This window comes from Streptomyces luteogriseus (assembly GCF_014205055.1).
GTDB classification, from domain to species: Bacteria; Actinomycetota; Actinomycetes; order Streptomycetales; family Streptomycetaceae; genus Streptomyces; species Streptomyces luteogriseus.
Genome location: NZ_JACHMS010000001.1, coordinates 678633 through 789268, shown reverse-complemented (window position 1 = coordinate 789268; position 110636 = coordinate 678633). Strand labels below are relative to the sequence as shown.

The 110636-nt window shown below is 72.2% G+C and carries 102 protein-coding genes and 11 pseudogenes (2 of these 113 cut by a window edge); 51 read left to right on the top strand and 62 right to left on the bottom strand.

The window, feature by feature from the left end; genetic code table 11:
- The 3 genes from BJ965_RS03705 to BJ965_RS03695 all read right to left on the bottom strand — a co-directional run.
- Positions 1-486, bottom strand: partial view of a zf-HC2 domain-containing protein gene (locus tag BJ965_RS03705; RefSeq protein WP_184907334.1) — the 5' portion only. The gene continues 168 nt to the left of window position 1, outside the view; 486 of the gene's 654 nt are visible here — the first part of the coding sequence; the start codon lies at positions 484-486; its stop codon lies beyond the left edge, outside the window.
- 151 nt (positions 487-637) lie between these two features.
- On the bottom strand, positions 638-1150 hold the full coding sequence (locus BJ965_RS03700; protein WP_184907333.1) for a hypothetical protein: 513 nt from the start codon (positions 1148-1150) through the stop codon (positions 638-640).
- A gap of 153 nt (positions 1151-1303) precedes the next feature.
- Positions 1304-1849 (bottom strand): sigma-70 family RNA polymerase sigma factor, encoded by a 546-nt coding sequence (locus BJ965_RS03695; protein WP_142156833.1) that lies wholly within the window; start codon positions 1847-1849, stop codon positions 1304-1306.
- A gap of 222 nt (positions 1850-2071) precedes the next feature.
- Here BJ965_RS03695 and BJ965_RS03690 point away from each other — a divergent pair, with 222 nt between their 5' ends.
- Positions 2072-3226 carry a CapA family protein gene (locus BJ965_RS03690; RefSeq protein WP_184907332.1) on the top strand — a complete coding sequence of 385 codons (1155 nt, stop codon included), beginning with the start codon at positions 2072-2074 and terminating at the stop codon, positions 3224-3226.
- Between the two features lie 61 nt (positions 3227-3287).
- Here BJ965_RS03690 and BJ965_RS03685 read toward each other — a convergent pair whose 3' ends face one another.
- Complete coding sequence (locus BJ965_RS03685) at positions 3288-3749, bottom strand: universal stress protein (RefSeq protein WP_184907331.1); 462 nt, start codon at positions 3747-3749, stop codon at positions 3288-3290.
- A 144-nt stretch (positions 3750-3893) separates the two neighbouring features.
- Between BJ965_RS03685 and lysX the strand changes: the two genes are divergently transcribed.
- Entirely contained in the window at positions 3894-7184 is a 3291-nt protein-coding gene (lysX, locus tag BJ965_RS03680; RefSeq protein WP_184907330.1) for a bifunctional lysylphosphatidylglycerol synthetase/lysine--tRNA ligase LysX, read from the top strand.
- An 89-nt stretch (positions 7185-7273) separates the two neighbouring features.
- Positions 7274-8116 (top strand): polysaccharide deacetylase family protein, encoded by an 843-nt coding sequence (locus BJ965_RS03675; RefSeq protein WP_184907329.1) that lies wholly within the window; start codon positions 7274-7276, stop codon positions 8114-8116.
- Between the two features lie 42 nt (positions 8117-8158).
- On the opposite strand, the gene BJ965_RS03670 is transcribed toward BJ965_RS03675, so the two are convergent.
- Entirely contained in the window at positions 8159-8827 is a 669-nt protein-coding gene (locus BJ965_RS03670; RefSeq protein ID WP_184907328.1) for a class F sortase, read from the bottom strand.
- Between the two features lie 354 nt (positions 8828-9181).
- Between BJ965_RS03670 and BJ965_RS03665 the strand changes: the two genes are divergently transcribed.
- Positions 9182-9703, top strand: coding sequence for a hypothetical protein (locus BJ965_RS03665; protein ID WP_184907327.1), 522 nt, complete (start codon positions 9182-9184; stop codon positions 9701-9703).
- Between the two features lie 119 nt (positions 9704-9822).
- Here the strand turns inward: BJ965_RS03665 and BJ965_RS03660 are convergent, their stop codons facing one another.
- The 3 genes from BJ965_RS03660 to BJ965_RS39840 form a co-directional block, all read right to left on the bottom strand.
- A complete protein-coding gene (locus BJ965_RS03660) occupies positions 9823-10359 on the bottom strand; it encodes a hypothetical protein (RefSeq protein ID WP_184907326.1) in 537 nt (178 codons plus the stop codon).
- A gap of 225 nt (positions 10360-10584) precedes the next feature.
- Complete coding sequence (locus BJ965_RS03655; RefSeq protein WP_184907325.1) at positions 10585-11349, bottom strand: bestrophin-like domain; 765 nt, start codon at positions 11347-11349, stop codon at positions 10585-10587.
- Positions 11350-11373: 24 nt separating this feature from the next.
- Positions 11374-11505: a hypothetical protein gene (locus BJ965_RS39840; protein ID WP_281402505.1), complete on the bottom strand. Its 132-nt coding sequence runs from the start codon at positions 11503-11505 to the stop codon at positions 11374-11376.
- Between the two features lie 22 nt (positions 11506-11527).
- Here BJ965_RS39840 and BJ965_RS39075 point away from each other — a divergent pair, with 22 nt between their 5' ends.
- The 4 genes from BJ965_RS39075 to BJ965_RS03635 all read left to right on the top strand — a co-directional run bounded on the left by BJ965_RS39075 (position 11528) and on the right by BJ965_RS03635 (position 16534).
- Entirely contained in the window at positions 11528-11974 is a 447-nt protein-coding gene (locus BJ965_RS39075; protein WP_184907324.1) for a hypothetical protein, read from the top strand.
- A 292-nt stretch (positions 11975-12266) separates the two neighbouring features.
- A complete protein-coding gene (locus BJ965_RS03645) occupies positions 12267-13247 on the top strand; it encodes an SCO0930 family lipoprotein (RefSeq protein WP_184907323.1) in 981 nt (326 codons plus the stop codon).
- A gap of 333 nt (positions 13248-13580) precedes the next feature.
- Complete coding sequence (locus tag BJ965_RS03640; protein WP_184907322.1) at positions 13581-14393, top strand: SAM-dependent methyltransferase; 813 nt, start codon at positions 13581-13583, stop codon at positions 14391-14393.
- Positions 14390-16534, top strand: coding sequence for a putative bifunctional diguanylate cyclase/phosphodiesterase (locus BJ965_RS03635; protein ID WP_184907321.1), 2145 nt, complete (start codon positions 14390-14392; stop codon positions 16532-16534). The genes BJ965_RS03640 and BJ965_RS03635 overlap by 4 nt, the downstream gene beginning before the upstream one ends.
- A 27-nt stretch (positions 16535-16561) precedes the next feature.
- On the opposite strand, the gene BJ965_RS03630 is transcribed toward BJ965_RS03635, so the two are convergent.
- On the bottom strand, positions 16562-17176 hold the full coding sequence (locus BJ965_RS03630; protein ID WP_184907320.1) for a TetR/AcrR family transcriptional regulator: 615 nt from the start codon (positions 17174-17176) through the stop codon (positions 16562-16564).
- 103 nt (positions 17177-17279) lie between these two features.
- Between BJ965_RS03630 and BJ965_RS03625 the strand changes: the two genes are divergently transcribed.
- A complete protein-coding gene (locus BJ965_RS03625) occupies positions 17280-17879 on the top strand; it encodes a peroxiredoxin-like family protein (protein WP_184916718.1) in 600 nt (199 codons plus the stop codon).
- 79 nt (positions 17880-17958) lie between these two features.
- Here the strand turns inward: BJ965_RS03625 and BJ965_RS03620 are convergent, their stop codons facing one another.
- Entirely contained in the window at positions 17959-18843 is an 885-nt protein-coding gene (locus BJ965_RS03620) for a LysR family transcriptional regulator (RefSeq protein WP_184907319.1), read from the bottom strand.
- 83 nt (positions 18844-18926) lie between these two features.
- Here BJ965_RS03620 and BJ965_RS03615 point away from each other — a divergent pair, with 83 nt between their 5' ends.
- The 3 genes from BJ965_RS03615 to BJ965_RS03605 are packed head-to-tail and all read left to right on the top strand — an operon-like array spanning position 18927 to position 22326.
- On the top strand, positions 18927-19634 hold the full coding sequence (locus BJ965_RS03615; RefSeq protein WP_184907318.1) for a succinate dehydrogenase: 708 nt from the start codon (positions 18927-18929) through the stop codon (positions 19632-19634).
- A gap of 2 nt (positions 19635-19636) precedes the next feature.
- On the top strand, positions 19637-21583 hold the full coding sequence (locus BJ965_RS03610) for a fumarate reductase/succinate dehydrogenase flavoprotein subunit (protein ID WP_184907317.1): 1947 nt from the start codon (positions 19637-19639) through the stop codon (positions 21581-21583).
- Entirely contained in the window at positions 21580-22326 is a 747-nt protein-coding gene (locus tag BJ965_RS03605) for a succinate dehydrogenase/fumarate reductase iron-sulfur subunit (protein WP_184907316.1), read from the top strand. The genes BJ965_RS03610 and BJ965_RS03605 overlap by 4 nt, the downstream gene beginning before the upstream one ends.
- An 80-nt stretch (positions 22327-22406) precedes the next feature.
- Here BJ965_RS03605 and BJ965_RS03600 read toward each other — a convergent pair whose 3' ends face one another.
- The 8 genes from BJ965_RS03600 to BJ965_RS03565 are packed head-to-tail and all read right to left on the bottom strand — an operon-like array spanning position 22407 to position 25994.
- On the bottom strand, positions 22407-22700 hold the full coding sequence (locus tag BJ965_RS03600) for a gas vesicle protein K (RefSeq protein WP_184907315.1): 294 nt from the start codon (positions 22698-22700) through the stop codon (positions 22407-22409).
- A complete protein-coding gene (locus tag BJ965_RS03595) occupies positions 22697-22945 on the bottom strand; it encodes a gas vesicle protein (protein WP_184907314.1) in 249 nt (82 codons plus the stop codon). The genes BJ965_RS03600 and BJ965_RS03595 overlap by 4 nt, the downstream gene beginning before the upstream one ends.
- Complete coding sequence (locus BJ965_RS03590) at positions 22942-23793, bottom strand: GvpL/GvpF family gas vesicle protein (protein ID WP_184907313.1); 852 nt, start codon at positions 23791-23793, stop codon at positions 22942-22944. The genes BJ965_RS03595 and BJ965_RS03590 overlap by 4 nt, the downstream gene beginning before the upstream one ends.
- The gene (locus tag BJ965_RS03585; protein WP_184907312.1) at positions 23790-24134 is read right to left on the bottom strand and encodes a gas vesicle protein; all 345 of its coding nucleotides are present in this window, start codon (positions 24132-24134) and stop codon (positions 23790-23792) included. The genes BJ965_RS03590 and BJ965_RS03585 overlap by 4 nt, the downstream gene beginning before the upstream one ends.
- Positions 24131-24388 carry a gas vesicle protein GvpG gene (locus tag BJ965_RS03580; RefSeq protein WP_184907311.1) on the bottom strand — a complete coding sequence of 86 codons (258 nt, stop codon included), beginning with the start codon at positions 24386-24388 and terminating at the stop codon, positions 24131-24133. The genes BJ965_RS03585 and BJ965_RS03580 overlap by 4 nt, the downstream gene beginning before the upstream one ends.
- 4 nt (positions 24389-24392) lie before the next feature.
- Positions 24393-25160, bottom strand: a complete 768-nt coding sequence (locus BJ965_RS03575; protein ID WP_184907310.1) for a GvpL/GvpF family gas vesicle protein — start codon at positions 25158-25160, stop codon at positions 24393-24395.
- Entirely contained in the window at positions 25157-25633 is a 477-nt protein-coding gene (locus BJ965_RS03570) for a gas vesicle structural protein GvpA (protein WP_184907309.1), read from the bottom strand. The genes BJ965_RS03575 and BJ965_RS03570 overlap by 4 nt, the downstream gene beginning before the upstream one ends.
- A gap of 37 nt (positions 25634-25670) precedes the next feature.
- Positions 25671-25994 (bottom strand): gas vesicle protein GvpO, encoded by a 324-nt coding sequence (locus tag BJ965_RS03565; RefSeq protein WP_184907308.1) that lies wholly within the window; start codon positions 25992-25994, stop codon positions 25671-25673.
- A gap of 237 nt (positions 25995-26231) precedes the next feature.
- Here BJ965_RS03565 and BJ965_RS03560 point away from each other — a divergent pair, with 237 nt between their 5' ends.
- Both BJ965_RS03560 and BJ965_RS03555 read left to right on the top strand, forming a co-directional pair.
- A complete protein-coding gene (locus BJ965_RS03560; RefSeq protein WP_184907307.1) occupies positions 26232-27002 on the top strand; it encodes a GNAT family N-acetyltransferase in 771 nt (256 codons plus the stop codon).
- The gene (locus BJ965_RS03555; RefSeq protein WP_184907306.1) at positions 26999-27814 is read left to right on the top strand and encodes a lysophospholipid acyltransferase family protein; all 816 of its coding nucleotides are present in this window, start codon (positions 26999-27001) and stop codon (positions 27812-27814) included. The genes BJ965_RS03560 and BJ965_RS03555 overlap by 4 nt, the downstream gene beginning before the upstream one ends.
- Before the next feature lie 4 nt (positions 27815-27818).
- Here BJ965_RS03555 and BJ965_RS03550 read toward each other — a convergent pair whose 3' ends face one another.
- Entirely contained in the window at positions 27819-30164 is a 2346-nt protein-coding gene (locus tag BJ965_RS03550; RefSeq protein WP_184907305.1) for an ATP-binding cassette domain-containing protein, read from the bottom strand.
- Positions 30165-30185: 21 nt separating this feature from the next.
- On the bottom strand, positions 30186-31172 hold the full coding sequence (locus tag BJ965_RS03545; RefSeq protein WP_184907304.1) for an LLM class flavin-dependent oxidoreductase: 987 nt from the start codon (positions 31170-31172) through the stop codon (positions 30186-30188).
- A 49-nt stretch (positions 31173-31221) separates the two neighbouring features.
- Between BJ965_RS03545 and BJ965_RS03540 the strand changes: the two genes are divergently transcribed.
- Positions 31222-32019: a nucleotidyltransferase domain-containing protein gene (locus BJ965_RS03540; protein ID WP_376777897.1), complete on the top strand. Its 798-nt coding sequence runs from the start codon at positions 31222-31224 to the stop codon at positions 32017-32019.
- On the opposite strand, the gene rpmF is transcribed toward BJ965_RS03540, so the two are convergent.
- The 4 genes from rpmF to BJ965_RS03520 all read right to left on the bottom strand — a co-directional run bounded on the left by rpmF (position 32002) and on the right by BJ965_RS03520 (position 35158).
- Positions 32002-32172, bottom strand: a complete 171-nt coding sequence (rpmF, locus tag BJ965_RS03535; protein WP_102909729.1) for a 50S ribosomal protein L32 — start codon at positions 32170-32172, stop codon at positions 32002-32004. The genes BJ965_RS03540 and rpmF overlap by 18 nt on opposite strands.
- A 104-nt stretch (positions 32173-32276) precedes the next feature.
- Positions 32277-33872, bottom strand: coding sequence for a sodium/solute symporter (locus BJ965_RS03530; protein WP_184907302.1), 1596 nt, complete (start codon positions 33870-33872; stop codon positions 32277-32279).
- Positions 33866-34234 (bottom strand): DUF485 domain-containing protein, encoded by a 369-nt coding sequence (locus tag BJ965_RS03525; protein WP_376777971.1) that lies wholly within the window; start codon positions 34232-34234, stop codon positions 33866-33868. The genes BJ965_RS03530 and BJ965_RS03525 overlap by 7 nt, the downstream gene beginning before the upstream one ends.
- 519 nt (positions 34235-34753) lie before the next feature.
- Positions 34754-35158: a type II toxin-antitoxin system PemK/MazF family toxin gene (locus BJ965_RS03520; protein WP_184907300.1), complete on the bottom strand. Its 405-nt coding sequence runs from the start codon at positions 35156-35158 to the stop codon at positions 34754-34756.
- A 165-nt stretch (positions 35159-35323) separates the two neighbouring features.
- Here BJ965_RS03520 and BJ965_RS03515 point away from each other — a divergent pair.
- The 4 genes and pseudogenes from BJ965_RS03515 to BJ965_RS03500 form a co-directional block, all read left to right on the top strand.
- Positions 35324-35589, top strand: a pseudogene (locus BJ965_RS03515) (transposase); the annotation flags it as partial.
- Positions 35590-35730: 141 nt separating this feature from the next.
- A complete protein-coding gene (locus tag BJ965_RS03510) occupies positions 35731-36168 on the top strand; it encodes a GntR family transcriptional regulator (RefSeq protein ID WP_184907299.1) in 438 nt (145 codons plus the stop codon).
- 4 nt (positions 36169-36172) lie between these two features.
- Positions 36173-37105, top strand: coding sequence for an ABC transporter ATP-binding protein (locus BJ965_RS03505; protein WP_184916715.1), 933 nt, complete (start codon positions 36173-36175; stop codon positions 37103-37105).
- 65 nt (positions 37106-37170) lie between these two features.
- Positions 37171-38199 (top strand): ABC transporter permease subunit, encoded by a 1029-nt coding sequence (locus BJ965_RS03500; protein WP_246545831.1) that lies wholly within the window; start codon positions 37171-37173, stop codon positions 38197-38199.
- A gap of 192 nt (positions 38200-38391) precedes the next feature.
- On the opposite strand, the gene BJ965_RS03495 is transcribed toward BJ965_RS03500, so the two are convergent.
- Complete coding sequence (locus tag BJ965_RS03495) at positions 38392-38550, bottom strand: hypothetical protein (protein WP_184907297.1); 159 nt, start codon at positions 38548-38550, stop codon at positions 38392-38394.
- Positions 38551-38555: 5 nt separating this feature from the next.
- Between BJ965_RS03495 and BJ965_RS40350 the strand changes: the two are divergent.
- Positions 38556-39016 (top strand): annotated as a pseudogene (locus tag BJ965_RS40350) (IS701 family transposase); the annotation flags it as partial.
- Positions 39013-39549, top strand: a complete 537-nt coding sequence (locus BJ965_RS03490; protein WP_184907296.1) for a phosphatase domain-containing protein — start codon at positions 39013-39015, stop codon at positions 39547-39549. The pseudogene BJ965_RS40350 and the gene BJ965_RS03490, both read left to right, overlap by 4 nt.
- Before the next feature lie 3 nt (positions 39550-39552).
- Here the strand turns inward: BJ965_RS03490 and BJ965_RS03485 are convergent, their stop codons facing one another.
- From BJ965_RS03485 to egtA, 5 genes are all read right to left on the bottom strand, one after another.
- A complete protein-coding gene (locus BJ965_RS03485; protein WP_030851219.1) occupies positions 39553-39768 on the bottom strand; it encodes a dodecin in 216 nt (71 codons plus the stop codon).
- A gap of 128 nt (positions 39769-39896) precedes the next feature.
- Entirely contained in the window at positions 39897-40859 is a 963-nt protein-coding gene (egtD, locus tag BJ965_RS03480; RefSeq protein WP_184907295.1) for an L-histidine N(alpha)-methyltransferase, read from the bottom strand.
- The gene (gene egtC, locus BJ965_RS03475) at positions 40856-41647 is read right to left on the bottom strand and encodes an ergothioneine biosynthesis protein EgtC (RefSeq protein ID WP_184907294.1); all 792 of its coding nucleotides are present in this window, start codon (positions 41645-41647) and stop codon (positions 40856-40858) included. Before egtC ends, egtD begins: the two co-directional genes overlap by 4 nt.
- Positions 41647-42984: an ergothioneine biosynthesis protein EgtB gene (gene egtB / locus BJ965_RS03470; RefSeq protein ID WP_184907293.1), complete on the bottom strand. Its 1338-nt coding sequence runs from the start codon at positions 42982-42984 to the stop codon at positions 41647-41649. The genes egtC and egtB overlap by 1 nt, the downstream gene beginning before the upstream one ends.
- Positions 42981-44282, bottom strand: coding sequence for an ergothioneine biosynthesis glutamate--cysteine ligase EgtA (gene egtA / locus BJ965_RS03465; protein ID WP_184907292.1), 1302 nt, complete (start codon positions 44280-44282; stop codon positions 42981-42983). The genes egtB and egtA overlap by 4 nt, the downstream gene beginning before the upstream one ends.
- A gap of 292 nt (positions 44283-44574) precedes the next feature.
- On the opposite strand from egtA, the gene BJ965_RS03460 reads away from it, so the two are divergent.
- Complete coding sequence (locus BJ965_RS03460; protein ID WP_184907291.1) at positions 44575-45465, top strand: TIGR02452 family protein; 891 nt, start codon at positions 44575-44577, stop codon at positions 45463-45465.
- Here BJ965_RS03460 and BJ965_RS03455 read toward each other — a convergent pair.
- The 4 genes from BJ965_RS03455 to BJ965_RS03440 all read right to left on the bottom strand — a co-directional run bounded on the left by BJ965_RS03455 (position 45428) and on the right by BJ965_RS03440 (position 49211).
- Positions 45428-45874 (bottom strand): type II toxin-antitoxin system PemK/MazF family toxin, encoded by a 447-nt coding sequence (locus tag BJ965_RS03455; protein ID WP_184907290.1) that lies wholly within the window; start codon positions 45872-45874, stop codon positions 45428-45430. The genes BJ965_RS03460 and BJ965_RS03455 overlap by 38 nt on opposite strands.
- A 43-nt stretch (positions 45875-45917) precedes the next feature.
- Positions 45918-47387 (bottom strand): SPFH domain-containing protein, encoded by a 1470-nt coding sequence (locus BJ965_RS03450; RefSeq protein WP_184907289.1) that lies wholly within the window; start codon positions 47385-47387, stop codon positions 45918-45920.
- 134 nt (positions 47388-47521) lie between these two features.
- Entirely contained in the window at positions 47522-47740 is a 219-nt protein-coding gene (locus BJ965_RS03445; protein WP_030851196.1) for a hypothetical protein, read from the bottom strand.
- A gap of 19 nt (positions 47741-47759) precedes the next feature.
- Positions 47760-49211 (bottom strand): amidase, encoded by a 1452-nt coding sequence (locus BJ965_RS03440; protein ID WP_184907288.1) that lies wholly within the window; start codon positions 49209-49211, stop codon positions 47760-47762.
- A gap of 240 nt (positions 49212-49451) precedes the next feature.
- Between BJ965_RS03440 and BJ965_RS03435 the strand changes: the two genes are divergently transcribed.
- Positions 49452-50840 carry a glycoside hydrolase family 43 protein gene (locus BJ965_RS03435; RefSeq protein ID WP_184907287.1) on the top strand — a complete coding sequence of 463 codons (1389 nt, stop codon included), beginning with the start codon at positions 49452-49454 and terminating at the stop codon, positions 50838-50840.
- A 58-nt stretch (positions 50841-50898) separates the two neighbouring features.
- On the opposite strand, the gene BJ965_RS03430 is transcribed toward BJ965_RS03435, so the two are convergent.
- A complete protein-coding gene (locus BJ965_RS03430) occupies positions 50899-51348 on the bottom strand; it encodes a spore-associated protein (protein WP_184907286.1) in 450 nt (149 codons plus the stop codon).
- Positions 51349-51693: 345 nt separating this feature from the next.
- Here BJ965_RS03430 and BJ965_RS03425 point away from each other — a divergent pair, with 345 nt between their 5' ends.
- The 4 genes and pseudogenes from BJ965_RS03425 to BJ965_RS40085 all read left to right on the top strand — a co-directional run bounded on the left by BJ965_RS03425 (position 51694) and on the right by BJ965_RS40085 (position 55906).
- The gene (locus tag BJ965_RS03425; protein ID WP_184907285.1) at positions 51694-52638 is read left to right on the top strand and encodes an SCO2400 family protein; all 945 of its coding nucleotides are present in this window, start codon (positions 51694-51696) and stop codon (positions 52636-52638) included.
- 105 nt (positions 52639-52743) lie between these two features.
- Positions 52744-53466, top strand: a pseudogene (locus BJ965_RS03420) (class I SAM-dependent methyltransferase); the annotation flags it as partial.
- A gap of 101 nt (positions 53467-53567) precedes the next feature.
- Positions 53568-54365 (top strand): FHA domain-containing protein, encoded by a 798-nt coding sequence (locus tag BJ965_RS03415; RefSeq protein WP_184907283.1) that lies wholly within the window; start codon positions 53568-53570, stop codon positions 54363-54365.
- Positions 54362-55906 carry a serine/threonine-protein kinase gene (locus tag BJ965_RS40085; protein ID WP_184907282.1) on the top strand — a complete coding sequence of 515 codons (1545 nt, stop codon included), beginning with the start codon at positions 54362-54364 and terminating at the stop codon, positions 55904-55906. The genes BJ965_RS03415 and BJ965_RS40085 overlap by 4 nt, the downstream gene beginning before the upstream one ends.
- 161 nt (positions 55907-56067) lie before the next feature.
- Here BJ965_RS40085 and BJ965_RS03405 read toward each other — a convergent pair whose 3' ends face one another.
- Positions 56068-57258, bottom strand: coding sequence for an SH3 domain-containing protein (locus tag BJ965_RS03405; RefSeq protein ID WP_184907281.1), 1191 nt, complete (start codon positions 57256-57258; stop codon positions 56068-56070).
- A 260-nt stretch (positions 57259-57518) separates the two neighbouring features.
- Between BJ965_RS03405 and BJ965_RS03400 the strand changes: the two genes are divergently transcribed.
- On the top strand, positions 57519-57968 hold the full coding sequence (locus tag BJ965_RS03400; protein WP_184907280.1) for a hypothetical protein: 450 nt from the start codon (positions 57519-57521) through the stop codon (positions 57966-57968).
- A gap of 121 nt (positions 57969-58089) precedes the next feature.
- Here BJ965_RS03400 and BJ965_RS03395 read toward each other — a convergent pair whose 3' ends face one another.
- Positions 58090-58467 carry a peptidase M23 gene (locus tag BJ965_RS03395; protein ID WP_184907279.1) on the bottom strand — a complete coding sequence of 126 codons (378 nt, stop codon included), beginning with the start codon at positions 58465-58467 and terminating at the stop codon, positions 58090-58092.
- 313 nt (positions 58468-58780) lie between these two features.
- Here BJ965_RS03395 and BJ965_RS03390 point away from each other — a divergent pair, with 313 nt between their 5' ends.
- Positions 58781-59209: a VOC family protein gene (locus BJ965_RS03390; RefSeq protein ID WP_184907278.1), complete on the top strand. Its 429-nt coding sequence runs from the start codon at positions 58781-58783 to the stop codon at positions 59207-59209.
- A gap of 15 nt (positions 59210-59224) precedes the next feature.
- On the opposite strand, the gene BJ965_RS03385 is transcribed toward BJ965_RS03390, so the two are convergent.
- Positions 59225-60484, bottom strand: coding sequence for an MFS transporter (locus BJ965_RS03385; RefSeq protein WP_184907277.1), 1260 nt, complete (start codon positions 60482-60484; stop codon positions 59225-59227).
- 142 nt (positions 60485-60626) lie between these two features.
- Entirely contained in the window at positions 60627-61079 is a 453-nt protein-coding gene (locus BJ965_RS03380; protein ID WP_184907276.1) for a YbhB/YbcL family Raf kinase inhibitor-like protein, read from the bottom strand.
- A gap of 109 nt (positions 61080-61188) precedes the next feature.
- Between BJ965_RS03380 and BJ965_RS03375 the strand changes: the two are divergent.
- A pseudogene (locus BJ965_RS03375) lies at positions 61189-61816 on the top strand (sigma-70 family RNA polymerase sigma factor); the annotation flags it as partial.
- A gap of 91 nt (positions 61817-61907) precedes the next feature.
- On the opposite strand, the gene BJ965_RS03370 reads toward BJ965_RS03375, so the two are convergent.
- From BJ965_RS03370 to BJ965_RS03355, 4 genes are all read right to left on the bottom strand, one after another.
- Positions 61908-63014, bottom strand: coding sequence for a CapA family protein (locus BJ965_RS03370; RefSeq protein ID WP_184907275.1), 1107 nt, complete (start codon positions 63012-63014; stop codon positions 61908-61910).
- Between the two features lie 78 nt (positions 63015-63092).
- Positions 63093-63548: an archease gene (locus tag BJ965_RS03365; RefSeq protein ID WP_184907274.1), complete on the bottom strand. Its 456-nt coding sequence runs from the start codon at positions 63546-63548 to the stop codon at positions 63093-63095.
- 57 nt (positions 63549-63605) lie between these two features.
- Positions 63606-64208 (bottom strand): DJ-1/PfpI family protein, encoded by a 603-nt coding sequence (locus BJ965_RS03360; protein ID WP_184907273.1) that lies wholly within the window; start codon positions 64206-64208, stop codon positions 63606-63608.
- A complete protein-coding gene (locus BJ965_RS03355) occupies positions 64205-65203 on the bottom strand; it encodes a GlxA family transcriptional regulator (protein WP_184907272.1) in 999 nt (332 codons plus the stop codon). Before BJ965_RS03355 ends, BJ965_RS03360 begins: the two co-directional genes overlap by 4 nt.
- Before the next feature lie 134 nt (positions 65204-65337).
- On the opposite strand from BJ965_RS03355, the gene BJ965_RS03350 reads away from it, so the two are divergent.
- The 3 genes from BJ965_RS03350 to BJ965_RS03340 all read left to right on the top strand — a co-directional run bounded on the left by BJ965_RS03350 (position 65338) and on the right by BJ965_RS03340 (position 67840).
- Positions 65338-65997 (top strand): dienelactone hydrolase family protein, encoded by a 660-nt coding sequence (locus tag BJ965_RS03350; protein ID WP_184907271.1) that lies wholly within the window; start codon positions 65338-65340, stop codon positions 65995-65997.
- A gap of 114 nt (positions 65998-66111) precedes the next feature.
- Positions 66112-66756, top strand: coding sequence for a phosphoribosyltransferase (locus tag BJ965_RS03345; protein WP_184907270.1), 645 nt, complete (start codon positions 66112-66114; stop codon positions 66754-66756).
- 85 nt (positions 66757-66841) lie between these two features.
- Positions 66842-67840 carry a TerC family protein gene (locus BJ965_RS03340; RefSeq protein WP_184907269.1) on the top strand — a complete coding sequence of 333 codons (999 nt, stop codon included), beginning with the start codon at positions 66842-66844 and terminating at the stop codon, positions 67838-67840.
- A gap of 36 nt (positions 67841-67876) precedes the next feature.
- Here BJ965_RS03340 and BJ965_RS03335 read toward each other — a convergent pair whose 3' ends face one another.
- The 3 genes from BJ965_RS03335 to BJ965_RS03325 all read right to left on the bottom strand — a co-directional run bounded on the left by BJ965_RS03335 (position 67877) and on the right by BJ965_RS03325 (position 71613).
- Complete coding sequence (locus tag BJ965_RS03335; protein ID WP_184907268.1) at positions 67877-69067, bottom strand: CaiB/BaiF CoA transferase family protein; 1191 nt, start codon at positions 69065-69067, stop codon at positions 67877-67879.
- A gap of 235 nt (positions 69068-69302) precedes the next feature.
- Positions 69303-70544, bottom strand: coding sequence for a PucR family transcriptional regulator (locus BJ965_RS03330; protein WP_184907267.1), 1242 nt, complete (start codon positions 70542-70544; stop codon positions 69303-69305).
- 94 nt (positions 70545-70638) lie between these two features.
- Entirely contained in the window at positions 70639-71613 is a 975-nt protein-coding gene (locus tag BJ965_RS03325; RefSeq protein WP_184907266.1) for an alpha/beta hydrolase, read from the bottom strand.
- 355 nt (positions 71614-71968) lie between these two features.
- Between BJ965_RS03325 and BJ965_RS03320 the strand changes: the two genes are divergently transcribed.
- The 3 genes and pseudogenes from BJ965_RS03320 to putP all read left to right on the top strand — a co-directional run bounded on the left by BJ965_RS03320 (position 71969) and on the right by putP (position 78994).
- Positions 71969-74461 (top strand): SpoIIE family protein phosphatase, encoded by a 2493-nt coding sequence (locus BJ965_RS03320; RefSeq protein ID WP_184907265.1) that lies wholly within the window; start codon positions 71969-71971, stop codon positions 74459-74461.
- 195 nt (positions 74462-74656) lie between these two features.
- Positions 74657-75140: pseudogene (locus BJ965_RS40345) on the top strand (serine/threonine protein kinase); the annotation flags it as partial.
- A gap of 248 nt (positions 75141-75388) precedes the next feature.
- Complete coding sequence (gene putP / locus BJ965_RS40080) at positions 75389-78994, top strand: sodium/proline symporter PutP (protein WP_313666694.1); 3606 nt, start codon at positions 75389-75391, stop codon at positions 78992-78994.
- An 88-nt stretch (positions 78995-79082) separates the two neighbouring features.
- On the opposite strand, the gene BJ965_RS03305 is transcribed toward putP, so the two are convergent.
- The gene (locus tag BJ965_RS03305) at positions 79083-79298 is read right to left on the bottom strand and encodes a hypothetical protein (RefSeq protein ID WP_184907264.1); all 216 of its coding nucleotides are present in this window, start codon (positions 79296-79298) and stop codon (positions 79083-79085) included.
- A 115-nt stretch (positions 79299-79413) separates the two neighbouring features.
- Here BJ965_RS03305 and BJ965_RS03300 point away from each other — a divergent pair, with 115 nt between their 5' ends.
- Complete coding sequence (locus BJ965_RS03300) at positions 79414-80319, top strand: LysR family transcriptional regulator (RefSeq protein ID WP_184907263.1); 906 nt, start codon at positions 79414-79416, stop codon at positions 80317-80319.
- Between the two features lie 62 nt (positions 80320-80381).
- Here BJ965_RS03300 and BJ965_RS03295 read toward each other — a convergent pair whose 3' ends face one another.
- Positions 80382-80975, bottom strand: coding sequence for a TetR/AcrR family transcriptional regulator (locus BJ965_RS03295; protein ID WP_184907262.1), 594 nt, complete (start codon positions 80973-80975; stop codon positions 80382-80384).
- 243 nt (positions 80976-81218) lie between these two features.
- Between BJ965_RS03295 and BJ965_RS03290 the strand changes: the two genes are divergently transcribed.
- The 4 genes from BJ965_RS03290 to BJ965_RS03275 are packed head-to-tail and all read left to right on the top strand — an operon-like array spanning position 81219 to position 85981.
- The gene (locus BJ965_RS03290; protein WP_184907261.1) at positions 81219-81764 is read left to right on the top strand and encodes a (2Fe-2S)-binding protein; all 546 of its coding nucleotides are present in this window, start codon (positions 81219-81221) and stop codon (positions 81762-81764) included.
- Positions 81761-82753, top strand: a complete 993-nt coding sequence (locus BJ965_RS03285; protein ID WP_184907260.1) for an FAD binding domain-containing protein — start codon at positions 81761-81763, stop codon at positions 82751-82753. The genes BJ965_RS03290 and BJ965_RS03285 overlap by 4 nt, the downstream gene beginning before the upstream one ends.
- Positions 82750-84864 (top strand): xanthine dehydrogenase family protein molybdopterin-binding subunit, encoded by a 2115-nt coding sequence (locus BJ965_RS03280; RefSeq protein ID WP_184907259.1) that lies wholly within the window; start codon positions 82750-82752, stop codon positions 84862-84864. The genes BJ965_RS03285 and BJ965_RS03280 overlap by 4 nt, the downstream gene beginning before the upstream one ends.
- Positions 84857-85981: an XdhC family protein gene (locus tag BJ965_RS03275; RefSeq protein WP_184907258.1), complete on the top strand. Its 1125-nt coding sequence runs from the start codon at positions 84857-84859 to the stop codon at positions 85979-85981. The genes BJ965_RS03280 and BJ965_RS03275 overlap by 8 nt, the downstream gene beginning before the upstream one ends.
- A gap of 91 nt (positions 85982-86072) precedes the next feature.
- Here BJ965_RS03275 and BJ965_RS03270 read toward each other — a convergent pair whose 3' ends face one another.
- On the bottom strand, positions 86073-86636 hold the full coding sequence (locus BJ965_RS03270; protein ID WP_030851110.1) for an NAD(P)H-dependent oxidoreductase: 564 nt from the start codon (positions 86634-86636) through the stop codon (positions 86073-86075).
- 129 nt (positions 86637-86765) lie between these two features.
- Between BJ965_RS03270 and BJ965_RS03265 the strand changes: the two genes are divergently transcribed.
- The 3 genes from BJ965_RS03265 (at position 86766) to BJ965_RS03255 (ending at position 90475) form a co-directional block, all read left to right on the top strand.
- Positions 86766-87434 carry a TetR/AcrR family transcriptional regulator gene (locus tag BJ965_RS03265; RefSeq protein WP_184907257.1) on the top strand — a complete coding sequence of 223 codons (669 nt, stop codon included), beginning with the start codon at positions 86766-86768 and terminating at the stop codon, positions 87432-87434.
- Between the two features lie 94 nt (positions 87435-87528).
- Positions 87529-88566 carry a LacI family DNA-binding transcriptional regulator gene (locus BJ965_RS03260; RefSeq protein ID WP_184907256.1) on the top strand — a complete coding sequence of 346 codons (1038 nt, stop codon included), beginning with the start codon at positions 87529-87531 and terminating at the stop codon, positions 88564-88566.
- A 472-nt stretch (positions 88567-89038) separates the two neighbouring features.
- Entirely contained in the window at positions 89039-90475 is a 1437-nt protein-coding gene (locus tag BJ965_RS03255) for a benzaldehyde dehydrogenase (protein WP_184907255.1), read from the top strand.
- Positions 90476-90565: 90 nt separating this feature from the next.
- Here BJ965_RS03255 and trxA read toward each other — a convergent pair whose 3' ends face one another.
- Positions 90566-90949, bottom strand: a complete 384-nt coding sequence (gene trxA, locus BJ965_RS03250) for a thioredoxin (protein WP_030851095.1) — start codon at positions 90947-90949, stop codon at positions 90566-90568.
- Positions 90950-91068: 119 nt separating this feature from the next.
- Between trxA and BJ965_RS03245 the strand changes: the two genes are divergently transcribed.
- On the top strand, positions 91069-92499 hold the full coding sequence (locus BJ965_RS03245) for a dihydrolipoyl dehydrogenase family protein (protein WP_184907254.1): 1431 nt from the start codon (positions 91069-91071) through the stop codon (positions 92497-92499).
- A 57-nt stretch (positions 92500-92556) separates the two neighbouring features.
- On the opposite strand, the pseudogene BJ965_RS40340 reads toward BJ965_RS03245, so the two are convergent.
- Positions 92557-93491 (bottom strand): annotated as a pseudogene (locus BJ965_RS40340) (ATP-binding cassette domain-containing protein); the annotation flags it as partial.
- 311 nt (positions 93492-93802) lie between these two features.
- On the bottom strand, positions 93803-94447 hold the full coding sequence (locus BJ965_RS03235) for a peptide deformylase (RefSeq protein WP_184907253.1): 645 nt from the start codon (positions 94445-94447) through the stop codon (positions 93803-93805).
- Between the two features lie 153 nt (positions 94448-94600).
- Between BJ965_RS03235 and BJ965_RS03230 the strand changes: the two genes are divergently transcribed.
- A complete protein-coding gene (locus tag BJ965_RS03230; protein ID WP_184907252.1) occupies positions 94601-96004 on the top strand; it encodes a PepSY-associated TM helix domain-containing protein in 1404 nt (467 codons plus the stop codon).
- Between the two features lie 65 nt (positions 96005-96069).
- Here the strand turns inward: BJ965_RS03230 and BJ965_RS03225 are convergent, their stop codons facing one another.
- From BJ965_RS03225 to BJ965_RS03215, 3 genes are all read right to left on the bottom strand, one after another.
- Positions 96070-96429 (bottom strand): tetratricopeptide repeat protein, encoded by a 360-nt coding sequence (locus tag BJ965_RS03225; RefSeq protein ID WP_313666691.1) that lies wholly within the window; start codon positions 96427-96429, stop codon positions 96070-96072.
- Between the two features lie 64 nt (positions 96430-96493).
- Positions 96494-96940, bottom strand: a complete 447-nt coding sequence (locus tag BJ965_RS03220) for a winged helix DNA-binding protein (protein WP_184907251.1) — start codon at positions 96938-96940, stop codon at positions 96494-96496.
- The gene (locus BJ965_RS03215; RefSeq protein WP_184907250.1) at positions 96937-97419 is read right to left on the bottom strand and encodes a MarR family winged helix-turn-helix transcriptional regulator; all 483 of its coding nucleotides are present in this window, start codon (positions 97417-97419) and stop codon (positions 96937-96939) included. The genes BJ965_RS03220 and BJ965_RS03215 overlap by 4 nt, the downstream gene beginning before the upstream one ends.
- Before the next feature lie 149 nt (positions 97420-97568).
- Between BJ965_RS03215 and BJ965_RS03210 the strand changes: the two genes are divergently transcribed.
- The 4 genes and pseudogenes from BJ965_RS03210 to BJ965_RS03200 all read left to right on the top strand — a co-directional run bounded on the left by BJ965_RS03210 (position 97569) and on the right by BJ965_RS03200 (position 102467).
- The gene (locus tag BJ965_RS03210; protein WP_184907249.1) at positions 97569-98534 is read left to right on the top strand and encodes a pirin family protein; all 966 of its coding nucleotides are present in this window, start codon (positions 97569-97571) and stop codon (positions 98532-98534) included.
- Positions 98535-99465: 931 nt separating this feature from the next.
- Positions 99466-99842, top strand: a pseudogene (locus BJ965_RS40335) (LacI family DNA-binding transcriptional regulator); the annotation flags it as partial.
- Entirely contained in the window at positions 99837-100307 is a 471-nt protein-coding gene (locus BJ965_RS03205; protein WP_449343243.1) for a hypothetical protein, read from the top strand. The pseudogene BJ965_RS40335 and the gene BJ965_RS03205, both read left to right, overlap by 6 nt.
- Before the next feature lie 27 nt (positions 100308-100334).
- Complete coding sequence (locus BJ965_RS03200) at positions 100335-102467, top strand: alpha-galactosidase (protein WP_184907248.1); 2133 nt, start codon at positions 100335-100337, stop codon at positions 102465-102467.
- Between the two features lie 545 nt (positions 102468-103012).
- Here the strand turns inward: BJ965_RS03200 and BJ965_RS03195 are convergent.
- From BJ965_RS03195 to BJ965_RS03175, 5 genes and pseudogenes are all read right to left on the bottom strand, one after another.
- A pseudogene (locus BJ965_RS03195) lies at positions 103013-103600 on the bottom strand (tryptophan 2,3-dioxygenase family protein); the annotation flags it as partial.
- A 41-nt stretch (positions 103601-103641) separates the two neighbouring features.
- Positions 103642-105984, bottom strand: a complete 2343-nt coding sequence (locus BJ965_RS03190; RefSeq protein WP_184907247.1) for a sialidase family protein — start codon at positions 105982-105984, stop codon at positions 103642-103644.
- A gap of 157 nt (positions 105985-106141) precedes the next feature.
- A complete protein-coding gene (locus BJ965_RS03185) occupies positions 106142-107668 on the bottom strand; it encodes an alpha-N-arabinofuranosidase (RefSeq protein WP_184907246.1) in 1527 nt (508 codons plus the stop codon).
- 322 nt (positions 107669-107990) lie between these two features.
- On the bottom strand, positions 107991-108218 hold the full coding sequence (locus BJ965_RS40065) for a hypothetical protein (RefSeq protein ID WP_313667816.1): 228 nt from the start codon (positions 108216-108218) through the stop codon (positions 107991-107993).
- Positions 108139-108874, bottom strand: a pseudogene (locus tag BJ965_RS03175) (glycoside hydrolase family 3 N-terminal domain-containing protein); the annotation flags it as partial. The pseudogene BJ965_RS03175 and the gene BJ965_RS40065, both read right to left, overlap by 80 nt.
- Before the next feature lie 339 nt (positions 108875-109213).
- Between BJ965_RS03175 and BJ965_RS03170 the strand changes: the two are divergent.
- Positions 109214-109479, top strand: a pseudogene (locus BJ965_RS03170) (Tat pathway signal sequence domain protein); the annotation flags it as partial.
- On the opposite strand, the pseudogene BJ965_RS39050 reads toward BJ965_RS03170, so the two are convergent.
- Both BJ965_RS39050 and BJ965_RS03160 read right to left on the bottom strand, forming a co-directional pair.
- Positions 109457-110029 (bottom strand): annotated as a pseudogene (locus tag BJ965_RS39050) (apiosidase-like domain-containing protein). The pseudogenes BJ965_RS03170 and BJ965_RS39050 sit on opposite strands and share 23 nt — an antisense overlap.
- A 445-nt stretch (positions 110030-110474) precedes the next feature.
- On the bottom strand, positions 110475-110636 hold the end of the coding sequence (locus tag BJ965_RS03160) for a glycoside hydrolase family 43 protein (protein ID WP_221513040.1). It continues 1287 nt past the right edge of the window; 162 of the gene's 1449 nt are visible here — the last part of the coding sequence; its start codon lies off the right edge, out of view; it ends in the stop codon at positions 110475-110477.

Below are 110636 nucleotides of genomic sequence, written 5' to 3'. Positions count from 1 at the left end.
GATCACCAGGTGGCAGGGGCGCGGACCCGAGGCGTCCTTCACCTTCAGCTCGACCTGGCTGCCCGAGGCCTCGTCCTCGGTGGTGACCTGTGCCCACACTCCCGTGCGCACATCGGTCGCCGCGACTGTCCGGGACTCCTCGGCGCTGCCCTCGGCCATCATCGCGATGCCGGGGACCGACGCGGCGAAGACCACCGAGGCGGCCAGGGCGAACAGCAGGCGCCTGCGCCCGGTCCGGCGCCGGGTCGCCACCTCGGCCAGCAGCCCGTCCAGCATGCGCGGACCGGGCTGGGCCATCGGGTGCACGAACCGTGGCGTCGCCCGCCGGTACAGCATCAACTGCCGTGTGGTCACGCCGAATTCCGTCACCTCTGCAGCGCACCGAGGGCACTCCATGAGGTGGTCCTCGAAGCGGAAGGCCTCCGCCTCGTCCAGCACGCCGAGCGCGTAGGCCGCGACGTCGCGATGCCTCTCCAGGGACCTCATGCCGAATCCTCGTGCCGTTGGGTGCGGGTGGGGTTACTCCTTGCTCCCACCGGTACGGACCAGGCAGCGGAATCACTCAAGCCGGTGACACAATCGCAACCAAAGGATTCGGAGCCCTCCGGCCCCCGGATTGGTCCGGGGCCGCGGAAATCTAAAAAAGATGGATCGCGAGGTGTCCCAGCGGCAGTCCGAGCTGCCACGCGGGCGTCCAGACCTTCGGCCCCTCGTCCTCCCCGACCACCGGAGCGCCCCCAGGCACCGCGTTCAGATCGGGCGCGAGCAGCTCCGTCTCCTGCAGCCAGCGCCAGGCCTCCTCCGCGAGGCCCAGGTCCGGCGCGGGCCGGCCCGACCGCGCGGCGCCGACGGCGAGCTCGGCCAGCCGCTCACGCACCCACTCCTGCCACGGCTGGTCGTACGCGGTCAGCGACAGCCAGGTCTCCAGCTGGGTGATGACCCGGATGCCGGACAGCTCCCCGTCGGTGTCGGACAGGAAGATGGTCAGCGCCAGGGCATCGCGCCCGGCGCGGAACTCGAACGACGTCGGCGGCATCAGATCGCCGGTCCGCAGCAGCTCGTCGGCGATGTACTCGGCGTACAACCACGCCATGGGGACGGTCAGTTCACCGTCGGCACCGTCCGTGCTCCCCTGCTCTCTGTCCAGCATCCCTTCCTGCCTTCCTCCGGTCCGTGCGCGTCGCCCGACACCGGGCCCCGGGGGACGCTGACGGCCCCCTCCGGAACACGGATGAGAACAGCCGATTACTCAACCGGGGTCATCGGCAAGGCGCTTTACGGAGGCTTGACCCACCGATCGGTTTCATCGCAGGTCGGCGGCGTATCCCGGTAGCACCCTGCGCAGGGCGCGCAGCGCGTAGTACGCGCGGGACTTCACGGTACCGGGCGGGATGCCGAGGGCCGCCGCGGCTTCCGCCACACTCGCCCCCTGGAAGTACACGAGCACCAGGACTTCACGGTGCTGCGGAGTGAGTGTCTTCACAGCCTCGCGGACGTCGAGCATCGCCGCGGCCCGTTCGGCGTGGTCGGAGATGACCCGCGCGTTCTCCAGCACCGCGTCGCCGACCTCGGCCGGACGCGCCTGGCGGGCCCGCCGGGCGTCGATCGCGAGGCGCCGCGCGACCGTCATCAGCCAGGGCCGCACGGAGTCGAAGTCGTCGGCGCGCAGGGCCTCGGGATGCTGCCAGGCGCGCACCAGCGTCTCCTGGGCCAAGTCCTCCGCGCGTTGCCGGTCGCCGTCGCAGAGTCGCAGCAGCAGCGCGAAGAGGGGCCGGCCGTGCTCCCGCTGCAGTGCGGCGAGCTCGTGCTCGGCGGTCGTTCCGTTCGTGAGAGTGGATCCGGCCGTCATGGCCGTATGCCACCGCAGGGCGCGGCCCGGGCACAGGGCACGTACCCGGCTGTGCGGCGGACGGTCGATCGCGTCGACGAACGGTTCGACGAACGGTCAGGGCGCCCGGCCATGTGGGTGCCGGACGGTCTGATGAGCGTGTCGGAGCCGCGTGGGGCGCCGTGTGCCTTCTTTCCTGATTGTGCGTAAATACGACCACAACGCCCACAGTGGGGTGAATGCATGCTCGCACGCAGTCGACAGATCGCCCTGGCCCTGACCGTCGTCCTCGCCGCAGGCGCCGCCTGCCAGGCCCGCGGACACGACAAGCCCGGCCCCGGACGCCCGGCGCCGGCCGCCGCCGGGCCCCGCGGCTTCACACTGGTCGCCTCCGGTGACGTCCTCCCGCACAGCACGATCATCGACCGGGCCCGCTTCGACGCCGGCGGCACCGGCTACGACTTCCGGCCGATGCTCGCCGGAATCCGCTCCGTCGTCTCCCGCGCCGACATCTCCCTGTGCCACATGGAGACGGTCTACGGCGCGGACGGCGCCTACACCGGCTACCCCACCTTCAAATCCCCGCCCGAGGTGGCCCGAGCCCTCGCCGTCACCGGCTACGACGGCTGCTCCACCGCCTCCAACCACACCCTGGACGACGGCGCCGACGGCATCCGCCGCACCCTCGACGCCCTCGACCGCGAGGGCGTCCGGCACGCCGGCTCGGCACGCACCGAGGAAGAGGCACGCACGGCGACGGTCCTCCGAGCGGGCCCGGCGAAGGTCGCCCACCTCGCCTACACCTACGACACCAACGGCCTCCCCTTCCCGGAGGGGCAGCCCTGGGCCGTCAACCTCATCGACGAGGCCAGGATCGTCGAGGACGCCCGGGCCGCACGCCGGGCGGGCGCCGACGTGGTCGTGGTCTCCCTGCACTGGGGCACCGAGTGGCAGGACGCCCCCGACGACCGGCAGCTGACCCTGGCCCGGAACCTCACCGCCGCGCGCACCGCGGACCGCCCCGACATCGACCTGATCCTCGGCACCCACGCACACGTCCCGCAGGCCTACGAGAAGGTCAACGGCACCTGGGTCATCTACGGCATGGGTGACCAGATCGCCGGCGAGATGACCAACCACGAGGGCGCCAAGGACCCCCGCGGCAACCAGTCCACCCTCGGCCGCTTCACCTTCGCCCAGCCCGCACGGCCGGGCGGGCGCTGGGAGGTGACGAAGGCGGAGTTCGTCCCCCAGCTGTTCGACGTCGACGCCGGCCGGGTCGTGAACCTCAACCGGGCGCTCGCCCAGGGCGCCGACGTCCGGGCCGTCCGCGACCGCATCCGCGACATCGTGCTGAGCCGCGGCGCGGTCGGGGACGGACTGGTCATGGGGGAGTAGCACCTGCTTCGGCCGCCATCGCCGGGTTCCCGCCGATGGCGGCCGAACATCGCGAGGTCCCCTACGGCACCACCGTCACCGGCCACCGCCCCGCCTTCACCAGGCGGACCGCCACCGAGCCGACGATGCGGTGGCCCGCCTGCTCCGAGGCGCCCACGACCACCGCGTCGGCCTTCAGTTCGTCGGCCGCCGTCACCAGGCCGTTGTACGGGTCACCCCGGAACGTGTGGAACTCCCAGCGGACCTCGAATATCCCCTTGAGCCGCTCGGCCGCGTCCCGGATCTGCGCCACCAGATCCTCGGCGATCTCGTCCGTCGTCCCGGCCACCGGCACCCCCAGCGCGGCGCCCGCCGCCAGCACCGGCTGCACGTACACCACGGCGAGCAGCGCGTGCTGCCGCCGGGCCAGGCCGGCGGCGTAGGCCGCGGCGCGCAGGGAGGAATCGGAGCCGTCCACCCCGACCACGATCACCTTCGGACCGTCCGTGCCCCGCTCGAACCGATGGGAGTGCTGTTCCGTCACGCCGCGAGGCTATCGGAACCTCCCGGTCCGCCCGCCGGGCGGGAGGCGGAGTCCGCGCACCCGGTTGCGGACGGGACGCCTGGGCCCCGCGGTGCGGGAGCGCTCGACGGGCGAGGAGGCGCGGGTGTTCCTAGAGTCGAAAGCATGAGCGTCATCGCGGACACCGGGACGGCCGAGGACACCTCAGGACCGATACGGCCGCCCCGCCGGGCGCACGGCTTCCTGAGCCGGGTACCGCAGGGCTTCGCCGTCTTCTTCGGGGCCCTCGGACTGCTCTGCGCCCTGCTGGCGCTGATCCCCCCGCTGCGCACCGGGCTGCGCCCCCTCGTCCGTTTCCTGGACCTGCTGCTCGTCCCGGTCAGCGCCAACCTCGCCTACGCGGTCTTCCTGTTCCTGCTCGCCGCCGCGACCGGCGCCCGCAAGAAGATCGCCTGGTGGCTGGTCGTCGTCTACCTGGGGCTGCTGGTCCTCACCGACATCCTCGGCATGGCCGTCGGCGAGTTCGCCGAGTCCGTCCCCTCCTTCGTGGTGTGCGGCCTCGCCCTCGTCCTGCTGATCTACGCCCGCAAGGAGTTCTACGCCGCCTCCCGCCGCGCCGCCGTACGCCGGGCCCTGGCCGTCCTGGTGGTGGGCCTGGTCGTGGCGATCCTCGCCGGCTGGGCCCTGGTCGCGGCGTTCCCGGGCAGTCTGCCGAGCAGCGAACGCCTGGCCTGGGCCGCGAACCGGGTCTGCGGCGGCCTGGTGCCCGCCGGCAGCTTCGACGGCCGCCCGCCGCACGCGCTGTACTTCCTGCTCGGCCTGTTCGGCGCGCTCGCCCTGCTGAACGCCGCCGCCACCCTCTTCCGCTCCCAGCGCCTGGAGGCCGCCCTGCACGACGACGAGGAGGCCCGCATCCGCGCCCTCCTCGGCCGCTACGGCGACCAGGACTCCCTCGGCTACTTCGCCACCCGCCGCGACAAGGCCGCCGTCTTCTCACCCAGCGGCAAGGCCGCCGTCACCTACCGCGTCGAGGCCGGGGTGTGCCTGGCCAGCGGGGACCCGGTGGGCGACCGGGAGGCCTGGCCGCACGCGATCGCCGCCTGGCAGGACGTGGCCCGCCGCTACGCCTGGGTCCCGGCCGTGATGGGCGCCTCCGAGGAGGGCGCCCGGGCCTACGTCCGCGCCGGGCTCGGCGCGCTCCAGCTCGGCGACGAGGCGATCCTGCACGTCCTCGACTTCGACCTCGACGGCCGCGACATGCGCGTCACCCGCCAGGCCGTGAACCGGGTCCGCCGCTCCGGCGTCACCTGCCGCGTCCGCCGTCACTCCACCCTCTCCGAGGACGAGATGCGGCAGCTCGTCGCACGCGCCGACGCCTGGCGCGACACCGAGACCGAACGCGGCTTCTCCATGGCTCTGGACCGCCTCGGCGACCCGGCCGACGGCGACTGCCTCCTCGCCGAGGCCCTCGACCAGGACGGCCGGCTCCTCGCCATCCAGTCCTTCGTGCCCTGGGGCAAGGACGGCGTCTCCCTGGACCTGATGCGCCGTGACCGCACCGCCCCCAACGGCGTCATGGAGTTCATGGTCGCCGAACTGTGCGCCGCCGCCCCGAAACTCGGCGTGCGCAAGGTCTCGCTGAACTTCGCCGTGTTCCGCTCCGTGTTCGAGGAGGGCGCCCGCATCGGCGCGGGCCCGGTGCTCCGCCTCTGGCGCCGCCTGCTGCTGTTCTTCTCCAAGTGGTGGCAACTGGAGGCCCTGTACCGCTCCAACGCCAAGTACCGCCCCGAGTGGTACCCCCGTTTCCTCTGCTACGCGGAGGCCGCCTCCCTCGCCCGGGTCGGTCTCGCCTCCGGCATCGCCGAAGGCTTCGTCTCCGTACCGTCGATGCGCACGTTGTGGGGAAAGGGAAAGGGGCACCCGAAGGGCGGGCAGCGGCCCGCCACCACGGAGGGGCTGCCGTCGTTGGCGGCGCTCGGCCTCGCCGGAGGGGACGGGACCGAGCCCGCCGACCCCCTCTCCGGCCTGTCCGACCAGGTCCGCGTCCGGCACCACAAGCTCGACCGGCTGCGCGCCGACGGCACCGACCCCTACCCGGTGGGCATCCCGGCCCGCACCCACACCCTCGCCGAGGTCCGGCCGGGCGAGCAGGTCACCGTCGCCGGCCGGATCATGCTGGTCCGCGACTTCGGCGGCATCGTCTTCGCCGTCCTGCGCGACTGGTCCGGCGACCACCAGATCGCCCTCACCCGCGACCGCTCCGGCCCCGCCCTGGACCGCTTCACCGCCGACACCGACATCGGCGACCACATCAACGTCACCGGCCAGGCGGGCGTCAGCGACAAGGGCGAGCCGACCGTGTTCGTCACCTCCTGGCAGCTCACCGGCAAGTGCCTTCGCCCGCTGCCCGACAAGCGCCGGGGCCTGGCCGACCCGGAGGCCAAGGTCCGCCGCCGCTACCTCGACCTCGTCGCGAGCTCCGATGCCCGCGAGGTGGTCCGCGCCCGCTCCACCGCCGTTCAGGCCGTGCGTCAGGGCCTGCTGGCACGCGGCTACCTGGAGGTCGAGACGCCGGTGCTCCAGCAGATCCACGGCGGCGCCAACGCCCGCCCCTTCACCACCCACATCAACGCCTACGACCTCGACCTCTACTTGCGCATCGCCCCCGAGCTCTACCTCAAGCGGTTGTGCGTGGGCGGTATGGAGAAGGTCTTCGAGATGGGCCGCACCTTCCGCAACGAGGGCACGGACTACAAGCACAACCCCGAGTTCACCATCCTGGAGGCCTACCAGGCGTACGCCGACTACGACGTGATGCTCGACCTCGTCCGCGAACTGGTCCAGGGTGCCGCCACCGCCGCCTTCGGCAAGCCCGTCGCCCACAAGGACGGTGAGGAGTACGACATCTCCGGGCAGTGGCCCGTCAAGACCGTCTACGGCGCCATCGGCGAGGCCGTCGGCGAGGAGATCCACCCCGGCACCGAACTGCCGGAGCTGCTCCGGCTCTGCGACCGCGTCGGTGTGCCGTACACCGCCGACGACGGGCACGGCGACGTCGTCCTGGAGATGTACGAGCGGCTCGTCGAGGAGAAGACCCAGCTGCCCACCTTCTACAAGGACTTCCCGACCGACGTCTCCCCGCTGACCCGGCAGCACCGCTCCGACCCGCGCCTCGCCGAACGCTGGGACCTCGTCGCCTTCGGCACCGAACTCGGCACCGCCTACTCGGAGCTCACCGACCCCGTCGAGCAGCGCCGCCGCCTCACCGCCCAGTCGCTGCTGGCCGCGGGGGGCGATCCCGAGGCGATGGAACTCGACGAGGACTTCCTCGACGCCCTCGAATACGCCATGCCGCCCACCGGCGGCCTCGGCATCGGCGTCGACCGGCTGGTCATGTTCCTCACCGGACTGACCATCCGGGAGACGCTGCCCTTCCCCCTGGTACGCCGCCGCTGACCCGCTTGCGTGAGCCGAACGGGTGACTGTGTGCCGCCACACCGGTGTCGCTCGCGTGCGTCGGCCTTCGGCCGGGCGACTGATGAGTCATGAAGAAGGATCAGTTGCTCACCCGGCTACTCACCCGGCGCCGGGCGTTGATCGCGGGCGCCGGCGCCGTGGGAGCGGCCGCGACGGCCGGAGTGATCACGACTGTCACCGGGGACGGACCCGCCGCGTCCGCCCCGGCCGCGGGGCCCAAGGCCCGGCCCGTCAGGTCCTCCGCGTACCGGCTGCAGCCGGTGACCGGCTACGGCCCGCCACGCGCCGCGCCCCGCCGGACCCTGGTACGCCGCGAGGCGCCACTGAAGGTGTCCGGCCGCGGCCGGACCATGGTGCTGACCTTCGACGACGGCCCCGACCCCCGCTTCACCCCGGACATCCTCGACACCCTGGCCGAGTACGACGTGCGCGCGATGTTCTTCGTGTGCGGCGAAATGGTCGCCGGCGGCAGGAAGCTGCTGGCCCGGATGGCCGACGAGGGCCATGTCGTCGGCAACCACACCTGGTCCCACCCGCTGCTGACCCGTCTCACCCGCCGCCGGATCCGTTCCGAGATGGAACGCACCAGCAACGTCATCGAGGACGCCTACGGGGAGCGCCCCGAGTGGTTCCGCGCGCCCTACGGCGCCTGGAACCGCGCCGCCTTCCAGATCGGTGCCGAGCTCGGCATGGAGCCGCTCGGATGGACGGTCGACACCCTCGACTGGACCACCCCGGGAGTCCGGTCCATCGCGAACCGGGTCGAACACGGTGCCGCCCCCGGCGTCGTGGTGCTCTCGCACGACGCCGGGGGCGACCGCTCGCAGAGTGTGCGGGCCCTGCGGCGCTACCTGCCCGAACTGCTGGACTCCGGCTACCACGTCACCGTGCCCCGGCGGCACTACGCGTAACGGGACGCCCCCGGGGCCTCTCGCCCGCCCGGCCGGGAACGCTCAGCGCACCTCGACCAGGCGGGCGAAGGCGACGACGTTCCCCGCATACCCTTCCTGCTTGGTGAAACCCCCGCCGCAGGTGATGACCCGCAGTTCCGGCGCGCCCTTGGACGCGTAGACACGGTCGCCGGGGAAGTTGTCCTTCTCGAACACCTCGACGCCGTAGATCTCGAACATCGCGGTCTTCCCGTCCTGCCGGGCCACCTCGACGCGATGCCCCTTCTTCAGGGCTCCGAGCCCGTAGAACACGGCGGGGCCCTGCTGGTTGTCGACATGGCCGACCACGACCGCGGTGCCCTTCTCGCCGGGGGTGACGGCACCGGTGAACCAGCCGGCCAGGTTGGGGTCCTCCGGCGGTGGTGCGCCGACCCAGCCGTCCGCGTCCAGCCCCACGGGGATGATCGGCGCGTCGACCTGGATCGCCGGGATCCTGACCCGGTCCGGGAGGGAGTAGGGCAGCGGCCGTACGGTCCCGGCGAAGGTGCCCCCGGGTACCCGGCTGTCCGCGGCGGCCGCCGTCGCCGGCTGCGGGGGGCCCTCGTCGAACTCCCCCGAACCGTTCCGGATGAGGGCGAGGCCGGTCAGCAGAACCAGCGCTATCACGCCCCACGGTGCGCGCTTCCTCGGCCGCGCCTCCTCTTCCGCCTGGGCCAGCTCGGACGCCAACATTCGCCATCCCCTCTCGACGCGGCCGTCGCCGTGTCAATCGCGCATATCCGAACGCTAAGCGGCACCTGTGAAACCGGCGACGGGGCGGGGGCGAACGGGTGGCCCCCGCCGGACGGAAGGGGTGCCTCGGGGGCGGGAGGTGCGCCATCCGAGTTGCCGCCGCGAGGAAATTTCTGACGGTCCGTGACCTGCGGCGATAACCGATTGCGCGGTTCTGCCGCACCGCCTCCTCTCACCAGGACGGACCATTCCCGAAGTGCGGCTCGCGGCACGGCAACTGACTGTCTTTCTGGGAGGCGCTTTCTCGCCGATCGACCGGGGACGGGTCCCGGGGCGTCTTCCGCGGAGGTTCACATGCGTAACACTCGTGCCCTGGCGGTCGCCGGCGCAGCGGTCGCCGCCCTCGGCCTCTCCGCCCCCGCGGCCGTCGCGTGGGAGACGCCCAGCAACATCACCGCCCTGCCCAGCGTGATCGCCCGCGGCGGCCAGCTGGCCATCACGGTCGACAACTGCCGGGGCGGCGGCACCGCGACGTCCAACGCGTTCTCGCCGACGCAGCTCTCGCCGGTCGGAGGCGGCGGCAAGGGCAACGAGGGCGACCGGGGCGGCGTCGGCAACGGGACCGCGCGGGGCACCGCCACCATCAACAGCGACGCCCGTCCGGGGTCGTACGACATCACGGTCGACTGCGGCGGCAGGAGGATGACCAAGCCGCAGGCCTTCACCGTGATCGGCGGTGTCCGCGGCGGTCTCGGGGGCAGCACCACCACCGGGGCGACCCCGACCGACGTGGCCATCGGCGGGGGTCTCGTGGCCGCGGCCGTCGTCGGCGGCGGCGTGTTCTGGATGCGCCGCCGGGCCGAGCGGCGCATCTGAGGCCTCGCGCCGCGTTCCTTCGACGAGTCACCGCCTCGCACGTGAACGGCCTTCGCCCCGGCTCCCCCTCCGCAGGTCTTCGGGGGAGCCGGGGCGAAGGCCTGCGGCCGTGGTGTCCGTCAGCCGGCGTCCTCGTCGGTGCGGCGGCGCGAGAAGTGGTAGGCGACGCCGAGGGATCCGGCGATCAGTGCGGCGCCGAGGCCGATCTCCTTGAGGTCGAACCCGCCGAGGGTCCCGCCCTCACCGGCGTGCACACCCTTGTGGGGGTGGCGCGTCGGGTGATGGGTGGGGTGGTGCGTGGGGTGGTGTGTCGGACGGCCGCCCGCGATCGTCAGGCGGGCGGTGCCGCTCGACTCGTCACACTCGAACTCCACGTCGTACACGGCACCGGGCTCGGCGTCCCAGTCGACGACGGCCGTCGCCCAGGACTCCTCCGGCGGGATGGTGACCATGTCGAAGACCGGTGAGTTGACCGCCGCCTCCCCCTGGCACGCCTCGTTGCGGTCCACCCGCAGCGTGACCTCGCCTCCCGCCGCCACGGTGGAGGGCATGACGCTGAAGCCGAAGTCGGTCCCGGTCGCCGCGTCGGCGGGCACGCAGGAGGTGAGGGCGCCGGCGCCCAGCAGTACGGCCGAAGCGAGGCCTATCGCGCGCATGGTGAATCCTCCGGGTCCCCGAGGAGCAATCGCGGACCTGTTCCGCTCACGTCACAAATGCACCTCGATGTCCGAAACGCTAAGAAGACGAGCGTGCGGGCGCGATCGCAGTAGTGCGAATGGGGCACGGGCGTGGGCCGACCGGGGGAACACCGTTGACGCGGCCGGGGGACGGCGACGGTGTGTCGCGCGCCCCCCGGCCGGTGTCCGTGCTGTGCGGCGCCGTCAGTTCCCGACGCCCGGGAAGAGGTTCAGGAACGGGTCCGCCGAGGCGGTCACGCCCCTGCTGTAGGGCGAGTCGAAGTCCCAGATCAGGAACAGCAGGAAGGCGATCAGCGCCGAGAACAGCCCGGCGAGGACCAGTTCGCGGGTCGTTCTGCGGATCTGCAGAGCGAAGATCATCCCGATGGTGATGACGGCCCCGGCGATCAGCCCGAACCACACCACCCCCGGCATGGTCTCCCCGGTCGACTCCGCCCGGGCGATCCGGGCCTGGTTCGCCGCGGTCACCTGGTCCAGCAGTGGCTGGTAGGCCTGCGCCTCGAAGTCCGACGCCGGCTCGTAGTCGGTGACGTCCTGGCGGATCTGCTCGAAGAGCTCGGCGCCGCGCGGGGTGACCTCGCCCTTGTCGGCCATGGTGTCCCACTCGGTGGTCACGACATGGCTGACATACGTCCGGATGTCGTCCCGGATGCGGTCGCGTTCCTCGGCCGGATAGACCCGTACCCGCTCCGAGATCTCGTGCAGCGCGGTCGCCTCGGCCTGAACGTGGTCCTGCGCGGCGCTACGACCCTCCCAGACCCCGGCGATGGCCAGGCCCAGGACGATGGCGTAGACCACGCCGATCCACATCGTCATGTACTCGATGACGTCCGGGGTCTCACTGGGGTCCTCGTCGTCGGGCGCCGCGCGGTGGCGTACGAAGGTGATGATGACCACCACGGCACAGGCGGCCAGCATCGCGAGGGTGAGAACAAGCCATTCCGGCAAGAGGTACCTCCAGGGCTTCAGGGATCAGCGCGCGCGCAGCGCGGCGACGGCCACCACCGCGGGCACCGTGACGAGCAGGACGAAGGTGAGCGGCGACAGCGTGCCCTGCGCCCTCCGTGGTCGCGGCGGCGTGGCGCGGTAGTGCGGGTAGTGCACGGGCGTTGCGGACGGACGCGGCGTGGGAGTGGCCGGCGGGGCCGGTGCCGGCGCCGGGGGAGCGGGTGCCGGCGGCACGGGCCGGGGGGCCGGCCGGGGCGTGGGCGGTACGGGGCGTGGCGCGGGCGGCGGTGGAGGCGGCGGCTCGGGCCTGGCCGTGGGGGGCGGCTCGGGGGGCGGGGGCTTCGGTGGGGGCGGCGGGTCCGGCGTCGGCTTCGGCGGAGGCTTCGGCTTCGGCGGTGGCTTCGGTGGTGGGGTCGCGGTCGGAGTCGGGGTGGGGGAGGGGCTCGGCGTGGGGGTGGGGCACGGCCAGGTCTTCTTGCTTCCGGCGTACGCCACCGCCTCCGCGCCGTCCGGCCCCGTGGAGGCGTACGCGCAGGCGTCGGCCACCGCGACCCCGGCCGGTGCGCCGACGAGCGCCCAGGTCAGCGTCGCCGCCGCCAAGGCCCGTGCCGCAAGGGCGGATTGAGTCGAGAGGGGTCCATGCACGACGAAGATCATGAGCCCTGTGCCGCCTGCACGGGCCCGGGCGCAAGGGGATTGCCCCGAAAGGGGGATCTCCGGGGGGTGCCGGTTTGATCGGCGGTCACCCGCAGGGTGCTCCCGGCGTACATCCGTACGACGGCCCGAGGGGCTCGTCGCAGGTCCCGGAAAGAAATTTGGCCGACGGTTGAACACAACCGCCACCCCCGTGCGTACTCATGACCGTGCGGCGGCGCAGCAGGGCGCTGCAACACCCTTGCGATTATGGGGAGTTGACGATGAAGACCTCCTGGCGGAGCGCCTCACTCGTGGCGAGCGCCGCGGCGGTCCTGGCGCTGACGACGGCGTGCGGTCAGGACAGCCCACCGGCGGCCAGCCAGAACGTGGGCGCCACGGCCGCGCCCGGGGACTACGGAAGCATCGGCTCGGGCACGGCGGGCGCGGCGGGCGGCGCCGCGACCCCTCAGCCGTCCGCGCCGAGCGCCTCCAGCCCGTCCAACCCCGCCGGCAAGCTGTCCGTCTCCACCGCCGAGAAGGTCGGCAAGGTGGTCACCGACAGTCTCGGCCTCACCCTGTACCGGTTCGACCAGGACACGGAGGAGCCGCCCAAGTCGAACTGCGACGGCGACTGCGCCAAGACCTGGCCGCCGGTCCCCGCCGACGACGCCGAGGCCGGCGAGGGCATCGACAAGGCGCTGCTCGGCACGGTCACCCGGGCCGACGGCACCAAGCAGCTCACGGTCGGCGGCTGGCCCGCCTACCGCTACGCCAAGGACGTCAACGCCGGTGACGTCAAGGGTCAGGGCGTGGGCGGCAAGTGGTACGCGCTCGCCCCCGACGGCAAGAAGGCGCAGGGGGGAGCCGGTGCCGGTGGCGGCGGCGAGGCGGTCCAGGCCGGACTGTCCACGCGCAACGACGCCAAGCTCGGCGAGATCGTCGTCGACAAGAACGGCATGACCGTCTACCGGTTCAAGAAGGACGAGGCCTGGCCCAAGCCGGTCTCCAACTGCTCCGGCGCGTGCCTGGAGAAGTGGCCGCTCGTGGAGCCCGTCGACTTCAACGACACCAAGGGCATCCAGAAGAAGGGCTACATGATCTTCGACCGGACCGATGGCAAGGGCAAGCAGCAGACGATCAACTGCTCGCCCATCTACACCTTCGCCGGTGACAAGGCTCCCGGTGACACCAACGGCCAGGGCGTCGGCGGCACCTGGTACGCCGTGCGGCCCGACGGAAAGCTGGTCGGCGCGTCGGAGTAGCAGCGAAACCTCCCCAGGGTTGATCGTCTCGTCCACCCGAAGCGCAGACCCGGTCCGCCCCTCCGTGTTCCACGGAGGGGCGGACCGTTTTGCCGTGCTTCACCTGACCTCATCGAACTCCTGACACTCTTCCCCTTCCGCGCGGGAACTCTCCGGAACGCCTCGGACACGGTTCGTCATGCGTTCGAAGGGCATGCGGACGGGTATCAATTCGGCACGTGCCGCAGGCAGTGACCGGGAACGGATGGTCAATTTCCGTTTCGGGTCGCTCCATTGGCGGGCGATCAGTAGCCTCTGCTCGAACACCGGATCGCCTACGCCTTGGAGAGATAGATGGAGCGTCCCGCCTGGGCCCCACGGAGCATCGACATCTCGGTGCCCAGCGTCTCCCGGATGTACGACTACTACCTTGGCGGATCGCACAACTTCGAGGTCGACCGGGAAGCGGCCCGCCGGGCCATGGAGTTCATGCCGGGACTCCCCAAAGTCATGCAGGCGAACCGCGCGTTCATGCGCCGCGCCGTGCAGTACGCGGCCGGCCAGGGCATCTCCCAGTTCCTGGACGTCGGCTCCGGCATCCCCACCTTCGGCAATGTGCACGAGGTGGCGCAGGCCGCCCGCCCCGGCGCGCGCGTGGTGTACGTCGACCACGACCCGGTGGCCGTGGCGCACAGCCAGGCGGTCCTGGAGGGCAACGACGACGCCGGCGTCGTCGCGGCGGATCTGCGCAAGCCCCAGGAGATCCTGCGCAGCCCCGAGGTGGAGCGGCTGATCGACCTGAATCAGCCAGTGGCGCTGCTCCTCGTTGCCATACTGCACTTCGTGGAAGACGAGGACGACCCGTACGGTGCCGTGGCCGAACTGCGCGAGGCGCTCGCGCCCGGCAGCCTGCTCGTGCTCACCCACGCCTCCTACGAGGGGATCCCGCTGCCGCCGGAGCGGGCCGGGGGTGCGGTGGACGTGTACGAGGACATCCGCAACCCGCTGATCATGCGCTCGCGCGAGGAGATCGCGCGGTTCTTCGAGGGGTACGACATGGTGGAACCCGGACTGGTGGCGATGCCGCGCTGGCGCCCCGACACCACACCGGAGGACGAGGATCCGTACGCGTTCTCCGGGTTCGCGGGCGTGGGGCGTACGGCGTGACCGCGGAACCGGACGGGCCGGAGGACAGACTGCGCCGGTTCGCGACGATCTGGAGCCGGGCCGTCTTCCCGGTGACCTCGACGTCGTCGACCCGCCCCGAGTTCGAAGCGCAACTGCTGCCTCTGGCCCGGCGGCTGAGCGAGGCGCTGCTGGCCCGGACCTTCGACTCCGACGCGGGCCGGGCGGTCGGCTCCGCCCTCGTGGACGCGCACTGCACCGACCCGGAGGCGCTCAGCCGCACGCTGGACTGCGTCGACGCCTACCTGGTCCTGTACTGCGGCGGAGGCGGTGACCAGGAGGACCTGCGGGCCCGGTGCGCGCGGCTGCAGCACGCGATGGCCGCCGGTTTCGCCCGGACGCTGCGCGAGCGGACCCTGGCCGAGCAGGAGGCCATCGCGCAGGCCGCCCTCCAGGCGCAGGGCGTGGTGGCGCAGGCCCTGCACGCGAGCGAGGCGCGGTTCCGCGCCGTCTTCGAGGGCGCTGCCATAGGCATCGGCATGGCCGACCTCGAGGGCAACATACTGCAGGTCAACGGCGCGCTGCTGCGCATGTTCGGCGTCTCCGAGCCGACGCTGCGCAGCCGTAACGTCCGGGACTGGACCCACCCCGACGACGCTCCGCAGACCTGGCGGCTCTACGACGAACTCGTACGGGGCGAGCGGGAGCACTACCACCTGGAGAAGGCGTTCTACCGGCCCGACGGAACCGTCCTGTGGACCAATCTGACGGTCTCCCTGCTGCGCGACGCCGACGGCGATCCGCAGTACCAGCTGGCCCTCATGGAGGACACCACCGAACGGCGGCTGCTCAACCTGCGGCTGCGCTACGAGGCCACGCACGACGCGCTGACCGGGCTGCCCAACCGCACGTTCTTCTTCGAGCGCCTGGAGAAGGCGCTGGGCGCCGGGGAAGGCCAGCGGTTCGGGCTGTGCTACCTGGACCTCGACGGCTTCAAGACCATCAACGACAGCCTCGGCCACGCGGCCGGCGACCGGCTGCTGGTGGAGGTCGCCGACCGGCTGCAGTCCTGCGCCACGGCGCCCGGCGAGATGGTCGCGCGGCTCGGCGGCGACGAGTTCGTGGCCCTCACCACCGGGCCCGGCACCCAGCACGAGGTCGACGAACTCGCCGGACGCATCATGAACGCGCTGCTCGCGCCGATCAGCGTCGACGGCCGGGAGCTGACCGTGCGCGGCAGCATCGGCATCGTCGAGGGTCCGGCCGGGGAACGCAGCCCGGCGGAGGTGCTGCGCAGCGCGGACATCACCATGTACCGGGCCAAGTCGGCGGGCGGCAACCGCTTCGAACTGGCCGACGCGGAGGCGGACGCCCGGGCCATCACGCGGCACGGGCTGACCACGGCGCTGCCGACGGCGCTGGAGCGGGGCGAGTTCTTCATCGAGTACCAGCCGCTGGTGCACCTCGGCGACGGCAGCGTCCGGGGAGCCGAGGCCCTGGTGCGCTGGCTGCACCCGCAGCACGGCGTGCTCGGGCCGGACCGGTTCATCCCACTCGCGGAGCACACCGGGCTGATCGTGCCACTGGGGCGGTGGGTGCTGGAGCAGTCGGTGCGCCAGGCCCGTGAGTGGCGGGAACTGCAGGGCGGCGGCGAGGCGGTGGTGCCCCTGCGGATCAACGTGAACCTGTCGCCGTGCCAGTTGACGCATCCCGGTCTGGTCCAGGACACGGTCGACATCCTGGAGCGCACCGGCGTCGCGCCGGACGCGCTGTGCCTGGAGGTCACGGAGTCGGCACTGATCGGGGCGGACGACGATCTGCTGAAGCCACTGCGGCGACTGGCGGAGATGGGCGTCGACATCGCCCTGGACGACTTCGGGACGGGTTACTCCAACCTCGCCAATCTGCGACGGCTGCCGGTCAGCGTCCTGAAGCTGGACCGGTCCTTCACCCAGAGCATGCAGCAGTTCCCGGCGGACCCCGTCGACCTCAAGATCGTCGAGGGCATCGTCTCCCTGGCCCACAGCCTGGACCTGGCCGTGACGGTGGAGGGCGTGGAGACGGGAGCCCAGGCCGAACAACTGCGCATACTCGGCTGCGATACGGCCCAGGGCTGGTACTACGCCAGGCCGGGCCCACCGGAGCGCCTGCACCAGCTGGCCCTGGTGGACGCGACGGGCTGACGCCCCGGGACGCTGCGCGCGGCCGGGTCAGGTACCCAGTCCGCGCAGCAGCAGCGCGAGACCGCCCAGGAACTCCCGGTCGGCACTGACCTTCCGGGCGTCCCGGGCGGTCTCGGTCATGTACGGGAAGGCGTCGGGAGGCAGCTCGGTGATGGCGACCGTGCCCTCGCCGGACAGGGGCCCGAGGTGCTCCAGCTGGATCGCGCCGATGACATAGCCGAGCAGGCCCCGCAGCGCGACCACCCGCTGGGTGCCGTCGAATCCGGCCTCCGTGAGCACGCCGAGCACGGACTCCGACCAGCGCAGCCCGGCGAGCGACCGGTGCCGGTGGGCGACGGTCAGGGGCACGATCTCCGGATGGGCCGCCACGGCGTCACGCAGCCGCCGCACCAGCACCTCGATGCGGTCGTGCCAATGGCCTGCGGGACCGGGAGCCTCGGTGTCCACGGTGTCGAGCACGAGGTCGACGACCAGCCTCTCCAGCTCTCCGCGGTCGTCGACGTACCGGTAGAGCGCCATGGTGCTCATACCGAGTTCCTTCGCGACCGAGCGCATGGACAGCCCGGCGAGCCCGTCGCGGTCGATCACGACGAGGGCGGCCGAGGCCAGCTGGGCGTGGCTGAGTGAGCGGGGACGTGGCATGGCGCCCATCAGCGTACGTGATACGCCTACCTTGTTAGGTGTATGGCGTACGCCTACACTCGATAGGAGTATGCCGTACACCTACGAAGGAGCGTCCATGCTGATGCGCAGGCCCACCCGGCCGCTACGGCCCGGCTCCACCATCACCGACCGCCGGATCGCCACCGTCTCGGGCGGCCCGGTCACCCTCCCCGACCCCGGCCGCCTGGTCCACCTCCAGTTCCGGCGGTTCGCCGGATGCCCCGTGTGTCATCTGCACCTGCGGTCGGTGGTCCGCAGGCACGCGGAGATCGAGGCCGCCGGGGTCCGCGAGGTCGTCGTCTTCCACTCGTCCGCCGAGGAACTGCTCCGGCACACCGCCGACCTGCCCTTCGCGGTCGTCGCCGATCCCGGCAAGCGCCTGTACGCCGAGTTCGGCGTCGAGTCGGCCCCCCGGGCGTTGCTCAGTCCGCGCGCATGGGGGCCGGTCGTCGCGGCGGTGCTGCGCGGCGGATGGGAGGTCCTCCGCGGCCGCGAGCGGCTCCCCGCGCCCCACCAGCCAGGCGGCAGGCTCGGTCTGCCCGCCGACTTCCTGATCGGCTCCGACGGCCGGATCCTCGCCGCCAAGTACGGTGAGCACGTCTACGACCAGTGGCCCGTCGACGAACTGCTGCGCCTGGCGTCCTCCCGCCGGCCGGCCGCCGGCCGGCTCCCGGCGGGATAGCCGCGGCCGCTGCGGCACCGCAACGAGGAGTCACGGAGGTCGGCCGGCAGTCGGCGGGCCCCCATGGGCACGGGTCGCGTCACCGCTCGAGCAGCATCCGCTGCAGCTCCCGGGCGGCCCGGGGCGGAGCCACGTCGCTGCGGTGCGCCAGGGCGATCGTGCGGTGCAGGCCGGGCCGGGCCAGCGGAGTGACCCGCAGGCCGCGCCCGGACCTGGCCGCCACCATCCGGGGCACCACGGCGACCCCCAGCCCGGCTCGTACGAAACCCAGTACGGCGTCCATCTCGCCGCCCTCTACGGCGAAGTCGGGTTCGAACCCCTCCGCGCGACACGCGGCCACCGTCAGCTCCCGCAGGTCGTACCCGTGCCGGAACATCACCAGCCGCTCACCCTCCAGGTCGCAGACCCGCACGGTGCGGCGCCCCCGGCCGGGACGCGGGGCGTCCGGCGAGGAGACCACGACGAGATCCTCCCGCAGCAGCTCCACCGTGGTCAGCGCCGGCGACGGCGTCGGCAGCGGCAGCACCACCAGCGCCAGGTCCAGCGCCCCGCGCGCCAGCTCCCGTACCAGGTCGTGCGAACCGCCCTCCTCGATCAGCAGCCGGACCCCGGGGTAGCGGTCGTGGAACGCCCGCAGCACATCCGGCAGCAGGCCCGTGCACAGACTCGGCGTCGCCCCCAGCCGCACCCGGCCGCTGCGCAACTGCGCCAGTTCCTGCACCTCGTGCCGGGCCGTGTCGGCGTCGGCCAGGATGCGCCGGGCCAGGGGCAGTAGCGCCTCCCCGGCGTCCGTGAGCGTGATGTTGCCCCTGGCGCGCAGGAACAGATCCGCGCCCAGCTCCCGCTCCAGCGCCTTGATCTGCTGCGACAGCGAAGGCTGAGCGACGTGGACCAAGTCGGCGGCCCGGGTGAAATGCCGGGTCTCGGCGACGGCCACGAAGTACTGGAGCTGCTGGAACTGCATGCATCCACGATAGCTGCAGCCTATGGATTCAAGCCGGACCATGTCTTGGACCGATCGGTCGCGGATCCGTAGCGTGCTGTTCCATGGCTCTGGCAACGCGGACGGACCGACGGCCGTCTCTCGCACGCACCATGTGGGACTCCACCGTCGGCAAGAAGACCGTGATGGCGGTCAGCGGTCTGATCATGCTGCTGTACCTGGTCGTCCACATGATCGGAAACCTGAAGATCTTCTTCGGGGCGGGAGAGTTCAACCACTACGCGCACTGGCTGCGCACCGTGGGCGAGCCGTTCATGCACTACGAGTGGACGCTCTGGCTCGTCCGGATCGTGCTGGTCGTCGCCGTCGTCGCGCACGCCACCTCGGCGTACCAGCTCAGCCGCCGCGACATCAGGGCCCGACCCAGCAAGTACGTGCACAAGAAGGCACGGGCGAGCTACGCGACGCGGACCATGCGCTGGGGCGGCGTCATCCTCGGCCTGTTCATCGTGTGGCACATCCTCGACCTGACGACCGGCACCGTGCACTCCGGCGGCTTCCAGGAGGGCCACCCGTACCAGAACGTCGTGGACACCTTCTCCACCTGGTACGGCAACGTCGTCTACATCGTCGCGATGCTCGCGCTCGGTCTGCACGTCCGGCACGGCTTCTGGAGCGCGGCCCAGACCCTCGGCGCGGGCAGCCGCACCCGCGACCGCGCCCTGAAGACCGTCGCAGGCGTTCTCGCGCTGCTGCTCACGGCCGGTTTCATCGCCGTACCCGTGGGCGTCATGACCGGAGTGGTGAGCTGAAGATGACCTACACCGACTACACGACGGGCGAACCCGTCGTCGACACCAAGGCCCCCTCCGGCCCCGTCCACGAGCGCTGGGACAAGCGCCGCTTCGAGGCCAGGCTGGTCAACCCCGCCAACCGGCGCAAGCACGCCGTGATCGTCGTGGGCACCGGCCTCGCCGGCGGCTCCGCCGGCGCCACCCTCGCCGAACAGGGCTACCACGTCGTCCAGTTCTGCTACCAGGACTCGCCCCGCCGCGCCCATTCCATCGCCGCGCAGGGCGGCATCAACGCCGCGAAGAACTACCGCAACGACGGCGACTCCGTCCACCGCCTGTTCTACGACACCGTCAAGGGCGGCGACTTCCGCGCCCGCGAGTCCAACGTCCACCGGCTCGCGCAGATCTCCGTCGAGATCATCGACCAGTGCGTGGCCCAGGGCGTGCCCTTCGCCCGGGAGTACGGCGGACTGCTCGACACCCGGTCGTTCGGCGGCGTGCAGGTGTCACGCACGTTCTACGCCCGGGGCCAGACCGGCCAGCAGCTCCTCCTCGGCGCCTACCAGGCCCTCAGCCGGCAGATCGCCGCCGGGAACATCGAGATGCACCCGCGCACCGAGATGCTCGACCTGATCGTCGTCGACGGACGGGCGCGCGGGATCGTCGCCCGGGACCTGGTCACGGGGAAGATCGACACGTACGTCGCGGACGCCGTCGTCCTCGCCTCCGGCGGCTACGGCAACGTCTTCTACCTGTCGACGAACGCCATGAACTCCAACGCCACCGCCATCTGGCGGGCCCATCGGCGCGGCGCCCACTTCGCCAACCCCTGCTTCACCCAGATCCACCCCACCTGCATCCCGCGCACCGGCGACCACCAGTCCAAGCTCACGCTGATGAGCGAGTCGCTGCGCAACGACGGGCGCATCTGGGTGCCGAAGGCGAAGGGCGACCAGCGGCCCCCGAACGAGATCCCCGAGGACGAGCGCGACTACTACCTGGAGCGCATCTACCCGTCGTTCGGCAACCTCGTCCCGCGCGACATCGCCTCCCGCGCCGCGAAGAACGTCTGTGACGAGGGCAGGGGAGTGGGCCCCGGCGGGCAGGGTGTCTACCTCGACTTCGCCGATGCCATCGCACGCATGGGACGCAAGGCGGTCGAGGCCAAGTACGGCAACCTCTTCGACATGTACCAGCGGATCACCGACGAGGATCCGTACGAGGTGCCGATGCGGATCTACCCCGCCGTGCACTACACGATGGGCGGCCTGTGGGTCGACTACGACCTCCAGACCACCGTCCCCGGGCTGTTCGCGATCGGCGAGGCCAACTTCTCCGACCACGGCGCCAACCGGCTCGGTGCCTCGGCGCTGATGCAGGGACTCGCGGACGGCTACTTCGTCCTCCCCTCGACCATCAACGACTACCTGGCCCGCAATCCGCACCACGACGCGCTGACCGACGAACACCCCGTCGTGCAGGAGGTGCTGGCCGACACCCAGGACCGGCTCAACCTGCTGCTGTCCGTCGACGGCGACCGCACCCCCGACTCCTTCCACCGCGAGGTCGGCGAACTCATGTGGGAGTTCTGCGGCATGGCCCGCACCGACTCCGGCCTGCGCAAGGCGCTGGAGCGCATCCCGCAGATCCGCGAGGAGTTCTGGCGGCGCATCAAGGTGCCCGGCACCGGCGAGGAGTTCAACCAGTCGCTGGAGAAGGCCAACCGCGTCGTCGACTACCTGGAGCTCGCCGAGCTGATGTGCCTCGACGCGCTGCACCGCGAGGAGTCCTGCGGCGGCCACTTCCGCGAGGAGTCCCAGACGCCCGACGGCGAGGCCGCCCGCCGGGACGAGGAGTTCGGGTACGCGGCCGCCTGGGAGTTCACCGGCACCGGCGAGGCTCCCGTCCTGCACAAGGAAGACCTGGTCTTCGAGTACGTCCACCCCACCCAGCGGAGCTACGCATGAAGCTCACCCTGCGCGTCTGGCGGCAGCGCAACGCCGACGCCGACGGCACCATGTCCACGTACGAGGTGGACGGGATCTCACCCGACATGTCGTTCCTGGAGATGCTCGACACGCTCAACGAGGAGCTCATCGTCAAGGGCGAGGACCCCGTCGCCTTCGACCACGACTGCCGTGAGGGGATCTGCGGGGCGTGCTCGCTCGTCATCAACGGGGATGCGCACGGGCCCGAGCGGACCACCACCTGCCAGCTGCACATGCGGTCCTTCGAGGACGGCGACACCATCGACGTCGAGCCGTGGCGGGCGTCCGCGTTCCCGGTGATCAAGGACCTGGTCGTGGACCGGTCGGCGTTCGACCGGATCATCCAGGCAGGCGGCTACATCACCGCGCCCACCGGGGCGGCTCCCGAGGCGCATGCCACGCCGGTGCCGAAGCCGGATGCCGACCTCGCCTTCGAGCACGCCGAGTGCATCGGGTGCGGGGCGTGCGTGGCGGCCTGTCCGAACGGGGCGGCGATGCTGTTCACGTCCGCCAAGATCAACCATCTCAACGTGCTGCCGCAGGGGGTGCCCGAGCGGGAGACGCGGGTGCTGGACATGGTGGAGCAGATGGACGAGGAGGGGTTCGGGGGGTGCACGCTCGCGGGCGAGTGCGCCACGGCCTGCCCGAAGGGGATCCCTCTGATGTCCATCACCAGCATGAACAAGGAGTGGTTGCGGGCCGCGCGCAAGGTGAAGCGGTAGCGCCGTAGCGGTTTCGGTGCGCGGGCGGCTTCTGGTGCGTCGTGGTGATCACGCAGTTCCCCGCGCCCCTGAGGGCGTCGTCAGACGCCGGGATCGGCCAGCAGCGGACCCAGCGGGCCGAGGTCAAGGTTGAGGTCGCTGCGCCGCAGCCCGTGCTGTGCGCACAGCTCGTCCATGCGCTCGTCCAGCAGCATCAGCGCGGTACCGAGTTGGTCCTCCTGCTCGGCGCTGAGCGTGCCCTCGTCGAAACGGCGTACCGCCTGGCGCTCCATGAGCTGCCGCAGGAGTTCCACCACGGTCAGCACCAGGGCCGCCAGGTCGTTCGTGACGCGCTCGGGATCGAGGTCCAGCGCGTGGGTGCGCGGCGCGGTCACAGCGGCCCGCTGTCCGGCCAGGGCGCGGGGACCCGGTCGCTGACCGACGCCAGCAGGGCGTGCAGGGAGATCCGCACCAGCGGCACGTCGGCGATGGCCAGCACCAGGTCACCGCTGACCACGACACCCGTCGCCAGCACCCGGTCGAGCAGGTCGACGAGCGGCACCCCGACGGGCGCGTACGGCTCCGGGACGTCCCACGGCACCGCCGTGCGGTCTCCACCGCCGGGGACCGGTACGGTCATGCGCCGGCCTCCTGGTACGCGTCGCGCTCCACCTCGTCCGCGCGGGCGAAGGAGTACGGGATCCAGGGCCCCGACATGGTGACCTCGACGGCCGACCGGTGGGCGTCGCGGGCCAGTTCGCCGACGGCCCGGACGAACTCGGCGCGCCGCCCGTCGTCGACCAGATAGGCCGCGTTGAGCAGCTGCGGGACGCTCCTGCCGGTCAGCTGCTCGCTCTGCGGCCGGTGCCGCGTCGCGGCGACGGCGTACCGCCGCAGCTCCCGGTCGACGGCGTGGGCCCGGGCCAGGGCCCGCTCGCGCTCCTCGCGCTCGGTGCGCCGCCGCTCGCTGACCCGACGCAGATACGACCGCCCGTCGGCGGGCCCGTCCCCGGCGGTGCCGGACGCATGCGCGATGCCGGGGCCGTGTACCTTCACCGCCCACTCGGTGCGGTGGCGCAGCCGGTCCAGCAGAGTGCGCAGGGACGCCGCCCGGTCGGTCAGGGCCCGCACCGCGTTGCGGTCGTCCAGGTAGAGCGTCGCCATCGGCAGGGGAACGACGGGACCCGCGCTCGCGGCCGTCTCCACTCCCCGGTGGTGAGCGCGGGCACAACGCTCCAGCTCCTCCGGCCGGTTGAGACGCTCCGCGAGCGCCTCCTCGCCGAAGGCCGCCGCGGGGACGTCCTGCACGATCAGGTGCAGCGGTCCCGCGGCCAGGACACGCAGCGGACCGCCGCCGTCATGGCCCGGCGTCACCGACACCGCCTCGTCCGGCGGAGGTGTGTCCGTCACGGCGAACACGCAGGTGACGGTGGGGCGCGGCACGGCCGGTCCGGTCGTGGGCACCCGGTCGGCCGGGAGCGTGGTCATCGGGCCACCTCGGTGGGGTCGGTATCGGCGTCCTCCAGGGCCTCGAGGCGGGCGCGCAGCCGCGCGTTCTCCTCGGACAGCGCGTCCCGCGCCGCGCGCGAGGACAGCGCCGGGTCCGTCTCCCACCAGTCGATGCCCGCCTTCTTGGCGGTCTCGACCGAGGCGATGAACAGACGCAGACGGATGGTGAGCAGTTCGATGTCCAGCAGGTCGATCTTGATGTCGCCCGCGATGACGATGCCCTTGTCCAGGACGCGTTCGAGCAGGTCCGCGAGGCTTCCGGAGGGCGGCCCGGCCGGCTGTGCTCCGGGGCCGGCGGGCCAGGTGCCGAGGTCGGTCACGAAGCGCCCCCGCGGTGTCCTGTGTACCGGACCGGACTGTCGAGGCGGGCGAGCAGCCGCTCCTCCTCTTCCTCGAAGGCCGCCTCGTCGATGGCGCCTTCCTCCAGGGCCCGGTTGAGCGCCGCCAGGCGGGCCTGCACCGTACGCGGGTCGCTCATCTGCCTTTCTGCCTCCTGCAGCAGGTGGTCGGCGACCCAGAGCGTGCCGCGCACCGGGGCCAGCGGCAGCAACAGGAGCCCGGTCACGAGTCCCACCGTGTCACCGGCCCGCGGTGGCGGACGGCGCGTCGACGAAGCTGTAGCACGGCAGCGGACCGGTCACGCCGAGCGCCAGCCGGTCCCCGACCTCGCGTGCCTGCGCGGCCACGGCGTGCCGGAAGCGGTGTTCGTCGGCGGAACGCACCAGGAACGACGTGCTGAGCACCTGCTCGTCGTCGACCGGCCCCTGCGCCGTGCGCACGGCGAGCGGAGCCAGGCGGGCGAGCACCTCCCGCGCCGCGCCCCGGGCCTCGCGCGCGACGCCCTTGGCGACCGCTTCGCCCAGCCGCACGTTCGCCTCGTAGCCGGGGCGCTCCCGTGTCCGGCGGGCGAGCGTGCGCAGCGTGTCGTCCCTGCGCACGAGGTCGGCGAAGCAGCCGGGCACCACCGTGCCCTTCACGTTCATCTCCACGCAGCCCCGAACCCCGTCGAGCTGGGCCGCCAAGTGAGCTCGGTCGGTGCGCAGTTGACCGCGCAGCGCCTCCGCGTCGGGAGTGAGGACGGCGAACCGCATGGGCAGGACGGGGCCCTGTGCGGCGAGTTCACCGAGCACCGCCTGATGGGCCATCAGGTCTCGTCGCCGCGCCCGGACGGACTCCGGGGCGTCCGAGACGGCCGCGCACAGCCCGTCCTCGGTCAGCAGCCGCACCGTCGCGCCGTCCACCCCGGGCGCCCGCGGGGTCCGGACGCCCTCGGAGGCGATGCCGTACACGTACAGGGTGCCGAGCGTGCCGGCGGTGGTGAGGGCGGCGGTGGCCGTCACGGTCATTCCTCCTCGGCCTTGCGGCGCCGGGGCCGCGGGCGGTCGTCGTCACTGCGGCGCTTGCGCGCGGGCCGCGGGGCGCGTTCGGTGCGGGTCTCGGCCTCGTCGTCGCCCGCCTCGTCTTCCGTGTCGTCGTCCGGGGTGAGGACGTCGCGCACCTTGTCGGTCAGGGAACCGGCGGCGCGCTTGGCGCCCGCCTTGCCCACGGCCTTGGAGACCGGCCCGCCGAACAGCTCGGGTACGGTCTTGGAACGCGTGTCGTTCTCGAGGTCCAGGCGGTTGCACGCCTCCGCGAAGCGCAGATACGTGTCGACGCTGGCGACCACGATGCGCGCGTCGACCTTGAGGATCTCGATCCCGACCAGCGAGACGCGCACGAAGACGTCGATCACCATGCCGCGGTCGAGAATCAGCTCCAGCACGTCGTAGAGCGTTCCGGCGCGAGGCGAACAGACGATCTCATCGCTGTAGACGGTCATGCGGCGGTCCTTCCGGTCAGCGGGTGCGACGGTCCGGTCACTGGTCCTGGGCGCCGCGCCGGAAGCGCGCGATCCGGCGGTACTGCACCAGCTCGCCCTCCGAGTCCAGTTCCACCCGGTACGTCGCGAGCAGGCTGGTGGTGTCGGGGATACGAGCCAGTTCGAGCACGTCGACGTCGACGACCCAGCCGTCTTCCTCGCCCCGGCACACTGCCGAAACCCCTTCGAGGCGGTGGCTGATCAACTCCGTCAGCGCCTCGGCGGCGCGCCGGGCGGCCTCACCGGCACCGCGCACGGTGCGCCGGCGCTTGGTGGACGGGGCCGAGCCACCCCGTCGCCCGCCGGATCCGGGTTCTGTCATGCAGCCCACTCTCGCCGCAGGAGCCGGTGCACGCGTGCGCAGCTAGGCCATCCGGGCCGCGGTCGCGAAACCGGCCGGGGCACGGGGGTGCGAGCCGTTCAACAACCTCACACCCGTTCTCTCTGCACATGACACGCGCAGGTCAGTCGCCCTCGGGAGAACAGAGGCGGAGGTTCGCACGCCACCGCTCAGCGCCCCGCCCCGCCTCACCGACCGGCCCGTGACCAGGAGAGTGCCATGACCGGCGTACTGACCGTAGACCGCCCCGCGCAGCCCACGGCCCCCACCCGCTACACCGTCGCCCTCGCCCGGAACGAGGAGGACGTGCGTGCCGCCCAGCGGCTGCGGCACGACGTCTTCGCCGGGGAGATGGGCGCCCTGCTGGCAGGCCCGCAGCCTGGCCTCGACGCCGACTCCTTCGACGCGTACTGCGACCATCTGCTCGTCCGGGAGGAGACGACCGGCCAGGTCGTCGGCACCTACCGGCTGCTGCCGCCGGAGCGCGCGGCGATCGCCGGACGGCTGTACTCCGAGGGCGAGTTCGACCTCACCGCGCTCGACGGGATCCGGTCGCAGCTCGTCGAGGTCGGCCGCTCCTGCGTGCACCCCGACCACCGCGACGGGGCCGTCATCAGCCTCATCTGGGCCGGCATCGCCCGCTACATGGTCGACCGCGGCCACGAGTGGCTCGCCGGCTGCTGCTCCGTCCCGCTCGCCGACGGCGGCACCCTCGCCTCCGCCACCTGGGACCGGGTCAGCGACAAGCACCTCGCGCCGCAGGAGTTCCGGGTGCGGCCGCTGCTGCCGTGGACGCCCGGTCCCGCGCCCGCCGCCCGCGTCGAACTGCCCGCCCTGCTGCGCGGCTACCTGCGCCTCGGCGCCTGGGTGTGCGGCGCACCGGCCCACGACCCGGACTTCGGCGTCGCCGACCTGTACGTGCTGCTGCCGATGAGCCGCGTCAACGCGCGCTACCTGCGCCACTTCCTCTCTCTCGCCCCGGCCGGATGAGCGCCTGGCTGCCCACCGCGCCCTGCACGCCGCGCGCCTGTGTCGAGGCGTCGGCGGCCGTGCGGGCGCGGGCCGTGCCGCGTGCCGTGCTGCGGCTCGGCGCGGTCCTGCTGCTCCTCCTAGCGGGGATCACGCTGACACCCTTCGGCGCCCGCATACCGCCGTCCCTGGTGCGGCGCTGGTGCCGGTGGATCGTGCGGGCCGCCGGTGTCCGCGTCCGTATCACCGGGGCCGCCGCCCCCACCGGCGGACTGCTGCTGGTCGCCAACCACATCTCCTGGCTGGACATCCCGCTGCTCGCCGCCGTCCGCCCCGCCCGGATGCTGGCCAAGACGGAGGTACGGCACTGGCCGGTCGCCGGTGCGCTGGCCGCCCGCGGCGGCACCCTGTTCATCGACCGGGACCGGCTGCGGGCCCTCCCGGACACGGTCGCCCGGATCGCCGGGGCGCTGCGTGAGGGCGCCGCGGTCGCGGCCTTCCCCGAGGGCAGCACCTGGTGCGGCCGGGCGCAGGGCACCTTCCGCCGGGCGGTCTTCCAGGCCGCGCTGGACGCCGGGGTGCCGGTCCAGCCGGTGCGCATCGGCTACCGGCTCGGCGGCGGCAGGGCCTCCACGGCCCCCGCGTACGTCGGCGAGGACACGCTGCTCGCCTCCCTGTGGCGGGTGGCGACGTCCCGCGGCCTGATTGCGGAGGTCGAGGTCCGGCCCCCCATCCCCCCGGGCGGCAGCCCCGACCGCCGCGCCCTGGCCCGCGCGGCACAGCAGCCGGAGACGGCCGCGCCCGCCTGGACGCACACGGTGCTCGTCGCGTAGGGGCTCAGCGGGAGCCGGTGAGGGTGCGCGCCAGATACGGCGCCGTCCGGCTCTCCGCCGAGCGCGCGACGTCCGCCGGCGGCCCCGCCGCCACGATGCGTCCGCCCGCGTCGCCGCCGCCCGGGCCCAGGTCGATCACCCAGTCCGCGCGGGCGACGACGGACATGTCGTGCTCGACGACGATCACGGTGTGCCCGGCGTCGACGAGGCCGTGCAACTGGCGCAACAGCACGTCCACGTCGGCCGGGTGGAGACCGGTCGTGGGCTCGTCGAGGAGGTAGAGCGTGTGGCCGCGCCGGCCGCGCTGCAGTTCACTCGCCAGCTTGATGCGCTGGGCCTCGCCGCCGGAGAGCTCCGTCGCGGGCTGGCCGAGGCGCAGATAGCCCAGACCCACGTCGAGCAGGGCGGAGAGGCTGCGGGCCACGGCCGGGGTGTCCGCGAAGAACTCCGCCGCGCTCTCCACCGTCAGATCCAGCACCTGCGCGATGTTCCGCCCCCGGTACGTCACCTCCAGCGTCCCGGGGTTGTAGCGGGCGCCGCCGCAGTCCGGGCAGGGTGCGTAAGTGCTCGGCAGGAACAGCAGTTCCACGCTGACGAACCCCTCGCCCTGGCAGGTCTCGCAGCGCCCGCCCGCCACGTTGAAGGAGAACCGCCCGACGCCGAAACCGCGTGCGCGGGCCCCGTCGGTGGCCGCGAACACCTTGCGCACGACGTCGAAGAGGCCCGTGTAGGTGGCGAGGTTCGAGCGCGGGGTGCGGCCGATCGGCCTCTGGTCGACCGAGACCAGCCGGCCCACCCCCGCCGAGTCCTCCGTGATCTCGCCGATGAGCGTGGACTTGCCGGACCCGGACACGCCGGTCACCGCGGTGAACACGCCGAGCGGGAACTCCGCGGTCACCCCGCGCAGGTTGTGCCGCGAGATCGGGCCGGTGGTGAGCCACCCGGTCGCCTCGCGCACGGTCCGGGCCGGGGTGGGGGAGCGGTCGAACAGGTAGCGGGCCGTGGCCGACTCCCCGACACCGGCCAGGTCGGCCACCGGGCCGCTGTGCAGCACCCGCCCGCCGTGCTCGCCCGCGTCCGGACCCACGTCGACCAGCCAGTCGGCGCCCCGCATGACGTCGAGGTGGTGCTCCACCACGAACACCGAGTTCCCGGACGCCTTCAGCCGCTCCAGCACCGTGAGCAGCGCCTCGGTGTCCGCCGGGTGCAGTCCGGCGGACGGCTCGTCGAGGACGTAGACGACCCCGAACAGGCCGGAGCGCAGCTGGGTGGCCAGGCGCAGGCGCTGCAGTTCGCCGGCGGAGAGGGTGGGGGTGGGCCGGTCGAGACTGAGGTAGCCGAGCCCCAGTTCCAGGACCGGCGCGATACGGGAGCGCAGGTCGTCGGTGAGGACCCGGGCGGCCTCCGAGGTCCCGTCGAGACCGGCGGCCAGCTCCACCAGCGGCAGTGCCGCCAGCTCGGCGATGGTCCGGCCGCCGAACGTCACCGCCAGGGCCTCGGGGCGCAACCGGCTGCCGCCGCACGCCGGGCAGGGCGCACTGGTGAGGAACCGCTCGGCCTTCGCCCGCAGGGCCGGGCTCTTGGAGTCCGAGAACGTCTTCATGACATACCGGTGGGCGCTCATGTACGTGCCCTGGTACGGCCGTTGGATGCGGTCGGCGTCCCGCACGGGATGCACCGTGACCACCGGCTGCTCGTCCGTGAACAGGATCCACTCCCGCTCGCCGGCGGGCAGTTCCCGCCACGGCCGGTCCACGTCGTGGCCGAGCGCGTCGAGGATGTCCCGCAGGTTCTTGCCCTGCCAGGCTCCCGGCCACGCCGCGATCGCCCCTTCGCGGATCGACAGCGAGGGGTCGGGGACCATGAGCTCTTCGCTCGTCCGGTGCACCTGCCCGAGCCCGTGGCACTCCGGACACGCCCCGACCGCCGTGTTGGGCGAGAAGGCGTCGGAGTCGAGCCGCTCGGCGCCGGGCGGGTAGGTGCCGGCCCGGGAGAACAGCATCCGCAGGGAGTTCGAAAGGTTGGTGACGGTGCCGACGGAGGAGCGGGAGGTGGGCGCCGCCCGGCGCTGCTGGAGCGAGACGGCCGGGGGCAGGCCGGTGATCTCCCCGACCTTCGGCGCGCCGACCTGGTGGATCAGCCGGCGCGCGTACGGCGCGACCGACTCGAAGTAGCGCCGCTGCGCCTCTGCGTAGATCGTGCCGAACGCCAGCGACGACTTCCCCGAGCCGGACACGCCGGTGAACACGGCCAGCACGTCCCGGGGGATGTCGACGTCGACGCCCCTGAGGTTGTGCTCACGGGCTCCGCGGACACGGACGTACGGGTCATGGGGGTCGCGGTCGCGCATGGAAGACGACTCTAACCGGATCTAACCGGAGGTGATCGCGGCCAGCCGCCGGTAGGAGTCCAGCAGGGCCTCGCGGTCGTACGTGCTGGTCGTGACGAGGATTTCCTGGGCACCCGTCTCCTTCAGCAGGGTCTCCAGCTCGTGCGCGACCTGCTCCTCGGTGCCCGCGATGTGGCCGGTCAGGCCGGACTCGTAGAGGTCGCGCTCCTTGCCGGTCATGGTGAGTGCCTCCACGCGCTCGGCGGGCGGCAGCGGCGGGAAGGTGCCGTGGGTGCGGGAGTACGCCATGGACCAGGCCTCGGGGATCAGCAGCCGCCGGGCCTCCTCGGGGGTGCCGGCCACGGCGATGGTGCCCGAGACGACGACGTAGGGCTCCGGGGCCCAGACGGAGGGGCGGAACCGGTCGCGGTAGTGGTCGATGCCGCGCCGCATCTTCTCGCGGTTCCTGAGGTCGCCGATCACCATGGGCAGGCCCGCGCGGGCGGCGATGCCGGCGCCCTCGCCCATGGCCAGGACGAACGGCGGCACGGTCAGGCCCTCGGCGGGGCGGGCGTGCACGCCGGTGGGGGAGGTGCCCCGGAACCAGCCGAGCAGCTCCGCGAGCTGGGCCTCGAAGTCCTCGGCGTCGCCCTTGTCGCGGCCCAGGGCCCGGCGCACCCCGTCCGTGAAGCCGACGGACCGCCCCAGACCCATGTCGATCCGCCCGGGGAACAGCGACTCCAGGACGCCGAACTGCTCGGCCACGACCAGCGGCCGGTGGTTGGGCAGCATCACCCCGCCGGTCCCGACCCGGATCGTCCGGGTCGCGCCCGCGACGGCGGCTGCCAGCACGGTCGGCGCGGAACCGGCGACCCCGGGCACGCCGTGGTGCTCGGAGACCCAGACCCGGTGGTAGCCGAGCCGCTCCAGCTCCCGGGCCAGCCGCACGGTGTCGCGCAGCGCCTCGGGGTGGGTGTGCCCCTCGCGGGTGCGGGAGCGGTCGAGGACGGACAGACGCACGGGATCCATACCTGGTTCTACGCCGGACGGGGCCGCCGGTATTCCGCCGCGGCCCCGGGTGGACCGCCGCGCGGGAAAACCGGGTGACCGCGTCCCGGCAGCTCAGGACAATGGCCCGGTATCCAGAAGCGAAAGGCGGCCGACCGTGACCGTCCCCAACGTCCTGCTCTCCGGCATCGTCGGATCGACCGCCTACGGTCTCGCCCGCCCGGGCTCGGACATCGACCGCCTCGGCCTGTTCGCCGCGCCCACCGAGGAGCTGCACGGTCTGCGCCGGCCGAAGGAGTCGCACGTCAGCACCGCGCCGGACCGCACCCTGCACGAGGCCGCCAAGTGGTGCCGGCTGGCCCTCGGCGGCAACCCGACCGCGATGGAACTGGTGTGGCTCCCGGACGACCTGTACGAGGTGCGCACCCCGCTCGGCGACGAGCTCATCGGCATCCGCTCGGCTTTCCTGTGCGCCAAGCGGGTCAGGGACGCCTACCTCGGGTACGCCACCCAGCAGTTCCGGCGGCTGGAGGCACGCGGTGACGGGTCGTTCTCCGCCGACACCCGCAAGCGGACCGCGAAGCACGCCCGGCATCTCAAACGGCTGTGCGGGCAGGGCCTGGAGCTCTACACCACCGGGCGGCTGGCGATCCGCGTCGAGGACCCGGACGAGTACCACGCCTTCGGCGAGCGTGTCGCCGCCGATCCGTCCCTCGCCCTGCCCCTGCTCAGGTATTACGAGGACGCCTTCGACGAAGGCCCCACGGTGCTGCCGGACGAACCCGACGAGGCGCCGGTCGAGGCCTGGCTGCGGCGGGTCCGCGCCCACTTCCTCGCCGAGGCGCAGAACTCAGCCGTCGGGGCGTAGCAGGCCGCGCTCGTAGGCCCTGACCAGGTTCTGCGGGACGAGGTGACGGACTCCGTCGACGGTGACGGGGACCAGCGCCGGGGTGGCCGCCTTCCACTGGGCGCGGCGGTGGCGGGTGTTGCTGCGGGACATCTTCCGCTTCGGGACAGCCATGGGACTCCTCCTCGGTGATCGGGCAACCAGGACGCTACATGAAAATGGATCCCATTAACAATGAGTGTCCCGGTGCCCGGTCACCGGTGTCCCCCGGAGATGTCTCAGTCGTCGGCGCCCACCAGCATCCGCACCTCGAACTCCTCGTGGGCGGCGGGTTCTTCGGCCGGGCCCTTGTCGAGCACCGTGCCGAGCCAGCCCAGCAGGAAGCCCGCGGGGATGGAGACGATGCCGGGGTTCTGGAGCGGGAACCAGGCGAAGTCGGCCTCGGGGTAGAACGAGCCCGGGGCGGAGGAGACGACGGGGGAGAAGGCGGCCAGCAGGACGGAGCAGAGCAGCCCGCCGTAGAGGCTGAGCAGGGCGCCCTTCGCGCTGAAGCGTCGCCAGAACAGGGTGTAGACGATCGTCGGCAGGATCGCGGACGCCGCGATGGCGAAGGCCAGGAAGGCGAGCGTCGCGGTGTTCGCGCCCCAGGCGACGAGGGCCAGCAGAATGCCGAGGACGCCGATGACGGCCCCGGACAGCCGGGCGACGGTCAGCTCCTCCGTCTCGCTCGCCCGGCCCTTGCGGATCACCTCGCTGTACAGGTCGTGCGCGAGGGAGGAGGCCGCGGCCAGGGTGAGGCCGACCGCCACGGCGAGCAGCGTCAGATACGCCAGACAGGTCAGCAGCGCGGTCAGGACACTGCCGCCCAGCTCGTGGGCGAGCAGCAGCACGGAGGCGTTGCCGGTGCGGTCCGTGCTCTCGATGGTGTCCCGGCCGAGCAGCGCGGTGGCGCCGAGCCCCATGATGCCGGCTCCGAAGCAGACCGCGCCGACCAGACCGACGGCCCACAGCACCGAAGAGCGCAGCACGCCGCTGTTGCGCGGGGTGAGCAGCCGCATCAGCACGTGCGGGAGGGCGGCGAGTCCGAGCACGATGGCCAGTTCGAGGCTGAGGAAGTCCAGTTTGTTGCTGACGGTGCCGCCGTAGCGCAGCCCGGGCTGGAGGAAGCTCAGGCCCGACCCGCTGCGTTCGGACGCCCTCTCCAGCAGCAAGTTGGGGTTCCAGTCGAAGTGGTGCAGCACCCAGCCCGCGGTGAACAGCACGCCCACCACCAGCATCACGGCCTTGATGATCTGGATGACCGTCGCGCCGGGCATACCGCCGAGGGAGGCGTACAGGATCACGAAAACGCCGATCACGACCACGCACAGGGTGCGGGTGGTGCCGCTCGGCACACCGGTGAACTGTGTCAGCAGGGCTACGCTGCCCACGAGTTGGGCCACCAGATAGAGCGTGGCGATGGCCAGGATGCAGACCGCCAGCGCGACCCGCACCGGCCGCTGCTGCCGGGGCAGGCGCAGCGCCACCGTGTCGCCCAGCGTGAACCTGCCCGTGCGGTGCAGGGGTTCCGCGATCAGCAGCAGCACCATCATCCAGGCGACGGTGGTGCCGCCGAGGTACATCAGCCCGTCGTAGCCGGTCAGCGCGACCAGCCCGGTGCTGCCCAGCAGGGTGGCGGCCGACAGGTAGTCGCCGCACATGGCGAGACCGTTGCGCAGCGGCGACATGGCACGGTTGCCGAGGTAGAACTCGCTGATCTCGTCACGCTGAGGAGCCGTCAGCAGCGCCGTGAACAAGGTGATCACGACCACGGTCAGGAACAGGACGAACGTCAGCTGCAGGCTGCTGTCGTCGATGGCGGCGGCGCTCACCACGTGCGGAACCCCCTCGTCCCGTGCTGGAGCGGCTGCCCGGCGCCCTGGGGAGGTGCCGCGGAACGGCCGCGGCGGCTCTCGGTCTCGTACAGCCGGGACCTCAGGCCGCGGGCGAGCGGATCGACCCGGGTGCGCATGTGCCGGACGTAGCACCAGGCGGTCACGCCCATGACGGCGAACTGCCCGAGACCGAGCGTGAGTCCGAGCGTGAGGCGGCCGAACAGCGGCTGGTTCATCACCGCGGGCACAAAACTCGACAGCAGCACATACAGCAGGAATCCGCCGACGGACAGCATTGTCGCCCGGATGCCGAACCGGCGCTGCGCGCGGCGCAGAGAGTGAAATTCGGGATGGTCGGATATGCGAGACGGCGGAGTTTGTTCGATGTGCGGGAGCGGGAATGTGGGAGTGTCTTCCCGCCGTGGTGGAAATTCGGGCACAGGCGCACCTTCTTCGCTGCATCGTGCCCCGCACTCGACCCCGTCGGGTCGGTGGACGCGTCCGGTTTCCGGGCAGGGGGAAGGGTGCCGGACGCGCGGTGGGGTGCGGGCTCTGTGGGGGGCTCGTGAATCCGGATCACGTGCTGTCCGGATGCACGCGGACGGCCTCGGGGCTCTTTGTGGGGACCCCCGACGAGCCCCGGCCACGGGTGGTGGCGAGGCTGAGAGCGGAGTATGTCAGTGCTGTGCTTGAGCCATCAACTGTGACGGTGAATTGACCGCCGTACATGGCTTGTTCACGCGGGCTGTCTGAAATGCGCTCAGTACTCCAGCCGTAGATCGTGATCTCGATGGTGAGGGGCGTCGAGGCGGCAGGTGTCCAGCGTGGATCATCTCGCCCGAGATCGCCCATGCCGTCGCGGGCGTCGGCTCCCTCTCCGTCTACCCGAGTTCACCGCGACGGAGGGCGTCCCTTATCTCGCTGAGCTTCGCGGTCGTTGCCGGGGTCCGCTCCTGTGCTTGTTCAGCGAGTCGGAGGGCATCGTCGATCTCGCTGAGCTTCCTGGAGGACAGGACGGCCGCCCGCTCTATCAGGTCGTCCCGGGACACGGTGGTCAGCCACGTGCACGGGGTGAAGCCTGGACGCCGGAACGCGAGCCGCAGCACGCCTTCGAGCGGCAGCCCTTCACCGGCGCCGACCGTCACTTCGATGCCCAGACCGCTGACGTCGAGGCCCGCCGGAGCGACGACCTGCATCACCTGAAACCCGGACGCGTCGTCTCCTGACAGCAGTACGACCAACCTCCGCTCGTCGAACTGGACCCACCAGACTTCGCCACGTTGCACAAGCCCTCCGATACACAGGACGGCAGGCGACGCTGCGCGACCTGACGCGGTGTGGAAACGGGTGCGGCCACCGTTGATCATCGGTGTGCGAAGACAAACGATCATGCGGTGGCCGCAGGTCACAGCGTAGACCCTGCCTGCTGGCAGGAGGCGTTCGAGGGCCTGATGAGCCGGATAGCGGGACGCTTCACACGGGTCGAATCCCGATGCCGGGCCCGGAAGTTGGTACTCGGCCTGTTGTCGGACCTGCCGCGCAAGAACTGCTGGACCATCGCCGAGTGGGCCGGGGCAGGACCCCGGACGGCATGCAGCACCTGCTCGGGAGGGCGAAGTGGGATGCCGACCAGGTCCGCGACGAGGTGGGCGACTACGTGGTGGAGCATCTGCACGACGACGAGGCGGTGCTGGCGGTCGACGAGACCGGCGACGTGCTCGCCTGTTCCTCGCCTCGTCCTTCCCCCTTGCTCTCCCCTGGTCTGTTTCCGGACCGTTCCCGGACCCGGTTGACAACGGCCACCACTCCCTTCCATCATCATTCCACTAATCACATAGTGGAATGATGATGGAAGGGAGTGGTCGCCGTGGAGTACCGCATCGACAGGCGGAGCGGGATCCCCGCCTTCCAGCAGATCGTGCAGCAGACCAAGCAGGCCCTGCGGCTGGGCGTACTGGTGCCGGGCGACCGGCTGCCCACCGCCAAGGAGGTCTCCGAGACGAGCGCGGTCAACCCGAACACCGCCCTCAAGGCGTACCGCGAGCTGGAGCGCGAGGGCCTGGTCGAACCGCGACCGGGCCAGGGCACCTTCGTACGCCGCACGCTGGGCCGCCCCGAGACGGGCACCGACTCGCCGCTGTACGGGGAGTTGGTGGCGTGGATGGCGAAGGCGGCCGGGGCCGGTCTGGAGCAGGAGGACGTGGCCGCGCTGGTCGCGTCGGCGCTGGAGAAGCAGTACGCCCCCGGGACCACGGCGGTCGCGGGGGTCAGGACAACGAGGAGCACAGGTGAGTGACGTCATGTACGCGGGGGAGCCGGCGCTTGAGGCACACGGACTGGGGATGCGCTACCGGCGGGGCTGGGCGCTGCGGGACTGCACCTTCCGGCTTCCGGCGGGCAGGATCTGCGGGCTGGTCGGCCCCAATGGGGCGGGCAAGACCACGTTGCTGAACATCGCGGCCCATGTCCTGAAGCCGACGCAGGGCTCGCTCAGTCTGTTCGGCGAGGCGCCGGGCTCGGTGGAGTCCGGCCGGCGTACGGCCTTCCTCGCGCAGGAGAAGCCGTTGTTCCGTCGCTTCACCGTGGCGGAGACCCTGCGGCTGGGGCGGGAGCTGAACCCCGGCTGGGACCAGCGCGCCGCCGAGGACATCGTCCGTGCGGGCAACGTGCCCTTCGACGCGAAGATCAGCACCCTCTCCGGTGGCCAGCGCACCCGCGTCGCCGTCGCCCTCGCCTTCGGCAAGCGCCCCGACCTGCTGCTGCTCGACGAGCCGATGGCGGACCTCGACCCGGTCGTGCGCCACGAACTCATGGGCACCCTCCTCGCCGAGGCCGGCGAGCGCGGCACCACCGTGGTGATGTCGACCCACGTACTCGCCGAGCTGGAGAACGTATGCGACTTCCTCCTCGTCGTCTCCGGCGGCGGAGTGCGCGTCGCCGGTGACGTGGACGAGCTGATGACCATGCACACCGTGGTCACCGGGGCCAGGGAGGGTGAGGGCCTGCCCGACTTCCTCGGGTACCACACCCTCGTCGAGGCCCGGACCAGCGGACGGCAGTTCACCGCGCTCATCCGCCCGGAGGGCCCGGTCACCGGCCCCTGGGAGGTGGCCGCCCCGAGCATGGAGGAACTCCTGCTCGCCTATCTCCGCTCACCCGACGCGCCACCGCTGATCACTCCCACTGCCCAGGTCCAGGGCCAGGCGTTCGGCGCCGGGACGGTGGCGGCGTGAGCACCTTCACCAACCCCTCGACCGATGGCAGGAACGGGACGGCGAACCGGACGATGAACGGGACGATGAACGCAACGAAGAACGGACCCAGGCACGGGGCCGGGAACGCGAGCACCACGGAGGCCACCCGGCGCCCCCGCCTGAGCGGCATGACCTGGCTGGTCTGGCGCCAGCACCGGGCCGCGTTCTGGACCATGATCGCCGCCACCGTGCTCTGCGCGGCCTGGATGATCTACCAGCGCGCCCAGATGATGGACTTCCTCAACGCCTACGGCTTTCCCGCCAAGAACCTCGACGACGCGGAGAAGAAGTTCGAGCCCTACATCGGCGCGTTCACTTCCGTCACCACGGGTCTCACGGCGATACCCATCATGCTCGGTGTCCTCCTCGGCGCCCCGCTGCTCGCAGGCGACCTGGAGAACGGCACGGCCAAGCTGATCGCCGCCCAGTCCGTGAGCCGCAACCGCTGGCTCGCCACGAAGCTGGCGCTGACCGGGCTGGCGGTGACGGTGACCACGGTCACGCTGTCGGCTGTGTTCGCCTGGTGGTGGAACCCCATCAAGCTCCATTACCTGGACATCGACTGGACCTCCCGGGAGTTCTTCAACACCACGGGCCCCGCGCCCGTCGCCCTCTCCCTCCTCTCCGTGTTCGGCGGGGTGCTGATCGGTGTGATCCTGCGCCGCACGCTGGCGGCCATGGTCGTGACCCTCGGATTCACCGTCGCCCTCCAGGCCGTCTGGGGCTACTTCAAGCTGTCGCTCGGCGACATCGTCACAGCCACCAGCAAGCCGGTCAGTCCCGGCACTCCGATCACCTTCCCCTCGGTGCCCCGCACCGCGCACTGGCTCGACACCTCGTATGTCAGCGGCAGCGGCAAACTGTTCGACCCCGGGACCACGTGTACGCCAATGGTGAGGGAAGAAGTGGCTGCGGCGTGCATGAAGAAAGCGGACATCGTCGGCGCGTCGACCGACTACATCCCCATATCGCAGATGAGCAGTATGCAGTGGTTCGGGGCGTCGATTCTGTTCGCCCTGACGGCGGGCATCGTGGTCTTCCTCTTCTTCTGGGGTCGTAAGCGGCTCGTCTGAGGAGCCGTTCGCGCCACCGCGATCACCGAAGGCGGTGAGCAGGTGAGGCTTCGGCCCTCCCCCTGTTCACCGCCGCCGACGCGACTACCTTCTCAGCCACGCCAAGGACGACTGGAGCAACGTCGCACGGGCCGTGGCCGTACCCCTGGACGACGTCATAGCGCGACTCCGGGAAGGCTGACGGTCTTCGCCTCACCGAGGGCGTTCCGGTACGTGCTCCGCGCGCCAGTTCGTGATCAGCGCGCGCAGCGTGAGCCGCGCCAGCGCGGCAATCGGCAGCAGAGGAAGTTCCCACTCCCGGATGGCGCGTGCCCGTTCGTAGCCGGTGACGAAGGCGCAGGCATCCCGCATCTCCTGGGGTCCTGCGCGCAGAGCGTTACCGTTCTCGAGAACCCGCTGCTGCAATCTGGGTCTGGCAGAAGTTCTCCGCAGGGGCAGGGGCAGGGGCAGGGGCAGGGGCAGGGGCCGGGGCCAAGGGACACCGTTTCTACGACTGGGCAGTCATCGACCTCGCCGACCCCGACCCGCGAGTCGTCAGCTGCTGATCCGCCCTAACCGCAGCACCGGCGAACTCGCCTACCACCGCTGCTACTCGCGCGCACCCGTGCCGCTGACCGTGCTGGTCAGAGTCGCTGGGTCAAGATGGCGGGTGGAGGAGTTCTTCCAGTCGGGCAAGGGCCTGGCCGCACTCGACGAGCACCAGGTCCGCCGCTACGTCCACGATGCCGCCCACCGGCTCGGTTGGTCCGACTGGCGGCGCCGCCACCAGGCCCGATCCCAGGCCGGCCGCTACCGTAGACAAGCCACTCGGGCATGAAGATCACGATCTACGGCTGGAGTATTAGGCTGGGCGGCGTGAGTGACGATTGCAGCAGGGAACCGCTGGCCGTGTTCGACCTGGACAACACCCTCGCCGACACCACGCACCGGCAGAGGTTCCTGGAACGCACGCCGAAGGACTGGAACGGCTTCTTCTCGGCGGCGCCGCAGGACCCGCCCGTCCCTGAGGGCGTCGCCCTGCTCCTGGAGCGCGCGCGGGACTGCGAGATCGTCTACCTCACCGGGCGCCCCGAGCGCTGCCGGCGCGACACGCTGGAGTGGCTCGCCGCCCAAGGGCTGCCCGAGGGGCGCGTGTACATGCGGCGGGACGCCGACCGGCGGCCCGCCCGGTCCACCAAGCTGGAGATCCTGCGGCGGCTGGCCCGCACCCGCGAGGTCCGCGTCCTCGTGGACGACGACGAACTGGTCTGCGCGGACGCCCGGCGTGCGGGCTTCACCGTGGTACGGGCCGACTGGGTGACCCGGTCGGCCGAGTTGAAGGCGGCGCAGGAGCGCGAGGGGCGGACCTGAGCCCTACTCCGACTCGTCGAGCCGGAAGCCCACCTTGAGCCCCACCTGCCAGTGGGCGATCTGCCCGTCCTCGAGCTGGCCGCGCACCTGCGTCACCTCGAACCAGTCCAGGTTGTGCAGCGTCCGAGAGGCCCGCTCGATGCCGTTGCGGACGGCCTGGTCGACGCCGTCCGGTGAGGTGCCGACGATCTCCGTGACCCGGTAGGTGTGGTTCGACATACCGCTGCTCCTCTTCCCATGACGTTCCTGTGACGGCAGTGTCACGCGTCATTCCACCGTGCCCCAAGCGGCGGCGAAGCGCGAGACGTCGTCTCCCGCCGTCGCCGCCGCCCCCGGGTTCCCCGATGTCAGCGCGCCACGCTCAGCGACAGCGCGAACCGGCCCGGGCCGTCCGTCCACCAGTGGGCCAGCTCCAGCCCCGCCGCGGACAGTTCGGCGCGCACACCCTCCTGCCGGAACTTCGCCGACACCTCGGTCCGCATCTCCTCACCCGCGGTGAAGTCGACGGCGAGATCGAGCGCCGGCAGCTTCACCGTCTGCGCCGTACGGGAGCGCAGCCGCATCTCGATCCATTCGTGCTCCGCGTTCCACTGCGCCACATGGTCGAACGCGGCGGGCTCGAAGTCGGCGCCCAGCTCGCGGTTGATCACGGTCAGGACGTTCTTGTTGAACGCGGCCGTCACCCCGGCCCCGTCGTCGTAGGCCCGGACCAGCACCTCCTCGTCCTTGACCAGGTCCGTGCCCAGCAGCAGGGCGTCGCCCGGGGCGAGCAGGGCACGCACCGACGCCAGGAACGCGGCGCGTTCGGCGGGGAGCAGGTTGCCGATCGTGCCGCCCAGGAACGCCACCAGCCGTGGCCCCGGTGTGTCCGGCAGGGTCAGTTCCGCCGTGAAGTCGGCGATCAGCGCGTGCACGTCCAGCCCCGGCCGTTCGGCGGCGAGCGCCTGCCCGGCCTGGGTGAGGGCGCTCTCGCTGACGTCGACCGGGACGTAGGTGTGCAGGCCGGTGAGGGCGTCGAGCAGATGGCGGGTCTTCTCCGAGGATCCGGAGCCGAGCTCGACCAGGGTGCGCGCCCCGGTCGCCGCGGCGATGTCGCCGGAGCGCGCGAGGAGGATCTCCCGCTCCGCGCGCGTCGGGTAGTACTCGGGGAGTTCCGTGATCTTCTCGAACAGGTCGCTGCCGTGCGCGTCGTAGAACCACTTCGGCGGCAGGGTCTTGGGGCGGCCGGTCAGGCCCTGGTGGACGTCGGCGCGCAGCGCGGCGCCCGTGGTGTCCTCGGGCAGGGTACGGGTGAGGCGGAACGGGCTCACGTACGGGGCTCCTTGAAGGGTGCGGGCACGGAGGCGTCGGTCGGCTCCTTGAGCGGCGTCAGCAGCACGTCGGTGCGGCTCGCCGCGAGCAGGGTGCGGTCGGGGACCTCCTGCCAGTGCGGATCGTCGTCATAGGGCTCGGAGGCCACGACGGTGCCGCCGCCGGGCCGGGTGAGGTACCACAGGGCGTCGCCCCAGGCGGTCGCGGTGATGGTGTCGCCGTTGGTGAGCAGCAGGTTGAGCCGCGATCCGGGGGCCGCCGCGGCGACCTCCAGGACGGTGTCGGCCATGGCCCGGCCCTCCTCGTCGCCGCCCCGCAGCCGCGCCAGCACCAGCGCCCACACGAGCGCCGAGTCGTTGCGCGCCTCCAGCGACAGCAGGTCCTCGTGCGGCAGCGTCCGGGCCACCGACGCCAGCGAACCGGGCCAGCCCTTCACCGCCCCGTTGTGGCTGAACAGCCAGGTCCCCGCGGCGAACGGCGCCGCCGCGGCCTCCGCGTCCGCACCCGACAGGGTCGCGTCGCGTACCGCGGCGAGCATCCCGGTGGACCGTACGACCCGGGCCAGATCGGCGAACGACAGGTCGGCCCAGATCGGCCCGGCCCGGCGGTAGCGGGCCGGCACCGGGTCGCCCTCGGCGTACCAGCCCACGCCGAAACCGTCGGCGTTGACCGTCCCGTACCGCTGGTGCCGGGGCGCCCACGACTGCCGGTACAGCGCGTGCGGGGGCTCCACGAGGATCCGGCCCAGCGCTTCCTCCGGCCCCACGTACGCCACATGCCGGCACATCAGCCGTCCTCCGACCGGGCCGTGCGGAACCCGGAGAAGATCTGCCGCCGGATCGGATAGTCCCAGTTGCGGAAGGTGCCCCGGCAGGCCACCGCGTTCACCGCGAAGGAACCGCCGCGCAGCACCTTGTACTCGGGCCCGAAGAAGACCTCCGAGTACTCCTTGTACGGGAACGCCCTGAACCCCGGGTACGGCAGGAAGTCGCTCGCCGTCCACTCCCACACGTCGCCGATCAACTGCCGTACGCCGAGCGGCGACTCGCCGGCCGGGTAGCTCCCCGCGGGCGCCGGGCGCAGATGCCGCTGGCCGAGGTTGGCGTGCTCGGGCCCCGGGTCGTCGTCGCCCCACGGGTAGCGCATCGAGCGGTCGCCGGCCGGGTCGTGCCGGGCGGCCTTCTCCCACTCCGCCTCGGTGGGCAGCCGGCGTCCCGCCCAGCGGGCGTAGGCGTCGGCCTCGTACCAGCTCACGTGCAGCACGGGCTCGTCCGGCGGGACGACCTCGGTGACGCCGAACCGCCGCCTGAGGAACTGCTTCCCGTCACGCCGCCAGAACAGCGGGGCGTCGATGCCGTGCTTCCGGATGTGCGCCCAGCCGTCGGCCGTCCACCATCGCGGGTTGTCGTACCCGCCGTCCTCGATGAACGCCCGGTAGGCGCCGTTGGTCACCGGGGTGGTGTCGATGTGGAAGGGCGCGACCTCGCGCCGGTGCGCGGGGCGTTCGTTGTCCAGGGCCCATGGCTCGCCGGAGGTGCCCATCGTGAACGGGCCGCCCGGGACGAGGACTTCGGACGGGCCCGTGAACAGCGGTGCCGGCTCCGGGTCGGGAGCCGTCAGGGCCGGCGGGCCCGTCCGCAGCTGATGGGTGATCAGCATCGTCTCGTCGTGCTGCTGTTCGTGCTGCGCGATCATCCCGAAGGCGAACCCGGCCTCCGTCAGCCGCGTCCCGTGGAACGCGTGCCGCTCCAGCACGTCCAGTGCCCTTCCGCGGACGTCGGCCGCGTAGGTGCGGGCCTCCGCGGGCGACAGCAGGGGCAGCTTCGGCCGCTCGGCGCGCGGGTGCTCGAAGGCGTCGTAGAGGCCGTCGATCTCGGGCCGTATCGCCTCGTGCCCGGCGACGGCCCGCAGCAGCCACTGCTCCTCCTGGTTGCCGATGTGCGCGAGGTCCCACACCAGCGGCGACATCAGCGGCGAGTGCTGCGCGGTCAGATCGGGATCCTCCACGCAACTCGTCAGCAGGGTGGTGCGGTCGCGGGCCACGACGAGTGAGGCGACCGCCCGCTCACGGAGGACCTCGGGGTCGACGGCCCGGGCGTCGACGGCGGGATCGGTGTCGGTCATGGGCGGAAGTCCCTTCCGTGGGCGCGGCCGTCGATGCCGCGCTGTCGGTCGAGCAGGTCGTCGGCGGGGCAGCGGCCCAGGACGACGTAGCGGTCCAGATAGGCCGTGACGGCCTCGACGACCTCGGGGGCGGCACCGAGCCGGGGCAGGGCGTCCAGTGCGGTCGTGAAGCAGGTGACGGCCACCTCGCGCAGTTCCGCGTCGGCCAAACCGCCGCGGGCCGCGTCGAGCCACAGCGGGTTGTGCGGCGCGGGCAGTCCCAGCGTCCGTTCGGCCAGTCGCTTCACGGCCCGGTAGGCGGTCTCGGTGGCCTCCGGGTCGTCGAACAGCGCCGCCGTCACGGCGAGCGGCACGATCCAGCCGTTGTCGCCTGGCTGCGCGTCGATCATGCGCAGTTCGAGATGGCCGCGCGGCCTGACCGGCGGGAACAGCGTCGTGATGTGGTATTCGAGATCCTCCCGGGTGGGCGGCCGGGGCGCGCCCGTGCGGATCCAGTTCCGGAAGGTGAGGCCCTCGGGGACGTCCCAGGGACCGCCGTCCCGCCGTACGCACATCACGGGGGAGTCCAGCACATGCCGGGTCCAGGCGCCGCGCGGGTCGGAGTCCAGCCGAGGTCCGCCCGCCCGGCCGGCGCCGATCCGGGTCCACATCAGCTGCCGGGTGGACAGCCAGCCGGTCGGCCGGTGCCCGGCGAGCGGGGAGTTGGCGAACGCGGCCACCAGGACCGCGCCCAGATGGTGGGCCAGCCACCAGCGCCGCGCAAGGCCGAGCGGTCCGGGCTCCTCGTGGCCGGCGTCCAGGCACACCTGCACGGAGGCGGAGGAGCACATCATGGCGCGGCCGGCGGGGCCCGTGCGGTCCAGGCACGCCTCCATGGCGTCGTAGCGCGGTTGACGCAGGAACCGGCGGGGTTCGTGCCAGGGATCGTGGCCGAGGCCGACAAGGGCGAGGCCGCCTTCGCGCAGAATCGCGCGGACGGCGTCGAGGTCGGCGGAGACGGTGGTGATGACGTCCGTCAGTGAGTCGGCGGGGGGTGAGCTCAGCTCCAGCTGGCCGCCGGGTTCCACGGTGAGCGCCGACTTCAGGGGCACGGACCGCAGGGCGGCGTAGGCCCCTTCGAGTCGTTCGGGTGTGACGGGGAGCTGCGGTGCGCGCAGCTCGTGGACGAGCCATTCCACCTCGACGCCGAGGCGGCGTGGCGGGCCGGTCTTGAAGCAGATACCGCGGACGAGAGCCTCGACCTCGGCTTCGGACAGTGAGGTGCGTGGCCGGGTACAGCCACTTACCGAATCGGACATGTCGGGATCCTCCTGAGATTCCACCATGCCACCGGTCCGGGCTCTTCGGCGGCCCGGGGCGGGATCACCCGTCCCACCCAAGACGCTCATGCCGCTCGGCACAAGGGGGCGAAGCGGGGCGTTCCCGGGCGGTCATCCGGCCGTCCGCGGCATGTCCAGGCACTTTCCCCCGGCGTTCTCCCTGGGCGAAAAATCTGTTGCACCGGTGATCCGGCATCACTCACGATGCCTGCGTGAGCACGACAAGAACGGCCGCGCGGCGCGCGGTCACGGCGCGTACGGGGGTCGCGCCGTGAGCGCGCGCCTGCGCGGTATCGCTCAGCAGACCGAGCAGATCGTCGCCGCGGGGGTCTACCGCGCGCCGGACGGGCGCGAGGTCTCGATCGCGGCGGAGCTGCGGGCGGCGCGCGAGGGCACGCGCCTGTACGGGCCGGAACCGGTGCCGGTGCCCGCCGATCGGGTGACAGGGGTGCGGGCGCCGCTGTTCGAGGTCACGGGCGAGAGCAGCCTGGAGGCCGCCCGCCGGCTGCACGGCCATGTTGTGCCTCGCCGCTCAGCGGCCCCTGTGGGACTCGGCGGGCAGGTGGCCGTGCTGAATTTCGCATCGGCCCGCAATCCCGGCGGCGGTTATCTCAACGGCGCCCAGGCCCAGGAGGAGGCCCTGTGCCGGGCCTCCGCGCTGTACACCTGCCTCCTCGAGGCCCGTGCCTTCTACGACCACCACCGGGCCCACCGCGATCCGTTCTACACGGACCGTGTCATCCACTCACCGGCCGTTCCCGTCTTCCGCGACGACCGGGGTGGTCTGCTGCCCGAGCCGTACACCGCCGGCTTCCTGACCTCTCCCGCGCCCAACGCGGGCGTCGTGCACCGCACGGCGCCCGAACGGGCCGCCGAACTGCCGCGTGCCCTTGCGGCCCGCGCCGAACGCGTCCTGGAGACCGCCGCGGCAAACGGCTACCGCCGGCTCGTCCTGGGCGCCTGGGGCTGCGGGGTGTTCCGCAACGACCCCGCGCAGGTGGCGGAGGCGTTCCGGGCGTTGCTGGCCCCCGGCGGCCGGTTCGCACAGGCCTTCGAGCATGTGGTGTTCGGGATCCTGGACCGGACACGGGACCGTGCGGTGCTGGGCGCCTTCGAGAAGACGTTCAGCTCCAGCCGTAGCGCTCCTGCAGCCGACGCCTGACCAGGTTGAACCGCATGCGGTCCAAGGCGCAGGCCTCCCGGCGCATGCCGTCCTCGTGCAGGCGCAGCACCCGGTCCGCATCGACCCACGAGTCGCGGCCCGTGCGGTCCCACGGCCCGCTGCCGATCGGCACCCACTCCAGGTCGCCGTCATGCCGCTTGCTGGACAACGGCACGGCCAGGAAGGTGCCGCCGGCCTCGCGGGCGACCACCAGCACCGGGCGGTCCTTGCCCCGGCCGTCGTTCTCCTCGTAGGGCACCCACGTCCAGACGATCTCTCCGGGGTCCGGGTCTCCGTCGTGCGCGGGGGAGTACTCCGTCCGCACCCGGCCCACCTCGCGCGGGTCGGCCTGGACGGTGGCGGAGGGGCCGTGACGGCCGGGGACGTTCTCTTCGGCAAACGTGCTCACGGGGGCACCTTAGAGGCTGCCCCCGTGAGTCACACCCGGCGGGTCACTTGTCGTCCACCGGCACCTTCCGCGACTGACCGTTGAGCGACGAGGCGCCCTGCGCTGCCTGCCCGTCGCGGTCCATCGAGGCGAGCAGCTGACGGGCGAGGCCCAGCCCCGTGCCGCCCATGGTCAGCGCCTTGGCGAACATGTCCGCCATGCCGTCGGCGCCGTTCAGCAGCACCATGTTGTCGACGTTGCCGAACGCGGACGCGCCGGCCTTCACGATCTCCGGCCAGTTCTCGGCGAGTTGCTGGGCGACGACGGCCTCCTGGTTCTCGGCCAGGGCGGCGGCGCGGGCCTTGATGGCCTCCGCCTCCGCGAGGCCCTTGGCCTTGGCCGCCTCGGCCTCCGCCAGACCCCTGGCCTGCGCCGCCGCCGCCTCGGCCGCACCGGTGGCCCGGGTCGCCTGCGCGGCCGCCTCGCCCCGCGCCTTGGTCGCCTCGGCCTCGGCCCCCGCTGCCGCCTTGACGCGGGTCGCCTCGGCGGCAGCGGCCAGCTCCGTCTCCTTCGCCTGTGCCTGCGCCGACGAGATCCGCGCGTCGCGGTCGGCCTCGGCCAGGGTGCGCGTCTCGTAGGCCGCCGCGTCGGCGGGCTTGCGGACGTCCGCCTGGAGCTGTTGCTCGCGCCGGTGCGCCTCCAGCTCCGCGACCCGTGTCTCCTGGACGACGACCTCCTGCCGGGCACCGGCCTCGGCGAGCGGCCCGGCCTGCCGGGCCTCGGCGGCCGCCTTGTCGCGCTCGGCCTGATAGCCGGCCTGGAGGATCTCGCTGTCCCGGGTCGCCTCCGCCATCCGGGCGAACGACTGCTGCTCGGCCTCGGTGGCCAGCCGGTTCGCCTCCGCCTGCGCGATGCGTGCGTCGCGCTGCACGGCCGCCGCGTGCGGCATGGCCAGGTTCTGGATGTACCCGGTCGGGTCCTCGATCTCGTGGATCTGCAGCGAGTCCACGATCAGGCCCAGCTTCTCCATCTCGGTGCCGCACGCGGCCCGCGTCTGGCCGGTGAGCTTCTCCCGGTCCCGGATCATCTCCTCGACCGTCAACCCGCCCACGATGGACCGCAGATGACCGGCGAAGACGTTGTGCACCCGCTCCGACATCAGCTTCTGCTGGTCGAGGAACCGGCGGGCCGCGTTCGCGATCGACACGAAGTCGTCGCCCACCTTGAAGATGACCACGCCCCGCACCTTCAGCGGAATGCCCTGGTGGGTCACGCAGTCGACCTGGAGTTCCGTCTCGTTCAGGTCGAGCGAGAGCTTGCGCACCGCCTGCACCCCGGGCATCACGAGCGTCCCGCGTCCGGTGACGATGCGGAACCCCATGCCCTCCTCGATGCCCTCCGTGCGGTGCTTGGACCCCGAGATGATCAGTGCCTCGTTGGGTTCGGCGACCCGCCACATGAGCTTGAACAGACCGATCAGAACGAGGACGGCGGCAACCGCCACCCCCGCAACGACGCCGACGACCATCGGCATTCGCCCCCTTTGCATGGTGCCCTCTCGGCACCGAACGAAGGGGAGTGTGCTCCTCGTCGGAGCCCGGGTACAGACACCGGCGCATCCTTGGCCGAACCTTGACGCCTACGGCCCTCACCTGCGTCGCAGCGGGCTCAACTGTCGTACGCCGCCGTGACGTAGACGGTCCTCGGGGGCAGGTGTTCGACCACCATCACGACCGTGCCCGTCTCGATCCGGTCCCCCGCGGAAGCCGGATGGGCGAGGAAGTGCTCGGCGCCGCCGCGCACCCGGACGATCACCTCGCCGACCAGCCCGGGCCCGACCGTTCCGGTGACCCGTCCCATGAGCCCGACCATCGACGCGTCCGCCATGAGGACAGCGTACGGGCGCTCAGGCGGCGGCGGAACGTGCCGTGACCGGATGCGACGGCCACTTCTCGGCCCAGCGCAGCTCCGCCTCCAACTGCGCGGCCACCTGCACGAGAAGCGGCTCGCTGTTCGCCGGGCCCAGCAACTGCGCGCCGACCGGCAGTCCGTCCGGGGTGAATCCGGCGGGCACGTTGACGCCGGGCCAGCCCAGCACGTTCCACGGCCAGGCGTACGGGCAGGCGGCGATCATCGCCCGGTCGGTGGCGAAGCCGCTGAGGTCGAGCAGGGCGCCGATGCGCGGCGGGGGAGCGGCGGTCGTCGGCGCGAGGACGACGTCGTAGGAGGTGAAGAACCCGCCGATGCGCCGGTGCAGCACGGCTTCCGCGCGCCGGGCGGCCCGCAGCGGGGCACCGCCGAGCAGCCGTCCCAGCCGGGCCGCACCCCGGGTGCGCCGGTCCAGGAGCGCCGGGAAGGGCGCTTCGCCCACGCGTTCGGCGATCCCGGCCGTGGCGCGCGGCACGAAGGTCAGCCCGATCTGCCCGTACGGCGGGTCCGCCTCCTCCACGAAGTGCCCCGACGCGGCGAGCCGCTCGGCCAGTTCGACGACCCGCGCCCGTACCTCGGGCAGGAGCCGGGCGGGCACCGCCGTGAAGGGCGGCTTCAGGGAGAGCGCGATGCGCAGCCGCCCGGGGTCACGGCCGACGACCCCGGACAGGTCGAGGGCCGGGGGCTGATGCGGGTCCTGCGCGTGGTTGCCGCTCGCCGCGTCCAGCAGCAGGGCCGCGTCGGCGACCGTGCGGGCCAGGGTGCCGTTGACGGTGATGCCCTGGAAGGACTCGCCGCGCGGCCAGGTCGAGACTCGGCCGCGCTGCGGCTTGATGCCGATCAGATGCGTCCACGCGGCCGGGATCCGCACCGAGCCGGCACCGTCCGAGCCGAGCGCGGCGGGCACCAGACCGGCGGCGACCGCGGCGGCCGACCCTCCCGAGGATCCGCCGGGCGTGTGCTCCGTGCTCCACGGGTTGCGGGTGGCGCCGAAGGCGGGCCCTTCGGTGAAGGGCCACTGCCCGAACTCACAGGTGTTGGTCTTGCCGACGATCACGGCCCCGGCCGCGCGCAGCCGCCGCACCGCCTCGCCGTCCTCGGCGACCGGCGGGAACTCCCCGCAACAGCCGAACGCGGTCGGCTCACCGGCCACGTCCATGTCGTCCTTCACCGCGACGGGGACGCCGAGCAGCGGCCGGTGCGCGCGCTCGGAGGGCAGGTCCCGGACGGAGGCCGCTGCCAGCTCCCGGTCCGCGGCGTCGGCCTCGGCGAGCGCGGCATCGGCCCGGACGATCCGGAAGGCGTTGAGGCTGCCCTGCGTCGCCTCGATCCGCGCCAGCGTCCGCTCCACCAGCGCCCGCGACGTCACCTCCCCGGCGGCCAGTGCACGGGCGGTCTCCGCCAGGCCTTCGGAACGGTCGAGCGTCATACGGACACCTCCGGAAGCGGCTTCTCTACCGAACGGTAACGTCCGGTGGTCGGTGGCGGAATGCCGATGACGGGAGTGGAAGTTCACCATCGGCCACACCCCTCCTCACTGGGCGCATCGGCACCTGCTCAAACCATTGACGCACCTTCGCCCCGCCCTTACCTTTCGAGCCCCTACGTCTGATCGAGTTGCCGAACTCTGTTCGGTATATCGAATCCCGGTTTCTCAGGGAGAGCCGCCGTGACCCCACACCCCGCCGTCCCGTCCCGCCGTGCCCTGCTGCGTGCCCTGGCCGCCGTGCCCGCCTCGGCCGCCCTGCTCGGCGAAGCCCCCGGGCTGCTCGGCAGCGCCCTGGCCGCCGCACCCCCGAACGGCTCGGCCACCCGCTACACCATTGTGCCCTTCCTCAACAGCAACGACGGCACGGTCAACGTCTACCAGTCGGACGACGCCACCGACTTCCGGCTGCTGCGCTCCTCCGCGTACACGCCGCCCGCGAACCGGATCCGCGACGCCAGCGTCATCCGGCACACCGACGGCTACTACTACGTCACCTACACCACGCACACCTGGCAGGACCCCAGCACGACCATCGGCTTCGCCCGCAGCTCCGACCGCGTCAACTGGACGTTCCTGTACGACTACACCGTGCCGATCGCGGGCCTGTCCCGCGCCTGGGCGCCCGAGTGGTTCGTCGACAGCGACGGCAGCGTGCACGTCATCGTGTCCTGCTCCACCACGAACGATGAGTGGATCTTCACGCCGTACCTGCTGAGAGCCACGAACTCGGCCCTGACGGCGTGGAGTTCACCGGTCGTCCTCTCCGGCATCGGCGCCAACCACATCGACACCTTCATCGTGAAGACCGGCTCGACGTACCACGCCTTCCCCAAGAACGAGACGACGAAGTACATCGAGTACGCCACCGCCTCCAGCCTCGCGGGCCCTTACACGATCCGCCGGACGGGCGACTGGGCGGGCTGGGGCAGCTACCGCGAGGGCCCGGCGCTCGTGCAGCTCGACAACGGCGGCTGGCGGATGTTCTTCGACGGCTACGGCGACGGGAACTACTACTACAGCGACAGCCGCGACACCTTCGCCACCTGGACGGCACCGGTCGCACTGCCCGCGATCTCAGGCACGGCCCGGCACTTCACGGTGGTCAAGGAGACGGTGGCGGGCGGCCCGAGCCTGGCCCGGAACATCACGCGCTCCTTCCGCTCGGCCAACTACTCGACCCGCTACTGGGAGCAGCAGTCCTCGCTGCTCAACCTGCCCGTCGTCACCACCTCCAGCACCACCGCAGAGAAGCAGGCCGCCACCTTCACGGTCGTCGCCGGCCTCGCCGACGGCAGCGGCTACTCCTTCCGGGACGCGGCCGGCAAGTACCTGCGCCACTGGGACTTCCGCGCCCGCTTCGACACCGACGACGGCACGAGCACCTTCGCGAAGGACGCCACGTTCTTCCTCCGCGCCGGCGCGTCCTCGGGCTCCGTCCGCTTCGAGTCGTACAACTATCCCGGGTACTACCTGCGCCACTACGCCTACCAGCTCCGCGTGGAGCGCTCCGACGGGACGGACCTGTTCCGGCAGGACAGTTCGTTCGTGCCGGTGACGGCCTGGGCGTAGGGCGGGCACGGAGAAGCCGGGCCGCCACGGTCGCCCGTGGGGCCCGGCCGGAGGGGGGTCAGCGGGTGAAGGTGACCCGGTGCTCCTTCAGGGAGCCGCAGTTGGAGCCGTACACCTGCACGTACGTGTTGGCGATGCTGCCGCCCCAGTCCACGCAGTGGCCCTTGCCGTAGACGTACGTCGGTCCGGCGTACGACGTGAACAGGCCCTCGTCGTAGTGGCTCTCCTCGGTGTCCGGGACGGAGACCCAGGCGGACATGTTCACGGCCTTGCCCGGGTTGTTGCGGATGGTCGTGACGCAGTTCTGGCCGTTGGAGGCGTTGTAGGTCAGGTAGACGGTCCCCAACGAGCCGACCTTCGCCGAGTTGACCGTCGTGTAGCCGCTGCCGCAGACCTTCTGCGGAGTGGTGTTGGGCGCGGCCGAGGCGGGCGACGCCAGGGCGGTCATGGTGCCCATGGACAGTGCCGCCACGGCGGACGCGGCCAGGATGGAACGGGTGAATCGCATATTTCCCCCTTGCAACTCTTCGAGATGGTTGCTCCTGCATGGTGTGACCCTCGGGGTATCGAAAGGGTTGTGCGTCAGTTCGCAGGAAAATCAGGGGAGTTGAGGGCGAGCACGTGTGGAGTCCCGCGCGGCGACCGCGGGTGCCCCAGCGTTCCCCGACTCCGGCTCGCTTACTCGCCGGCCTCTCATGGCACACGCGAGATCCAGAAGATCTGTGCAGGGGTGTCACATCGGCTGCACACCGTCCTTCCAAAGTCTCGTTAGCGTTACGGCTCGATCCCACGTGCGAACGTGACCAGGCGCGGCCGGCGAGCCGCCGGAACAGCCAGATCGGGAAAACCACACATGGACTACTGCTCCTCGTGCCGTCGGCACCTCAACGGCGCCTTGGTCTGCCCGGGGTGCGGCGCCTACGCCCCGGACATCGACCCCGCCGCCATCGGCGGCCGTACCGCCTCGGCCCCCGCGCCGGCGGTGGCCCCCGTACGCGCCGTGGCCTCCGGTGGACCGGTCGTCTGGGACCACCCGGCCACCTGGCACGACGGGACCGTGTGGGACGAGATCCCCGCGCGCACGCAGGAGGGCCCCGGCTCCGGCTCGTCCGACGGGTACGACGCCCCGGACACGGACGCGGACGCGGACACACACACGGACGCGGCCGAGGGGTACGAAGCCCGGCCGCAGGGACGGGCGGCCCGGCGCCGCCAGATGGCCCGCTGGAAGAAGAACCAGCGCAGGGCCGTGGTGGCGACGGCGGTCGCGCTCGTGGGAGGCGGTCTGACCGTCGCCGCGATGAACGGCAACGCCAAGCCCGGCGTGCAGGCGGCCGCGACGCCGGAGGACACGACCATGGGCGGCGCCGCGGGGGAGGTGCCGACGTACGCCGAACCGACGTCGCGCAAGGACGACACCCCGCGCGCCGCGTCCACCCCCACGACCCCGTCGCACGCCGACCGCGCCTCGCGCCACCAGCGGTCCCGGGCCGCCGACCCCCGCACCACGCCGTCGGACACCCGCACGGAAGCCGCCGCCGCGCCCCGCGAGCTGCCGCTGACGACCGCGCCCCGCAAGACCGTCACGGACACCGTCGACACGGCCACCGGCACCTCGGGTTCGTCCGCGTCGCAGGCCACCGAGCCGACGACACCGCCGGCCGCCGGGTCCGGCTCCGACGCCCAGCAGCCGACGTCCCCTTCGACCCCCCCGCCCGCGTCGACCACCCCGCCCGAGACGTCTCCCGCCGACACGAAGCCGAAGGAACTCTGCCTCCTGGTCATCTGCCTCGGCTGACAGGCACCTCCCACGGCCGAGCGAACGCGGCCACCGACGCGGGGCGCCCACGCGGTCGCCGCAGACCGGTGGCCGCGTGCAGCCGCCCTTCGTACCGTCGGGCACATGGCTGACGAGTGCTTCCGGCGTCCGGGGCTCGCCGCGGTGTACGACCGGCTCGGCCCCGACCGCCGCGGCCTCGACCCGTGCCTGCGCACGGCGGAGGAGACCGGGGCCCGGCATGTCCTCGACATCGGCTGCGGAACAGGGGTGTTCGCGCTGCTGCCGGCCGGAGGCGGCATCGAAGTCGCCGGCGTCGATCCCGCCCGGGCGCCCCTGGACGTGGCGCGCGGCAAGCCGGGTGGCGAGCGGGTGCGGTGGATCCACGGCGACGCGACGACCCTGCCGCCCCTCACCGTCGACCTCGCGACGATCACGGGCAACGCCGCCCAGGAGATCACCGGCCCGGAGGACTGGCAGCGGACCCTGCAAGGCATCCGGGCGGCGCTGCGGCCCGGCGGGCGCCTGGTGTTCGAGCCGCGGATACCGGCCCGTCACGTCTGGGAGGAGTGGAACCGCGAGGCCACGTACGGCGTGACAGAGATTGCCGGGGCCGGCGCCGTCGAGTCCTGGGGCGACCTGCTCGACGTCAGCGGACCGCTGGTGACGTCCCGGTGGACCTATGTGTTCGCCGCGGACGGGCAGACGCTGACGTCGGACTCGACGCTGCGCTTTCGCGAGCGCCAGGAGGACGAGGCGGCGCTCGCAGCGCAGGCCGATGTGCTGGAGGACGTACGTGACGCACCGGACCGGCCGGGCCGGGAGTTCGTGTTCGTCGCGCGGCGCCCGGAAACCGCCCGCCGGGGCGCCCCGCCGACTCCGCGGCACATGGAGGCCGACCGTACAATCCTCGCGACCAAATCGGGGGCGACATCAGCGGGGGAGTCCGCGTGGAAACGATCATCGTGCAGTTGCCCGGTACCGCCCAGTGGGGTGAGGTGGAGACGGGCAGTCCCGAACTGATCCACCTGGGGCCGGGGGACATCGCGGACTTCGGACGCGGCGGGGCGGGGGTCCGTATCGTCCTGCCCGACCCGGGGATCTCCCGCCGGGCCGGGCAACTGGAGGCAGCGGGGGACTACTGGCGGCTGTCCAACTTCAGCCGCAGCGTGTCGTACGTGGTCGAGAACCTGGAGGGGGCCGGCGAGTACCTCACCGTCGCACCCGGGCGGCTCGGGGCGCCCGTGCCCTTCGAGTTCTCCCGCGTGGTGCTGCCCGCACTGTCCGGCACCGCCACGTTCAAGGTGTTCGCGCCCCAACACGCCTATCTCGGCGAGCAGTCCGTGCCGGGCGGCGGCGAACAGACCGTCCACCCCTTCGCCCTGGACCCGACGTCGAAGTACTTCCTCGTCCTGGTGGCCCTGTGCGAACCCCGGCTGCGCGACCCCTCCGACTCGGCGCTGCCCGGCGTCGGGCAGATCGTGGAGCGGCTGCGGCCGCTGGAGTCCTGCCGGGACCTGACACGCTCCGCGGTCAACTACCACATCGACTACCTCGCCTTCGCCAAACTGCGCCTGGACCTCGGCGAGGAGGCCGCGGCCGCGACCGACGGCGGACGCACCGGCGCCAAGCGCACCCGGCTCGCCTCCGTCGCCCTGCGCTTCGGGCTGGTCCGCGAGGAACACCTCGGCCTGCTGCCGCCCCGCGGCGCCGCACGCCTCGCCGACCCGCAGGAGGCCGGCGCGTGACGACGTCCGAGGAGCGTGACGACGAGCTCGAAACACCCCGCCCGCCCCGACTCCCGGAGGGCTTCCGCATCGAGGGCTGGGAGGTCGGTGCGGTCATCGGCTCCGGCGGCTGGGGAACGGTGTACGAAGCCCGTGCGGCCGCCGACGGCACTCCCGCCGCGGTGAAGGTGCTCCCGACCGGCTCCCTCGGGCCCGGGCAGCGTGCCGCGCTCGGTGAACTCGTGGCGCGCGAGGTCCGGTTCAGCGAGGAGGCGGACCACCCCCACCTCGTCCGCACCCACGCCGTCTGCACCGTCGAGGCACCGGAGCTGCCCGCCCTGGACGGCGCGATCGCGCTGGTCATGGACCGGGCCGAGGCCAGTCTCAAGGACGTACTGGATGCCGCCGAGACGGGCGGGCCGATCGCGGACGCCGACCGTGTTCTGCGCGGGGTCGCCGCCGGACTGGCCCATATGCACGACGCCGGGTGGGTGCACGGCGACCTCAAGCCCGCCAACGTCCTGCTGGGCGCGGGCGGCCGGGTATGGCTGGCGGACTTCGGCCTGGCCGCCGAACTCGACGGCACCCACGCCCACTTGCCCCCGCTCGGCACCCTGGACCATCTGCCCCCCGAGTGGTGGTCCCAGCGCACCGGCACCCAGGGCGCCGTCGTCCGGCCCACCGCCGACATCTGGGCCTTCGGCGTCCTCGCCCACCAGGTCCTCGCCGGCGGGCTCCATCCGTTCCCGGGTGCGACGGCCCGGGCCCGCTCGCTCGCCGCCCAGGCCTACGCCCGCGGCACCGCACCCCTGCGGCTCGACGCCGGCCTCGACGAGGACATGCGCCGGCTGATCGCGGACTGCCTGGCCCCGGATCACGCCGCCCGGCTCCCGCACACGGCCGACGGCGTCGCCGCCCGGGTCGATGCCATCACGGTCGGTCCGCACCGGCGCCGAAGACGCCTGGTGCCCGCCGTCGCGGCCGGGCTCGTCGTGCTGACCGCCGCCGCGGTCGCCGGTGCGGCCCTCCTCGGGGGAGACGGCGGCACCCAGGACGACGAACGCGACCACGTCACCCCCACCGTCACCGGCACGCCGGCCGGTGAGATCCCCGAGGACTCCGACGTACCCGAGGCACTGCGCCCCGTCATCGCCCGCGCGGCCCACCGCTGCACCGACGAGGAGATCACGCCCGCCCTGCTCGCCGCGCTGATCAAGGCCGAGAGCAACTTCGACCCGAAGGCCTCCCGCCCGCAGAGCGAGGAGTACGGCATCGCCATGTGGACGCCGTCGGTGTTCCGCGCCTGGGCGGTGGACGGGGACGGTGACGGCGACAAGGACCACATGTCGCCGCCGGACGCGATCTCCACCATGAGCCTGTACGTGTGCTGGCTCGACCAGCGCTTCAAACAGGCCGGGCTGCCGAAGAAGGACCTGCCCGCGCTCGTTGCGGCCGGCTACCGCACCAGCGACCGTACGGTCATCGAGGAGCGCGGCGTACCGGAGCGGGTGAAACCGCACGTGGACAAGGTGATGGGCTACCTCGCCGAGTACGAGCGCTGACCCGTGCCGAGCACGAGCGCTGACCCGTACGACCGCGAGCGCTGACCCGTACGACCGCGAGCGCTGACCCGTACGACCGAGAGCGCTGACCCGTACGACCGCGAGCGGTGGGCGGGGCCGCAGCCCTGCCCACCGCTCGTCCCCCGTTCCCGTCACGGCCGCTACGCGGCGCACTCCGGGACGTTCGGCAGCCGGTTGTCCGGCGAGCTGATGTAGATGTTGGAGATGTAGCCGCCGTACTGGGGCAGATAGGCCCACCACTCGTTGGTGTACGGCGGCACATTGACCACTTCGCCACGGACCTGGCAGCCCACCAGCACCTCGACTCCGGCGGGCAGCTGCGTCATCCGGTCACCGCCCGTGGCCGGCCCCCTGCGGACGTTCACGAACTCGCCCCAGGTGCCGAACCAGGTCCCGGCGGGCCGCTTCGCCCCCGGCACGTTCAGCGAGCGCGTCAGCCGCCCGATGTCGGTGTACGCCTTGCCGTACGAGGTGCCGACCGGGTGCAGCGTCAGCACGGCCACGATCGAGCGGTCGTTCGCGCCCACCGTGCCGGTGGAGTGCAGCGCGGGACGGGAGAGGTCCACGGCCGCGGCGGCCCGGGGAGCCGGGGCGGCCGACTCCGCCCGCACTCCCGAGGACGCGGCCTGAGAGCCGCAGGTGCCCTTTGCGTACTTCCCGGACCAGCCCTGCTTCACCGCCCAGGGCTTGTCGAACGCCCCGGCGATGCCGAAGTGCTGGTCGAAGTGGTCGGTGGCCGAGCAGCGGGTGGAGCGGCGCAGGTTGTCCATGATGAAGTCACGGACGGGTGCGGGCGCCCTCTCCAGGATGTACCGGTAGATCGCCACGGTGTCCCGCGCGGAGACGGCGGTGTAACCCCAGAAGCCCGGGTAGCCGGCGGGCGGTGGCGCCGTGTCGCGCAGACCGAGCTCGGTCCGGCCGGTCATCCGCTTGATGATCGCCGAGCCGCCGTACGTCGACCAGTAGTGGTCGGCGGCGTCGTCGTCGCTGCCGCGCAGCATCGGCTCCAGCCGGGCGCGGTCGGCCGGCGGGATGGTGTAGTCGGGCCCGCGGTCCCACAGGAAGTCCAGGGTCAGCAGGAGCTTGACGACCGACGCGGACCGGAACTGCGCGCTGTCGTCGACCTGTTCGGTGAACCTTCCGGCTTCACGGTCGTAGACGGCCACACCGGCGGTGACACCGGGCGGGATCTGGGCGGCCGCGGAGGCCCGGACGGTCCCGGCGGCCTCGGCGGCCCTGCCCGTCCGCGGGTGTGCCGCCGCACCGCTCGTGAGTGACGCGACCGTCACGACGGCCGCGAGCGCGGCCGCGCCGCGCAGGAGCATGCGCATGGTTGCCCTTCCTGGATCGCCCGAGTGGTCCTACGGGGCCTTGGCCCGCGGCGCCACGATAGGAGTCCGGGCGCGGCCGGCGGTCCTGACGAATGTCAGGGCCCGTGGCGAGCACGGCGACCTGCGGCTTCGACCCTGATAAGTGTCAGGTGTCGGCGGTGCGGTGACGCCCCGTACGGTCACGATCAGCGAGCGACGGCCGGCCGGGGGCCGGTCGCCGCGCACGACCGCATCACCCGCCGACACACGAAAGAGGGTTCATGAGCCGCCGATCACTCTCGACACTGCTGGCCGCGGGGGGCGCCGCCGCGGTGATGGCGCTCCTTCCGACCACCGCCCAGGCCCAGCCGTTCTCGGGCGGCAACTACGGGCTGTACGGGCAGGAGGGGCAGTACCCCACCACCTCGTTCTGCTCGGGCACGTTCCGGCAGATCGGTGCCACCAAGTACTTCGAGGGCATGGCTCTGAAGTACTTCTACTCCGACAAGTGCGGCTCGTTCGCCCGGATCGAGAACTCCCGGCCCGGCTGCGCGGCCGTACTGCAGCGCTCCGACAGCGGCGCGGGCCGCAACGACGGCTGGGTCTCCGAGACCGTCGACTCCGGCATCAACTACGCCTACACGCAGATGGGCAACAACCTCAACGGCCGCGTCTCGCGCGCCCTGCTCTCGTGCGACGGCCACGACCTGGTGAACACCGGCTGGTACTGAGCCGCCCGACTCGCCCAACGGGGGCGGCCGGTACGCCGGCCGCCCCTTCGGCGCGCACACGTCTGCGGCGGGCCACCGGGAAACCGGTGACCCGCCGCAGACGTGTGGAGGGTGCGGTGCGTCAGCAGTCCGGGACGCCGGCGATCTTCTCGCCGCCCCGGATGTACAGGTTGTTCACCCAGGCGATGTCGCTGCCCGAGAACTCCATGACAGCGGTCCACCAGTTGTTGGTGCCGACCGCCGGGTCGTGCACGGTCTGGCCCTGCTTCTGGCACAGGGCGTCGCCCCACCACTGCGAACGCACCGCGAGCCGCGGGGAGTCGGTGGTCGGCTGCTGGCGCAGGTTGACGTCGGTGGCCCAGATGTAGACGTCGGTGAGGGTCGGATCGCCATTGTCGGCCGCGGCGGCCGGGGCCGCCTGAGCCGTGGTGGCGAGGCCGCCGACGGCGAGAGCGGTCACCGCGAGGCCCATGGCGGCACGGCTGATCAGTCGCTTCATATGTCTGTCCCCCGAAGGACGATGGTGTGGCCGGAAGCGGTCCTGTTTCCGGGTCCGCAGCGCCCGGGAAGGGCTGCTTGCCGACGTTCAGAACTGTAGGGAGACCCGGAGCCACACGGTCCTGACAATTGTCAGGACCGGCCGGGACAGCAGCGCGCGGTGCCGGCCCGGCCGGCAGCCTGCGAACACGGCCGAAAACCGCTCGACGACCTCCACGACCGCTGTCTACGATCCACCGCGCGGCATCGCGTGCCGGTCACCGGCCGGGTGAGGCATGGAGGCGCCGCCGAGATGCCCGTGGAGGCATTCAACCGTGTCAGTCGAGTTCAACCACACCATCGTCCTGTCCAAGGACCGGGAGAAGTCCGCTCATTTCCTCGCCGAGATCCTGGGACTCGAGGTCGGGGCACCGACGGGGGTGTTCCTACCCGTGACGACCGCCAATGGCGTCACGCTGGACTTCCTCACCATCGACGCCGACATCCCCATGCAGCACTACGCGTTCCTCGTCTCCGAGGAGGAGTTCGACGAGGCCCTGGCCCGTCTCGTCAGGGCCCGTATCCCCATCCAGGCCGACCCGCACGGCAACCACCCCCGCCGCATCAACCGCAACGACGGCGGCCGGGGCGTCTACTTCCTCGACCCGGCCGGCCACGGCCTGGAGATCCTCACCCGCCCGTACGGAACGGACCCGGCCTCCGAGTTGAACGGTGTCACGGAGGACGTGCCCGGGGCGGTCTGAGCCGCCCCTGCCGGGTCAGCCGCCGTCCGGCTCGACCGCCACGGGGGCCGGTTCACGGCCGGCCCCCGTGGCGTGGTCCCGGCGGGGCAGCAGCAACGGCGTGACCAGCAGCAGAGCGCCCGCCACCGCGATCGCCGCGCGGGGACTCGTCCAGGCGGCCAGTACGCCCCAGAAAGCGGTGACCGCCGCGGTGGTGGCCTTGCCGGTGGCCGACCACGCCGACAGCGTGCGGGTGACCCGGCTCATCGGGGTGCGGTCGAGACGGTGTGTGGCGAGGACCGGGTTGAACACGCCGCAGCAGGCGATCAGGCCGAACTCGACCACCATGACCCAGGCCAGGCCGGGCGCCCCGGAGCCGGTGAAGGCAAGGCCGACCGGCCAGCAGGCCCGCAGCGCCCCTGTCGTGAGCAGGACCCGGTGCCGACCGTGGCGTGCGACGAGGCGCGGGGCCAGCCGGGAGCCGAGCAGGCCGCCGGTGCAGGGCACCGCGAACGCGAGGGCGTACTGCCAGGGCGCGAAGTGCAGGTCGTCCACCATCAGGATCAGGAGCGGGGGAGAGGCCGCCATGATCAGGGAGTTCACCAGGAGCGAGTTGAGGAACAGCGGGCGCAGGACCGGGTCGGACAGGATGTGGCGCCAGCCCTCCAGCACGTCGCCCGCCCGGCGCACCGCGGGGCCCGGTCGTGGGGCGTACTTCTCGGCGTCCCCGATCGCCCGGATGCCGAACGCCGAGACCAGGTGGCTCACCGCGTCGGCCACGACCGTCGTCACCGGACCGAACAGACCGATCGCGGCCCCGCCCAGCGGCGGACCGACCATGCTGGCGGTCCAGGTCGTCGCCTCGAACCGGCCGTTCGCCACGAGAAGGTCCTGCCGCGGCAGCAGGTCCTTGAGAAACGCCCCGGCCGCCGCGTTGAAGGTGATGTCGGCCGCCGCGACGGCCACCGACACCAGCAGCAGCTGGCCGAAGCCCAGCCTGCCGAGCGTGAACGCCACGGGGATGCTCAGCAGCACCACGCACCGGACCAGGTCCGCCGTCATCATCACCGGCCGCTTGCGACGGATCTCCACCCACGGCCCGAGGGGCACCGACACCGCCGCGCCGACCGCCGGTCCCACCGCCGCGAGCAGCGACACCTGCGTCGGCCCGGCGTCCAGCGCCAGGACCGCGATCAGGGCGAACGCGTCGAACGCGAGCCATGTGCCCGCCGTACTGACCGCGTACGCGCCCCACAGCCACCCGAACCGCCGCCCCAGTGACCGTCTGCCCGCCATGTCCGGCGCACTCCCCGCACTCCCGGACAACCTCGCGTTGTCCGGGAGTCATCCAAGCCAGAAGCGGGCGGGCCGGGCAAACAACCAACCACCCCCAGGTCCACAACCAACCGTTGTGACGCGTGGCGGACGGGGTGGAAGCTCAGCGCTGGTACAGCCCCACCAGCGTCCCGTCCGCGAGGCGGCGCTTCTCCACCTCCGCGTGCACCTGGTCCGCGCGCGGCGCGTCGGGCAGGACACACGGTTCGGACAGGGCGTAGAGCCGGAAGACGTAGTGGTGGGCGTCGTCACCGGGCGGGGGGTGGGGGCCGCCCCAGCCGTGCTGGCCGTAGCCGTTGACGAGCTCCGTGCCGCCCGGCGGGCTCTGCCCGGCCTCCACGCCGTCGCTGTGCGGATCGATGCCGACCACGACCCAGTGCGCGAAGGTGCCCGACGGCGCGTCGGGGTCCTCGCACAGCAGGACCAGTTCGGCCGCGTCGTCCGGTATACCGCTCCAGGCCAGCGGCGGAGAGATGTTCGGTCCCTCGTACGCGTACCGGCGCGCGATGAACGAGTGGTCGTTGAACGCGTTGCTGCTGAGTTCGATGCCGGTCATGTGGCCCGGGGTACCCCCGAGGCCCCCGCGGCACACGGTTCGGGACGGATTGCCCCGGGGCACCCGCCGGGGCGAGCCGGAAGGAGACGGAAGAGGGAGGGACGCGACGATGTCTCCCCTGGCAGAAGACCCCGCGGCCGACGTCCGGGAGGACCGGCGGGCCCCCGCCCGCACCGCCCGGCTGCGCCGCCGCATCCCCGAGCCGGACGAGGAACCGGACCTTCTCGGCCAGTACCTCACGCAGATCTCCGCGACCCCCCCTGCTCACCGCCGAGAACGAGGTGCGGCCGGCGCGGCGGGTGGAGACCGGCGTGCGGGCGCTGGAGGAACTGGACCTGGCAGACACGGGCGAACAGCACCTCACGGCCGAGCGGCACCGGGACCTGGAGGAGGCCGCCTGCGACGGGCAGCGGGCCAAGGACCACATGGTTCGGGCCAATCTCCGGCTCGTGGTGTCGATGGCCAAACGGCCCGCCCACCGCGGCCTGCCCCTGCTGGACGTCATCCAGGAGGGCAACCTGGGGCTGATCCGGGCCGTGGAGAAATCCGACCACAGCAAGGGCTTCAAGTTCTCCACGTGAGCCACCTGGTGGATCCGCCGGGCGATCGAACGGGGCCTGGCCGCGCACGCGCGCTCCGTCCGGCTGCCGATGCATGTCGTGGAGCGGCTGCAGAAGATCGCCAAGATCGAGCGGCGGCTGCGACTCGACCTGGAGCGTGAGCCGAGCGTCGGGGAGGAAGATAGGACTCGCTGACCCGGCTGCGGGAGCCGGAGAACCGCGAGCGGCTGGTGGCCTGCGCGGGCTGACCTGCCGGGTGGCCCTCACGTCACGCCGCCGGCGCGGGAACGACCAGCGCCCCGCCGGCCGTCTGCCGCACCCCCACCCCACCGCTGATCCGGTCCAGCGTGGCGCGCAGCCAGGCAGCGTCCTGACGGGACGCGGGCTCGAGGCGCATCCGGCGCGCCCGGAACGGCACCATGCGCAGCCCGGCCAGCCGTCCGCTGTCCGCCTCGACCGACACGAGGAACGCGAGCCGCAGGTCGTCGCGGTACTCCTCGTACCCGGAGATGCCCTCGTAGTCGTCGACGAAGTCACCGCAGCCGTAGAGGATCAGCCGGTCCCGGTACACCTCCAGCGGACGGGGATGGTGCGAGGAGTGCCCGTGCACGACGTCGGCACCACCGTCGATCAGCGCGTGCGCGAAACGGACCTGCTCCCGGGGCACGCGATACCCCCAGTTCGAGCCCCAGTGCACCGACACCACGGTGAGGTCACCACCGGCCCGTACCGGCCGCCGCAGCACGGTGTCGGCCGCACCGGGCGAGAGACGGGGCAGATACGCCACACCCGACCGGTCCGCCGTGGCCGCCCAGCCGGACGGGATGCCGCTGGAGCGCGCCCCGAGGGCGGACACCCGCAGCCGGCGGCCGCCGGGGAGAGGGAGCACCACGGGCGCGTAGGCCTCGTCGGCGTCGCGTCCCGCGCCCGCCGTCCGCAGGCCCGCCCGGGCCAGCGCGTCCAGGGTGTCCAGCAGGCCTCGGCGGCCGAAGTCCAGGACGTGGTTGTTGGCGAGGACGGTCACGTCGGGCCGGGCCACGGCCAGCGCGGGCAGGTTCGCAGGGTGCATCCGGTAGTGGATCTCCTTGCCCGGCGCGAACGTGCCGCCGCCCGTCACGGACGTCTCCAGATTCACGATCCGGGCGTCCGGGGCCGCCTCGTCCAGCACCCGCAGCGCCTCACCCCACGGCCACGACGCGTCCACCGGCACGGGCACCGGCCCGTGCACCGACTCCGCCAGCCGGACGTAGGCCCGGGCGTCCCTGACGTACGCCTCCCGCAGCACCGGATCGCCGGGGTGCGCGAGGATCTGGTCGACGCCGCGCCCGAGCATCACGTCACCGCACAGGAACAGCGTCACGACGCCGCCGCCCACCCCTCCACGGTAGGCGCGGCCGCCCGCCCGCCGGAGCCAGGCGCCGACTTTATGACAGGCGCGGCCCGCCCGCCGGAGTCAGGCGTCGACCGTCACCGCACACGACCACCCGTACGGATCCGGCCCGATCCGCACCTCGTCCCACGCCACCGCCACGGGCACCGAGCCCGTGATCTCCACGTCGTCGATACCGATGACCGCCAGGCGCACGTCCAGGCCGCCGTCCGCCTCGTCCGCCTCCACGTCCACGGGCACCTGCCCGTACGCCTCCAGCCGGAAGATGATCTCGTCCAGCAGCGAGGCGAGCAGGTCGTCGCTGCTCGCCTCGGCCAGCCGCACCCGGTCCACGGCGGTGGGCCGTACCCCGGAGACGTCCGCGAAACACTCGACCATCGCCAGCACCGCCTCCGCCAGACAGTGCTCTCTGCACGCCGCCCACGCCTCGATCCGGATGTCCCCGGGATGCGGCACCGCCCGGTGCCCGGACTCGCCCGGCTGCCGCCCTTGTCCGCCGTCGCTCGTGTCACCGCCCATGAACATCGCCTGCCCGAGGCTCGCCCGCCCATGCGGCCCCGGCGCCGGACGGGTGAATCAGACGGGCTCGTCCGCGAGGTACGGCGGCGCCGGGTCGTACTGGATGCAGCGCCGTACGGCCCGCGCGTGATCCCGGCCGTGCAGCCGCCCGACCAGCCACAACGCGCTGTCGATCCCTGCTGAGACGCCCTGGCTGGTGACCAGGTTGCCGTCGACCACATAGCGGGCGTCCCGGACCACCGTCACGTCCCCGCGCGCCTCCAGGGTGTCCTCCTGGCTCCAGTGCGTGGCCACCCGGCGCCCCCGGGCGGGCCCGGCGGCATGCAGCAGGAACGTGCCGGTGCACACACCGTGCACCCACGCGGCCCGCTCCGCCGTCTCGGCGATCCAGCCGGTGACCACCGGGTTGTGCAGCTGGGTCTCACGCGCGCCCAGCCCGCCCGGCACATGCAGCACGTCCAGCGGCGGATGGTCGTCGAAGGTGTGGTCGGGCAGCACCCGCAGGCCCTTGTTGCAGCGCACGGGGCCGGGGTGCTCGCAGACGAGCACGGCCGTGTCGCCGCCGTCCCGCAGCCGCGCGGAGACGGTGAAGACCTCCCAGGGCCCCACGAAGTCGAGCTCCTCGGCGTCCTCGAAGACCAGCAGGCCGTAGGTCGTCATGGGCTTGTTCCTTCCTCCGAGAGGTCTGCGTGACCGGCCAGGGCTCCGGTCGTGGAGCGGAACCTGGCGCGGTAGTCCGCCGGCGCGACACCGAGCCGGCGGTGGAACGTGCGGCGCAGGGTCTCGGCGGTGACGAAGCCGCAGCGCCGGGCGATGGCCTCGACCGGTTCGTCCCCGCCCGTCAGCGCCCGCTGGGCCGCCTCGACGCGCACCCGCTCGACGTACGCCGCCGGCGGCACGCCGACTTCGGCGGTGAAACGGCGCTGAAGATGACGCGGGCTCAGCCCGGCGTGCGCGGCGAGACCCGCGATATCGTGCCGGGCACCGGGATCGGCGTGGATCGCGCCGACGGCCGCCCGCACCGGGTCCGTCGCCGGCTGCCGCGACCACAGAGCCACGCTGAACTGCGACTGCCCGCCCGGGCGGCGCAGGAACAGCACCAGCCGGCGGGCCACCTCGTGCGCGACGTCCCGGCCGAGGTCGTCCTCCACGAGAGCGAGCGCCAGATCCATCCCGGCCGTCACCCCGGCCGACGTCCACACCCGCCCGTCCCGCACGAAGATCGGGTCGCAGTCCACGCGCACCTCGGGATTCTCCCGGGCCAGCTGCTCCTCACGCGCCCAGTGCGTGGTGACCCGCCGCCCGTCCAGCAGGCCGGCCGCCGCCAGCAGGAACACCCCGCTGCACACCGAGGCCACCCGCCGGGCTGTCGCCGCCGCGGCCGCGACCCACGCGACGAGTGCCTCGTCCTCCCGGGCCCGGTCGACGCCCCGGCCGCCGACCACCACGAGGGTGTCCGTACCCGCCGGGTCGAGGTCCGTCACGCCGTGCGCGGCGTGCATGACCAGCCCGCTCACCGACCGGACCGGCCCCGCCCGGGTCGCCACCACCTCACAGGCGTATGCGCCCGCGCTGTGGAACACCTCGTGCGGTCCGGTGAGGTCGAGCGGCTGGAAACCGTCGAAGACGACGAAGACGATACGGCGATCGGTCACGCCCTCACGCTCCATCGGCGTGGGGCACGGCGTCAACGACACGCATCCCACAGATCGCGCCATGGGAGGTCCACCGCGGCGTGGGTACCACGGGAGGCGGGGGAGAGCGGGAACCGGGGGAGAGGAGGCTGACGATGAACTCCCGGACGGTCACCCTGCCCGCCGACGGAGCGGACCTCACCGGCGACCTGGCCCTGCCGCCGGACGCCCGCGCGGTCGTGCTGTTCGCGCACGGCAGCGGCAGCTCCCGGCACAGTCCCCGCAACCGCGAGGTCGCCGCCGGCCTGCGCACCGCGGGGCTCGGCACCCTGCTGATCGACCTGCTCACCGAGGAGGAGGAACACCAGGACGCCGTCACCGCCGAACTCCGTTTCGACATCCCCCTGCTGGGCCGCCGGCTGGTCGCCGCCCTCGACTGGCTGGCGCGGGAGCCCGGCACCTCTGACCTGCCCGTCGTCCTGTTCGGTGCCAGCACCGGCGCGGGCGCCGCCCTGGTCGCCGCCGCGCAACGCCCCGACCGGGTACGGGCGGTCGTCTCGCGTGGTGGGCGGCCCGACCTGGCCGGGGACGCCCTGGACGCCGTACGGGCCCCGGTGCTGCTGATCGTGGGCGGCCGGGACACGCACGTGCTGCGGCTCAACGAGGAGGCGGCTCGACGGCTGCCCGTCCCGCCCACTCTCCACGTGGTGCCCGGCGCCACCCACCTCTTCGAGGAACCGGGCGCGCTCGACCAGGTCACCGAGGCGGTCCGGCAGTGGTGCGACGAGCGGATACGGGCCGCCACGGGCCGGTGAGCGGGCGGCGCGCTTCGTCCTGCGGGCCCGGGGGTACGCGGGAGCCGGGGCGGGGGTGCGCGGGAGCCGGACCGCCCGGGGCCCTCTTTCGTGCGGGAGGCGGAGGTGACCGTCATGCGGTTCCGTGATCGCCGGCAGGCCGGTGAGGAACTGGCCGAACCACTGCGCATCCGGCAGCGCGAAGGGCGGCTGCCCGATCCCCTCGTCCTCGCCCTGCCCCGCGGCGGAGTCGCCGTGGCCCGCGAAGTGGCCGCCGCGCTGGACGCCCCGCTCGACGTGCTCGTCGTACGGAAGATCGGGGCGCCCTACCAGGAGGAGCTCGGCGTCGGCGCGATGGCCGGGGACGAGGTGCCGCTCCTCGACGAGGAGGCCCTGCGCCACCTCGGTATCGGCGAGGCCGCGCTCGCCCCCGTCATCGAGCGGGAGCGCGCCGAACTGCGGCGCCGTGAGGGGCTGTACCGGCAGGGCCGACCCGCTCCGGACCTGCGCGGACGGACCGTGATCGTCGTCGACGACGGCCTTGCCACCGGCTCCACGGCCCGGGCCGCGCTGCGCTTCGTACGCCGTCAGGCGCCCGGGAAGGTGCTGCTGGCGGTGCCAGTGTGCTCCCCGGAGGGAGCCGAGTCGATGCGCGCCGAGGCCGACGAGGTGGTCTGCCTGCACCGGCCGGCCGCGTTCATGGCGGTGGGCCTCTGGTACGAGAACTTCGACCAGCTGACGGACCAGGACGTCCTGGAGGCGTTGCACGTGCAGCTTTGACGGAATGTTCACCTGACAGGAGTGGCGGAAATCGGCCACGGCGGACCAGGATGTGCCTTCCCCACACCTGCATCAGGAGCAACAAGTGAACGTCTCGCTGTCCGTGTGGCTGCTGACCGTGGCAGCCCTGTGCGTGCTGGTCGCCGTCGACTTCTTCGTCGGCCGCAAGCCGCACGACGTGTCCGTCAAGGAAGCCGGGACGTGGACGGTGGTGTGGGTCGTCCTGGCCGTGCTGTTCGGGCTGGGGCTGTGGTACTTCGGTGGGAGCGGGCCCACGGGCGAGTTCTTCGCCGGGTACATCACCGAGAAGTCACTCAGCGTCGACAACCTCTTCGTGTTCGTCCTGATCATGGGCAAGTTCGCGGTGCCCTCGCAGTACCAGCAGCGGGTGCTGATGATCGGTGTCCTGATGGCCCTGGTGCTGCGGGCCGTGTTCATCGCGGCCGGCGCGGCGATCATCTCCACCTTCTCCTGGGTGTTCTACCTCTTCGGGGCCTTCCTGATCTGGACCGCCTGGAAGCTGGTCCAGGACGCGCGCAAGGACCAGCACGAGGAGGAGTACCAGGAGAACAAGCTGCTGAAGATGGCGGAACAGCGTTTCGGCGTGGCCGACCGTTATCACGGCACGAAGCTGTTCATCACCGAGAACGGCAAGCGGATCATGACCCCGATGCTGGTCGTGATGCTCGCGATCGGCTCCACCGACGTGCTGTTCGCCCTCGACTCCATTCCGGCCATCTACGGCCTGACGCAGGACCCGTACATCGTCTTCACCGCGAACGCCTTCGCCCTGATGGGCCTGCGTCAGCTGTACTTCCTCATCGGCGGTCTGCTGAAGAAGCTGGTCCACCTCTCCTACGGCCTGTCGATCATCCTCGGCTTCATCGGCGTGAAACTGGTGCTGCACGCCCTTCACGAGTCGGGCGTCCACGTCCCCGAGATCGGCATCCCGTTCTCGCTGGGCTTCATCGTGCTGGTCCTGGCGGTCACGACGGTCACGAGCCTGCGCGCGTCGAGGCGGCAGGAGGCCGAGGCGCAGGCGGCGGCGGAGGCTGAACCGGCCGCGGAGGCGGAGGCCGGCTAGACCTCGGGGTGGGGGGCTCGCCGTCGGGTGAAGCCGTCAGACGACGCCGTCCGCGCGGAGGCCCGCCACCTCCTCGGCGGTGCGGCCCAGTTCGGCGAGGATGGCCTCGGTGTGCTCGCCCACGTCCGGCACGGGGTCCATGCGCGCGGGCAGGCCCGCGAGGTCGGCCGGCGGGAGCAGCGCCTCCACGGTGGCACCCGGCACCTCGACCTCGCTCCAGCGGCCACGGGCGGCCAGCACGGGGTGGTCCAGGAACGCGGCGACGTCGTTGACCCCGGCGCACGCGATGCCGACGCGCTCCAGGTCCTTGAGGATCTCGTCGGAGCCGGAGCGGGCGAACCGCTCGGCGACGACGGCGTTGAGCTCCTCGCGGTGGGCGACACGAGCCGAGCCGGTGGCGAAACGCGGATCGTCGACCAGCTCCGGACGGCCGAGGAACTCGGCGCACAGGGCCACCCATTCCCGCTCGTTCTGGATGGAGAACAGCACCTCCTTGCCGTCGGCGGCGGTGTACGTCCCGTACGGCGCGATGGTGGCGTGCTGGGTGCCCAGACGCGGGGGCTGGGTGCCGCCGTACCGGGTGTAGTAGGCGGGCTGACCCATCCACTCCGCCAGCGCCTCGAACAGCGACACCTCCACGGGATGCGCCTCGCCGGTGGTGGCACGGGTGTACAGCGCGGTGAGGACGCCGCTGTAGGCGTACATCCCGGCGGCGATGTCGGCGACGGAGATCCCGGTCCGCGCGGTCCCCTCGGGGGTTCCGGTCAGCGACACCAGCCCGGTCTGGCACTGCACGAGCAGGTCGTAGGCCTTGCGGTCGGACCAGGGGCCCGTCGTGCCGTAGCCGGAGATCGTGCACGGGATCAGGCCCGGTCGGCGCTCGGTGACGGTGGCGGCATCCAGCCCGAGCCGGGCGGCGGCGCCCGGGGCGAGGTTCTGCACGAACACGTCGGCGCCGTCGAGCAGGTCGTGAAGGATCTCGTGGCCGCGGGGGTCCTTCAGGTCGAGCGTGAGGGACTCCTTGGAGCGGTTGAGCCACACGAAATAGCTGGAGTGGCCGTGCACGGTCGTGTCGTACCGGCGGGCGAAGTCACCGCCGCCCGGCCGCTCCACCTTGATCACCCGGGCCCCGAGGTCGGCGAGCTGCCGGGTGGCGTAGGGCGCGGCCACGGCCTGCTCCAGACTGACCACCGTGACCCCGGCCAGGGGATACCGCTGCACGCTCATGCCTCAAGCTCCTGAATCCGGTACGGAAGGCGCTCGGACAGTCTGCCGCAGGGGACGGACGCGGAGGCGGGTCACCGACGCGATCCGGATCACGCCGTCGGGCGGTTTGGCGGGGCGGCGGTGCCGGTGGGGTGCGGTTTCGCCGGCTCGACGAGGGAGAGCCTGTGCGCGTCGAGGGCGTCCGGCGGTGGAGGTCATGGCCCGCGTGCGGTGGATGCGCCCCGGCGTACGGCGGTCAGGGGCGCGCCAGCCTGCGCATCGTGAGGGCCAGGTGCAGCCGGAGCCGTCCCTGCGGGGTACGGATCGGCCAGCCGAGCAGGTGCTCGGCGTGGGCCAGGCGCTCCTGGAGCGTGGAGTGGTGGACGTTGATCTCGGCGGCGGCGGCCCGCAGGCTCGACGTGTACGTGATCGCGTGCAGCGTGACCGGCAGCCAGGGGGCGGACGCGGCGGCGGTCTCCAGAGCGCGGACGTCCGGTGGCGGCTCCGAGCCCGGCAGGACGAGATCGGCGAGCAGGGAGACACCGCCCAGCTCGTCGGCGTACACGGCCCGGGGCCCGGGGTCCCACGGGGTCCCCTCGGCGGTGAACCGCAGGGCCGTACGGGCCTCGGCCCAGGACCGGGGCAGCTCGAGCACCGGGACGGCGGATCCGACACCGAGGCGCCCGGCGGTGAGCGGGGGGCCCGGGAGCTCCGGCCGGTCGGCGCTCACGTTCGCCGGGGCGCGGTCCGTCCCTTCCGTCTCTTGAAGGGAGGCGGAAGGCGGCAGTCGGTTGCCGGAGCCGGCCTCCGGGGCGTCGGGTATCACCCGCGGTCGGCCGTTCAGCGGCGCGAGGGCCCGGGCCGGTGCCGTTGGGTCAAGCCCGAGGCGGCGGGCGGCGTGCAGGCGGGCCGGTTCGGGGGCTGTGGCATCGAGGAGCGTCTCGACCAGCGCCGGGTCGTGAGCCGGGGCCCGGCCGCGGGTGCGGTCGAGGACCAGCCGGACGGCGCCGGCGGCGCGTTCGAGGATCACGGCGTCGACCACGCTGGGGATGGGCTGCACCGGCACCTGTCCGGGTGCGGCGGCCGGGGCGGGCCGCGAATCGAGCACCGTCACCGCCGGGCCGCCGTGCTCGGCATCGCCCCCACCACCCGGGGCGACCCCGGCCGGTCCGGACACGCTCCCGGCCGGCCCCGCACCGTCCCCGCCGCGCTCCAGCCACAGCATCCCCGTACCGTCCGGGCCCAGCCGGACGGCGGGCCAGGCCGGGTCGGGCGGGGTGCCGGTGTCACGCCGGGTGCCGTCGGTCTCCACCCTGACGTGGACGCGCCGCTCCGGATCCACCAGCCGGGCCGGGCAGCCGGCCAGGACGGCGGCACCGCGCACGAGTGCCTCCAGCCCGGCCCTGGACTCGGCCAGGCGGTCGAAGTAGGCGATGACCCGGACCGCAGCGCCGGCGTCCGGGTCGAGGGCGGTCAGCCGCCCGGCCAGCTCTTTCATAGGCCCCATGGTGCGGTATGCGGCCGTTTCCGGGACGGTCGGCGTACGAAGGCTTTCCGGGCACGGCCACCGACGAGTCCGGTCGCCCCGGCCCTCAGACCCCCAACAGCCTGCGCAGCCACGTCAGATGCGCCGCCCGCGCTGCCTGCGACAACGCCGCCTGCGGAGCGAACCCGTCGAAACCGTGGAATCCGCCCGGCCACACATGCAGCTCGGCCACCCCACCGGCCTGCCAGATACGCGAGGCATAGGCCACGACCTCGTCGCGGAAGGTCTCCGCCGAGCCGACGTCGAGGAAGGCCGGAGGCAGCCCCGTGAGGTCCTCGGCCCGGGCCGGTGCCGCGTACGCCGGTACGTCGGGGCCGCCGCGGCGCGAACCGAGGAGCGCGGTCCAGCCGGTCTCGTTGGCGGTGCGGTCCCACACCCCCAGGCCCGCCATCTGGTACGTCGACGGCGAGTCGTTGCGGTCGTCGAGCATCGGGCACATCAGCACCTGTCCGATCGGCTGCGGCCCCTTGCGGTCCCGGGTGAGCAGGGCCAGGGCCGCGCACAGCCCGCCGCCCGCGCTCGCGCCCGCGACGACGATCCGCTCGGGGTCGGCGCCGAGTTCGGCGGCGTGGTCCGCCGTCCACAGCAGCCCGGCGTAGACGTCCTCGACCGGCGCGGGGTGCGGGTGCTCCGGCGCCAGCCGGTACTCCACCGACACCACGATCGCGTCCAGAGCCTGCGCCCACGCCAGTGGGACGTCGACTCCGACCCGGTTGTTCCCGATGACCATGCCGCCGCCGTGCACGTGGTAGATCACCGGACGCGGGCCGGGCGTCTCCGGCGCGGCCGGGCGGCAGATCAGCAGGGAGATGTCCGGCGCACCCTCCGGGCCGGGCACCCGCCGGTCCTCGACCTCGAACGTCCCGCCCATCGTCAGGTCGAGCTCGGCCAGCATCCGGATGCCCGGGCCCTGGCGCACCTCCGCGATCTCGTCGAGCGTGAGCCCCGGACTGATCATGTCCTTGATCAGCTCCAGGGCGGCGGCGAGTTCGGGGTCGAACGGGGGCGGAACATGCGTCATGGACGTCTCCTCACACGAGGTCGCGGCGGCTCGTGCAGTCATGGTCGGTCCCAGGACCCCGTCCGCGGACGCCGCCGGGCGGCGGAAGCTGCCCGCCGTTCGGCGGGTGTGGCGGGGGCGGGGGCGGGGGCGGGCACCGCGGTGAGTGGCGTGTCCAGCGCGCGCCTGCCGCTCGGGCTCGGCGGTCAGGGTAGCGGTCTGACGCCCCCGCACGGCGGGGGCCGCCGGCTCCTGCCGTCCAGCGGCGTCGTCGTCTCGCAGGGCCCGCTGCCCGCCACAGCTATACCCTTTCCTACTACTTAGGATGATTGATGCAGGTTGGTGCGGCGGGGAATCCGGCAGGGATGAGAATGCGGTGACGAGGGAGCAGCAGACGCCGGGGCTGCCTGGCGCGCATCGCCCGGAGCAGGTCGACGGTCTGCCGTTCCGCCTGCCCGTCCTCCGTGCCGCGCGGGCGGTGGCCAGGGCCGCGGCCCTGGCGGCAGGTCTGGTGGGCCTGGTGGGCCTCATCCGGTGGATCACCGGCGTGCCGACGAGCGTGCTGCCCGTTGGCCTGGCGGGCATGAAGGCCAACACCGCCGTGGGCCTCATCGCCCTCGGCTTCTCCATGTTCGTGACCACCCGCGCTCAGACCCGCCCGTGGATGCTCGCCGCGGCCCGTGCGGCGGCGGTCCTGGCCGCCCTGCTGGGCGCGCTCACTTTGGTGGAGTACGTGACCGGGGCAAACCTGGGAATCGACGAGCTGCTCTTCCAGGACCGCGACCGCCTCGCCGAGGCGAAAGGGCAGCCGCCGGGACGGATGGCGCCGAACACGGCCGTGGCGCTCGTGCTCGCGGGGGCGGCCTCAGTGTGCGCCGGTGCGTCCCGGATCTCCGCCTGGGCGAGTCAGATCCCGGGCTTGGCCGTCGGAGCACTCGGCGTGCTGCGGCTGTACGGGGCTGCCTACGGGGTGCCCGAACTGGAGCGGTTCGGCGCCTACATCGGCATCGCCCCGCCCACCGCGGTGGCCCTGGTGCTGCTGGGCGCGGCCCTCTTCCTGGCCCGTCCGCGCGAGGGGCTCGCAGGGCTGCTGCTGAACGTGGGTACAACCGGCGCGCTGGGACGATGGCTGTTTGTCACCGTCCTGATCGTGCCGCCGCTGCTGGGCTGGGCCGTCCTGGCGGGTGAGGACGCGGAAGTGTTCGGGCCGCGGCTGGGCACCGCGTTGCTCGTCTTCGGGCACGTGGCCGTGTTCACGTCGGTGATCTTCGTGACGCTGACCGTCGGCCGCCGGGTCGAGGTGGCGCACGGCCGTCTCGCGTGGCAGGTGCGCCAGAACGAACTGCTGCAGGCCTTCTTGGAGCACACGCCCTCGGTGGTGTTCATCAAGGACCTGGAGGGCCGCTTCCTGGAGGTCAACACGAAGTTCGAGCAGGCCTTCAGCCTGCCCCGCAGCCAGGCCCTGGGCCGCCGGGACCAGGATGTCCTGCCGTCCGAGCTCGCCCGTCAGTCGCGGGCCTCCGACCTCGCCGTGCTCGCGGAGGGCCGGCCCATACAGCGGCAGAAGACACTCGCCCTGCCGGGGGGCCCGCGGGAGTTCCTCTCGACTCGGTTCCCGCTCAACGACGCCTCCGGCAAGCCCTACGCCGTGTGCGGCGTGTACACCGACATCACCGAACGCGTCGCGGCCGAGCGCGAGGTCCAGCGGTCCCACCGGCGCTTCCTCGCGCTGCTGGAGTCCGCTCCCGACGCCACCCTGATCACGGACGGCAGCGGCACCGTCGTCCTGGCCAACCCCCAGGTGAGACGCCTCTTCGGCCGTACGCCGGGGGAGCTCGTCGGAACCGAGGTGGTCGGCCTGGTGCCCGTCTCTCGGCGCCGGCGCCACCGCGCACTCCTCGGTGCCTACCTCCGCCTGCGTGATCCGAAGCCCACGGTGCTGGACAGGGAGCTGTACGGGCTGCGCGGTGACGGCTCCGAGTTTCCCGTGGAGGTGAGCGTCAGCAGCCTGCAGTCCGAGCAGGAGACGCTCGTGGTGCTGACCGTCCGGGACATCACCGAACGCAGACGGCTGGAGGCCGAACGCGCCCAGCGGTACGAGCAGCAGCGGCGGATCGCGTACACCCTGCAGCACAGCCTCATGGGGGAGCCGCCTCGCCTTGCGTACCTGCCCTGCGCCTACCGGTACCTGGCGTCCGTCCAGGACCCCGGCGTAGGCGGTGACTGGTTCGACGTCATTCCGCTCGACGAGCGCCGCACGGGCGTCCTCATCGGCGACGTGATGGGCCGGGGTCTGGAGGCCGCAGCCGTCATGGGGCAGCTGCGCGCCGCCTCCCACGCCCTGGCCCGCGCGGGTGCCCCGCCGAGCGGGCTGATGAACTCTCTCGACACGTTCGTCAGCGACCTGCCCGACCAGCTGGTCACCTGCGTCTACCTGGTCCTGGACCAGGGCAGGCACGAGGTCACCCTGTGCTCGGCGGGGCACCTGCCCGTCATCGCCCTGCCGCCCGACGGGCCCGCCTGCCGGCTGGGAGCACCGGTCGGGGTGCCGCTGGGCGTCAACGATTTGGGAGGCGGGGTGCCGTTCGAGGAGGTGACCAGGCCGCTGCCGCCGGGCAGCGCTCTGGTGCTCTACACCGACGGGCTGATCGAAAGGCCCGGGACCGACATCGAGGTCCAGGTCGACGTCCTGACCCACACCGTCGATGTCGCGCTGAAGGGCGCTTCCGCCGACGACCCCGGCAGCCTCGACCGGGCGGCGGACCGGCTGATCAGAACCCTCATCACGGACACAGCCGCCTACGACGACGACGTGACCCTGCTCCTGGTCGGCGTCCCCGGACAGGACGCACCCGACGCCGACGGCTGATCACCGACCTCGCCTGCCTCTCGACCCCGCACACGCGACGGTCACCGCACACGAGTTCCGCGACGCCCCGGGCGCCTCCCGTGACCGAGGGCTGGTCCACCGCAACCGCGGTGGCTGAAATGTGTCTCTCAACGCGCGGCCGACCGCTTCGCCGAGGGGCGGGGACGCGGTGGCGAGGCGGACGGGGGGGCTGGAATGAACATATGGGCAGTGCCCGGATACACGCAGTCGCTCGAACCCGGGTCGGGGGCGAGCGGGCGGGGCGTACTCGCCGTGCACGAGGAGACCGGCGTGCCCGTGGCCGTGAAGTACCTCAGCGAGACCCTGCGAACAGTGGACCGGCGCACCCGCCTCGCCCGCCGCGGACGTGTACGCGGCCACGGCCACCTTCTTCGAGTGCCTGACGGGTCACAAGCCGTACGAGGGTGACGACATCGCGGAGCTCGCGCTGCAGCACGTCGACGCACCCGTCCCGGCCGAGGAGGCCCCCAAGGCGGTGCGGGAGCTGATCCGCCGTGGTCTGGCCAAGGATCCGCGGGAACGGCCCGCACAGGCCGATGCGTTCGTCGGAGACCTGGAAGCCGCTGCCGGCGCCGCCTACGGCCCCGCCTGGGAGGAACGCGGCCGGGGCCGGCTCGCCGCACTGGTGGCACTGCTGCCGCTGCTCCTGCCCTCGGCCTGCCCGCGCTGGTCGTGGTCTGCGTACTGGCGTTCCTCCGGGGCACCGCACGGCACAGGCCGAACTGCGCATCCTCTCCGGCACTCCGCGCACGGTCACCGCCCGCTTCGCGTACGACTGACCCTGACCGGTCACCGCGCCGAAGCGCGGCACCCCCTCCGTGCCGGTCGCTCTCTCATGACCCGGATCTGTACATTTGTACGACAGGGCATACCGGCACCAGGCGTGCCGACGGCCACGCCGGTTGCATGAACCTCGCAGGCGAGGACCACATGTTCGACTTGAGTGCGCCGACCGTGACCACGTTCCTCGTGTACGTGGCAGCCATGATCGGAACCGGTGTCTGGGCCTACACCCGCACTCGCACCTTCACCGACTTCGCTCTGGGCGGCCGCAGACTCAGCGCGCTCGTAGCCGCCCTGTCCGCAGGGGCCAGTGACATGTCCGGCTGGCTGTTCCTCGCGCTGCCCGGAGCGGTCTACGCGGCGGGTATCGGCGCCAGCTGGATCGCCGTCGGCCTGGTGATCGGCACGTACCTCAACTGGCTGTTCGTCGCGCCGCGGCTGCGCACCTACACCGAGCGGGCCGGGAACGCCGTGAGCCTGTCGGCTTACCTGGAGGAGCGGTTCGAGGACCGCACCCGGATGCTCAGACTGGTGTCGGCCGCCGTGACCCTGGCGTTCTTCACCGTCTACGTGGCCAGCGGCTTCGTCGCCGGCGGGCTGCTGTTCGAGCAGGTCTTCGACATCCGGTTCGGTATCGGGGTGACCCTGACCGCCCTGGTGATCGGTGTCTACGCGTGCCTGGGCGGCTTCCTCGCCGTGAGCCTGACGCATGTGATGCAGGGGACCCTGATGTTCCTCGCCCTGCTCGTGCTCCCGCTCACCGGTGTCGCGGTGCTCGGTGGCTTCGGGGCGCTGGGCGACGGCATCGAGCAGAAGACGCCGAGTCTGCTCGACATGGGGAGCACGGTCGGCTACGCGGACGGGCGGTGGTCGGACGGCGGGTCCCTCGGGGCGGTGGCGACGATCTCGCTGCTCGCCTGGGGCCTCGGCTACTTCGGCCAGCCGCACATCCTGGCCCGCTTCATGGGCATCCGCAGCACCCGCGCCGTCCCCGCGGCCCGCCGCATCGGGACCGCCTGGGCCGGTGTCGTGCTCGCCGGTGCCACGCTCGTCGGCCTGGTGGGGATCGGGCAGCTCGGCACGCCACTCACCGACCCGGACACGGTGTACATCGTTCTGGCCGAGACCCTGCTCACCCCCTGGGTCGCCGCCGTGATGCTGATCGCCGTACTGGCGGCCATCATCTCGACCGCGGACAGTCAGCTCCTCGTGTCGTCCACCGCCCTCACCGAGGACTTCTACCGCGCGTTCCTCCACCGGCGTGTCGAGGACAAGGTGCTGGTGCGGGTCGGCCGCGGCGCCGTCGTGGTGGTGATCCTGGTGGCCTTCGTGATCGCGCTCAGGGGCGGCGGGCTGCTCGACATCGTCGCCCAGGCCTGGGCGGGCTTCGGCGCGGCCTTCGGGCCGGTGGTCCTCCTCTCGCTGTACTGGCCGCGCATGACGTGGGCGGGGGCCATGGCCGGGATCGTGTCGGGCGCGGCCACGGTGCTGTTCTGGGACCAGGTCAATCCACTGCTCGGGCCCCTGGAGTCGGGCATCTACGAGATGGTCCCGGGCGTGCTGGTCGCCACGTCCGCCGCACTGGTCTTCGGCCGGTTCGTCGGCCGACCGCCGAGACGGGCCTTCTGGCGCATGCCGGGGGGCGCGGTGAGCCAGTTGACGGCCACCCCCTTGCTCAGCCACGCACCGGTCGGCATGGCCGTCCTGGACACCGATCTGCGCTACGTGTGGGTGAATGAGTCGCTTGACCGCCTCATCCCCCTCCATGAGCGCCTGGGGCGGCAGGTGCGGGACGTGCTGCCCGGGCCGGAGGCGGAGGCCTTCGAAGAGCAGATGCACAAGGTCCTCGAGACCGGGGATGCGGTGCTGGACTACGAGTACCGGGGGCCGAGCCACGCCGATCCCGACCGGATTCGCGCGTGCTCCGCCTCCTTCTTCGGCATGCAGGACCGCAAGGGCCGCTACGTGGGCATCTCCTACCTGGTCGTCGACGTCACCGAGCGCTGGCGGGCCCAGGAACGCCTGGCACTCCTGAACGACGCGGGCGCTCGCATCGGCAGCACGCTGGAGGTGACGCGGACCGCGCAGGAGCTGGCAGACGAGGCGGTGCCGGCCGTCGCCGAGTTCGTCGCCGTCGACCTGCTGGACTCGGTCATGAGGGGCGAGGAGCCCGCCCCCGGACCGGTCGGCATGACGCCCGTCATCCGCCGTGCCGGCCAGCGGTCGGTGCGCGAGGGCTGTCCGGAGGCGAGCCTGGCCGTGGGCGAAACGGTTCGGCGCGCTCCCCTGTCGCCCGTCACCCGGAGCCTGCTGGAGAGTACGACGCAGGTGGAGCGGGTCCTGGACCTTTCCCGCAGTGCCTGGGTGACCGAGGACGAGTCCCTGGGAGCCTCCCTACGCGACTTCGACTTCCGATCGCTGATGGTGGTTCCGGTGCGGGCGCGCGGGGTCACCTTGGGAGTGGCGACATTCGCCCGCACCGCCCGTACGGGCCCCTTCGAGGACGACGACGTGCGTCTCGCCGAGGAACTCGTCTCCCGCGCCGCACTGTGCGTCGACAACGCGCGCCGCTACACACGCGAGCGCACCGCGGCCCGCTCCATGCAACGTTACCTGCTGCCTCAGGAGCTGGCCGGCGGATCCGCCCTGGAGGTGGCCTCCTGGTACCTGCCCGCGGACGCCCCCACCGGTGTGGGCGGCGACTGGTTCGACGTGATCCCGCTCTCCGGAGCCCGTGTCGCGCTGGTCGTCGGGGACGTCGTCGGGCACGGCATGAACGCGGCGGCGACCATGGGGCGCCTGCGCACCGCGGTCCGCACGCTCGCCGATCTGGACCTCCCGCCTGACGAACTGCTGGCGCACCTCGACGACCTCGTCATCGGCCATCTGGGGGCGTACGACAGCCAGGAGCGTGCGGCGGCCGGAGACGAGAGCGCGGGCGCCGCGTTCCTCGGGGCCACCTGCCTGTACGCCGTGTACGACCCGGTCGCCAGACGGTGCACGCTGGCCCGCGCCGGCCACCTCCCGCCCGTGGTCGTCCGTCCGGACGGCACCGCGGACATCCTCGACCTGCCCGCCGGACCGCCCCTCGGCCTCGGCTACCTGCCCTTCGAGTCCACCGAGGTGGAGCTGGCCGAGGGCACTCTCCTCGCCCTCTACACGGACGGCCTCATCGAGACCTACGACCGGGACATCGACGCCGGGCTCTCCCGGCTGGGCGACGCCCTCGCGGTGCGCGGGTCCGACCTGCAGGCGATCGGCGGGGCCGCGGTCGACACCCTCCTGACGGGTCCGCCGTCCGACGACGTGGCCCTGCTCCTGGCCCGGACCCGTGCCCTGGCCCCGGACCAGGTCGTCTCCTGGAGCCTGCCCCGCGATCCGGCTGCCGTCGCGCACGCCCGCGGTCTCGTGAGCGGGCAACTGGAGGAGTGGGCCCTGCCCGACCTGGCCTTCACCACGGAGCTCATCGTCAGCGAACTCGTCACCAACGCCATCCGCCATGCGACCGGACCCGTCGGCCTGCGCCTGATCCGGGACCGCGTCCTGATCTGCGAGGTCTCCGACGGCGGCAGCACCTCACCGCGCCTGCGCCACGCTCGGACCACCGACGAGGGAGGGCGGGGGCTGCTGATCGTGGCCCAGCTCGCCCAACGGTGGGGAACCCGCTACACGACGACCGGCAAGGTCATCTGGACGGAGCAGGCCATCCCCGCCGACGCGGCCGTCTAGGTGTGCTGTTCGGGCAGGTTGGTGACGCGGCTGGCTGGGGTGTGGCCCGGATCCCGGCCCCGGCACGTCCCGGCGCCGGGATCCGGGCTCAGTGGCTCGCGGTACCCGACCGGACCGCCAGCCGGCTGCGGGAGACCACGCGCGTCCCGCACCCGTCGGCGACCCGGACCTGCAGCGAGCCGCACCCGCAACGCGTCCACTCCGTGCGGCCCGTCGCGGTGGCGTGCCGCGACAGCACCTGGAACGGCTCGCCCCGGTCCGGCCAGCCGCAGTGCGGGCAGGCGGTGGCATCCGTGCTGGTCATGACTGACTCCTCGTACGTCGTGGCTGGTTGACCGTCGCGACACAGCCAGGGTGCGTCGAAGGATCCGTACACGTCCAGGTTGACTTTGTGGACGCCACTGTGAAGCCTGGGCTTCATGATTGACCTGCGCCGGCTGCACGTCCTGAGGGCGGTCGCCCACTACGGCACGGTCACCGCGGCCGCCCGGGCCCTGCACTTCACGCCGTCCGCCGCCTCCCAGCAGGTCCGGCAGCTCGCCCGGGACCTGGGGGTCGACCTGCTGGAGCCGCAGGGGCGCGGGGTGCGTCTCACTCCGGCCGCCGAGAGCCTGCTCGCGCACGCCGACGCCATCCAGGCCCGCTGGGACCAGGCCGAACTGGATCTACGGGCCGACCACGGGGCGCCTTCCGGGGTGCTGCGGGTCACCGGATTCCCGGTGGCCGTCTCGGTGCTGCTGGCGCCGATGGCGGCCCGGCTGGGGGAGCGGCACCCGCGGCTGTCCGTCCGGATCACCGAGGCGGCCGTCCCGGAGAGTTTCGACCTGCTCTTCGAGGGTGACACCGACTTGGCGATCGTCGAAGCGACCCCGCACAACCCGCCGTTGAGCGACACGCGGTTCGATCAGCAGCCGCTGCTCGACGACCCGTTCGACTTGGTCGTGCCGGAGGGGCACCGGCTGGCGGGGCGGGCCCGGGTCGATCTGGCCGAGGCGGCGCGGGAGGCATGGATCGCGCCGGTGGAGGCCAGCCCGTGCCGGCCGCACGTCCTCTCCGCCTGCGGCGCGGCCGGGTTCACCCCCGAGGTCGTCCACCACGCCCTCGACTGGAACGTCTGCGCCCACCTCGTGGCCCACCGGCTCGGCGTCGCCCTCATCCCGCGCCTGGCCCATCTGACCCCGCATCTGCCGATCACCCGGGTGCGCTGCACGGGCGACCCCCACCGCAAGCTCCTGACCTGCACCCGGACCGGCGGGCACGCCCGCCCGGCGGTGGCGGCGGCCCTGGAGGAACTACGGGGCCTGGCGCGGACGGCGGTCGCCTGACACCCACAGGGCCCGGTCGGATCGCCCCCCCCCGCGCGTCCCTCCGGCGCGGCCCTCCCGCGTCACCTCCCGCGCGCGTCACCCCCGGGCGCCCCCACCCGCAGCCCGTCCATGACGAAATCCAGCAGGCGGGTGGCGCGCGGCTGCCAGTCGGTGTGGGGGTCCATCGTCCAGAGCCCGCCGATGACGAGGAAGAGGTCGCTCACGGTGACCCCCGGGCGGATGGTCCCGGCGTCCTCGGCTGCTCGGAGCAGGAGTTCGGCCGCCTCGGTCACCGGGGCGTGGCCCGGCTTCTCCGGCCGGCCGGGTGCGCTGGTGGCCTGGCGGATGGCGTCGGCCAGGCCCGCCTTGGTCATGGCGAACCGGGCCAGCCGGTCCATCCACTCGCGCAGCGCACGGTCGGGCTCCCGGCTCTCCAGCAGCGCCGGGGCGGTGTCGGCGACCTGCTGCATCTCGTGCCGGTAGATCTCCAGGACGAGCGCCTCACGGGTGGGGAAGTGACGGTAGAAGGTGCCCTGCCCCACGCCCGCCTTCTTGGCGATCGCGCTCAAGGGGACGCCCGCCGAGCGCGTCAGTTCCTCCAGCGCGACTTCCAGGATGCGCTCGCGGTTGCGCTGCGCGTCCGAGCGCAGGGGAGCGTCCTTCTTCTGCCGCACTCGCCCTCCTCTCGGGCCATGGCCGAAACCAGCCCCTTGTTAAGCGGACAGCTGTCCGTTACGTTTTCCGGTAACGGACAACTGTCCGCTTGTTCATCGTATCGGCGTGCCGCGTGTGCGGACAGCCCGCGGTCGCGTGCCCCGGGCCCGCCCGCCCCGCATCCTGCACGGTCGCGAACCGGCATCGCCACCCGTAGCGACCCTGCCCACCACCGACCTCGCGATGTGAGAGAGAAGGCTTCCATGCCCCCATCGACGTCCAGCGACCTCACCCTGTCCGTCAACGGCGAGAAGTACACGCTGACCGTCGACCACCGCACCACCCTGCTCGACGCCCTGCGGGAACGACTCGACATGACGGGTACCAAGAAGGGCTGCGACCAGGGCCAGTGCGGTGCCTGCACGGTCCTGCTCGACGGCCGCCGGAGCGTGGCCTGCCTCCAGCTCGCCGTGGCGGCGGAGGGGCGCGAGATCACCACCATCGAAGGCGTGGCCGAGGGCGAGCGACTGCACCCCGTGCAGCAGGCGTTCCTCGACCTGGACGGCTTCCAGTGCGGCTACTGCACACCGGGCCAGATCTGCTCGGCCATCGCCGTGATCGAGGAACACGCGGCCGGCTGGCCGAGCGCGGTCACCGGCGACGTCCGGCCCGAGGCGGGACCACCACCTCTGACCCCGGAGGAGATACGCGAGCGCATGAGCGGCAACCTGTGCCGCTGCGGCGCGTACGTGTCGATCGTCCAGGCCGTGGCCCGGGCCGCCGAGGAGACCAAGGGAGCTGCGGCATGAGGGAGTTCGGCTACCAGCGGGCGTACGACGTCTCCGGCGCGGTCGCCCTGCTCGACGGCGACGGGGAAGCCCGATTCCTGGGCGGTGGCACGAACCTCGTCGACCTGATGAAGACCGGTGTCGAACGGCCCGCCCGGCTCGTCGACGTACGCGAACTGCCCCTGAACCGCGTCGAGCCGGCCGAGGACGGCGGGCTGCGCATCGGGGCCACCGTCACCAACAGCGACCTGGCCGCCCACCCCGAGGTCCGGCGCCGCTACCCGGCCCTCGCGCAAGCCGTGCTGGCCGGAGCGTCCGGGCAGCTGCGCAACATGGCCACCGTCGGCGGCAACCTCCTCCAGCGCACCCGCTGCGGCTACTTCGCCGACGTCAGCTCCCCCTGCAACAAGCGCGCCCCCGGCAGCGGCTGCCCCGCCGTCACCGGAGAGCACCACAACCACGCCGTCCTCGGCGCCTCCGACCACTGCGTGGCCACCCACCCCTCCGACATGGGCGTGGCACTGGCAGCCTTCGACGCGAGAGTGTCGTACGAAACGGCCGCCGGGCCTGGTGAGCTGCCGCTCGCCGACTTCTACCTGCCGGTGGGGGAGACCCCCCATCGGGAGACCGCCCTGCCGCCGGGTGCGCTCATCACCGGCGTCACCCTGCCGCCCATCGCCACCGCCGCCCACTCCCGCTACCGCAAGGTGCGCGAGCGGGCCTCGTACGCCTTCGCCATCGGCTCCGTCGCCGCCGCGCTCGACGTCCGGGACGGCCTCGTCCACGACGTGCGCCTGGCCTTCGGCGCGGTCGCCTCCCGCCCCTGGCGCGCCCGCGCGGCCGAACGCGCCCTGACCGGCGGCCCGGCCGATGCGGAGCACTTCGCGGCCGCCGCGGACGCCGAACTGGCGGCCGCCAGGCCCCTGCCCCACAACGGATACAAGGTGACCCTGATGCGCAACCTCGTCGTGGCCGTGCTGAGCGAACTCGCCGAGGAGGCCGCCCGATGACCACCGCCACCAGGGGAGCCGTCGGCACCGCGCACCCGCGCGTGGAGGGCCGCGACAAGGTCACCGGAGCGGCGCGCTACGCCGGCGAGATCCCCTTCGCGGAACTCGCCCACGGCTGGCTGGTGCCGTCCACGGTCGCCCGCGGCCGCATCCGCGCCCTGGACATCGAGGCCGTGCTCGCCATGCCCGGGGTTCTCACCGTGCTCCACCACCACAACGCCCCGCGTGTCGACACCGGCTACACCGGCATCATGGGCACTCCGCCGGACCCCACGGTCGGCCTTTTCCAGCACGACCGCGTGCCCCACCTGGGCTGGCCGGTGGCCCTGGTCGTCGCCGAGACCTCCGAGCAGGCCAGGGAAGCCGCCGAGACCCTCGTGGTGCACTACGACCAGGAGCCGCACGACGTCGCGTTCTCCGCCGGGCGCGAGGCCGAGGCGTACGCGCTCGACGGGCACATGCCGGCCGTGGTGGAGAAGGGCGACCTGGAGGCCGGACTCGCGGCGTCCGCCGTCGTGATCGACGCGGAGTACACCACTCCGGAGGAGCACCACAACCCGATGGAGCCGCACGCGGCGGCGGCCCGGTGGGAGGGCGGCCGACTGGAGGTCGTCGACTCCAACCAGGGCACCGGCTGGGTCGCCGGCGAACTCGCGAACCTCTTCTCCCTCGACCCGGCTTCCGTACGGGTCCGGTCCGAGCACGTCGGCGGCGGCTTCGGCAGCAAGGGTGTCCGCGTCCACCAGGTGGCCGCCGTGATGGCCGCGACCGTGCTGCAGCGCCCGGTCCGGGTCGTCATGACCCGCAGGCAGATGTTCTCCCTCGCCGGCCACCGCAGCCCCACCGCCCAGCGGGTCCGGCTCGGCGCCGACGCGGACGGGCGGCTGCTCGCGCTGGAGCACCGGTCGCTGAGCCAGACCTCCACCGTCCACGACTTCCTCGAGCCGAGCGCGGCGTCGAGCCGGTCCATGTACGCCGCCGACGCCCACCACACCGCCAGCCGGCTCGTGAAACTCGACGTCCCCACCCCGACCTGGATGCGCGCCCCGGGTGAGGCGCCGGGCTCGTTCGCGCTGGAGTCGGCACTCGACGAGCTCGCCGAGCGGTGCGGCATCGACCCGATCGAGCTGCGGGTCCGCAACGAGCCCGAGGTGGGCCCGGTGTCCGGCCTGCCGTTCGGCAGCCGCAACCTGATCCCCTGCTTCCGGGAAGGCGCCCGCAGGTTCGGCTGGGACGGGCGGGATCCGCGGCCCGGCGTGCGCCGGGACGGCCGCTGGCTGCTCGGCACCGGCACCGCCGCCGCCTCCTTCCCCACGCTGGCCATGCCGTCCACGGCGGCCCTCACCGCGGAGGCGGACGGCACCTTCACCGTGCGGATCAACGCCGCGGACATCGGCACCGGCGCCCGCACGGCGCTCACCCTGGTCGCCGCCGACGCCCTGGAAGTCCCGGCGGACCGCGTCCGGGTGCGGATCGGGGACAGCGATCTCGGCCCCGCCGGGATCGCCGGCGGTTCGGCGGGCACTCGCTCCTGGAGCTGGGCCGTCACGGCCGCCGCCCAGGAACTGCGCGGGCGCCTCACGCCGGGCGCGGACATCCCGCCGGAGGGCGTCACCGTACGGTCGAACACGGCCGAAGCCCTCGGCGCCCTCGCCCAGAAGGAGCGGCACGCCTTCGGTGCGCAGTTCGCCGAGGTCGCCGTCGACCCCGCCACCGGAGAGGTCCGTGTGCGCCGCATGCTGGGCATCTTCGCGGCCGGCCGGATCGTGAACCCGCTCACCGCCCGCAACCAGTTCATCGGCGGCATGATCTGGGGCATCTCCATGGCCCTGCACGAGGAAGCCGTCCGGGACCGGGCGAGCGGCGGCGTCTACGGCGCCGACCTCGCCGGCTACCACGTCGCCGCGCACGCCGACGTACCGCACATCGAGGCCGACTGGGTCGACGACCCCGACCCGGACGACCCGGTCGGCATCAAGGGCATCGGCGAGGTCGGCATCGTGGGCGCGGCCGCGGCGGTCGCCAACGCCGTGTGGCACGCGACCGGCGTACGCCACCGGAATCTGCCGATCCGCCCCGACCGCGTGCTGCTGGCGGGCGGCCATGCTTGATCTCGCGGGGCCTCTGCGCGAGTGGATCGAGGAGGGCCGGGGCTTCGCCGTCGCCACGGTCGTCGCCGTGGGCGGCAGCGCCCCGCGCCCTCCCGGCGCGGCGCTGGCCGTCTCCGCGGACGGCACGGCCCTCGGCTCGGTCTCCGGAGGCTGCGTGGAAGGAGCGGTGTACGACCTGTGCCTTCAGGCCCTCCAGGACGGCGAGACGCTCGTCGAGCGGTTCGGCTACAGCGACGAGGACGCCTTCGCGGTGGGACTGACCTGCGGCGGCACGATCGACGTGATGATCACCCCGTTCGCGGGCGGTCGTTCGGCGGAGAGTGCGGCGCTGGCGGCTGCCGCCCGGTCCGAGCCGGTGGCCCTGGCCCGGGTGGTGCGCGGCCCGTCCGGCCTCCTGGGCCGGGCCCTGCTGGTCCGCCCCGACGGCTCGTCCGACGGGGGCCTCGGCGGCGGCCCGGAGCTGGACCGCGCGGCGCTCGACCGGGCCAGGGCGCTGCTGGACACCGGCCGCACCGGCACCGTGGAGCTCTCCGAGGACGGGTCGCACTGCCCCGGTGGTGTCACTCTGCTCGTCGAGTCGGCCGCCCCACCGCCCCGCATGATCGTCTTCGGCGCGATCGACTTCGCGGCGGCCCTGGTGCGGGCGGGCACATTCCTCGGCTACCACGTCACCGTGTGCGACGCGCGGCCCGTCTTCGCGACCAAGGCCCGCTTCCCGCAGGCCGACGAGATCGTCGTCGACTGGCCCGACCGCTACCTCCGACGCACCGAGACCGACGGGCGCACGGTGCTGTGTGTGCTCACCCATGACGCGAAGTTCGACATCCCCCTGCTGACGGAGGCGCTGCGGCTGCCCGTCGCCTACGTCGGCGCGATGGGCTCCCGCCGCACCCACGAGGACCGCAACCGGCGGCTGCGGGACGCGGGGGTGAGCGAGCGCGAGCTGGCCAGGCTGAGGTCGCCGATCGGCCTCGACCTGGGAGCCCGTACGCCCGAGGAGACCGCAGTGTCCATCGCGGCGGAGATCGTCGCGGTACGGCACGGCGGCACGGGAGCGCCGCTCACCGGCTCGGGCAGGCCGATCCACCGGACGGCCCGCGAGCCACAGCCGGTCTGACCGGTTGCCCGTACACACCCTGCCGTCGGCATGCCGAAGGGGCCGGGGCCGTTGTCGGCCGCGGCCCCTCCACGGGTGCGGGATGACGCGGTCAGGCCGCGGCGGGCTCCGACGCGTGACCGTGCAGGCGGGCGATGACCTCGGTCAGCTGCTCGGCGACCTCGGCGTCGTCGGCCGGGTGCGTCTCGGCGAAGCGGGTCATCGAGCCGGGGATGGACAGCTTGACGTCCTCCAGCACCTTGCCGCCGGCCACGCCCACGGACTTGCGGGTCTCGTCGTGCGCCCAGACACCGCCGTACTGGCCGAAGGCGGTGCCGACCACGGCGACCGGCTTGCCGCTGAGGGCACCGGCACCGTACGGGCGGGACAGCCAGTCGATGGCGTTCTTCAGGACGGCCGGGATGGTGCCGTTGTACTCCGGGGTGAAGAGGATCAGGCCGTCGGCGGCGTTCGCGGCCTCGCGCAGCCGGGCGGCGGCGGCCGGGACGCTGCCCTCCACGTCGATGTCCTCGTTGTAGAAGGGAATCTCGGCCAGACCCTCGAACAGGTTCACCTCGGCCCCTTCGGGGGCGAGCTTGACGGCCGCCTCGGCGAGCTGGCGGTTGTGCGAACCGGCGCGAAGGCTGCCGACGAGGGCGAGGATACGAACGGACATGCTGACTCCCACGTATGAGGCACTGCTCTGAAAACACTGCGTATCGATCCGGACCGGGGTCCGTTTAAGGTTGTAGCATCCTAACCGGACCGCGGTCCAGTTTTGTTCCCGATGCTTTACGCTGGCTTCATGTCCACCGTCCCGCCGCCCTTCCCGACGCCCCAGGAGCCCGTCGACCACCCGGAGCTGCTCCAGCTCGGCAGCGCCCTGGAGGGTGACGAGCCGTGCCTGCGGGCCGACGCCGCGCGCAACCGCGCCCGGCTGCTGGAGGCCGCCGGGCGGCTGGTCGCGGAGCGCGGCGCGGAGGCCGTCACGATGGAGGCGGTGGCTGCCGAGGCCTGTGTCGGCAAGGGCACGGTCTTCCGTCGATTCGGCGACCGCACCGGTTTGCTGACGGCGCTGCTCGACCACTCCGAGAAGAAGTTCCAGGCCGCGTTCCTCGGTGGCCCGCCGCCGCTCGGACCCGGGGCGCCGCCCGTGGAGCGACTGCGGGCGTTCGGCTGCGCGATGCTGCGCCGTTCGACCGACGAGCTGGAGCTGCAACTGGCCGCCGAGCCCGGCGCGAGCCGCCGCCATGTGGTGCCCGCTCGTCGTGTGCTGCGGCACCACATCGAGATGCTGCTGCGGCAGGCGGTGCCCGGGGCGGACTGCGAGCTCCTCGCCCACACGCTGATGGGCCAGCTGGACCCGGCCCTCGTGCACCACCTGACCAGGCAGTGCGGCATACCGCTGTCCCGTCTCGAAGCCGCGTGGACCGATCTGGTCGACCGGGTGACGGGCACGGGCGCCGCCCGCTGAGGGTCCTCCGCCCCACTTCGTGAGCGCTCACGGGTTCGTCACAACTCCCCCGCCGGAAGCGCGCATTGGGGCTTCTGCCAAGATGCCGTACGTCATGGTGCAGATACCGAAAACGCCCGCGCCCCCGTCCCCCGCACCGTCGCGCTCCGTGCCCACGAGCGCCGATGTGGCCCGCCTGGCCGGCGTCTCGCGCGCGACCGTCTCCTACGTCCTCAACAACACCAGCGCCGTACGCATCAGCGAACCCACCCGCCGCCGTGTGCACGACGCCGCGAGGGAAATCGGATACGTACCGCACGCCGCGGCCCGCAGCCTGCGCGCCGGGCACAGCCGCATGGTCCTCATCCCCGCGCCGACCTTCCCCGTCGGCCCGCTCTACAACCGGTTCCTCACTGACCTCCAGGGTTCACTCGGCAGTCTGGACTACACGGTCGTGCAGTACGGCACCGGTGGCCCGCACGGCGACGAAGCAGCCCGCGCCTGGGCCGAGTTGAGGCCCGTGGCCGTGCTCGTGCCCGGCTCCGGTCTCGGCCCGCGCGGAGTGGCGGTGCTCAAGCGCTCGGGGGCCCGGGCCGTGGTCACCCTCGGCCCCGAGACCATCGAGGGCGCGCACGCGCTGCTCATGGACCACGACGTGGTCGGCCACAGCGCGGGCGCCCACCTCTACGACCGCGGCCGGCGCCGGATCGGCGTCGTCGTCCCGCAGGAGGCGGGACTCGAGGCGTTCTCCGCGCCCCGCCTCGACGGTGTGCGCGAGTCGGTGCGCGGCACGGACGCCACGGTGACCGAACTGCCCCTCGCCTACGACGAGCAGGCCGCGGCGCGCCTTGCCGCCCGCTGGCGCACCCTCGGCCTGGACGCCGTGTTCACCTACAACGACGAGTACGCGATGCTGCTGATGCGCGCCCTGCTGGACGAGGGCATCCGCATCCCCGAGGAGACCGCCGTGATCGGCGCCGACGACCTGATGCTCGGGCGGCTGCTGCGGCCCAGGCTGAGCACGGTCCACCTGGAGCTGCCCTGCGGCCGTGAACTGGCCGAACTGGTCGACCGCGCGGTGCGCAAGCCCAGCACCGAGCCCGAGACGCACAAGGTGCTGGGGGCGACGGTGCTGCACCGCGAATCGAGCTGACCCGGCGCGGCCCGGCTCGACCGGCCTGCAGGGCCGGCGCGGCTCGGTTCGACCGGCCTGCAGGGCCGGCGCGGCTCGGTTCGACCGGCCTGCAGGGCCGGCGCGGCTCGGTTCGACCGGCCTGCAGGGCCGGCGCGGCCCGGCCCGGCGCGGACCGGCAGGACCGGCTCGGCTCGACCGGCCTGCAGGACCATCCCGGCCCGGCTCGACCTGCTCGGCAGGACCGGCCCGGCACAGCCCGCTCGACCTGCTCGGCTCGACCGGCCGGCGCACGGCCCGGCCGCCCGGCTTTCGTGCCGCGGCACGGCTAGGATGTTGCATGCTCAACAAAACGGGGACGCGTCTTGCGCGGGCCGCGGCACACCGCCGCGTCCGCTCGGCGCGTCCCGCCATGTGACCGCCGAACCGGCCGCGCACGTACGGGAGTTGTGCCCAACCCGTCAGCCGGTGACCGATCGATCGGAGAGCCGTCATGCCGTTGCTCGACACCAGGGCCTGGCAGCCCCGCCGCCTCGCGGGGGCCGGGTACACCGTCACCGAGCCCGCCACCGGCCAAGCCCTCGGCACCTTCGCCCTCGCCGCCCCCGTGGACGTGGAGGCCGCCGCCGGACGGGCCGCCACCGCCCAGCGCGCATGGGCACGCACCCCGCACTTCGCCCGCGCCGCCGTGCTCCGCAAGGCCGGTGACCTGTTCACCGAGCACGCCGCCGAACTGCGCGAGTGGCTCGTCCGCGAATCGGGCTCCGTCCCCGGCAAGGCCGACTTCGAACTGCACGTCGCCGCCCAGGAGTGCTACGAGGCAGCGGCGCTCGCCTCCCGCCCGGTCGGCCAGGTCCTGCCCAGTGAGGCGCCGCGCCTGTCGTACACGCGCCGCGTCCCGGCCGGTGTCGTCGGCGTGATCTCGCCGTTCAACGCCCCGCTGATCCTGTCCATCCGCTCCGTCGCTCCGGCCCTGGCGCTGGGCAACGCGGTCCTGCTCAAGCCGGATCCGCGCACGGCCGTCTGCGGAGGGCTGTCCCTCGCCGCGGTCTTCGCCGCCGCGGGCCTGCCCGAGGACCTGCTGCACGTGCTCCCCGGCGGCCCGGAGGCCGGACAGGCCCTGGTCGCCGACCCGCGCGTGCCGGTCATCTCCTTCACCGGCTCCACCGCCGCCGGACGGGCCGTGGGCGAGGCCGCCGGCCGTCACCTCAAGCGGGCCCACCTGGAACTGGGCGGCAATTCGGCCATGATCGTGCTGGAGGACGCCGACCTCGACGCGGTCATCTCCACGGCCGCCTGGGGCTCGTTCTTCCATCAGGGCCAGATCTGCATGACCACCGGACGCCATCTGGTGCACGCGTCCCTCTACGACGAGTACGTCGAGCGGCTGGCCGCCAAGGCGGACTCGCTCGCGGTCGGCGACCCGCACCGGGACCAGGTCCACCTGGGGCCCATCATCGACTCGGCCCAGCTCGGCAAGATCAGCGGCCTGGTCGAGGCCAGCACGGCCGCCGGTGCCAAGCTCGCCGCCGGCGGTACCCACGACAGGCTCTTCTACCGGCCGACGGTCCTTGCCCACGTGGACGACCGCTCCCCCGCGTACACGGAGGAGGTCTTCGGCCCTGTGGCGCCCGTCCGCCCCTTCACCACCACCGACGAGGCGGCGGCGCTGGCCGCGCAGAGCCCGTACGGCCTCTCCCTGGGCATCGTCACCAGGGACCCGGCCCGCGGCCTGGACCTCGCCGAGCGCATCCCGACCGGCATCGTCCACATCAACGACCAGACGGTGAACGACGAGGCCGTGGCGCCCTTCGGCGGAGTCGCCGCCTCCGGCACCGGCGCCCGCTTCGGCGGTGAGGCCAATCTGGAGGCCTTCACCGAACTGCGCTGGACGACGGTACGCGGAGACGTCGCTCCGTACCCCTTCTAGGAGCCGACGCCCCTTCCAGGCCCGGCACCCCTTCCAGGTCCGGCACCCCTTCAAGGAGCCGGCCCGAGAGGCCCCGGGCCCCGGGAGCCGTCACTCGGCGGCCGGCTGCTGGGCCTGCTGCTCGGCGATCGACTTGCGCACCTCGTCCATGTCGAGGTTGCGGGCCTGCCCGATGACGTCCGTCAGGGCGGCCTCGGGCAGGGCGCCGGGCTGGGCGAACACGGCGACCTGGTCACGGACGATCATCAGCGTGGGAATGGACTGGATACCGAAGGCCGCGGCCAGCTCGGGCTGCGCCTCGGTGTCCACCTTGCCGAACACCAGGTCCGGGTTCTCCCCGGCCGCCTTCTCGTACACCGGGGCGAACTGCTTGCACGGCCCGCACCAGTCGGCCCAGAAGTCGATCAGGACGAACTCGTTGTCCGTGACCGTCTGGTCGAAATTCTCCTTGGTGAGCTCCACGGTGCTGCTCATGGCGTACATCCCTCTTCCTGGTGGGGGGTCAAGCCGTCGGCACAACACGGCCGACCGGACACGTATTCCGCGCCCCTACCCATGTGGCCAGGGCGCACACCACCCACCAGACTGACCCCATGACGGAAACGGAAACCAACACGTACGACGTCGTGGTGCTCGGTGCCGGGCCCGTGGGGGAGAACGTCGCCGACCGCACCCGCGCCGCCGGATTGACCACGGCGGTCGTGGAGAGCGAACTGGTCGGCGGTGAATGCTCCTACTGGGCGTGCATGCCCAGCAAGGCTCTGCTGCGTCCGGTCATCGCCCGCGCGGACGCCCGCCGCGTCCCCGGCCTGCGCCAGTCCGTACAGGGCCCCCTCGATGCCTCCGCGGTCCTCGCCCACCGGGACTACTACACCTCGAACTGGAAGGACGACGGTCAGGTCGGCTGGCTCGACTCCATCGGCGCCGACCTGTACCGCGGCCACGGGCGCCTCACCGGCCCCCGCACCGTGACGGTCACCGGCCCGGACGGCGGCGAGCGCGTCCTGACCGCCCGGCAGGCCGTCGCCGTCTGCACCGGCAGCCGCGCCGCCCTGCCCGGCCTGCCCGGGCTCGACGCCGTCAAGCCGTGGACCAGCCGGGAGGCCACCAGCTCCCAGACCGTGCCCGGCCGGCTGATCGTGATCGGCGGGGGAGTGGTGGCCACCGAGATGGCCACGGTCTGGCAGGCCCTCGGTTCGCAGGTCACCCTGCTGGTCCGCGGCAAGGGCCTGCTGCCCCGCATGGAGCCGTTCGCCGGGGAACTGATCGCCGAGGCGCTCACGGAGGCAGGCGCGGACATCCGTACGGGTACCTCGGTGGAGTCGGTGACGCGGGAGAACGGGACGGTCGTGGCCGTCACCGACACGGGCGACCGCATCGAGGCCGACGAGATCCTCTTCGCCACCGGCCGGGCCCCGCGCACCGACGACATCGGCCTGGAGACGATCGGCCTCGACCCCGGCTCCTGGCTGCCGGTCGACGACAGCCTCCGTGTGGACGGCCACGACTGGCTGTACGCGGTCGGCGACGTCAACCACCGCGCACTCCTCACCCACCAGGGCAAGTACCAGGCCCGCATCGCGGGCGCCGCCATCGCCGCGCGGGCCACCGGGGAGACCCTCGTGGCCGGGCCCTGGGGCGCCCACGCCGCGACCGCCGATCACGCCGCCGTCCCGCAGGTCGTCTTCACCGACCCGGAGGCCGCGGCCGTGGGCCTGTCCCTGGCCGAGGCGGAAGAGGCGGGGCACCGGGTGAGGGCCGTCGACGTGGACCTGTCCACCGTCGCCGGGGCGGGCCTGTACGCCGACGGCTACCAGGGCCGCGCCCGCATGATCGTCGACCTGGAGGCCGAGATCCTGCGCGGCGTCACCCTCGTCGGCCCCGGCGTCGGCGAACTCATCCACTCCGCGACCGTCGCGGTCGCCGGGCAGGTTCCGGTCAGCCGCCTGTGGCACGCCGTCCCGTCGTACCCCACCATCAGCGAGGTGTGGCTGCGGCTGCTGGAGGCGTACCGCGACGCCTGACCCGCGGACCGTCCGGCGCCCCGCGCCGGACGGCCCTGCCGGGTCACCCGTGCGCGGTCACAGGTGGGCGGGCACCACCAGGTCCCGGTAGTCGTCGTCCCACAGGTCCTCCTCCGCCTCCGGCAGCAGCAGCACCCGATCCGGCCGCAGCGCGTCGACGGCGCCCTCGTCGTGCGTGACCATGACGATCGCGCCCGGGTAGGTGCCCACCGCGGCCAGGACCTCGGCGCGGGAGGCCGGGTCCAGGTTGTTGGTGGGCTCGTCGAGGAGCAGGACGTTCGCGCCCGAGTGCACCAGACCCGCGAGGGCGAGCCGGGTCTTCTCGCCGCCGGACAGGACACCGACCCGCTTGCCGGTGTCGTCGTCGGTGAACAGGAACGCGCCCAGGACCCGCCGCACCTCCCCGTCGGTGAGGTGCGGCGCGGCTCCGGCCAGGTGCTCACGGACCGTCGACTCCGGGTTCAGGGTGTCGGGTTCCTGCGCGAAGTAGCCCAGGCGCAGACCGTGCCCGTGGACCACCCGGCCGCTGTCGGGCGTGTCCTGCCCGGCCAGGATGCGCAACAGGGTGATTTTCCGGCGCCGTTGGGCCCCAGCACCACCAGGCGGCTGCCCCGGTCGACGGCCAGGTCGACACCCCGCAGCACGGCCTGGCTGCCGTAGGACCTGGTCAGGCTCACCGCGCCGAGCGGGACCCGGCCGCAGGGCGCCGGCGCGGGCAGCCGGATCCTGGCCGGCTTCGCGGCGTGCCGGGCCGTTTCGAGGTCCGCGAGCAGGCGGTCGGCGCGGCGGGCCATGTTCCGTGCGGCCACCGCGGTCGCCACCCGGGCGCGCATCTTGTCGGCCTGGGCGTGCAGCGCCGCCTTGCGCTCGGCGTTCGCCCGCTCGCGCGTCCGGCGCCGCTCGTCGGCGTCCCGCTGCTCCAGGTAGGCGTCCCAGCCGGTGTTGTGGATGTCGAGCGCGGCCCGTCCCGGGTCCAGGTGGAAAACCCGGTCGTCTTCCCGGCGCCGATGGGGGTACCTCCCTGCTCGGGCGAAGCCGAGAGCTCGGGGGAGGCCGACCAGGCCGATGCGGTCGCCGGGGGAGACGTGGAAGGAGACGCCGGACAGCAGCGGAAGCGCGCCCACGCGCACGTCGACGTCACGAACGGTGATCATGAGAAAGACGCTCCGAACAAGCACGAGGACACACGGGTGGCGTGGGAGTGGGTCCTCGGCTAGGAAATTCGGGGCGTAGACATGCGGTCACGGTAACGGAGCCCCCGCCGCGGGCGCCTCCGCATTTCGGCGGAGACGCTCCGCGTGCGCTACGGCAGTTCGAAGCCGAGCGCCCGCGCCGCCTCCTCCGGTGTCGGCTGGGCCCAGCGCTCCGCCATCGCCAGATTGGACGACAGCGAACGCGGCTCGGCGCGGTCCAGGTAGAGGACTCCGTCGAGATGGTCCGTCTCGTGCTGAACGATCCGCGCCGGCCAGCCCTCGAACACCTCGTCCAGCGCCTGCCCGCGCTCGTCCTGCCCGGTGAGCCGCACCTCGGCGTGCCGCGCCACCACCGCCTGCCAGCCCGGCACGCTGAGGCAGCCCTCGAAGAACGCGGCCCGCGACTCACCGACGGGTTCGTAGGCGGGATTGACCAGCACCCGAAACGGCTGCGGCACCCGCCCGCGGGTGAGACGCACCTCCTCCGGTACCGGCGCCGGATCCTCGATCACCGCGATCCTGAGCCCGACACCGACCTGCGGCGCTGCCAGGCCGACCCCCGGCGCGGCGCGCATGGTGACCCGCAGGGCCTCGACGAACCGGGCCAGCAGCGCGGGCTCCAGCTGACCGTCGTACGGCTCGGTACCCTGCCGCAGCACCGGGTCGCCGGCCGCGACGATGGTCAACGGGACACCTCCGTCGAGGAGTTGCTCGACCCGCTCGGTCAGGGGTGCGTGATCGTCCGAGGTTCCCATCGCGCCAGGATGACACGGCACCCCCCACCCCCGCGTGATGTACGTCACACACGTTCTCCGGGAACTGAATGCCCCGCCGCTCCGACTACTGCACCGCAACGGCCACCGCCCACACCGCACCGGCCCTGACGACGTCCCCGGAGAAGCCCGCCGATGACCACCGCTCCCTCGACCACCACGGACGAGGCCCCGCAGCCGGCCGCCCCGGCACCGTCGAAGAGCAGCTGGGCACCCCTGCGCCCGCTGATCCTCCGCCTCCACTTCTACGCCGGGGTGCTGGTGGCGCCGTTCCTCCTCGTCGCCGCCGTCACCGGCCTGCTGTACGCCGGGTCCTTCCAGGCCGAGAAGCTCGTCTACGACCACGAACTGACCGTCCCCGTGGGTGAGCGGAAGCTGCCGATCAGCGAGCAGGTGGCCGCCGCCCGCGAGTCGCACCCCGAGGGCACCGTCTCGGCCGTACGCCCCTCGCCGGAGGCCGACGCGACGACCAGGGTGATGCTGTCCGGCGTCCCGGGCGTCGACGAGGGCCACGCGCTGGCCGTGTTCGTCGACCCGTACACCGCGAAGGTGCGCGGCTCGCTCGAACAGTACGGCTCGACCGGCGCGCTGCCGCTGCGCACCTGGATCGACGAGTTCCACCGGGACCTGCGCCTGGGGGAGCCGGGGCGGCTGTACAGCGAGCTGGCGGCCAGCTGGCTGTGGGTCATCTCGGCGGGCGGTCTGGTGCTGTGGTTCTCCCGCCGCCGAGCCCTGCGCAAGGTGCGGGGGGCGAAGGGGCGGCGCCGCACCCTCGGACTGCACGGCAGCGTCGGCGTATGGGCGGCGGCCGGGTTCTTCTTCCTCTCGGCGACCGGTCTGACCTGGTCGGCCTACGCCGGGGCCACCATCGACGAGCTGCGGACCTCGCTGGGCCAGGCCACCCCGTCGGTGTCGGCCGCGGCGGGCGGTGAGCACTCCGGCCACGGCTCCGCCACCGGGCGGGCGGGCGACGCCGCGCACGGTGTGGGCCTGGACAAGGTTCTGGCGGCGGCGCGGGCCGAGGGGCTCGGCGACCCGGTGGAGATCGTGCCCCCCGCCGACGCCACCTCGGCGTACGTCGTGAAGCAGGTGCAGCGCAGCTGGCCCTCCAAGCAGGACGCCGTCGCGGTCGACCCGGCCAGTGGCGAGGTCACCGATGTGTCGCGGTTCGCGGACCACCCGGTCCTTGCGAAGCTCACCCGATGGGGCATCGACCTGCACACCGGCGTCCTGTTCGGCCTGGCCAACCAGATCGCCCTGATGCTGCTGGCGCTCTCCCTGATCCTGCTGATCGTCTGGGGCTACCGCATGTGGTGGCAGCGCGGGCGCGGCACCGCCTTCGGCCGTCCGATTCCGCGCGGCGCCTGGCAGCAGGTCCGGCCGCAGATCCTCGTGCCGCTGCTGGCGGGCATCGCCGTACTCGGGTATTTCCTGCCCCTGTTCGGCATCCCGCTGGCGGCCTTCCTCGCCGTCGACATCCTGCTGGGGGAGATTGCCCACCGGCGGGGGCGGCGGTCGTACGGGACACCGGCCGGGTAGCAGACCCTCAGGCACACGAGTGCCCGGCTCCCCACGGAGCCGGGCACCCTCATGTACGGCGCGGGTCAGAGCTGCTCGAAGTCACCCGCGAGCGTCGCGGCGATCCGCAGCTGCGACTCCGCCTCCTCGTGCCGGCTCTGCCGCTGGAGCGTGCGGCCGAGCATCAGCCGGGCGTAGTGCTCCACGGGGTCCCGCTCGACGATCGTCCGCAACTCGGCCTCGGCGCGACGCAGTTGGGCGGAGTGGTAGTAGGAGCGCGCCAGGAGCAGCCGGGGCCCGGTCTGCTCGGGCACCTCCTCGACGAGCCCGACCAGGACGCGCGCGGCGGCGGCGTAGTCCTTGGCGTCGAAGAACAGCTGCGCGCGCTCCCAGCGCTCGGCCGGAGTTCCCTGGGCGTAGTACGTCGTGTCCTGGATGGTGTTCACGTGTCGCCTCCTTCGAGGCCGACAACCGAACCTGTTGGTTCAATATTCCACTACGCCATCGGGCTCACCGGCGCAGCGCCGTCAGCTCGGCCCCGGCCCGCTCGGTGATGAGGCTCAGCACCCGGCCCGTCACGACCAGGTCCTCCGCCGGGATGCCGTCGTAGATCCGGGCGGTGATGGGTGCCGTCTCGCCCGAGGTGGTGGCGTACAGAGCGCGCCCGGCGTCCGTGATCCGTACGTCCGACGACCCGTCCGGCGTCAGCAACTGCGCGGCGATCAGCTCGTCGAGCACGCGGTGCACCTCGGCCGCGCCGGTCTTCAGGGCGCCGGTGACACCGTCCACGAGCTGCTCGCGGCCGACCGGGCCGTCGGCGACGGCGGCGAGCCGGAGGGTGACGGACTGCTGGAAGGTGATGCCGTGCCGGGCCAGCACGGTCTCGAGGAGGGCGCGGCCGGCGTAGTGGGCCAGGGCGATGTCACGGGGGCCGACCGGGGGAGTGCTGGTGGTCATGACTGCTCCGTCTCGGGCTCGCTGAAAGGATCAAGAGGTGCGTCGAGCAGGGCCGTCAACTCGCGCATGAAGGCCCGGGTGCGCGCGCTGCCCAGCCCGCCGAGCGGGTCGAGGAGTTGCTGGAGGAGCCCGTGGACGACGTCGATCGCCCGCCGGGTGACCTCGCGGCCCTGCTCGGTGAGGGCGAGCTGCACCGCGCGCGGGTCGCGGGGGTCCCTGGTGCGTTCCAGGAGGCCGGCGGTCTCCAGTGCGCGGGCCAGCTTCGACACGTAGAGCGGCTCGAGGCCGGTGTGGTCGGCGAGGCGGCGCTGGCTGGGACGTTCGCCGGAGCGCTGCATGCCGTACAGCGACGCGACCAGTGAGTACTGCGCGTGGGTGAGACCCAGCGGGGCCACGGCGCGGTCGACCGCGACCCGCCACTTCATCGACAGCCGCCACACCATGAAGCCGGGCGTAGCGCCCTCGGGACCGTTGCTCATGCCGGATACTGTACATGGCTACCATGTACATGGTTACTATTTTTGCGAGACCCCGTCGGACGGGACAGCGACGGGGCCGACGGGGCGCTCGCGGCGCGGCCCGAACGTGACGCTGACGCAGGGCCCCGCGCCGGTCTAGGTTGGGCGCCATGAGCAATCTTGAGCGCGAGGCGGCTCCCTCCCTGTGCGGTGGCCGTGGCTTCGTGGTGGCGGAGCCGGTGCGCGAACTTCTCAGCCCTCGCCGGGTGAAGCTGGGTGAGTCCAGCGAGGTCCGACGGCTGCTGCCCAACCTCGGCCGCCGCATGGTCGGAGCATGGTGCTTCGTCGACCACTACGGCCCCGACGACATCGCCGACGAGCCCGGCATGCAGGTGCCGCCGCACCCCCATATGGGTCTGCAGACCGTGAGCTGGCTGCACGAGGGGGAGGTGCTGCACCGCGACTCCACCGGCAGCCTCCAGACGATCCGCCCGCGCGAACTCGGCCTGATGACCTCCGGCCGGGCCATCAGCCACTCGGAGGAGAGCCCGCGCTCGCACGCCCGCTTCCTGCACGGCGCGCAGCTGTGGGTCGCGCTCCCCGACAGCCACCGCCACACCGACCCGCGCTTCGAGCACCACGCCGACCTGCCGGTCGTCACGGCACCCGGCGTCACGGCGACCCTGATCCTCGGCGACCTCGACGGCGCGACGTCACCCGGCACGGCCTACACCCCGATCGTCGGCGCCGACCTCGCCCTGACCCGAGGCACGGACGTACGGCTTCCCCTGGAGCCGGACTTCGAGTACGCCGTGCTGTCCATGTCGGGCGAGGCCCACGTCGACGGCGTCCCCGTCCTCCCCGGCTCGATGCTCTACCTCGGCTGCGGCCGCAGCGAACTCCCCCTGCGGGCGGAGTCGGACGCGGGCCTGATGCTCCTGGGCGGCGAACCGTTCGACGAGGAACTGATCATGTTCTGGAACTGGATCGGACGGACGCAGGGGGAGATCGAGCAGGCGCGGCGGGACTGGATGGAGGGCTCCCGGTTCGGGGAAGTGAAGGGGTACGACGGGGCGCCACTGCCCGCACCGGAACTGCCGCCGGTGCCGTTGAAACCGCGGGGAAGGGTCCGCTGACCTGCGGAAACACGTCAGGCTTTGGTGGCCGCGGGTCGGAGGACGGTCGGGCTGTTCTCGCTGTCTTCCACCTGCTTGCCGGAAGGCGTCCAAACAGCTGGCCGGCTCAGGCCGGTGCGGTTGGCGATCCACGGTGTGGCTGTCTGTGGGTGGCTTTGGCAGGACTCTTGCTGACCTGATGCTGACTTTGCTGACGCCTTGTCAGGCGGGGATGCGAGGTCCTTTCCCGGCTTCAGCGCATGTGTAGGGGTTTGCAGGTTCGGTGGTGTCCGGACCGATGCTGACCCGGCTGGCCGTCGAGTCAGGCGTTGCGGAAAGGAACGCGTCGCTCCCACCGCCGCCTTGTTGAGATTCCACAAGATGCCGATGTCACCGCTGTCTGTCGGCAGCGCCGCGTGTGTCCGATCCGAAAAGCGCTGCGCCGGAGAGGGGCTAGCAGGTTCTTCGTCTGCTGGTGGTACACGGCTCAGATGCAGTTTGACCAGCTTGAACAGCTCCGATCGCCACAAGCTGCGGACGGCTGGGTATGGTCCGGATCTTGGTTCGAAGGTTCGTGGTGATGAGCGCTGCTCGCATGTTGCGCTTGTACGACGATGACGGCCTCGGCACTGCTTCGAGAGGCGACGACGGGCCGCAGATGACTGGGCCGTGGCGACCTCGCGCGCGAGGTCCTTGTCCCAGGTGGCGCGGAGCCCCACTGCCTGCGGAAAGACCGTGGCCTCGCCGAGCCAGGCCACGCCGTGCAGCGCCTCCGTCCCGGTCCGGAAGGAGGCGACGCCCAGGCGCTCGACAGGCGGCGCGTCATGGTGCAGCAGGGCGATCCTCTTGACCTCATTAACTTGCGTCGCGAAGTGAAGCGCTTCGACACTCTCGCGCTCTCCCTCGGGGGAAGGGCCGCCCCGGCCGACAGGAAGGAAGCCGAGACACCACCATGGTGACCATCGCCGATGTGGCCCGGCGCGCGGGCGTCTCGACCAGCACCGTAAGTTGCGTGCTCAACGGCAGGACCTCAGTGTCCGACGCGACCCGGCGCCGTGTGCAGGGCTCCGTGGCCGAGCTCGGCCACCACCCCAACGCCGGCGCCAAGGCGCTGGCCGGCAGCCGTCACGCCTACGACGTCCTGCTGATCACGAGCGACGAAGGTCCTGAGGGCGTGCGGCGCGCGTCGCGGCGAGCGGTCTCGCGGACGGCGTGATCCTCATGGAGGTCGAGCTCGGCGACCCGCGCATCCAGGTACTGCGGGAGCAGGGCACGCAGGCCGCGCTCATCGGTCTGCCCGACGATTCGCGCCAACTGTCCTGCGTGGACCACCCCGTGGAGGTGGCCACGCACGTCACCGGCGTTCTGGAGCACGCGAGCGGGGCGCTGTCGACACTGGTGATGTCGTTCGACGTCTGGGTAGCGGGCCTGCCGCACATCGAGATCTACGGAACGGAAGGCTCGCTGTCCTTCCCCGACCCCAACCACTTCGACGGCCCGGTGCGCCTCTTCCGGACCGGCGCGGAGACCAAGGACTGGGAGGACGTCCCCGTGCGGGGCGGCTACCCGGGCGCCGAGCGCGGCTACGGCATCGCTGACCTGGCAGCCACCCACGCCTCCGACACCCCGCACCGCGCGGACGGCTGCCTCGCCCATCACGTCCTGGAGGTCATGGAGGCGCTGCTCGCCGCGGCCGAAGCCGGACAGCCGGTCCACATCACCAGCACCCCCGTGCGGCCCGCTGCCGTACCGGCGCACGCGGGCCGGGCGTTCGCCGCGCACACCGGCCGCTGACACCGAAGAAGCGAAGGAACACTCATCATGATCGACACCCGCGTTCTCCTCGACTGGGGCCACGACGCCCTGCGCCTGATCATCGACGCCGACCAGGACGGCCGTCCGCGACTCCGCCACCTCGGCGCCCCCGACACCGTGCCCAGGCCGGCCGGTTCGAGGGAGTCGCTGCCGCTGGTCGAGGCCGTCGTGGGCGCCCAGGGCCCGGACTCGTCGAGCCGGCGCCTGGTCGACAGTGTCGGCGCACGGCTGCGCTACCTCAGCCACGACGCCCGGCGCGACGGGGACTGGCACCAGCTGACCGTCCGCCTGCACGACCCCGAGACGGACCTCGCCGCTGACGTGGTCTACCGCTCGCCCGACGGCATCCCGGTCCTGCGTGCACACGTGGAGCTGCGCAACGGGGGCAGCAACCCGCTCGACCTGGAGTCGGTCACCTCCCTCGTCCTCGGCGTCCTCACCACGGACCCGGCGCAGTTGGTGACCGCGGACCTGCTGTGGGCGGAGAACGATTGGATGGACGAGCACCGCTGGCAGCGGTGCCCGTTGCGCCAGGTCGTCCCGCACATCAACGGCCGCGTCCACCAGCCCTACCGCAAGGGGGCCTTCACCATCGCCGGGAAGGGGTCCTGCTCCAGCGGCGGTCACCTGCCGATGGGCGCGCTGAGCGACCGCGGGACGGGGCGGACCTGGCTGTGGCAGCTGGAGACCAACGGCGGCGGCTGGCAGTGGGAGTGCGGGGAGAACATGGACACGGGATTCCTGTCCCTGTCCGGTCCCACCAACGTCCGGCACGGCTGGTCGCACCGTCTTGAGCCGGGGGCGAGTTTCACGACCGTACCCGTGGCCCTCGCCCTCACCGAGGCCGGCGGCATCGACGGGGCGTTCGCCGCGCTCACCCGATACCGGCGGGCGATCCGCCGCCCGCACCCCGACCACCAGCACCTTCCCGTCATCTTCAACGACTACATGAACTGCCTGATGGGCGACCCGACCACAGCCCGCCTGCTGCCGCACATCGACGCCGCCGCCGAGGCGGGCGCCGAGTATTTCGTCATCGACGCCGGCTGGTACGACGACGGGGACGGCGGCTGGTGGACCACCGTCGGCGCGTGGGAGCCCGCCCCCTCCCGCTTTCCCGGCGAGGGCGGCCTGGGGGAGGTCATGGATCGGATACGGGAGCGCGGCATGGTGCCGGGACTGTGGCTGGAGCCGGAAGTGGTGGGGGTGGAAAGCCCGGTCGCCACCGCCCTGCCCGACGCGGCGTTCTTCCGCCGCCACGGCGCCCGCGTAAACGCGAACGGCCGCTACCACCTCGACCTGCGCCACCCCGCCGCCCGCGCCCACCTGGACTCGGTGGTGGACCGGCTCGTCGACGGCCTGGGCATCGGCTACTTCAAACTCGACTACAACGTGGACGCGGGTTCCGGCACCAGCAGTCACCCCGGTGAGGCCCCGGCGGACGGCCTGCTCGGCCACAACCGCGCCTTCCTCGACTGGCTGGACGGCGTGTTGGACCGCCACCCGGGCCTCGTCCTGGAGAGCTGCGCCTCCGGCGGCAAGCGCGCCGATCACGCCCTTCTCTCGCGCGTCCAGCTGCACTCCACCAGCGACCAGCAGAACCTGGAGTTGTACGCCCCGATCGCGGCGGCCGCACCCACCGCGGTCACGCCGGAACAAGGGGCGGTGTGGGCCTACCCGCTGCCCGACGACTCCCTCGACGAGGTCGCCTTCACCATGGCCAGCGCCCTCCTCGGCCGCATCCACCTCTCCGGCCTCCTCCCCGAACTCGCCCCCGAAGCCCTCGCGTTGGCGCACGAGGCGGTCGCCGTCCACAAGACGATCCGCGGTGACCTGGCCGCCGCTGTCCCCGCCTGGCCGCTGGGCCTCCCCGGCTGGTACGACCCGTGGGTCGCCCTGGCTCTGCACACACCCGACACCACGTACGTCACCGTGTGGCGCCGTCCCGGTGACGACTCCGACGAGTCGGCCGTTCTCCCGTTCCCAACCCTTCGCGGCGCCTGGGTCGGCCTCGACGTGCTGTACCCCTCCACCACCAAGGCGCAAGCCACGTGGGACCCGGAGGCCGCGACGCTCGACGTCTCCCTCCCGTCGGCCCCTTCGGCGGTGCTGCTCCGTCTCTCCACCCGCCCGGAGTGAACCGACAGAACAAATAGCGACGGCCCCGCACCGGGGAGGTGCGGAGCCATTCATTCTCGGTACGGACAGGGGGACGCGGGACAGCGCCCCCGGGCAGGACCGCCGCCACGACGATCGCGACGGTCGCAAGGGAATCCGCAGCTCCTGGCGCTGCTGCTGCTCGGCGGTGAGCCACAACGCCGATGCTTCGGCCCAGCCCCGGCCCGGCTCGACCAGCCGGGCGCGTACAACGCGACGGACCGGGCGCCCGGGGTAGTCGCCCACCGGGCGGCCGACGGGCAAAGTGCCGTTCGCCTCGTCCCCGCGCAGCTCGGTGCGGGTGCCGACGCCCTGCTCGTAGTCCTGTAGCCCGGGCGGGGAGCACCCCGAGGCCGATGCGAAGCGCCACGGCAGAGCGCTCCAGGACGCTCAGGCGCTTCTCGAAGCGCTGGCCGACAACGTCGTCGAGCAGGTACCGCTCGCGCAGCCCGGCCAGCTCATCGGCGGCGTCCAGCTTCGCCGCCAGCGCGGCCTTCTCCTCGTACTTGTCCGTGAACTCGGGCGTCTCAGACATGGCTGCGCGCCGTCCACAGCTCGGGGAACACGTTCTTCGAAGCGCGCTTGTCCAGCCAGGCCACGCCCGCCGAACCGACGGTGCCGACCTTGGCGCCCATGGCCCTGCGGGTGGCGACGAGATGGTCGTTGCGCCAGCGCCGCACCAGCTCGGCGACGTCCGTGAGGGCCTCGCCGAGCCGTACGAGCTCCGCGCCCTGCTCACCGCGGTACAGCTCGGTCCACACCTCCTCGACCCCGGCCGACGGCTCGTAGCGCAGCGCGAGGTCCCGCTCCAGGACCTCCGCCGGGATCGCGTGCCCGCGGCGCGCCGGCAGCCGCAGCGCCTCGTCGTACAGGCTCGGCTGCTGCAGCGCCTTCTCCAGCTCGGCGTGCACGCGCGGCGCGCCCCGGTGCGGGACCAGCATGGACGCGGACTTCTCGCCGAGCAGGAACTCCATCCGCCGGTACATCGCGGACTGGAATCCGGAGCCCTCGCCGAGGGCCGACCGGTAGGAGTTGAACTGCGCGGGGGTCAGCCCGGCGAGCGGCGTCCAGGAGGCGCCCAGGCTCAGCGTCCGGGCCGCCGCCGGCGGAACATCCGGTCACGGCAGGTGCGGATCGCGGTGACCGGATTCAGACGTCACTTCGGGTCGCCGTACATGACTCCCCGTCCGTTGGTCCCGAAGTAGACGCGGCCGTAGATCCGGGGGTCTCCGGTGATGGTGTTGCCCGTCCAGGCGTACTGGTGGCGGTCGTCGTTGATACGGATCCAGGTCCGGCCCGCGTCGTCGGACCGGAAGATGCCGCGCACGCCGTCGATCTTGGAGCTGGTGTAGACGGCGGGATACGTGGCGCCGGGTGCGGCCTTGCCGAATCCGACGACGTCGCCCTCGTCCACCGCCTCGAACCTGGTGAAGGACGCTCCGGAGTCGGTCGACCGCCACAGCCCGTACGGCGTGGGGGTGGTGGGCTTGGTGGTGCCACCGGCCAGCCAGATGTCGCCCTCCTGGCCCGGTACCGCCTTGAACCGGACGTTCCCCGCAGTGGGCAGACCGGTAGCCGCCGTGGCTTTGAAGCTCGTGCCGCCGTCCGTGCTGAGGTAGAAGACGCCGGAGCCGTAGGCGTAGAACTTCGCGGGGTTCACCCGGTCGGAGCACACCGAAACCCCGGCCGGCAGCCCCTCCGACGCCGTCCAGGTGGCTCCGTGGTCGTCGGACCAGCTGGCCGGAGCTCCCGCCGGTGACCAGACGATCCGCCTGCCGTCGGCGCTGATGGCGACGGCCTGGTCGTCGACCCCGGGTCCGGTGACGCCGGACGGCTCACTGCGCGAGGGCGTCCAGGTGTCGCCGCTGTCTGTGGAGATGCCGAAGTGCTGGGTCCAGCCGCTGGTGGGGTTGCCGACCCGCACGATGGTGTGGGGCGCCAGCTCTGCGTAGTCCAGGGCAGGGGTGGCGCCGAAGGTCGGATTGTCGTACATCTTCGTGGCCTTGTTCAGATCCGTGTGCCGGAAGCCGCCGACGTCGCCCACGCCCGAGAAGAGGTGCGCCGGACCGGCGGGCGGGCTGATCACGCAGCCGATCGAGGTCTCCTCCAGGCCCTGGGCCCGCACGGAGATGTGCACCGTGCCGCCGCTGTCCCAGTCGGTCAGGTTGTCCGCGCCGTAGATCGTCGCGCCGGTTCCGTACATGAAGTGACCGGAGTCGAAGGGGTCGATCTGGACGGACTCCATCATCCAGCCCAGCTTCGGTGCGATCTCGGGAAGCGACGGCGAGCCGTTCCAGGTCAGCCAGGGGGCGGCGGAGATGTCGATGTCGTAGCGCAGGGTGCGCTCGGAGTTCGTGTCCATGTCCCACGCGCGGGTCCAGCTCGCACCGCCGTCGGTGGAGCGGAACAGGATGCAGTCGGGCCACCACTTGATCTGGGTGGACACCATCAGGGTGTCCGGGTTCTGCCGGTCGATGGTCAGGCCGCTGTAACCGTACTGGTCGTCGTCGCTGGTGGAGGGAACCGGGCTGATGCGGGTCCAGGTGTCGGTGGCGGTGTCCAGCTTCCACACGTCGCCCTTGGACCCGTCGTAGGGGCCGGCGGTGTTGCTGGTCGCCAGGTACAGGTAGCCGCCGACGTGGTCGAAGACCGCGTGGTGCGGGATGAAGCCGGTGGGCTGCCCGGGGACGCGTTCCCAGGTCGCTCCCGCGTCGGTGGACCGGTACAGGATGTTGTCGGTGTCGGCGACGGTGACGTAGAGGGTCCGGGTGGCCCTACCCGCTCTGCCGGTGCGCTTGTCGAAGACGACTTGCAGCACACCCTGGTTGTCGCCGTTGTAGCCGTCGGGGTCGGAGGGGTCGATGACGAAGTTGCCCGGGTTGGGGAAGCTGGTCACCTTCGCGAACGTCTTGCCGTGGTCGGTGCTGCGCCACAGCCCGTGGCCCCCGCGCACTCCCAGGTAGAGGATCCTGTTGCGATTGGGGTCGATCACCAGCCGCTCGCCGATGCCCCGGCCGGGCATGTTGCCGCCCAGCCGGAACGGCAGGGGCGTGGTCTGCCAGGTGCGGCCGCGGTCGGTCGACCGCAGGATCGCCCCCATGGTCGGGTCCCAGTCGGGAAGAGTGTAGGTGCCCGCCGCCAGGTAGAGGCGGTCTGGGTCGACCTCGTCGGTGGCGATGCTGATGATGCCGGTGTGTCCGTACTCGTCCCAGCCGATCCAGTCGGTGAGGGGGAGCCACCGCCGGGACGCCGTGTCGATGCGGTAGGCGCCGCCGATGTCGGTGCGGGCGTACACCAGTCCGGGTTCGCGCTGGTTGAAGACGATGCCGGTGACGAAGCCGCCGCCGACTATCTCGGCGTTGCGGAACGTGTAGGGGGCGCGTCGGACCTCGCCGACCGGGCGGGCGGATGCGACGGAGGGGGCGAGCAGGGGGAGTGCGGCCGAGGCCGCGCCGGCGGCCAGCAGTCCTCGTCTGGAGAGGTGCGGCGTAGGGGACATGGAGGTCCTGCCTTTCTGGCGTGGGTCTGTACTGGTCTTGTGCAGAAGCAGCGGTCCCAGCGGCTCTGAGGGTGGTCGGAGAGGAGCGGACGGTGTCAGCCGTGGCGCAGCACCGCCGCACCACGGGGTCGGGCGTCCGGCTCGTCATGACGGCTCCTCAGTGCGCGCGGGCCACGGGGGCCTGGACGGTGACGAACGAGTGGGGAGGCAGCGTCACAACGAGCCCCTGACCTGTTGGCTTCACGCCGTCGAACGGGCGCGGAACCACCGCCTCGGGCGAGTCCGGGGAGTTGTGGACCTGGAGTCTGTCCGCGGTCAGCAGACGAGCGGTCGGCTCGCCGACCGCTCCTCCGCGCAGGTCGAGTGTCACCTCGACCGGTTCCTCGGCGTCCAGATTGGACACTGAAATCAGCACCGCGCCGTCCTTGATGCTGGCCGAGGCGGACAGCGTGTCGAGCTCGGCATCCCCCACCCGGCGCCGGGCGTCCTCGGTGCGCAGGTGCACGGCGAGTGAGGTGGCGTCCTGGTGGCCCTTGTTCATCTCGAAGACGTGGTAGGTGGGGGTGACGACCAGCGCGTCGCCGTCGGTGAGGATCATGGCCTGCAGGACGTTGACGGTCTGCGCGATGTTCGCCATGTACAGGCGTGCCGCGTGCTTGTGGAAGATGTCGAAGTGGGTGCTGGCCACCAGCGCGTCGCGCATGGTGTTCTGCTGGAACAGGAAGCCCGGGTTGGTACCCGGTTCCACGTCCCACCAGGTGCCCCACTCGTCCAGGACCAGGCCGACCTTCCGGCCCGGGTCGTAGATGTCCATGACGGTGGAGTGACCGGTGAGGATACGGTCGATCTGCTGTGCCGAGGCCATGGTGCGGTAGTAGCCCTCGGTGTCGAAGCCGGTGGCGCTGCCCTTCGACTCCCAGGTGCCGGTCATCGTGTAGTGGTGCACGGATATGGCCTGGAAGAACGTGCGCGGTGTGGCCACGCAGCCGAAGCAGTTGATCTGCTCCATCAGAGTGCGCGTCCATTTGTAGTCGTCGCCGGCCGCGCCCGAGGCGATGCGGTACAGCTTGTTGTCGCCGTGGTCGCGGCAGTACGTGGCGTACTGCCGGGCCAGATCTGCGGAGTACTCGGCGCGCATGTTGCCGCCACAGCCCCACGTCTCGTTGCCGATGCCCCAGAACTTCACGTGCCACGGCTGGTCGCGGCCGTTGGCCCTGCGCAGCCTGGCCATGGGGCTGTCGCCGTCGCGGGTCAGATACTCGACCCACTCGCTCATCTCCTGCACGGTGCCGGAGCCGACGTTGCCGCTGATGTAGGGCTCGGTGCCCAGGAGTTCACACAGCGCCATGAACTCGTGGGTGCCGAAGTGGTTGTTCTCCTCGACGTCGCCCCAGTGGGTGTTGACCATCCGGGGGCGCCGGTCGCGGGGGCCGATGCCGTCCTTCCAGTGGTACTCGTCGGCGAAACAGCCGCCGGGCCAGCGGAGGTTGGGGATGTTCAGGGCACGCAGCGCCTGGACGACGTCAAGGCGGATGCCGCCCTCGTTCGGGATCGTCGAGTCCTCCCCGACCCAGAAGCCGCCGTAGATGCAGCGGCCGAGGTGCTCGGCAAAGTGACCGTAGAGATGTCGGCTGATCGTCGGGCCCTCGATGTCGAGGTCGACGATGGCGGTAACGGTGGACATGGGGGCTCCAAGAGGCTCGGGAGAATTCTGTATCGGTAAGAGAGTTGGGGGGTACCTGGAGGGGAGGCCGTCAAGAGACCGGGGTGAAGGGCGGCTGCGCACCTCCCCGTACGGAGCCTTCGAGACAACTGTCGAGGAACTGGTGGACGCGACCGACCCGCTCGTTGCCGGTGTCAAAGGTGGGCGGTCGGCTCCGGCGTCGCCTGAGGAAGACGCCGGGGCCGGGCGCCGGCGGTTACAGAGCCGCGGCCTCCTCGGTGGTGAGGAAGCGGAGTTTGTGGACGTGCTCATTGGCGAACATGGGCACGCCGTCCGAGGCCAGCTACCAGGCCGGCTTGCCCCCGCTGTCGCGGATGACCCGCCCGTTGACGACGAGGTTCTCGAACGTGACGCCCTTGCGGATGTCCTCGACGCGGATGTTGTCGCACCTGACGTCGCGGATGAGGTTGCCGTGGATGCCTATGTTGATCGGGGGGCCACGTCTGCCCAGAGGCTGCAGTTTCCTGGTCCGTCCAGGTCCGAAGGTGTTCCCGCAGGTACGGCGAGACATGGTTCGGTCGCCCGTTGACGAGGTTGTACGCGGGCATCACCCCTGCCACGGCGCCGGCCTCGACGGGGCGGCGGAAGGCGCGCATGTCGTACTCGTGGAGGGCCCTCGGCCGTACCGAGGAGGACGAAGTAGACCTGTCCGTCTCGTTGTTGTGGGCCGGCCAGCGCTTGAGGACGGGGGCCGTCATCCAGTACGCCGGGTCGTCACCGCGTAGGCCGCGGGTGTACGTCGTGGCGATCGCCGCCGTCAGGTGCGGGTCCTCGATGTAGCCCTCCTCGTTCCCGCCCCACAGCGGGTGCCGCAGCAGACTGACCGTCGGCGCCCACACGTTGAGCCCCAACCGGTCGTCGCGTGCGCGCATCGCCCGCGTCTCTTGGGCGACGGCGTCGCCGACCCGGCGGAGGAGGCCGTTGTTCCAGATCGCGCCGAGGCCGACTGCCTGCGGGAAGACCGTCGCCGGGCCCCATCCAGGCCACACCGTGCAGCGCCTCCTGCCCGGTGCGGAAGGCGGCGAGACCGAGACGGTCCACCGCGGGGGTGAACTGGTGCAGGAATGCGATGCGTTCGTCGAGTGTGAGGCAGGAGAGGAGGTCGTCGACGCGCAGGTCCAGGGCGGCGGTGGGGTCGCGGAAGAGGGGCGGCGAGCTTTCGGTCACGTACTCAGATCCCTTGAGGAGGAGGAGAAGCAGGAGGAGAAGCAGGAAGAAGACCTGGAGGCCGAGCTGGCGGTGGTGAGGGAGCAGATGAGTCAGGTTCGAAGCGCTTCGATGTTCCGTCGCCCCGACCCAGACGTCAAGACGTTCACCCAAGCTCACACAGACCCGCAGAAGACCCCGCCAACCCCTCACTCTCCAATGGTCTCAGGGAAAAACGACGCGAGCCTTGTGACCCCACAGGTGGTCCCTTAACCTCGCTGCAACGTCGAAGCGCTTCGAAGACTTGTATCCCTGCCCGCGCTGCTCGTTCCGCAGTGTCGCGCCACGAAGGGTTGAACAATGACGCCGAACTCGTCGCCGGGTTCCCGGTCCCCGGGCCCCAGCCGGAGAAGCTTTCTCGCCTTGTCGCCGCCGCGGCGGTCGCCGGTGGTGCCTCGTTCCTGACCGCCTGCGGAAGTTCCGACAGCGGTAAGCGGGAGGGGGCCACCTCGGACAAGGCGGCCAAGAAGCTGCTGCCGGCCTTCGTCGCCAGTTCGGTCGCTGAGCCGGACATCCCGGCGAAGAACGGCTCGGCCGCCGGGTTCACCAGCAAGGTCGCCCCTGCCACCAGCCGGCCGCCCTGCCACGCCCACCGGTGTGCTCGTAGCTGGGCTCGCCGTTGGCGACCGCCTTGACCGGGAGGTTGCGCCACATGTCGGCGACGCGCTCGGGCAGGTGCTCGCCGCGGTGACCGGTCTGGCACCACTGGAAGCCCAGCCAACTGGCCTCCTATGAGGCGTTGTTGGGGCCGTGGGGACGGTGGTGGACGCCGGTCGGCTGGTGGTAGTCGTCCCAGGCCTCGATCTCGCGGCCACCGGCGGCGATCTGTGGTTCGTCGCCGCGCCCGTCCGCGCCGACCAGCCAGACGGCGGGCGAGGCACCGTACCGCGCGACGAGGTAGCGGCAGTAACGGGCGTACGAGGAAGGCGCCACGACGGGACCGGCCGCGCGCAGGCCCTTCCAGCCGAAGCCGTGGAAGACGGGCTGGAGGACGGGCACGATGCCGTGCGCGTCGAGGATGCCGAGGAGTTCGTCGAGGCGTTGGAAGTACGCCGGGACCAGTCGGTCGAGACCCCTGTCTTCGAGGTCCTCGAAGGCGATCCCTGTATCGGCCACCAAGGCAGAGCGCACTGCGGCGTACGGGGGAGCGCGCGAAGCCCCGTCAGAAGCACCCAGCGAGGTGTGGCGTAGCTGACGCGTTTGCTTATTGATCTTGGTTGTGGCCTGGTGTTGCTCAGCCGTATTGAGCGGCGTGTTGGTTTCGCGGTGGGGTTTGCGCGGAGTCGAGTGTCCGATGCCGGAGGGGTCGTGGGTTGAGCTGGCTGTTTGGTGCTGCGCAGTGAGCTGAGTGGGGTGGCGGTTTTTGCGCAGGGTGGTTGGCGCGTTTATAGGTACCGGGGTGATGATGACGGGGCAGGCCAGGACTCGTCCCGGCGCAGCGTGACGAAGCAGGAAGCCACGGATTTCCGTCCGAAGACTGTGCCGCTACGGGGCACAGTCTTCGGACGGAAAGGCCGGAATCCTCGGGCTTCAGCCCGAGGAGCAAGTCAACGCGGTGCGGTTACGCGGCGCGGGTGAACTGCCACCAGTTCATGTTGAACAGGTAGCCGCTGCCGCCGGTGAACCTCAGGTAGAGGTCCTGGGTTCCCGTCACGCCGCTCACTGGGCAGGTCACCGTGGTCCAGGTCTGCCAGCGGCCGGTGTTCGGCACACTGCACCGGCC

Excerpts from the sequence above, each read along its gene's own strand:
- BJ965_RS03400 (WP_184907280.1), top strand. The coding sequence starts at position 57,519 with ATGAGCCGCCGATCACTCTCGACACTGCTGGCCGCGGGGGGCGCCGCC.
- BJ965_RS03245 (WP_184907254.1), top strand. The coding sequence starts at position 91,069 with ATGACGGAAACGGAAACCAACACGTACGACGTCGTGGTGCTCGGTGCC.
- BJ965_RS03595 (WP_184907314.1), bottom strand. The coding sequence starts at position 22,945 with ATGACCGTACCGGTCCCCGGCGGTGGAGACCGCACGGCGGTGCCGTGG.
- BJ965_RS03570 (WP_184907309.1), bottom strand. The coding sequence starts at position 25,633 with ATGACCGTCTACAGCGATGAGATCGTCTGTTCGCCTCGCGCCGGAACG.
- BJ965_RS03305 (WP_184907264.1), bottom strand. The coding sequence starts at position 79,298 with ATGACCAGCACGGATGCCACCGCCTGCCCGCACTGCGGCTGGCCGGAC.
- BJ965_RS03280 (WP_184907259.1), top strand. The coding sequence starts at position 82,750 with ATGACCACCGCCACCAGGGGAGCCGTCGGCACCGCGCACCCGCGCGTG.
- BJ965_RS03675 (WP_184907329.1), top strand. The coding sequence starts at position 7,274 with ATGAAGAAGGATCAGTTGCTCACCCGGCTACTCACCCGGCGCCGGGCG.
- BJ965_RS03200 (WP_184907248.1), top strand. The coding sequence starts at position 100,335 with ATGATCGACACCCGCGTTCTCCTCGACTGGGGCCACGACGCCCTGCGC.
- BJ965_RS03445 (WP_030851196.1), bottom strand. The coding sequence starts at position 47,740 with ATGGCGGACGCGTCGATGGTCGGGCTCATGGGACGGGTCACCGGAACG.
- putP (WP_313666694.1), top strand. The coding sequence starts at position 75,389 with ATGAACCTCGCAGGCGAGGACCACATGTTCGACTTGAGTGCGCCGACC.
- trxA (WP_030851095.1), bottom strand. The coding sequence starts at position 90,949 with ATGAGCAGCACCGTGGAGCTCACCAAGGAGAATTTCGACCAGACGGTC.
- BJ965_RS03345 (WP_184907270.1), top strand. The coding sequence starts at position 66,112 with ATGCGGTTCCGTGATCGCCGGCAGGCCGGTGAGGAACTGGCCGAACCA.
- BJ965_RS03385 (WP_184907277.1), bottom strand. The coding sequence starts at position 60,484 with ATGGCGGGCAGACGGTCACTGGGGCGGCGGTTCGGGTGGCTGTGGGGC.
- BJ965_RS03285 (WP_184907260.1), top strand. The coding sequence starts at position 81,761 with ATGAGGGAGTTCGGCTACCAGCGGGCGTACGACGTCTCCGGCGCGGTC.
- rpmF (WP_102909729.1), bottom strand. The coding sequence starts at position 32,172 with ATGGCTGTCCCGAAGCGGAAGATGTCCCGCAGCAACACCCGCCACCGC.
- BJ965_RS03450 (WP_184907289.1), bottom strand. The coding sequence starts at position 47,387 with ATGCCGATGGTCGTCGGCGTCGTTGCGGGGGTGGCGGTTGCCGCCGTC.
- BJ965_RS03380 (WP_184907276.1), bottom strand. The coding sequence starts at position 61,079 with ATGACCGGCATCGAACTCAGCAGCAACGCGTTCAACGACCACTCGTTC.
- BJ965_RS03610 (WP_184907317.1), top strand. The coding sequence starts at position 19,637 with ATGACCTACACCGACTACACGACGGGCGAACCCGTCGTCGACACCAAG.
- BJ965_RS03430 (WP_184907286.1), bottom strand. The coding sequence starts at position 51,348 with ATGCGATTCACCCGTTCCATCCTGGCCGCGTCCGCCGTGGCGGCACTG.
- BJ965_RS03615 (WP_184907318.1), top strand. The coding sequence starts at position 18,927 with ATGGCTCTGGCAACGCGGACGGACCGACGGCCGTCTCTCGCACGCACC.
- BJ965_RS03330 (WP_184907267.1), bottom strand. The coding sequence starts at position 70,544 with ATGAAAGAGCTGGCCGGGCGGCTGACCGCCCTCGACCCGGACGCCGGC.
- BJ965_RS03265 (WP_184907257.1), top strand. The coding sequence starts at position 86,766 with ATGTCCACCGTCCCGCCGCCCTTCCCGACGCCCCAGGAGCCCGTCGAC.
- BJ965_RS03690 (WP_184907332.1), top strand. The coding sequence starts at position 2,072 with ATGCTCGCACGCAGTCGACAGATCGCCCTGGCCCTGACCGTCGTCCTC.
- BJ965_RS03700 (WP_184907333.1), bottom strand. The coding sequence starts at position 1,150 with ATGCTGGACAGAGAGCAGGGGAGCACGGACGGTGCCGACGGTGAACTG.
- BJ965_RS03220 (WP_184907251.1), bottom strand. The coding sequence starts at position 96,940 with ATGACCACCAGCACTCCCCCGGTCGGCCCCCGTGACATCGCCCTGGCC.
- BJ965_RS03490 (WP_184907296.1), top strand. The coding sequence starts at position 39,013 with ATGAAGATCACGATCTACGGCTGGAGTATTAGGCTGGGCGGCGTGAGT.
- BJ965_RS03660 (WP_184907326.1), bottom strand. The coding sequence starts at position 10,359 with ATGCGCGCGATAGGCCTCGCTTCGGCCGTACTGCTGGGCGCCGGCGCC.
- BJ965_RS03545 (WP_184907304.1), bottom strand. The coding sequence starts at position 31,172 with ATGGATCCCGTGCGTCTGTCCGTCCTCGACCGCTCCCGCACCCGCGAG.
- BJ965_RS03505 (WP_184916715.1), top strand. The coding sequence starts at position 36,173 with ATGTACGCGGGGGAGCCGGCGCTTGAGGCACACGGACTGGGGATGCGC.
- BJ965_RS03230 (WP_184907252.1), top strand. The coding sequence starts at position 94,601 with ATGACCACCGCTCCCTCGACCACCACGGACGAGGCCCCGCAGCCGGCC.
- BJ965_RS03550 (WP_184907305.1), bottom strand. The coding sequence starts at position 30,164 with ATGCGCGACCGCGACCCCCATGACCCGTACGTCCGTGTCCGCGGAGCC.
- BJ965_RS03190 (WP_184907247.1), bottom strand. The coding sequence starts at position 105,984 with ATGTCCCCTACGCCGCACCTCTCCAGACGAGGACTGCTGGCCGCCGGC.
- BJ965_RS03485 (WP_030851219.1), bottom strand. The coding sequence starts at position 39,768 with ATGTCGAACCACACCTACCGGGTCACGGAGATCGTCGGCACCTCACCG.
- BJ965_RS03290 (WP_184907261.1), top strand. The coding sequence starts at position 81,219 with ATGCCCCCATCGACGTCCAGCGACCTCACCCTGTCCGTCAACGGCGAG.
- BJ965_RS03255 (WP_184907255.1), top strand. The coding sequence starts at position 89,039 with ATGCCGTTGCTCGACACCAGGGCCTGGCAGCCCCGCCGCCTCGCGGGG.
- BJ965_RS03625 (WP_184916718.1), top strand. The coding sequence starts at position 17,280 with ATGCGCAGGCCCACCCGGCCGCTACGGCCCGGCTCCACCATCACCGAC.
- BJ965_RS03665 (WP_184907327.1), top strand. The coding sequence starts at position 9,182 with ATGCGTAACACTCGTGCCCTGGCGGTCGCCGGCGCAGCGGTCGCCGCC.
- BJ965_RS03365 (WP_184907274.1), bottom strand. The coding sequence starts at position 63,548 with ATGGGCGGTGACACGAGCGACGGCGGACAAGGGCGGCAGCCGGGCGAG.
- BJ965_RS03495 (WP_184907297.1), bottom strand. The coding sequence starts at position 38,550 with ATGCGGGATGCCTGCGCCTTCGTCACCGGCTACGAACGGGCACGCGCC.
- BJ965_RS03235 (WP_184907253.1), bottom strand. The coding sequence starts at position 94,447 with ATGGGAACCTCGGACGATCACGCACCCCTGACCGAGCGGGTCGAGCAA.
- BJ965_RS03360 (WP_184907273.1), bottom strand. The coding sequence starts at position 64,208 with ATGACGACCTACGGCCTGCTGGTCTTCGAGGACGCCGAGGAGCTCGAC.
- BJ965_RS03440 (WP_184907288.1), bottom strand. The coding sequence starts at position 49,211 with ATGACGCTCGACCGTTCCGAAGGCCTGGCGGAGACCGCCCGTGCACTG.
- BJ965_RS03425 (WP_184907285.1), top strand. The coding sequence starts at position 51,694 with ATGGACTACTGCTCCTCGTGCCGTCGGCACCTCAACGGCGCCTTGGTC.
- BJ965_RS03640 (WP_184907322.1), top strand. The coding sequence starts at position 13,581 with ATGGAGCGTCCCGCCTGGGCCCCACGGAGCATCGACATCTCGGTGCCC.
- BJ965_RS03555 (WP_184907306.1), top strand. The coding sequence starts at position 26,999 with ATGAGCGCCTGGCTGCCCACCGCGCCCTGCACGCCGCGCGCCTGTGTC.
- BJ965_RS03325 (WP_184907266.1), bottom strand. The coding sequence starts at position 71,613 with ATGACGCATGTTCCGCCCCCGTTCGACCCCGAACTCGCCGCCGCCCTG.
- BJ965_RS03565 (WP_184907308.1), bottom strand. The coding sequence starts at position 25,994 with ATGACAGAACCCGGATCCGGCGGGCGACGGGGTGGCTCGGCCCCGTCC.
- BJ965_RS03350 (WP_184907271.1), top strand. The coding sequence starts at position 65,338 with ATGAACTCCCGGACGGTCACCCTGCCCGCCGACGGAGCGGACCTCACC.
- BJ965_RS03695 (WP_142156833.1), bottom strand. The coding sequence starts at position 1,849 with ATGACGGCCGGATCCACTCTCACGAACGGAACGACCGCCGAGCACGAG.
- egtB (WP_184907293.1), bottom strand. The coding sequence starts at position 42,984 with ATGACCGACACCGATCCCGCCGTCGACGCCCGGGCCGTCGACCCCGAG.
- egtC (WP_184907294.1), bottom strand. The coding sequence starts at position 41,647 with ATGTGCCGGCATGTGGCGTACGTGGGGCCGGAGGAAGCGCTGGGCCGG.
- BJ965_RS03590 (WP_184907313.1), bottom strand. The coding sequence starts at position 23,793 with ATGACCACGCTCCCGGCCGACCGGGTGCCCACGACCGGACCGGCCGTG.
- BJ965_RS03275 (WP_184907258.1), top strand. The coding sequence starts at position 84,857 with ATGCTTGATCTCGCGGGGCCTCTGCGCGAGTGGATCGAGGAGGGCCGG.
- BJ965_RS03185 (WP_184907246.1), bottom strand. The coding sequence starts at position 107,668 with ATGTCCACCGTTACCGCCATCGTCGACCTCGACATCGAGGGCCCGACG.
- BJ965_RS03405 (WP_184907281.1), bottom strand. The coding sequence starts at position 57,258 with ATGCGCATGCTCCTGCGCGGCGCGGCCGCGCTCGCGGCCGTCGTGACG.
- BJ965_RS03500 (WP_246545831.1), top strand. The coding sequence starts at position 37,171 with ATGAACGCAACGAAGAACGGACCCAGGCACGGGGCCGGGAACGCGAGC.
- BJ965_RS03645 (WP_184907323.1), top strand. The coding sequence starts at position 12,267 with ATGAAGACCTCCTGGCGGAGCGCCTCACTCGTGGCGAGCGCCGCGGCG.
- BJ965_RS03270 (WP_030851110.1), bottom strand. The coding sequence starts at position 86,636 with ATGTCCGTTCGTATCCTCGCCCTCGTCGGCAGCCTTCGCGCCGGTTCG.
- BJ965_RS03300 (WP_184907263.1), top strand. The coding sequence starts at position 79,414 with ATGATTGACCTGCGCCGGCTGCACGTCCTGAGGGCGGTCGCCCACTAC.
- BJ965_RS40065 (WP_313667816.1), bottom strand. The coding sequence starts at position 108,218 with ATGTCTCGCCGTACCTGCGGGAACACCTTCGGACCTGGACGGACCAGG.
- BJ965_RS03210 (WP_184907249.1), top strand. The coding sequence starts at position 97,569 with ATGAGCAATCTTGAGCGCGAGGCGGCTCCCTCCCTGTGCGGTGGCCGT.
- BJ965_RS03620 (WP_184907319.1), bottom strand. The coding sequence starts at position 18,843 with ATGCAGTTCCAGCAGCTCCAGTACTTCGTGGCCGTCGCCGAGACCCGG.
- lysX (WP_184907330.1), top strand. The coding sequence starts at position 3,894 with ATGAGCGTCATCGCGGACACCGGGACGGCCGAGGACACCTCAGGACCG.
- BJ965_RS03670 (WP_184907328.1), bottom strand. The coding sequence starts at position 8,827 with ATGTTGGCGTCCGAGCTGGCCCAGGCGGAAGAGGAGGCGCGGCCGAGG.
- BJ965_RS03395 (WP_184907279.1), bottom strand. The coding sequence starts at position 58,467 with ATGAAGCGACTGATCAGCCGTGCCGCCATGGGCCTCGCGGTGACCGCT.
- BJ965_RS03335 (WP_184907268.1), bottom strand. The coding sequence starts at position 69,067 with ATGAGCGTGCAGCGGTATCCCCTGGCCGGGGTCACGGTGGTCAGTCTG.
- BJ965_RS03260 (WP_184907256.1), top strand. The coding sequence starts at position 87,529 with ATGGTGCAGATACCGAAAACGCCCGCGCCCCCGTCCCCCGCACCGTCG.
- BJ965_RS03560 (WP_184907307.1), top strand. The coding sequence starts at position 26,232 with ATGACCGGCGTACTGACCGTAGACCGCCCCGCGCAGCCCACGGCCCCC.
- BJ965_RS03630 (WP_184907320.1), bottom strand. The coding sequence starts at position 17,176 with ATGCCACGTCCCCGCTCACTCAGCCACGCCCAGCTGGCCTCGGCCGCC.
- BJ965_RS03215 (WP_184907250.1), bottom strand. The coding sequence starts at position 97,419 with ATGAGCAACGGTCCCGAGGGCGCTACGCCCGGCTTCATGGTGTGGCGG.
- BJ965_RS03575 (WP_184907310.1), bottom strand. The coding sequence starts at position 25,160 with ATGACCGTGACGGCCACCGCCGCCCTCACCACCGCCGGCACGCTCGGC.
- egtA (WP_184907292.1), bottom strand. The coding sequence starts at position 44,282 with ATGTCCGATTCGGTAAGTGGCTGTACCCGGCCACGCACCTCACTGTCC.
- BJ965_RS03605 (WP_184907316.1), top strand. The coding sequence starts at position 21,580 with ATGAAGCTCACCCTGCGCGTCTGGCGGCAGCGCAACGCCGACGCCGAC.